Raw genomic sequence first — 115,343 nt, 5'->3', positions numbered from 1 at the left:
AGTCCAAATATTTTCCCAAGTGATTTCCTTAACTTCATCGTATTCTTTTATCATATAATACCTCCTATTTGTTATGGCAGAACTATACCTTCATGCAACGTGACATACTCTCTCCGCTGGAGCAGAGAGCATCCCATTTCCTCTAGCGGATGCTTCTACCATTAAAGCTATGGTCTGCACAGCAATTCCTCCACTTTGCTTAGATTATAGCAGAGATTGGAAAGATGTTCAATGCCCATTCATCGTTTAAATCATTGCGCATCTGCCTTTCATATGTTATAATTATTGTGCATTTTAAATATATCGCAGAGGCATTCAACAACGGCGTTGAAATGTGTTACCCGTGTTGAATGCTTTTTTATTTTACTCTAAATTTGTACGTGGAGGCATATACTATGAACAAACACAAAATTATAATTTCTCAATTCAGTATTATATTTATCACCGTAATATTGTTTTTAACAATCCCAGATGCATTTTTATGGGTTAAAATGTCCTTGTACATCTTATTATCCACTGTTGGAGCATTTTATTTACAAAGCAGTGAAAACAAATATATCAGTAAATTGCAGGCAAAAGCTGATAGCTCAAAAGAAGAGCTAGACAAATTTAACAATGACGTACAGGTCGCTTCAAGCCAGATATCCGCTGTATCTCAGCAACTCTACATTACTATGGATGAAAACAATGCGTTTACCCAACAATTATATGCCCAAACCCTTGATATGGCCAAGTTCCACTCACAAGTCAACGAAGAAATTCGCGAAATCATATCAAAAATAAAAAACATGACAAGTATAGTAGAAGACGCTAAAAACATATCCTTGGAAATGAAATTAAAGAACTTTGCATCTAAAGAGATAGCCACAAAAAGCATTGATGAAATAATGAAAATAATAAGTATTGTAAACGAAATCCATGACTCGACAAACAGCACAATGGAATACGTGGAAAAACTGAATTCCGTTTCCACAGAAATAATACACATCCTTGAAACTGTGGAGAGCATTTCTAAACAAACCCACCTGCTGGCATTGAACGCTTCAATAGAATCTGCAAAAGCGGGAAAAACAGGCAAAGGGTTTGGCGTTGTGGCGCAAGAAATAAGAAAGTTATCAAATAATACCAGCAAAGCGGTAAAAGACATCGGTAAACTCGTAGACAGCGTTCAAAATGAAATGCATAACGTATACAATACTATGATAAAAAACACAGAAAGAGTAAAAAAGGGAGTTGAGGCGTCAAATAGCATTGAAAAAAAACTCAAAAATATAAGTGCGTTGTTTAATGAAGCAGTGGAAATGCTAGAAAAAATCGGCAAAATATCCGAACAACAATCTACATTGACAAAAGATATAAAAGATATGGTTGAAGTTATAGAAGAAATAATTTACAGAGCAGATCAGAGCGTAAGAGCGGTTTACAACTCTGTTGATAAGCAAAGATACAGCGTACAGGAAATAGCCGAACTGAGCAACAGGTTAAATGAAGCATCAAACAACTTAGCGCAACTACTTGACACCGCAGACACCCCCACCATATCTTTTGAAGAAACCACAATAAAAGAGAATATAGAAAAATGCATTAAAATAGTAAATGACGAGCTTTGCAAAAATATGGATCTGTTGACGATGGACATGTCGACCCACGCAAAGATCCTTAAAGACTTTATCAATAAATACGATTTAATCGAGGCAATATGGACCAATGACAAAAAAGGAAGATTTATTTGCTCAATCCCGGAAGCAGGCATAGCAAATGCCGGTGTAAGGGAATGGTTCAAAAAAAGCATTAACGGAGAAGAATATATTTCACCAATTTATATATCTGCTATAACAAAAAAACCCTGTATAACCCTTTCTTTCCCTATCAAAGATACAACAGGGAGTATCATAGGAGTTATCGGGCTTGATTTAAAAATATAGACTCAGCACCCCTGCTACCTGGATTAAAGCCGCTGTAGGCGCAAAGATGGTGCTGTTTCCTTTAATGTATATAAACCAAGAAAAAGCAGTAACAAGTACGATAAATATCATTCCCCAAGTATGATAGCTTAAACCAAATAAAGTAAACGTGTCCCTGGCATAGTTAGCCCCCAGCAAGCTGAAGAAATTGAATGCATTCACAGAGGCATAGGGATATTCTGCCACGGTGTTTGAAAACAGATTGATAATCCATAGAACTCCTTTACCTATAGAAAATGGAAGTAAGATGGCCAAAAATGTACCCAAACCGCAAAATGCCGCTTTTACAAAAGCTTTAACGCTTTTTTGCCTGATCAGCTCAAAGAAAAGTACGGGAACAAATATAATCCCCTGAGGTTTCATCATTACCGACGCCGCCAATAGCGCCGATGAAAGGCCGATTTTTTCCTCCGAAAGCATCCACATAGAAAGGATTATAAGCAATGTAAAAAATGAATCCACCTGCCCCCATACGGCAGAATTTACAAAAACTGCCGGATTAAAAGCATAAAATGCGGATAATATAATGCCCATCTCCTTAGAGAGTTGTTTTTTGCCTAACCTGTATATAAGATATGACGTGGCAATATCTGTTACAATAGAAGGCAGCTTTAGAAACAATATGAAATAAGGGCTCATAGCAGGAATATCAGCTATCTTGCCTATCAAAAATAAAACATAAATATATAGTGGAGGATAGTCGCTGGTGTTACCCCCTGAATAAAAGCCGGTGAAATTATTCGCCGCTGTTTGTGCCCATCTCTTAAAGAGATTGATGTCAAAGGGGTGTCCTTCCATCAATGTGGCAATGAAAACCCTCAAAAATAGCCCTATAAGCAATATAGTTATTACAAGCATACTTTCATCGCCGGCGTGTATTTTAATTTTTTTGCGCTTATAAAAATAACCCATTAAAAACGACACGGCCAAAAATACAATAGTGTAGGTGACAATTTGGGAAGTAGATCTTGTAATCCCATTGGATGTTCCCCTCAACTTCCCCACATTATCTGGCGCACCACCATTGTTAGGTGCATTCCTATTATTGGGCGTTTCTCCATTATTGGGTGGTTTTACAATTTGTGGCGCACGATTAGGATTAAAATGGCTTTTTCCGCCGGAATAGAAGTTAGGTTGGTTAATTCTGTTTTGCCACTGATATACGTCACCTTTATAGTTGTATAAGAAATAAATGCACAATAGTCCTGCCGACAACAAAATAAAGGCCAGCAGTATTTTTAGCATATTCTTTTTAAAAAAATTCATTTTCTCACTCTCCATACCTTGGGGTTTCCTGAATAAATCAACAAGGGACATTATTTAATTTCTCATTATTTAATTTCTCTTTGATGTATTGAATCAGACTGTCCTTTATATCGTCCCTCTTCAGCGCAAATTCAATCGTTGCTTTTATAAAGCCAAACCTGTCTCCTACGTCGTATCGTTCACCGATAAAATCATAAGCATATAGCTTTTCCCTTTCCATAAGCAGCCTCAGGGCATCGGTTAATTGAATTTCCCCACCCTTTCCTGGGGTAGTATTTTCGATGCATTCAAAAATTGCCGGGGATATGATGTACCTCCCTAAAATAGCGATATTTGAAGGTGCTTGGCTCTTTGTTGGTTTCTCCACGAGACTTGTAACCTTATAAATTCTATCACCGGCAGGCTCGCATCCAACAATCCCATATTTTGAAACCTCTGTATCAGGGATCTTTTGCACTCCCAGTATAGTCGCCTGCAACTCTTCGTATACCTCCATCATCTGTTTCAAGCAAGGCACATCAGAACACACTATATCATCACCAAGCAAAACGGCGAAGGGCTCATCTCCTATAAATGACCTGGCACAATAGACAGCATGACCCAGCCCTAAAGGTTCTTTCTGGCGCACATAGTATATGTTCGCCAGGCTTGATATCTTCTTAACCGCTTCAAGCAGTTGACTTTTGTTTTTTTTCAGTGTTTCTTCCAACTCGATAGATCTGTCAAAGTGATCTTCTATAGCTTTTTTATTGCGACCTGTTACAATTATTATGTCTTCAATGCCCGATGCCACCGCTTCCTCTACTATATACTGAATAGCGGGTTTGTCTACTATCGGGAACATCTCCTTAGGTTGGGCCTTGGTAGCCGGCAGAAATCTCGTTCCCATACCCGCAGCAGGTATTATAGCTTTACGTACTTTCATCCCAATCATCCTTTCAAAGTCACTTTTTGTTGAACACCCAATACCTATAGCCGATATAGTTCACAGCCTGCGCCACGCCTGTTACCATCAACTTTGAAACATATACGTTCACTCCATAGCTTTCGCTGATAAACTTCAACCCTAAAAGCGATAACCCTAAAGATACCATATTAACTGCCACAAACCGCGCAAATTGATTGGCTGTACTTAATTTTGATTTCCTGTCTTCAAAGGTCCACAGCTTATTCAAGACGAAACTGTTGACAATCCCCATTGTGTATCCGGCAGCCTGGCATATCAGCTTGTTAAAGCCTAAAAAACTGAAAAGCACAGAAAACGTCAGGAAGTCCACCCCTGTATTTATAAACCCTACAATTGCAAAGCGAAACATGGACTGATATTTCGCGTATAAACTAAGAGCGATATCGTACATCAAAATCCTTCCTTTTCATCAATAATGTAAAGTGGCCTTCCTTTGGCTTCATCGTAAATACGGCCAATATACTCGCCGATGATTCCTATCATTATAAACATAAGCCCATTTAAAAATAAGCTAAAGACAGATATTAAGGCCCAGGCATGTACTGCAACGGCAAATAAACTTTGAAATAACGCAAATACCATATAGGCAAAACACAAAACGCAGACCGCTACACCCGTGTAAGTGGCGATCTTTAGAGGCTTATATGAGAAGGACGTTATAGCATCGGCGGCAAATTTTACCATCTTTTTCAACGGATACTTGGTCTCCCCTGCAAACCTCGGTTCTCTGACAAACTCCACTCCCGTCTGCTTAAAGCCAATCCAGCTGACCAGCCCTCTTACGTATCGATTGTGCTCCTTGATAGACTTCAGCGCATCGCACACTTTCCTGTCAATCAACCTGAAATCTCCTGTGTCCACAGGAATATCCACATCGGTCATGGTTTTCAATACCCTGTAAAAAACTTTGGCTGTAATTTTTTTGAAAAATGTCTCGCCTTTTCTCTTTGCCCTCTTGCCGTAGACCACGTCATAGCCTTGTTTCCACTTTTCGATCATCTTTAATATCACTTCAGGAGGATCCTGGAGGTCTGCATCAATGACCACAATCGCCTCACCGCTGGAGTAATCCATCCCAGCGGTTATGGCGATCTGATGGCCAAAATTTCTTGAAAAGCTCAGAAGCTTAATGTTTTTATCCCTCTTGCAGATGCTTTTAGCAATTTCAAGGGTTTTATCTTTACTTCCGTCATTTACAAAAATTATCTCATAGGGCTCTCCCGTAGAGTCCATCACCTCTTTTAATCTCCTGTAAGTTTCAATGATCACTTCCTCCTCATTGTACAGTGGAACCACAATGGAATATTTGACTTCTGCGCTATTCATACAACACCCCTCCAGACTAGTTTTTTATTAATCAGTATTTTTTTGTGGCGCCAAATCATAAAGCGTTCCATTTCCCATCATGTCTCTGAATTGCCCTGGCCCACCCTGAATTTCACTGTTTGACTCTGAAGCTGTACCACTCCATTTCTCAGGAGAAACCACTGTTCCGTGTTGCTGCACCCAGCTGATGATCTCTGACTGTGATCCCATTCCCCCTCTTCCCTGCACTAAGAAATACCTTATCTCGCCGTTTTTTACCATCTTCTCCAGTTTATCTACTGTCAATATAGGATCTGATCCTGAGAATCCACCTATAGCCATAACCGGCTGGCCTGTTTGCAAAATGATAGGCGCTGCTGAATTAGCATCGGATACAGCGACAATGTACTTCTCGCCGTTTCTATTGTTCATGAGAAAACTTATTAACTTAGAAGATGCCGTATTCTCTGGAGATCGGACCATGCCACCTCCATCCCGGTTAAATCCTCTATTTCCAAACCCCCTACTTAATTCAGGTCCTGCAATGGGCAAAGTCGTTTGAGAACCGTACAGTATGGGAGTATAGGACCAGATGGCAGGTGCTATGAGAAGGGCAGCAAAACCTGTAGCTACTGTCGCCTTTATCGTCTTATCCAGGCGATCATTGTTCAAAAGCCTTATTACAATAAGTACCAATGCAGAGGCTAGGCTTATCCCGCATACCACCGGCGTGAGAATACTGCTCCACTCCTCATACCTCGAGAGAATCAATCCTTGCACAGCCCCATTGACTATTAACGCTGCGGGAAGAATAAACCATCTCCAGCCGCTTTGCATATATGCCTTCCACATCTCTACAACACCAATGCCTGACAAAGCCGCAATGGAAGGAGCAAGCATAGAAAGGTAATACCTGTGGTAAAAACCAGCTATACTGAAGAATGCCATCATAGGCAAAATCCACGCTGCCCAGAGCATTAAGTATCTGACAACCGTCTTTTTATCGCGCTCTTCCTTTTTGAACACCTTGATTACGAGAATGGCCATGCCGAAAAACGCCATAGGTATCAACCAGCTGATCTGCCCCGCCTGCTGCTGATTAAAAATCCTAAAAATCCCCTTTTGTCCGTTCTCTCCTACTCCTCCAGGACCTCCATTCCCTCCAGGCCCACCGTTTCCTCCAGGCCTACCATTAAATGCACCGTTAAATCCCTGCGGCATATTGCCGTCTGAAAAATGTCCTCTGTCATCTTGCGGATTTTGATTATCTGAGGGTGGCGTATCAGGACGATAGGTGGCAGAAGCAACGGCATTTACTCTGCCATTGCCTGCGTTTTGCGGCCCCATCCGATTGTTTCCCGTAAGCCGCTGTATGCCGTTATAACCCAGGGCCAGCTCTATAACCGAATTGTTTTGACTGCTTCCTATATAAGGCCGTTGATCAGCAGGCGTCAGATCCACTATTACGGCCCAGGAAAGAGAAACCGCAAGGAGCAACACCGTCGCCAGGGCGAGGTGCAACAGTTTTTTAGCTGTTTTCAATGACGATGTAAACAGGTAAACCAGGTAGAAAGCGGGTAAAACCATAAAAGCCTGAAGCATTTTAATGTTAAACCCCAGCCCTACCAGCACCATAGATAAAAGCAACAATTTAAAGCTGCTCTTTTCTGCCGCCACAATCAGCGCCCAAGTAGCAAAAAGCAAAACCATAATAAGAGACGAATCGAGGTTATTGGTCCTGCTCACAGCCACAAAAATAGGCGACAAAGCCAATGCCATGGCCGATGCAATACCTGCTGTTTTCCCAAAAGACCTCTGTACCAGGTGATATAAAACCGCTACCGATACAACCGCTGACAGCGCTTCAGGAAGAATAAGGCTCCATCCGTGAAATCCAAAAATCCACGCGCTCAAAGCCTGCAGCCATAAGCCCAAAGCGGGTTTGTCCACGGTTACAAATCCACCGGGATCAAAAGAAGCAAAGAAAAAGTTATGCCAGCTGGTAAGCATACTCTTTACTGCAGCGGAATAGTACGAATTGGCATAGCCTTCTTTATCCACATCATAAAAAGTTAAAAAAGCTGTCAACGCTAAAATCAAAGGTAAAGCTATCCTGTGCCAGTTGCTTTTAATACGCCTCATGTTCTCTCTCCTCACATTTTTTTCTTTCAATTTTTTCTGTGATTAATTTTACACCACACCATCCGTTCCAATCTCCGCAAAACTGTGGCAGAATTGAGGCAAAATGACCCCTTAAATAATGCCAAAGTCCGAATCTATGATATAATTACAGTGGGGTGAAGGTAATACCATGGATAAAAAATTGATATACATAGCTGATGATGAAATTAACATCTGCAACATCATAAAATCATTTCTAAATAAAGAAGGATATGAAGTGGAAACCTTTTACGACGGGCGCTCTATTCTTGACGCCTTCAACTCAAGGCCCGCTGATATGCTCATCATAGACATCATGATGCCGGAGATAGACGGCTACTCCCTTTGTTCTTTAATCCGCCAAAGGAGCAATGTCCCAATTATAATCGTATCCGCAAAAGACACAGATCCTGACAAAATAGCCGGATTGACCCTTGGAAGTGACGACTACTTGACAAAACCCTTCAGCCCTATGGAGTTGGTAGCCAGAGTAAAAAGCATTTTTCGAAGAATTGAAATGGATAAAGCGCCTACAGAAAACAGCTGTATTATAAAAATAGCAGATATTACAATAAATCCAGATACCAAGCAAGCCCTGTTTAACGGTAAAGATATAGGCCTTACAAAAATGGAATTTTCACTGCTTTACTATCTGGCAGGCAACAAAAACAGGGCAGTAAGCCGCAATGAGCTGCTGGAAAAAGTTTGGGGATTTGAAAATGAGGTAGAAACCCGAGCAACTGACGACACCGTAAAGAGAATTCGCAAAAAGCTATCCGATGCAGGATCTGTTCTTAAGATTGAGACTGTCTGGGGCTTTGGCTTTAAAATTCAGGATAAGGAATGATAACATGAAGAGAAACACAATTAAGTGGAGAATTTTCAAATACAATCTTATTGTCATAATAACGCTTATTACGCTGGTGGCAATAATATTCAATATCACTGTCCGCATGTACATTGAGAGGGACATCCTTGAACAGTTAAGCAAAATCGCATCACGCACCGAACATGCTGCGCTGCAGCAAGGCCGCGACTTTCTGCCCAAGCCCGGGCAAATTCCTCCACCACCTGACGATCAAAACGACAACGGGCTTTTCAGGTACTACTTCATGTTGGACCGCTCACTAAGAGAACCTCTATCTGTCTTAAATGCGGATTATATATTGCTTGATAAAGACAAAAATAGAATAACTCTTTTCCCAGAGGGTTTTTTTACGCCGTCTACCAAGTTTTTAGATCAAATGACAAATGAAATCAAAAAATTACAAAATCTCAACAGCGAAACATACCTGAATTTCTACTTGTCCGGCACCGAATATATAGCAGTCGTCAAGCCGGTATACCAAAAAAATTCTTTTGGCTTAGGATGGATTATCATATACTCCAGCCTCCAAAAAGTCAACCAGCTGCAGTGGGTTATAAATTTAATACTTTTAGCCATCCTCATCCTTTCGGCTTTAATCACCGCGCTAATTTCTTCTCAAGTGTCCAAAAAAATATCCTCTCCGTTTTCCTCGCTAAACCAGCATATAAAAGCCATTGCCGAAAGGAACTTTGGGACTAAAATCCACATGCCTGTAGACGATGAATTACAGGAACTGGTGAATAACATCAACATTATGTCTGATAAGCTCGAAACCTATGATAAAGCGCAAAAAACTTTTTTGCAAAACGTATCCCATGAACTAAGAACTCCCCTTATGTCCATCCAAAGTTACGCCGAAGGGATTAAATACGGCGTCGTAGATAGCAGCACTGCTGTTGAGGTCATAATAGAAGAAACCAAGCGCCTGACTCATATGATAGAAGATTTGCTTTACTTATCACGTCTTGACACTATAGAAGAAAATTATCACTTTAACAACCTGGACCTTAACGACTTGATAAAAAGCTGCATAGAACGAATGAATGGAATTGCCATAAAAAACAATATAAAAATCATCCACAACATTGCCGATGAAAAGATAGAGGTATACGCTGATGAAGAAAAACTTTCCCGTGCGATTACAAACGTGATCAGCAATTGCATTAGATATGCAAAAAGCAGTGTAACAATCTCAAAAATAACCGAAAAGAACAATGTAAAAATCATCATAGAAGATGATGGGCCAGGCTTTGACGCCGACGAACTCCCCAACATCTTTGAAAGGTTCTATATGGGTAAAAAAGGGAATTTTGGGCTTGGGATGGCTATAAGCAAAAATGTCATCCAAAAACACGGCGGAAAAATCACAGCTAAAAATACTGAAACCGGGGCCATGTTTATAATTGAATTGCCGATAAACAGCTAGACTTTATATAAAACAAACTCTATACATGCACCACCATCCTTTGCATTAAATGCCTTTATACTCCCCCGATGCATTTCTACAAGTTTTTTTGCTATATATAAGCCCAGGCCGGCATGGCCATTTTTAGAAGAACGGGATTCATCTCCCCTGTAAAATTTACTAAATACGTGCAACAGGTCTTTATTACTAAATCCCTTCCCTGAATCGCATATTTTAAAACGAATATTATCACAGGCAACGTCAGCATTAATCGTTATTGTCCCATTTTGCGGCGTATACCGAATGCTGTTCATTATGATATTGTCCAGAATGCGTTCAAGTTTTACAACATCGACAGGACATATCTTTTTTTCCTGATTTTCATAAGTCACATCAACTTTAAAATTTATATTCTTATCTTTTGCCATTATCTCATAGCCCTCTTTTTTTTGCATTAAAAAAGAATATATGTCTACAGGCACAGCGTCAAGCCCTACGCCCAAACCTTCAATCTCTGCGGCATAAAGCATTTCTTTTATAAGTTGTGAAGCCTTATTAGCATTTTCTTTTATCACATTTAAATACTTTTTTATCTTTTGATTATCGTCATAATGACCTTCTGTAAGCGCTTCTACATATCCCAGTATTGTAGAAAGCGGTGTTTTTAAATCGTGTGCCAGCGCCTCAACCATCTCATATCTTTCCTGTTCTACTTTCCACTGTGAAATCAACGATTCTTTAAGTTCATTTTTCATTTCATTAAACGCTTCGCATAGCCTCCCAAGCTCATTATCGGCATAATGATCTAAATTAAAATCGAGATCCTTTTCTTTAACCTTTCTTGACGCCTCTATAAGCATATTTATCGGCTTTCCTATACTATCAGCAAATCTCTTTGAAAAAAGCAATGTAAAGATGACTATATAAATAAATGGAGAAAAAATAATTGCTGCGAATAATGGTTTGATCCATATCTCATCCACCGTATTGGGAAAATAAGGGGTTAATTTATATGTCAGCGCAACACCGCCTTTTATTTTGCCATCAAAATCAATAACCGGAATTAAACGGGTATACTCCCCCTTGATACCAATATTCGAATTCATTTTGCTATAGAACTCTTCCTTGCTTTTTACAATTCTCCGGATGTCCGTTCCATAAATCCTATTGCCATTGGTATCTATAACCTGATACGATATTCCCTCTATAGGGATTATCATCTCCAGAGATTTTTTATCTTCAGGATTAAGTATAACTGCGCCTTTGCTTCTTATATAATCTTCAATTTCAGGTATTTTCTTTTCGTAATAGTTAGCAGGATATATTTTTTTATATTCAAGATTTACAAAAATCATATATCCTGCATAATACGTAAATATAGTGGCTATTATACTTGATATTAAAATCAAAATAAAGGTTATTACAAACTGAGACTTAAGAGGCTTTTTGGCCAACATATAAATACACCTGCCATGTTTACATAATTTTATTAAAACGATAGCCAATCCCCCAGACTGTGGATATATACTCTGTATTTGAATCAAACTCTGCCAGCTTTGCCCTTATATTTTTCACGTGTTCAGTTACGGTTGAACAATCTCCTTCTGCATCATATCCCCAGACCTTCTCATAAATCTGTTCTTTTGAAAATACCTGTCCAGGATGCAGCGAGAGCAACTCTACGATATCAAATTCTTTCTTTGTCAAAGGTACAACATCGCCATCTATCATAACCTGCCGTGATTTTAAATCAACCGACAACCTACCAAAGCTAATCAATATCCTCTTATTGGAATTATTAAGGAATATAGCCCTCTTTTCCCTCCTTAAATGGGCATCTATTCTTGCAAGCAGTTCTTTAAGGCTAAATGGTTTTACTATATAATCGTCTCCTCCTAAAGCCAGGCCCTTTATCTTGTCAGCTTCCGACTGTTTTGCACTCAAAAAAATTACGGGGCAAAGGACCACATCCCGTATTTTTCTGCAAACCTCGTATCCATTAATGCCAGGCATCATTACATCTAAAATAATGAGATCCGGTTGTTCCTGGGCTTTTCTAACACCGCTTTCGCCATCGTATGCCACAGACACAATATGGCCTCTGCTCTCAAGGGAATCCTTTAAGAGAGTGACTAAATCTTCTTCATCATCAATTATAAGAATCCTACTCATGCCAACTGCCTTCCCACCTTTCAAACCAAATTAAACCACCTATCACCATGACTACAAAAAGTATTACAGCTGGAATAAGTCCCTTTACAGCTTGACCTATGATAAAGCCTGAGGGTATGTTTTTGAGTAAATATGCGCCTACTAAGCTTGCTAAACGCACCGGCCATGCCCACGGCACGAATTGCCAGATCTTATCACCAAGACTCGTTGCCGTCAAAGCAGCTATGAGAATGCCTCCGCCGCCAATGCCGATTGATACACCAATCCCCCATGCAAAACTTATCCATATATGAAATGCCAATAGCGGAAGAGTTCCTATCATAGCCATTATAGCCGCCCCCATAAAAACAGGCCAAGATATAAATATATCTAATATAAAATTTAACCCTATAACAAGCGCCAACGTCGCTAGCAAAGTATCAGTTAATACCAGCAAAATAAGCATCGTAAGTTTTCCAAAGTACAAATCCCGCCGTGGTAATCTGCTTACGAGAAAGCCGTTGAAGCTGCCGGCGAGTTCCTCCTGATGTACCATAAATCCCGGTATTAAACCAGCGCCCAAAGGAATCACCAGTGTGGTCCACGTTTCAAAAAACGCCTGAAATATTGAAATTTGTGTATCTACAGTTATTGCCCTTAATGAAAAATACCAAATGATAAAGGCCGCAAAAATAACAGGCGTCAAAAATGTAAGCCAACGTATAGGGGTGCGTTTTATCTTAATCCACTCTGATATTAGTATCTTCATCATCTTACCTCTCTTCTATTAAACCACACAGCAGTAATTATGGTAAAGATAATTAGAGCAGCGATCGCCAGAGCTATCCCTATTGGTACTACTGAAGGGTCCCGAAGGGGATCCGATGCCTTTAACGGTATTCCATTAGGGTGTACACCTATTATAGGAACCATGAGCCTTGTGGGCCAACTCCATGGAATGTACATCCAGTAAGACTTCGGTGCCGCTATAACGCCAACAATAAGTCCGATAAAGCCCATAGCCATGCTGAAAAACGTGCCCTTCCACGTTGCTATCCATAACTGGAGCGGTATTACGGCAAGGGATGTGAGCCATATCGTAAAACCGCCTGAAAGGATCTTTATCCACGGGATTTGTCCTCCAGCCGTAATAAGTCCCGATACTATTATAGCAGCAATAAGGACCAATGTCGCAAGCAATGCGTGATATGCCATTAATACAATTTTACCTGTCCACAAGATCGACGGTGAAATATTGTGAATCTCTAAATTGAGGTAATTCCCCGCCTTTTTTTCTTGCAATGCCACTAATGTAGCAAGCAAAGCTATACCCATCGGAACGAATATTACCGGCCACCAATTGTATACCTGATCCAGAAGAAGTTGCCATGGCCTTAGATAATCAGCAGGTATGAAAAATTTCTGTAACAGCGCCATTATTATAAAAAACAATGGCGCAAGCAATGTAAGGCGTCTTATAAATGTTCTCTTGTATTTAATGCTTTCCGAGTTTATTATATTAATCACTTTTTAACCCCCCTTACAACATTCATGAATAATCCTTCAAGGTCTTCATCATGACTTATTTTACCCTGGTATTTAAGTTCACCATCGCTTATGATACCAATATAGTCAACAAGCTGAGAAACCTCCGACAACATATGGCTTGAAAGAATTACCGTAATCCCACTTTTGGGAAATGAACGGATTAATTCTCTCAATTCCTGAATGCCTATAGGATCAAGTCCATTGGTAGGTTCATCTAGTATCAATAATTCAGGACATCCGAAAAGTGCAATTGCAATGCCAAGCCTTTGCTTCATCCCCATGGAAAACTGCGCTACCAGCTTTTTACCTGTATCTTTCAAACCTACCGTTTCTAGCACTTGGTAAATCCTTTCTTTCGGAAGTGCCATCAATTTTGCGTGAACCAGAAGGTTCTCAAATGCTGTCAGGTTGCCATATAGGGCAGGTGATTCTATTAACGCCCCAATGCGCTCCAGGTGATTTCGCTGCCATGGTTCACCAAAAACAATAATTTCTCCGCTGGATGGACGCAAAAGTCCTGTAAGCATCTTCAAAATTGTGGATTTCCCAGCTCCATTTGGCCCGAGTAAACCATATATTGAACCTTTTGGTACTTTGAGTGAAACATCATTTACCGCAAGCTGCTTTCCGTAGAATTTTTTTAGGTTTTTAGTTTCAAGTATATACTCTACTTTTACCATCTTAAATCATCCCTTCATTTAATTATTTATCTTGCGCTATATAATTTAACAGGCAATTATAAAGAATTTATAAAGCGGACATCCTACTTTAAGGTAAATTATACAAAAAAAGAGCCAGGCTCTATTCCTGGCTATTAATGCCGTCATACGGTTAGTCTCCATATACGCCAGCACTATTTTCTGATTGTCAAAACTGGTCTTTCTGCAGTACTTGTTACAACAACGCCTTGTATTTTAATATTTTCCTTCCTTATCTGCTATCCTTTAATAAACCAACAACCTTTTGCACGTTTACTTTCAACTCTTCGTTAAGTACGCGGTCTTCTATCATCCCATCTGCGCGCAAGCGGTACACCTTTTCCAATGCCGAAATATGTTTTTTCTAATAATAAACAAAAAAGCCAGCCAATAAAGATGCTTTAACTCCAACAAGAACTCGATGGCAAATAAAAATCCCAGTAAAGAAAAGACAGTTTCGCCTTCTTTTAGACACCATCTCTTAAACCACATATATAATTGGGACCCCGTTTAATTTTTGTGAAAGCTGTTCTCTTAAGAATTGCTCGCCCATAGCTCGAACATCTTTTCGGTAGCAGTATTTCCCTCGCCCTCGCCCTGTCATAAGAGATTTATCAAACAACTCTAAGGCATTAGGAAACGCATCCCGATTAATTGCCCGGTGCACATAGCTGTAAGTCATAAAAATAATTTCGATAAATAATTGATCTTTTACCTTTTCGGAAAGCTCATCAGACAACTGGTCTATTAACCGCCCGTAAAGTTCCTTCCAGTTGTCCACCATCATCACAGGAGCGATCAACATCCCTACTCTGTATCCTGCATCGCACATCCGGTTGAGCGCACGAATTCTGTCTTTTAGTGAAGCCGTCCCAATCTCCACTTTCCGGATGATCTCCTCTGGGTTCACGCTCATTCGCACGATAATTTTCCCTCTGTGGTTCAACTGAAGGAGAGGCTGCACCATATCAAACTTCGTAGGAAACGTAAGAAAACCTTTTTCGCTTTTGCTGAAATTTTCAATCGTCCATTCCAGATTCCCCGTAATTGTATTTTCCAGGACCATATCGCTGTTGCTGCCGATCTCAAAAACCATATCTTTTTCCGAACTGTTTGCGGTTTTTATCAGCTTATCCATCATTTCTTCGCGATTAACAAATAGTCTGAGATAGGAACATTTGTTGTAGCTGCACACCAAATAGCAATAAAGGCACATAGCACTGCAGCCGGAGGAAGTGTACGGCACCAGGAAATCTGAAAACTTATGATTGGGTGTGTATTTCAAGGATTTTCGCACACCGATAATAAGATACCGCTTCATTCTGGCAAATTCCCGGTTGGGATTATTGCGCAACTGCTCAATATCGTTGTGGCTTTTAATCGGTATCCATGGTACACCTTTAAATTTTTCTTTCAGCTGTCTCCCGAGCTCATAGCTCAGAATGGCAGGTTCATAGAAAACTTTACTGGGATACAAGCTCTTAACTCCTTTAATTTAATTCTCTAAAACCTCTTTATATATTATTTTCGGAAAGATAGCCGTGTATACTGACATTAAGAGCACATATTACATTTACAGCTGCAAAAGATAAATAAATTAATTTTTGTTACGTTATGGAGGTATTACATGAACACAGACAAACTGAAGATTTTTAGAAAACCACCTCAATCCTATTGGATGGCATCTACACCCAAAACAAACTATCTGGTGCCAAATGAGAATTTAAAGAGTGATATAGCCATTATTAGGGGTGGCATCACTGGAATTTTATTTGCCTATTTGCTTGCTAAGGAAGACCTAAAAACAGTAGTAATCGAGGCAGACACAATATGCAGATGCAAACGAGTCCGCCATTGAAATAATTGGAGAAATAGTAAAAGAAAACAATATTGAGTGTGCAAGGAATAGATACCGTCAACCACTATGAGGCGTTGATTGATTTTGCAGATAAAACCTTTACACTGGAAGATATCCCTTTATCGATGGTCTACTGAAGATTGCATGATATTAGATGGTATTCCATATGTGGGACATTTTACATCTAAAACTGTTTGACACGAGAAGGAGCATATTTTTTATGAGACGAAAATCCAAAGTTACTTCAGTGCAACAATGGATTTCTAAATTTCAATCAATGGGAGAATCAGGATTGATTACTCCCAACTATCAAATTGGATTTTGAAGTATAATGGTCATGAGAAGCTAAAATCTTCGAGAGCAGGAGGAAAGCAAATTATGACCAAAGGGCGTAGTACCACATTTGAGGTAAACGCAAACCTGAGAACGAATTTACAGAGGCTTTCAGAACAAAAGCACTACCCTGTTTCAGCTCTATGTAAAATCACAGGAATCAGCAGATCTGCCTACTACAAATGGAGACATAGGGGAAAGAGCCAAAATGAACTTCAAAACGAGTTTGAAATGTGCCATTGAGGAATATATAGATTACTACAATACGAGAAGATACCAGAAACGCTTAAAATACATAACGCCGATGGAGTATCGTAACTATCTTTCCGGTATTGCGGCATAAAGAAAACACCAGCCATTTTTTAATTGGTGCCTTACATAGAATTTTAATTATTTCCACTGTCTATTTGACAGGGGGCAGTTCACAAATGTGGTAGCCTAAATTTTTTCAGCATGATATACATTATCAGTCAGACACCACACTGAAACGAGCCTTTATGGGAATATACCCTCACCGAGACAGGCTACAGCTTAAAGTCGGTACTGGATTCGATGGTTAAATGGGGTATAGACTACAAGAGGTAGTGCCTTCTTTGTCATACACATCACCTCGCTTTCTGTAAAAATAAAAAGGGGATATACCCCGTTTAAAACTGTGATTTTTTTGTGCGATACTAAACGCACGTTATACAGTCAGAAAAGTGTGAGGATTTTACCGTCCCTACTGCTTCATTTATTTTGTACTATAGTTATCGAACGATAATTATTGACAAATTCGCGCAATATGAATATACTATAAGTGTATCAGCTATACTAAATTTGAAAGGAGTCTTTTGCTATGATTATTACTGCTACAGAGCTAAAAACAAATATTGGAAAATACCTTAAGCTTGCCGAAACGCAAGATATCATCATCACAAAAAACAACAAACCGATTGTAAAGCTGACAAGCCTGCGCGAAAATAAGCTTGATATCCTTAACAGCCTTGTTGGCATCGTTCAAGACGACGGTTATACGCTTGATGACGCCAGAAGGGATAGGCTATCAAGGCAATGAGAATACTGATTGATACAAATATCGTGCTCGATGTTTTATTGCACCGCACCGACTTTTTTGATGCGTCCTATAATGTACTGAAGCTGTCCTCGCTCGATAAAGTCGAAACTTTAATTACCGCCAACGCCATAACCGATATCTATTACATCCTACACCGCGCAAACAAGGATGCCGAAAAGTCAAAGGAGGCCATCGTCCAGTTGATGAAGCTGATGGATATTGCCGACGTGCTTGCATCTGACGTTATGAACGCATTATCAAGCAAGGTGACAGACTTTGAAGACGCTCTTGTCGGGGCAATCGCTAAAAGAGTCAAAGCCGATTATATCATTACCCGCAATACAAAGGATTTTAGTAATTCTCCGGTCCCCGCAATTGACCCGAAAGATTTTCTTGCGCAGTTTGGCATAGCGGAATAATTCCTTATGAAAAGAACGTCGTGATTAAGGCGTTCTTTTTTAGCTTCTTTTCCAGCGTTCTCCTTCACATGCGGTGTACAGGACGTGCTATTGAAAGAGCATCCGGGAAAGGAGTCTCCCTTTTGTCAACATTGTTGTTAAGAGGTATTACGAAAAATGTGCATGCTGTAAAGTTTGAATACGATCGAGATGATATAAATGTTAACCTGATGATTTTTTGGAAAAAGGCCAATCATAATCCATCCCTATCATTATCAACACAAAGTACGTGGCTAATCGGTAACAGCTTTTAACGAAAAACCCGGTAGTTTCAGTTCGTGATTTCCGACACATCAGCTAGCTCATCTAATACAACTTCTCTTACTTTAATTTCACTTAACCGGGTTGGCATTTCCATTTCTTTAAAGAAGCCTTCAAAACACCTAATATTTCGAACGCTGTTCTTTTTGGATTGTGATAAACATGTTTCCTCGAAACATTTCACAGACAAAAAACAGGGTTCTCCAGCACTTTAACTGCCTGCCGGCACTCCTGTTCTCATGCGGTTTTTCAGCCCTTATTTGTTTTTTACATTTGCCAACAAGGCTACCGTCTCAACATGATAAGTCTGAGGGAACATGTCCACAGGCTGTACTTCCACGACGTTAAAGCCATTATCAGCCAAAAACCGCAAATCCCTCGCCAATGTACCCGGGTCACAGGAGACATAAACAATTCTTTTGGGCCTCATATCTGCTAAAGTCCCCAATAACCTAGAATCACAGCCTTTCCGGGGAGGATCGACTACCACCACGTCAGCTACTATACCTTTGTTATACAACCTCTTTAACTCTTCTTCTGCCTTACCTGCTATAAAACTAGCATTGTTGATAACATTTAAGTCAGCATTTTTCTTAGCTGCTTCTATAGCCTCTTCCACTATTTCAATACCGTATACTTTTTTTGCTTTTCTGGCCAGATAAAGTCCTATGGTACCTATACCGCAATAGGCATCTACGACCACTTCATTCCCTGAAAGGTCAGCGTATTCCATAACTTTATCATACAGCTTAACCGTCTGCTCAGGATTCACCTGAAAAAAAGAAAGAGGAGTTACGTAAAAATACAAATCCCCTATTTTATCCACCAATTTATCCGTGCCATATAAAATCCTGGTTTTTTCTCTACCTTTTTTATATTTCCATTTGAGCACGACGCCGTCAATGCATTCAACCCTTTTTAACATGCTTATCAACTGCTCGCTATGAGATAAATTTTCACCGATAGTCTCTAATATGATCATGACTTTCCCGTTTAAACTAGAAATTTTCGTTATTACGCTCTTTATCTCATGGTTGCAAAATTCAACGAGAAATTCTTTAACCGCTTTAACCGCATCCATAACAACGGCGTTTTGGATATAACAAGCATCTACAGGTACCACATCGTGGCTTTTAGGTGCTCTAAATCCTACAATGGGTCTATCATCTTCCCATGAAACGGCAAATTCTGCTTTATTCCTATAATACAAAGGCCTCTCCGCCCCTATAATGTCGTTTACTTTTGCATCTATCTTACCTATGCGGCTTAATACATTCTTTACTTTATTAACCTTGTATCTAAGCTGGCCTCCATAGTTCAAATGCATAAGCTGACAACCGCCACAACCTTCCACAGGACATATCGGTTTAACTCTTTCATAGGATTTAGCGATAATATTTATAGCTTCGCCTTCAGCATAACTTTTTTTAACATTTAAAACTACAGCTTCTACCTTTTCACCGATTAAAGCCCCTCTTACGAAAATAGTAAATCCGTCTACTTTGCCTACGCCTAAACCTTCGCTGGATAAATCCACGATATCTACAATATACCTTTTTCCAACTGATACTGGTGTTTCCATTGTATACCTCCAATTGCTGGAATACTCATTCATTAATCAGCATAATCTTACCTTTTACAGGCGAGCGATTTCTAAACAAGTCAAATGCTTTATTTACATCTCTTAAAGGAAACCTCTTATATATCAAAGGATCTACCTTTAAGTCTTTTTTCTTAAAAGCCTCTGCTGTCAGCTTCCACTCTCGACCGGGGAATGGGGCAGAATACGACATCCACGAACCCTTTAATGTCAATTCCTTGCGCAATATCACTTCAAATAAATGAGGCTGTAATGTCAAATCCTTTGTAGGCGTCCCTATAAAACAGATAGTGCCTCTTTTGGCCGCTACGCTCAAGCTCAACCTCTGGGTAAATGACACGCCGGCGGTTTCAAACACGTAGTCGACGCCACCATCTTCTAGGATGTCTTTTAATTTTTCCTCAAAGCCCTCAACTGATGTATTAAAACAAGCATCAGCGCCCAATTCCTTGGCAAGCTCCAATTTTTCGCCGTCTATATCAAAGGCATATATATGAGAAGCACCCATTATTCTGAGCCACTGAACCGCCAGCTGACCTATAGTCCCACAGCCCAAAACCGCTGCACTGTAACCGGCTCTAAAATCCGCATTAAAAATACCGTGTAATACCACCGTTGAAGGCTCGAAAAAAGCTCCCTCTTCAAAGCTCACCTCATCAGGTAACCTTACTACGTTTATAGCCGGCACTCTCACATATTCCGCCCAACTTCCAAACAGGCTGGAACCGATAAATTTATAATGGCTGCACTGTGAAAAATAGCCCATCTGACATTCTGCACACCTATGGCACGGCACCAGCGGCGCACATGTCACTCTTGTCCCCACTTCTACATCCGTCACATTATTCCCTACCTCTGCCACTACTCCTGCAAACTCATGGCCCAGGACAATAGGATAATAATGAGCAGCCTTACCCAATACCCTGGGGATATCAGATCCACAAATTCCTGTGGCTTTTACATTAACTAAAACCTCATCATCGCCTATTTCAGGCCTTTGGATGTCCTTGTACACGATATCATTTTCACCGCGTAAAACAGCTGCTTTCATCTGTCACATCCCTTTCCAGTTATAACTCTCAAAATATCTGTGCCAATCTATCGTATGTGCTTTCAAGCCTAGCATATATCTCTCGATATACACCGTACAAATCGCCGTACACCTTAAAATTATCTGGATTGGGCTTATATATTTTCCTCACTCTGACGGTACGCCTGACCGCCTCTTTAAAATCTTCATATATTCCTGTACCTACCCCGGCCAACAAGGCAGCACCCAGAGCAGTGGCATCGTCGGAATAGGGGACAACTATCTCCTTCCCTGTCACGTCCGCCTTTATCTGCATCCATACATCGCTGTTAGCAGCACCGCCAACGCTTATAAGCCTGTTTACAGTAGCCCCTGCTTCCTCTGCTACCTCTATGTTGTGCCTTAAAGCAAAAGCACACCCTTCCATCACCGCCCTGGCCATATGGGCTTTGGTCTTATCATAGGACAGACCGAAAAACACTCCTCTGGCATTGGGGTTCCATATAGGCGAGCGCTCACCGGACATATAAGGCAAAAATACGACGCCGCCACTTCCCGGCTTTATCGATGAAACCTCATCATCTATAACCTTGTAAGGGCTTATACCCATTTTTTGCGCTATCTCTGTTTCCTCATAGCCTAATTGCTCTTTAAACCATTTAAGCGCACCTCCACCACCTACCGTGCCACCCTGGAGCAACCATGAATCAGGTATAACGTGATAGCTTAATATCAAGCGGGGCTCAATGACAGGCGTTGATAAAAATATGCTCATACCTCCAGCCTGTCCGCCCTGCTCCTGTGTTTGTCCCGACTCAATCACACCTGCCCCCAATGTAGACGCTGCCGCATCAAGACCTCCTGCGACTACCGGCGTTCCCTCTACCAAGCCTGTCTGCATAGCCGCTTCTTTTGTAACCTTGCCGACGATTTCACTGCACTCGCACACATCTGCAACCTTTTCTATATCAAGGCCCATATCTCTGCACAGCTCTACGTCGTAACAACCCTTTGATATATCAAAAAAGTGAAACCCGTAACCTTGAGATTTATCCTGGGTAAAATTCCCTGTAAGCCTATACACAATAAAAGCGTTGCTTTGGAGAAATTTATACGTGCGCTGGTATACTTGTGGCTCATTTTCCTTAATCCACAACATCTTCGGCGTTATATAAGCTGGATCCAGAGGATTCCCGCTCAACGCTATTATCCTGTCCTTTCCTATGGTTTCCTCCATCCATTTTACTTGTGCCTGCGCTCTCCTGTCAAACCATATCATAACAGGCCGCAAAACCTGACCATCTTTGGAAACAGCTAAAGCTGACCAGCTCTGCCCATCCACTCCTACTCCTGCGATCTCAGAAGGAGAAACTTTGCCGCTTTTCCATATTTCTTTCAGCGAGCTGCATACAGCTTTCCACCATTCATCGGCATCCTGCTCCGCCCATCCTGCCCGCAAATAGCGGACTTTATAAGATCTCGATGCTGATGCCACCACGTTTCCCTGTATATCAAACACAGTCAATTTACACGCAGATGTCCCTATATCTATACCTAAAAGTTTACACATGATTCCCCTCCCCTACATGCATTGGCGTATTAAGTATATGATATCTTCCCTGGTTGCCACTTTGGGATGGCCCTTAAGGTCTAATTGAAAACTGGTATACACCGTATCGGCAAAACCTTCGATCTCATCTTCTTTTAGCCCGTATCCCCCAAAGGTCACATCCGCACCAATCTCTTTGAACAAATTCTCCAGTATTAAGGGCAATCTTGAGGCTTTTTGATTTACAGACTCAGTCTTCAAAGAAGGGTCAAGTATCTCCGCTACCACGGCAAACTTTTCAGCGGCTACGGGCAACGTCCACTCCACCACCTCAGGCAAGCATGCCGCTATTGTGCCTCCATGGGGCGCATTGGTCAGCCCGCTTAACGGCTGCCCCAACGCGTGGGGTACCGTCGTCCCTGCATGGGCTATAGCCATACCACCAAAGGTACACGCCAGCGCCATCTCCCTTCTCGCTTTTATATCAGAACCGTTCTTCACCGCCTCTACTATATTCCCCGCAAAGCGCTTTATGGACTCTAGTGCTACCATCTCTGAAAACGGATGGGCATTCACGTTTATATACGACTCAAAAGCGTGGGAAAAGGCATCTACACCGGTTAACGCCGTAAGGGCAGGAGGCATGGTCATCATCAACTCAGGATCTACAATGGATGCCACCGGAAAAACCATAGGGCTTACTATAGTACATTTCTGGTGAATCGCTGGATTGTTTATTACAGCATAAGGCGTGGCTTCACTCCCCGTTCCTGCGGTGGTAGGCACAGATATCAAAGGCAATCCTTTTACCTTGGGCCGCACTACATTGGCGCCCAGCCTCTCTGTGTATTCCCAACAGCTCCCTTCATTGGTCGCCAGCAAAGCTATGGCTTTTCCCGTATCTATAGAGCTTCCCCCACCTATAGCTATTACCATGTCATAGTTCCCATTGCGCACCATCTCTGCTCCTTTATCTATAAGCTCTACCGTGGGGTTAGGAACCACTTCATAAAAAGGGACGGCTTCCACTCCTGCTTCAGTGAGTTTTCTTTCCACTCTCTCTTCTACAGCACTTCCCTTTAGAAACGGGTCAATCACCGCAAAAGCTGTTTTACCGTACTTCTTTGCGATTTCTCCTATGTGATCTGCCTCCCCTTCGCCAAAGAAAATCTCAACCGGAAAATTCACTTTAAATCTCATATTCTCCCCCCAATTGAAACGTTTTAAAATCTCGTTCATCACTTTAAAGCTATATTCTTTACGGACTTACCCTCATAAAGCTGAGCTTTAAGGCGCACCATCAAAGGGAAATCCTCCCTATCTCCTCTCATGCGACGATAGAGGATTTCCGCCGCCTTCTGGCCAATTGCCTCCATAGGTTGCACTACCACAGACAGCGAAGGTTTTATTACCTTTGACAACTCTAATTGATCAAACCCTATTATGGACACCTGTTCTGGTACCTGTATACCTATGTCGTTTATAGCCATTATAGCGCCTATGGTCATCTCATAATTGGACACAAATACAGCTGTCGGCGGATGATCTAGCTGCATAAGCCTTTTCATAAGAAAATAACCGGTATCAATAGTGTAATCTCCGTGAAGCACGTATTCTTCTTCTATGCTTATACCATAATCGTCTAAGACGCGCTGGTATCCTTTGTACCGCTCTCTAGACGTGGAGATATTATCCGGCCCTGTGATTATGCCTATCTGCCTATGGCCGTTTATCACCAGGTGTTCTACTGCATCGTACGCTGCATTGGTGTTGTCAACCACCACCGCATCAAACTCTTCATCGTCCACCAATCGATCTATCAAAACCACGGGAAACTCCCGTCCCATTATCTCGTACACGTGACTACCTACATTAGTAGTAGGCATTACAATAACTCCATCCACGTATTTGTCTTTAACAAACTGCAACTTAGCCTTTTCTTTCTCCACATCTCCTTCTGAATCGCACACGATCAAACTATACCCGTATTGATCAAGGAAACGCTCTACCCCTTCAATAACGCTCATGCTGAATATATTAGCCAATGCGGGAACTAAAACAGCTACAGTCATGGATCGATTGGTTTTAAGGCTTCTCGCAACAGGGTTTATCTTAAAGTCCAATTGCTGTATCGCCTTCTCTATTTTTAAACGGTTGTTTTCGCTGACCGTATAGCCGTTCAGATACCTGGATACCGTGCCCACAGAAACTCGCGCTAACCTTGCTACATCTTTAATTGTAGACATTTCTCCCCATCCTTTGCAATATTGAATCGTTTTAATTTGCACCTTCATTATAAACCTACGATTATAATGTGTCAATATTATCTATGTTTAATTTAACAAACGGCTCTATTAATTCATTTTCCAGCACCACATTCTTTAATCTTAGCTTTCTTATGTTATTAAAGTAAAAACCATTCCTACACATGGGTTCCGCAAAGCTCAACATTTCAGCATAACCCAGTTTTGCATTAGTATCAAAGTGGACGTATATATCTTCCATAGTTACATTTTCTACTTTTCTCTCAGGTAACCCATACATAAATCCTGCTGCTATCTGGGCATCAGTACACTTAATATCTCTTAAATGAATACTCCCAATATACGGCGTTCTATGATCTACAGGCAATTTTTGTTTACTCCAAACGTACTCAGTTTTGCCATCTGCGTCACAATTGTAAAAACTATTAATAGTAAAGGGCGTCAACACCTTATTCATTTTTATAGTGGAAACATAGATCTCGTCAATTACACCTCCCCTACCTCTTCTCGTCTTTAATCTTATGCCTCTATCTGTCATATTAAATATGCATTTTTCTACATACACTTTTTTTACGCCGCCGGACATTTCACTGCCAATAACTACCGCCCCATGGCCATATTCCATCAAGCAGTTTCTAATATGTATTTCTTCTGACGGAACAGGAAATTTTTCTGTTGTACAGAATTTACCTGACTTTATGGCTATACAGTCATCTCCTACAGAAAATCTTGTCCCTAAGATAAGTACATTTTTGCAAGACTCTGGATCAAGCCCATCGGTATTGGGTGCATCCTTAGGATTTTTTATATCTAAGTTTATAAACTTTAGGTTTTCACACATCAAAGGATGTATAGTCCATGACGGTGAATTTTTTATCGTAATGCCTTCAACTAAAATATTTTTACACTTATTTAAAAATATGGTCTTCGGTCGCCAAGCAATTTTTTTAATCTTCGCTTCATGCCACCATGTGTCAAAATCTGAATTGCCATCAATCGTCCCTTCACCAATAACACTCACATTTTCAACATCAATACCTGTTACTATACTGGCAAAACTGTCAACAGCCTCTCCCTCCCATGAACCCAAATAATAATCTTTGCCTTCTCTATTGGACTTTATTAAACCAGGCAAAATGGGATATAATTCTCTCTTTTTGGCACCTAACAAAACAGCTCCTTTGCCCAACTCTAATGTTATATTGCTTTTTAAGAATATAGGTAACGTCAAATACCTACCTTCTGGGAAAAATACCCTTCCGTTTTCAGGGCAGGCAAAAATCGCAGCCTGTATTGCCGATGTATCAAGCCACTCGCCATCGCCCTTAGCCCCAAAATCCCTTACATTGACGACAGCACTTTCGGCATTAGTTCTAACGGAAATTTTTCCGCTTCTTTCTTTCGTAATACAGTCTTCAATCCAAACGACATAATCACTATCTGGGGTTAAGTTTTTAATCGTAAAAACGTTGGTATCTACCACACCTAATTTATCACCATTTAAAAATATATTGACTTTATTTTTGGTGTAAAAACATTCGTCATTTTCAATCTCAATTGAAATTGTCCTGGAGGTTATTGAAACGATGTTTATATTTATCACGGTACTCTTTCCTCCTTGATTAATAAGCTTACAAAGGAGTAGCAAATTTCAACAAATACCATCTATTTTCTATTATTATACCTTTCCATAGCTGCGTTTTGGATCTTTATAGCTTCATCTATACCCATGCCCTTTATCGTATTTACGTATTTATTCCATGTGGCATCGTTAATGGCTTCCTTGCCCATTATAAACTTACCCATCATTTCCTGTTGATACGTGTTGACCTGATTCATTATAGAGGCAATCCTCTGGCTTTCCTCTTCAGTAGGCAATACAGGAGGTACTACAAGGGAGGGATCTGCGCTTTGCCAATTGCTTAGTGCCTCCTTCTGTTCAGGGTATATCAACATTTGCTCTAGATATCTCTTATCCTGAACCATCGGCGCATTAGCTATCGCAGGAGCGTACCGGGCTAGCGCTTGATCCATGGGAAACCCATTAGGATTTTTTAAAATCTCGTCAGTATACCTGGGATAGCCATTTTCCATTTTATAGCTTTCACCTTCAATACCAAAATTAAGTAACATACGCCCTTCCGGACTATAACAATAATCAAGCAGCTCTACCGTCTCTTTAACGTGCTTGTTTTTAGAACTGATAGCAGCGCCGTTGAGGACTCCACCACCATAAAATTTTATTCCACTAATAGTATATGGTTTTCCTGCTGGTCCTACTGGCCACGTGACACCTACTAGATCAAAGCCTGAGTTTTTAGGTTTAACTAACGTTAAATACCTGCCCATGTTGCCTATTAAATTGCTAAAATAAGACCCTGCAAGATTATTTGTAATTTTATAATCAAAAGCTTTATTGTCATTGGTAGCTATATCCTGATCTATTAGCTTTTCCTTATACCACTGAGCCATAGTAGTTAAAAAATCCCTAAAGGATGGTTGTATAGGACCATAATCAATCTTTCCGCTTTCATTTACATAAAAACCATTTAATACACCCCATGCTGGCGCGAAATTGCCCAAACTTAAAATGCCCTGTCCATTAGATCCGCTTCCCGTAAAAGGTATCTCATCCTTTTTACCATTGCCATTGGGATCTTTATCCCTAAACGCCACCAACACGTTGTGCCAATCATCTATAGTCTTTGGAATCTGCAATCCTAACTTGTCCAACCAGTCTTTCCTTAACTGTGGTCCTGCAGTAGAGCCCATTTTTGGATCTTCACGTATGAATGGAAACATATAAAGTGTTCCATCATCCAATTCTACTTGCTTCTTTATATCAGGATTTTCCTGAAGCAATTTCTTAAGATTTGGCGCGTATTTGTCAATTAAGTCATTTAATTTAATTATAGAACCGTCAGCAATAAGTTTTGCTGGGCCGCCAGCTACACTCTTCCAATCGTAATATATAATATCCGGAAGATCATTAGATGCTATCATCAGATTGAATTGATCTTTTTCCTGACCTATCGGCGGATGCATCCAGTTTATATGTATTCCCGTTCTCTTTTCTATCTCCTGATATGCTCTTATTTCACCAAAATCTTTCATAGTAGCAGTAAATTTAGCATCTGTAGGCCTCCAGAATGTAAGCGTGATAGATTCTTTAACGATAGGAAGCTTTATCTCCGTTATCTTATCGCTTTCGCTGCTCTTGGCAGCAGAGCTCTTAACGTTTGAAGACTGTTTGCTGCCACATGCCGTAAACACTGAAAGCACAAAAATTACACATAATACTATAATTAACGTTCTTTTAAGCCTCATTTATACATTCCCCCTCTTAATTCTTTATTCTTTTATCGCCCCTATCATTACTCCCTTTACAAAGTACTTCTGTATAAACGGGTATATCAGCAATATGGGCACCGTGGATACCATTACCGTAGCATACTTCACGTTCTCGCTGATCAGCAGCGTATCCTACACTATACCCGTCGTCATCAACCCCGTAAAATAGTATCATCACCGCTACCACCGGCATGGACAACGGTATCACTATCTTGAACAATATGGTAAATATGTTGGACAGCGCTGCCAGGTATATTATTGAACCCATCCTACGCCCTGCCATATGCCTGACCCTACGTATATGGTTCTGATCCACTGGGGCATGGTCATAAAGGGTATTCTCTGCAATCCCAACATAGCCAGTATATCGTTTATCAGTTCATTCCTGGATGTAAACTCCAGTATTATACCTGCTATTACCACGATGGATATATTGAGCAGGATGGTGTTTCGCAAAAGCCTCCAGAAGTATTAGCTGTGGAAAAACGCGTTGAAGTGCCTAAAGCTAACCCACTGGCTATCCAGTATGTCTTTTGCAGGACTGAAGTTTTTAAAGGTGATTATAGCGCCGTACATGGGGACATAATTGAATATGATGAAGTAGGTCAATACAGTAGCAACATGATGTAGACGTACTTGTTTTTGTACAACTACTTTCTTAGAAACTTAAAGCGCTGGGTTGTTGTAACCGTTTGTCTTACTGTTGTATTTTGTAATAACTGCATATCATGCTCCTTTCTTTAACATATTTAAAAATTTAGCATAATCCCTCCCTTCTTAGATTATATTAGTTTTAGAACGTTATTATGCCTATTTTTTGTGAATTTATGTTAATTTAATTGTAATTTTCTATAAAAACATTTTTAAAGTTCAAATTTAGTCAAATTAGCCGAATATTCGCTGTTTTTTTTTTTAGAATTTTACTCGTGATTTTTTATTTTTCCTCCATTTTTGATCCGTATGTGCTTAAAATGTCTTTATTACCATGTAAAACGTTATGTTTTTATCATCTTACATATCTCTTTATACCTTCTCTACCTCTATTCACCTAATTAGGCTAAATTTTATAAATTATCTATTAACATAAGTTCTGCTCGGACCTTACGTCATCTTTTTCTGTTCTTTATTTTTTTGCAAAAATATAAAAATCAAGGAATCCTCTTTATTATAAGGGATTCCTTGGACTTTGTTTACAGTCTTACCTCTCCTACATCGGGAAGTAAGATTTATATTTAGTCCTAGTTAAAATTCCTTAAATCTTTACAACAAATTATCCGGCTACCAATATACCCTTTTTTGCACTCTATTTTCTTATTATACGATCTCCACTATTAGATTAAAAATTCTATAATTTCAAGGTAATTGCTGCTATACCGTGAGGCGGTACGGATATATCAAAAACAATATTTTCATCAACACACATATAGTCTATATCTCTATGAACCATTTCTGACTTTTTGAGAAGATAATCTACCATCTCTTTATCCAGATACTCTGGACTTCCCATCTCAAGCCAATATTTTTTTGCATTTGCATTGTCATCATCAATTCTTTGTATACTTGCTTTTATATCCGATTTAATACCTTTTATACAAATAGAAACATTCTCTTCCTTAATAGGAGCCAAAGGAATATTATGATTATAAATCAAAATCATAATTTCATCCGATAATACATCCGCTTTTTTTACTGCAAGGACTTCAACGGTAGACTCCTTATCAGTTAAAACGTTTAACCTCTCATTACCTGTTTTATGGAGCAACTCAAATGCTCTGAAGGTAGGCTTAGGTATACCGTGAATATTTAAAAGTCCAAAGCCACCATGGAAGGGTACTGCTGAAAAACCTGCTTCCTCAAATATATCTGAGAATGTCCAGAAAGAATACATATCCACTAATCCCTGATTGTCAGCAATAGTTTTAACTACAAAAGCTGCGGCATAGGGGTCATCATGATAAGGATCCCTGGAGCTTGGTGAATTGTTCCATTCAGTATAATATAAAGGAAATCTACCTGCTTCTATTCTGGATTTAGCCGCCAGTTCCTTAAGAATTCCCCTCTTTGAACGAGCCATTGCCTCCTCCATGTCATAATAATGCCCTAAAGCTACGTCTGTCGGATAGTGGTGGGTTGATATAAAATCCAGTGGAACGTCATTTTTGGAACAAAAATTAATTAAATCAGGAATCCAATCATCTTTTGCAGTAGCAGGGCCGCCTACAGGTATTTTCTCATCCACTTTTTTTATAGCTTCCGCTGCATGACGGTAGAGCATAAAATATTCATCCTGCGTACCACTCCAAAACCACTGTAAATTTGGTTCATTCCATACTTCAAAGAACCATTTCCTAACTTCTTCAATACCATACCGCTTAACTAAATGTTCAGTGAGTCTGTATATGAGCTCGCCCCACTCATTATAGTCCTTAGGAGGTGTTATATTCCCTTTATAATGAAATACAGTCTTCGAGCCAGATGCCATATCTTCAGGCATGAAACTTAGCTCAATAAAGGGTTTCATTCCTATCTTTAAAAGATAATCAAATATCGAATCTATGTTAAAAAAGCAGTAATGAACCTTTCCTTCTCTGTCTTTTATATAGACACTCATATCATCATTAAGAAGCCCATGAAACCGGACTCGCTTGAATCCAAGTTCATCATGACATTTTTTAAGATGTAGTCGCCAGTCTTCCCTAAGGGCAAGAGCCGCATGACCACTACCTACACACTCTTCCCAATAATGGACAAAAGGCGTTGTTGGAGCATTTAAATCTATTATAAATTTTTGCAATATTATCCCCTCCTAAGCATAGTAGTTTAAGTTAAAAGTTCTTTTAGCTTTGAGATTTAATTATAATTTTGCCTCTTCGAATCAGGCACTCTTACAGTTAGTTCAATCATCAAATATTACACTATACAGGTGCCTCTGCTACATATAGTTCTTGAGTGCAAACTACCTTACCGCCAATCTTTCCGGCTGCCTTGATATTTTTTTTCATCTATCAGTGCTTCTCTTAAAAACCCCCTTTCCTTTTTGCTCTTCTTAAATTTCAAGCCTTCCTAAAATCGTTATTAAGAAGCCTGCAAATATTTCTTCAGTAAATGAGAGTTCAATAGTTACGTCTCCATCTGAAATAAATCGATACTTACCAAAGGCTTTAGCTGATTTCCCTCAACTACGATAGAGTGAATGAACAGCTAAACAATAAACCTCTCTTTTTCAATTTCAAAAATCAATTTAAATTTACTAATTGGGATCCCCTCCTTAATTATTACTTATTAGTTTATTGAGTAACCCCAAAAGGCTTTAAAATGTTGGGGTTCGCGTTATATTTTCAAAGATTCCTCCGATTTTGTTTAATTCATATATAACAAATTTTCGTCGATTTCTCTGAAATCATACCTTTCTATTTCCACTATCATTATTTCTCTCATATAGTCACCGTCAGAGATTTTAGCCTTGAATCACCTTGCATTTTTTGGCAATTAGGCAAGCTCAAAAAACTTCATTCCATAATCTACATTGAAATAAAACCTTTGTTTATTATTTTATTTCATTATGATCACTATATCATGTATTCTTCCGTCATTCAAATTCACTACATTTCTGAATTTTCTTATAAAACTATTGTGCAAAACCCGTATACCACTTATTGTAAGATTAGCAAAAACAATTATAATTAAATGTGGACTTTCTGGATAACAACTTCCATTACTCTCACATATATGCCTTATAGGATAAAATTTTTCCTATTGTGGATTTATTACAGAAAGTACTATCCCATTTTTTTCTGTCGATGCAGTAGAACTATAGTAAATTGTTCCATCATCGTCAAAGTAGAACGAAGGATCAATCCCTCATTGACCTATATCCAAATAGGTTCAGACCATGGTCCTTTAGTATCTTTCTCCATAGAATGCATTAATTGTTGTTTCATATAATATTCCGTCGTTGTAACGAATAGTAGGTACAAAAATACCACTGGAAGCTCTAGCACCATGAAGTTTAATCGTGAATCCCTCAAAAGGTAATAACCTAATAGCTCCTAATTAACAAGTTTTTGCTATAGCAAATAGGAATACGTGGAAAAACTCAAAACTAGAATTCACAATATAAAAGTCGTTACCTACTCTGCAAATACTAGGACCCGGATTAAGCCCTGGAATTACTGGATTCTTATATTTCATCTTCATCACCTTTCTTTCAATTTTATAAATCACCCTTTGATACCAGTCATAGTAATGCCTTGTACAAAATACCTCTGCGCGGCGAAGAAAAGAATAAGTACTGGTATTATTGTTATAAAAGAAACTGCCATTAACATCGGAATTTGGGTTGACCCATAGGATGACCGAAAGAATTGAAGACCTATAGCCAGAGTAAATTTTTCATCGCTATTGAGGTAAACTAGCGGCGAGAAAAAATCATTCCAGTGATAAGTAATAGACATAACCGCAACAGTAGTTAGTGCAGGCTTAATCATAGGTAATAATATTTTGTAGAAAATCTGAAATGAATTTGCTCCGTCTATTAATGCAGCCTCGTCAAATTCTCTAGGTATCGTTTTAAAAAATTGTCTGAGTAAGAATATGTTAAATGCTCCACCACCAAAAAACGAAGGCACAATAAGTGGGAGAAATGTATCTATCCATCCTAATTTAGAAAAAAGCAAGTAAGTCGGTATAAGTGTAACTTGACTGGGGAGCATCATAGTAGCGAGCACTATTGTAAATAAAAGACCACTAAAACGCGATTTAAATCTTGCAAATCCATAGGCAACAAGGGCGGAAGAAAATACTGCACCAATAGTTGCGGTTATCGCTATTATTATTGTGTTCAATGTATAACGCGTAAAATTAGCAAACTGCCAGCCCTGTATAAAATTGTCTAATGTTATTGTCTTAGGTATTAACTTAGGAGGAAATGTATAAGCTTCATCAGGTAATCTTAAAGAAGTAGAAACCATCCATATGAATGGGAATATAAATACGATTGTTAAAATTCCTAACATTATATAGCTCAGAAGATATTTTAAAGTTTTAGGTACCTTTTTATTTTTATGCATAATTCAACACCTCTAAGATTTAATTTTCATAATAGACCCAACGTTTTGAAGTATAATTTATTATTAGAGTTAGTATCATAACTATAATAAATAACACCCATGCAAGAGTAGAAGCATACCCTACTTCGTAGTATCTGAACGCATAATTATATAAATGAAGTACATATGTATATGTTGCATAATTTGGTCCTCCTTGGGTTAAAACATATGGTTGCATAAATATCTGAAATGCACCTATTACGCCTATTATTAGGTTAAAAAACAACGTAGGAGTAATCAGTGGTAGAGTAATTTTAGTTACAATTACAAAGCGGTTAGCACCATCTATTTCAGCACTTTCATATAACTGTGTTGGAATATCTTGGAGTCCAGCAAGCGTGATAATAATAGAATTACCTATAGACCAGAGGCTCATAATTATAATAGCAGGCATTGCCCACTTTTCATCGCTCAACCAATTTGGACCCTTAATTCCAAAAATAGACAAAATATAGTTAATGAGACCAACATCGTGATTAAAGAGCCATCCCCAGAGCATTGTAACAGCAATACCTGAAGTTATATAAGGTATGTAAAAGCAGGTTCTAAATATACCTATTCCTTTTAGTTTCTGATTAAGCAAAAGTGCTATTAAGAAAGCAAATATTAGACTTAACGGAACAAAAACAAACGCATAATATATAGTATTTTCAAGGGCTTTATAAAAAAGTGGATCCTTGCTAAAAGCTTTTATAATATTATTAAAACCTATAAATTTCCCGTGTCCTGTTATATCAGTATCAGTAAAAACCAATACAAGCGAATATACAATTGGATAAAGAGTAAATATTAAAAAACCCAATAGCCATGGAGAAATGTATACATAAAATTGTGTAGTTTCCATCCTCTCAAGATTACTCTTTTTTCTTCTCATTTTTTCACCTCATTCAAGTAACATATTTACAAATAGGGAGAGAACGATATTTACCACATCCTCCCCCTTTCAATGTTATTTTTATGTTATTTTTGACTATGGAGTTCGTCCAAAGCAGATTGTATCCTTGGTGCATATTCTTTAGCGGCATCAATTGCCGATCTATGTTTTATTGTAATCTGTTGCCACATTTGGGTATATTGGTCTCCGGCTTTAGCAAGAGCCCCTCCCCATGGGTTCATAGTTGCAGTTTCCAAACCTTTTACAAATTTTTCCGTTGTTATCTGACTGTTACCAATTCTCATAGTTTTAAAAGTACTTTCAGCAGACTCCCTAAGTGAAGGAATATCTACTTTACAATATAAATCAGCAATTTCTTTGTTGGTAGATACTGTCTTTATATACTCCCAGGCTGCCGCTTTATTTTTTGAATCTTTATTCATGGCAAAACCCGTAAGAAAACTTATATTAGTGTTTTTCCCTTCTGGATCTTTCGGTGGTAACACTACGTCCCACTTAAAGTGATTACCGATCTCAGTAGCTATTTGTGCTGCTTCAAATAGACCCATTGGATAGATCGCGGCTTTACCTGACGCGAACATCTGGTCCATCGGCATAGTATTAGAGGCTGCATTATCAGGTATAGCCTTTTTAGCAAATAAGTCACCAAACATCTGTAGCCCTTTCAACGAATTTGGATCGTCAACCATTTGTTTAGTCCAACCATCGTTATACATCTTTCCACCATATGCAATGGTAGCAAAGTTTGGAAGTACCCAATGTGAAACAATGCCATAAATCCTATTAATACCTGAACCAGAAGATACTCTTTCACAAATAGTTTTAAAATCATCCCATGTCCAGTTATCCGTAGGATAAGGTACACCAGCTTTGTCAAAAATATCCTTATTATATGCAAATACAAAGGCTGAAGCTGTTACAGGCAATCCTTCACGTTTTCCATCTGAATCTACATATCCTACATCAACTCCAGGTGTGTAAATATTTTGTAAATCTAAATGATCTTTCTTTACATACGGAGTTAAATCTTCGAACCATTTTGTACGGAGACCATACCAGTCCGGTGACATCATAATAACATCTGCAGCATTTCCGGCTGCTAATGCAGCATCAAGTTTTTTATCGACTTCATTTGCAGGAAGCCAAATTTCTTTAACTTTTACATTTGGATATAATTTTCTAAATATTTGTGTAGCTTCTTTACGAACTTTTAACTCCTCGCCACCGCCCCATCCAAATACCGTAATAGTTCCTGATATAGTTTGTTCTTTACCCTGTTTACTACCTGCAGAGTTAGCTGCAGTAGATTTATTTTTACTACATGCAGTAAGAGATACTAATATTACACCTACGAGTAAAAATATCAAAAAATTCTTTTTTAAAAAATTTCTCATTAAAAACACTCTCCCCTTCCTTTTATTGTTAAATTAGATTACAATACATCCCGTATATTTACCGTTTATGTAGAAATAATAACCACCCCCTCTAATTTTGCCTTAAATTGTATTTGTTTTTACTGTTTTTACTAAATTCAGAATTATAACGAATCAACGTATTTTACTATATATTTTCAAAGAATTCCCTTCCTTTTGTATAAAATGAAGAGAATTCTTTAAAAACCTCTTTAAATAATTATTTCTTTGCAATGTTTATGAAAGCATCGGATACTTCTTTGAAAATAACAAATCTAAACTCATCAAATTCTTTAATTCTTTATTCTTGTTATTTAATTTGTTTTAAATCACTCATCTTTTTAAACAAACTTTACTAAGTTGTTACTACTATAATATCTCTCAGTAAAAACATTTTCAAAGTCCAAATTTGGTCAATTTCACCGAATATTCTCCGTTTTTTTTTTTTTCAGAATTTTACTCATGTTTTCTCACTTTCTCTCCATTTTTAGTCTATATGTGATTAAAATGACTTTATTTCCATGTCAAACGTTATTATGTTTTTTTATCATCTTACACACCTCTTGATCCATCCATCCTATACCCTCATTCACCTGACTAGCCTCAATTTTCCGCTCCGCGTTTTCCTTTTTTATCATCGTTTATCTTTTCTGCTAATTCTGTCTAACAGCAAAAGTTTTATATTTCGGGTTAAAAAAAACAAAAACTTGTACAAGAGTATACAAAAGATTGATGAACCACATGGACATCAGTATACTTATGCGTGCTTAACACTTGCATGTCTTATATTTGTCCGCATTTTTCTCGCTGATTTCTGCCCAATTGTAATACACCTTGTAGTACCTGCCACATTTGCTCCGAAATTACCCAACACATAAAAAAGCCGCAGAAAAACTTTTAATCCTCCTGCGGCTTTTTTTATCACTCGCGCTTTTTAATATCCAACGCCTTTAACGCTTCTTCTACTATATCTTCAGGCGTAAGATGATACAGCTTCAATAGCTCATCGGGCTTCCCAGACTGCCCAAATACATCCTTTATCCCTACTCGCCTTACGGGAACCGGTACCCTCTCGCTGACTACCTCGCATACCGCTGAACCTAATCCTCCTATCACGCTGTGCTCCTCTGCTGTCACTATCGCTCCTGTCTCCCACGCCGCCTTCACTATCAGCTCCTGGTCTATGGGCTTTATGGTGTGTATGTCTATCACCCTCGCGCTTATCCCCTTCTTCTTTAACTCTTCATGGGCTTCCAGCGCCGCTGCCACCATTATCCCCGTCGCTACTATGGTCACGTCGCTTCCTTCTCTTAGCTCTATCCCTTTGCCTATCTCAAACCTGTAGCTTTTATCATCGTATATCACAGGCACTCCCATCCTGCCCAGCCTGATGTACACCGGTCCTTTGTACTCGCACGCCGCTTTTACCGCGGCCCTCGCCTCTACATCGTCCGCTGGGTTTATAACCACCATTCCCGGTATCGACCTCATTATCGCTATGTCCTCTACTGACTGGTGGGTCGCTCCATCCTCTCCCACCGTTATGCCTGCATGGGTCGCTGCTATCTTTACGTTTAACCTGGGGTAGGCTATGGAGTTCCTTATCTGCTCAAAGGCCCTCCCTGTGGCAAATATCGCAAAGGAGCTGGCATAGGGTATCTTCCCACATGTGGCCAGGCCAGCTGCTGTACCTATGAGGTCCTGCTCTGATATGCCCATGTTGAAAAACCTATCGGGATATTTTTTCGCAAACTCTGCCGTCTTGGTGGATTTTGATAGGTCTGCATCCAGTACCACTACGTCTTTGTTGATCTCTCCTAGCTCTACCAGCGCTTTGCCGTAGGATTCTCTCGTCGCTATCTTCTCGCTCATCTCAATCCCCCAATTCTGTTAGTGCTTTTTTCATCTGCTCTTCGTTGGGTGCGCTCCCATGCCACCCTACCTGGTTCTCCATGAAGGATACTCCCTTGCCCTTTACGGTATGGGCTATCACCATGGTAGGTTTGCCCTTGGTCGCTTTCGCCTTCTCTACCGCGCTTTTTATTTGATCGTAGTCGTGTCCGTCTATCTCCAGTACATTCCACCCAAAGGCCTTCCACTTGTCTGCCACAGGCTTTATGGCCATGACTTGGTCGTTGGCACCGTCTATCTGCAGCTGATTGTAGTCTAAAAATGCCGTGAGGTTGTCCAGCCTGTAGTGGGCTGCGCTCATAGCCGCTTCCCACACCATGCCTTCCTGTATCTCTCCGTCTCCCAGCATCACGTACACCCTGTAGTCTTTTTGTCCAACTTAGCAGCCAACGCCATGCCGTTGGCCGCAGACAATCCCTGCCCCAGGGAACCTGTGGTCATGTCCACACCAGGGGTGCTCTTCATGTCCGGATGACCCTGCAGTATGGATCCTACCTGCCTCAGCCTCATCAGCTCTTGTTTGGCAAAGTAACCCCTCTCGGCTAATACCGCGTATAGTGCCGGCGCTGCATGGCCCTTGGACAGCACAAACCTGTCTCTGTCCTCCCATTTGGGGTTGTTGGGATCTATCCTCATCACGTCAAAGTACAGTGTGACAAGAATGTCGGTAGCTGACAGCGACCCTCCGGGGATGTCCGGATTTTGCCGCTGTCACAGCCTTTATTATGCTCTTCCTGACTTCTGTTGCGATGTGTGCCAGTCTCTCGTTATCCATGAATCTTACCTCCTGCTTTATATCTTCAAATTGGCCTTCTTCCAGTCCTCTTTAAACCTCTGTATCCCCGCGTCCGTCAAAGGGTGTTTTATCATCTGCATTATAACTTTATACGGTACGGTGGCTATGTGGGCACCCAGTTTGGCGGCTTTAAGCACGTGCATGGGATGTCTTACGCTGGCCACGATTATCTCGGTGCTTATGTCGTAGTTTTTAAATATCTCGACTATATCCCGTATGAGCTGCATGCCCTCTGTGCTTATGTCGTCCAATCTTCCCACAAAGGGGCTTACGTACGTGGCCCCTGCCCTGGCTGCCAGCAGCGCCTGGTTGGCGCTAAATATGAGGGTCACATTGGTCTTTATCCCCTCTTTTGAAAGCACCTTAACGGCTTTAAGCCCTTCTGCTGTCATAGGGATCTTGATAACTATGTTGTTGTGGATACCTGCCAGTTTTCGCGCCTCCTGGATCATGCCCTGGTGGTCATCGCTTATGACCTCTGCGCTTATAGGTCCGTCTACGATGGATGCGATCTCTTTTATTACTTCTATGAAATCCCTACCCTCTTTGGCCACCAGCGATGGGTTGGTGGTAACCCCTGCTATTACCCCTAAATCGTTGGCCTCTTTTATCTCCTCCACATTGGCCGTGTCAATAAAAAACTTCACACCCATTCCTCCCGTTCTCAATGTTTTAATTGCCAACCCTTTCCTTTATAGCTTTTAACCTCTTCATCACGTCGTTCTGCCCTCTACCAAAGTAATCGTGGAGCATTTTGTACTCTTTAAACAGCTCGTCATATACCTTCACGTTTTCAGGTATCGGCCTGTACACTGTATCCTTTAATCGAGGTATTACTTTTGCTGCTTCAAATATGCTGTCAAAACCGCCTCTCTCTTTGCCTGCTGCTACTGCACCAAACATGGCAGCTCCCAATGCCGGTGTTTGGGCCGACTGCGATACCTTTATCTCCAGGTTGGTCACATCAGCATATATCTGCATTAAAAGAGGATCTTTTTCTGCAAGCCCTCCACAAGCGTACAACTCTTTTACTTCCACACCGCTGTGGTTGAACGCCTCTATGATGGTCCTGGTGCCGTACGCCGTCGCCTCAATCAAAGCCCTGTATATCTCTTCAGGCTTGGTTGTCAAATTCATCCCTAGGATCATACCCGTAAGGTCAGCATCTACCAGCACAGACCTGTTGCCATTCCACCAGTCCAAGGCCAACAACCCGCTCTGTCCCGGCTTTAAATTAGAGGCTTTCTCCCTTAAATACCCAAAAGCGCTAATTCCCCTCTCTTCGGCCTGTCTCTTGTATTCATAGGGAAGGCACGTCTCTACATACCATGCAAATATGTCCCCTACGGCCGATTGTCCAGCTTCGTACCCGTGCAGCCCGGGTATTATACCATCCTCCACAACGCCGCACATGCCGGGCACTTCCACTTCTCTGTCGCCCAAAACCATATGGCATATGGACGTGCCCATCACCATGACCATCTTGCCAGGCGACGTCACTCCCATCGCAGGCACCGATACATGGGCATCCACGTTACCCACTGCCACAGCTACTCCAGGGTTTAACCCTATAACTGACGCCATCTTCGGTGTCAATTCCCCTGCCTTTGTGCCCAAGGGATATATATCCCTGCTTAGCTTTTCGTCCACCAGATTTTCTAAACGGGGATCAAGGGCTTTGTAAAAATCTTTGGAGGGATAGCCCTTTCTCTTGTGCCATATGGCCTTATAGCCCGCCGTACAGCTATTTCGCCTCTCATTGCCCGTGAGCATCATGACCACCCAGTCGGTGGCTTCAATGAACTTATCTGCGGCTTCATATACTTCCGGCGCCTCGTTTAACACCTGCCAGACCTTAGGCACCAGCCATTCTGACGATATCTTGCCTCCATACCTTGAAAGAAAGTCCTCTCCTCGCTGGGCAGCTATCTGGTTTAACCTGTTGGCTTCAGGCTGTGCCGCATGATGTTTCCACAGCTTCACGTAAGCATGGGGGTTATGGACAAATTCAGGCAGATCGCACAGGGGCGTGCCGTCCTTTTTAATGGGAAGTATGGTACACGCTGTAAAGTCTATGCCGATGCCTATGACATCCTCCTTGTTCACCCCTGATTTTCTCAGCACATCAGGTATAATTACCTTCAGGACCTCGATGTAGTCGTCAGGGTGCTCCAGCGCCCAATCCTGACCCAGCCGTGTGCCATCGGGCAGTCTCTCATCCATGACACCATGGGGATATGCCATCATAGACGAAGCTACTTCTTGGGCTGTGTCTACATTGAGCAGCAGAGCCCTGGCGGATTCTGTACCATAGTCAACGCCTATAGAGTATTTAGCCATAAAAATTCCTCCTTGTACTTCTTAAACATTTAACAATCTATGAGAAAATTTCATAGTAAAATATTACATGTGTTATTTATACTTTCTTTGAAATTTTAATAGGTTAAGCAAGGTAAAATGCAAACACAGCACTTCGATTGAAATTTATGAGTCTACTTTCACAACACCTTTTCTCAATATTATATTAGCATACAGTGATTCCTCACTAGTAGCGACTACAGCAAATGCTTTACTTGCTCTTTCATAGAAGTCAAACCTTTCTAAAAATCCAATTTCAACAGCATTACCAGCGTTGTTTTTAATTATCTTTTTATACTCTTCCCATATAGCAGGCTTTACGTCATCTCCTTTAACTACTTCCATCAATAGCACTGGCCTTTCCGCATATGTATCAAGAGGAAGAAATTTAAGAATGGCATCTAATATTTCCGGAATACCATGCCCATCGCATCTTATTAATCTTTTACTAAAAGTAACTGCCGGAAAGTTTCCGTCAGCAATGACGATTTCATCGCCATGTCCCATTTCCATTAATGTTTTCATAAGTTCAGGTGATATTATTTTAGGAATTCCTTTCAACATAACTATTGCCTCCTACGGATAAAAAATCTTACTATTAATAGAACTTGCTATTGATCTATAACTAGCCTACATTTGTAGGTAAGATTATCTTGTACGTACCTTACTATCAATTTATTTTCTCAATAATATGCAAAATAATAAAAAAATGAAACGTTAACTAAGAGTTGAGCAAGTACTAATTATATACACCAGTACTTGCTCAACTCTTAAAATTTATTTTCTGTTTTTACCGTATAGCGGGCCAAAATTCTGACACGCCCTGTAATCGGCACCCTCAAGGTCCATGGTGCCAAAGGCACCCCACGCACTGGGCCTGAATATCTTCTCTTCTGGCACGTTGTGCATGGCAACAGGTATTCTCAGTATGGACGCCAGTGTAATCAAGTCCGCTCCAATGTGTCCGTAGCTTAATGAGCCGTGATTCGCGCCCCAGCTGTTCATCACTGAGTAAACGTCTTTAAACGCCCCGTTGCCCGTAAGCCTGGGCACAAACCACGTCGTCGGCCATGTCGGGTCTGTCCTGTTGTCCAGTATGTGGTGCACGTCTTCTGGCAACTCTACCGTATATCCTTCAGCAATCTGTAAAACCGGCCCAAGGCCCTTTATTATATTAAGCCTGGACATGGTAACAGGCATCCCGCCTTTTGTCACAAACTGGGACGAAAAACCTCCTCCCCTGAAATAGCCCCTGTTTGCAGGCCTCCAGCTAGTAGCATCCAGACACCTTGCCACATCATCAGCTGTAATATCCCAGAAAGGCTTCATAACAGGATTGCCGTCGGCATCTCTCTGCTGGCCTGTTCCATCTAATGCTGCTGAACCTGAATTGATCAGATGGATAATCCCATTGGCAGCTATGCCTGTTAGCTCTTTACCTGTTACCCTCTTTACGGCCTCGGGACTCCAATAGGGTCTGACATCTGCAAATACCTGGGCTCTATCTGAAAGCAAAATGCCCAAAAAGCATTGCCACGGCGTTTAAAGAGTCGTTTTCGGTCGCAAGGATAAATGGCTCTCTGATGCCGTTCCAGTCGAAGGATGAGTTAAGTATCGCCTCGGAGAAGTCGCCGTTGGGAAAATGGTCTGTCCACTGCCTCTGTCCCTGAAAACCTGCTGCAATGGCATTGTGGCCCTCCGACTCTTCCACAAACCCAAGATCCGCAAGCCTTCTGTTGCCTACCATCAAATCCCTTATGATAAGCGTCATCTTAACTACTGTCTCCCACTCTTTATCCTTTCTCTCCCTGGATACCTTAAGGTAATCGGGATTGTTATCTTCTCCTTCAATGCAGTTCTCTCTTACCCATTTCATCCCCCTTTCAAACTCTTCTTTGTCGTAAATCCCTTCTTCCATTCTCCTTACGAGCTCTGACATATCCACGTATTCAACCCTCATGCCCAGATAATCCTCGAAGAAATCTGGGTCAACGATGGATCCTGCAATACCCATGGCTACATTTCCTATAGACAAATAGGACTTATTCCTCATGGTAGCCACTGCAAGTCCCGCTTTTGCGAACCTCAGAAGCTTCTCTTTTACATCGTCGGGAATCGTCCTGTCAGTGGCATCCTGCACGTCTTTTCCGTATATACCAAAGGCAGGCAGACCCTTTTGGTTGTGAGCTGCCAGAGCAGCTGCCAGGTACACCGCACCGGGTCTCTCAGTGCCGTTGAATCCCCATATGGCTTTAGGCATATATGGGTCCATATCAATAGTCTCAGAGCCGTAACACCAGCACGGAGTGACCGTTATCGTGACACCTACTCCTTCTCTTGCGAACTTTTCCGCTGCTTTGGCAGCTTCTGCAAAACCGCCTATGGTGGTATCAGCGATTACGCATTCAACCGGCATTCCATTGGAATGTTTGAGATTAGACGATAGAAATTCCGCAACAGCCTTTGCCATTCCCATTGTCTGCTCTTCAAGCGATTCCCTTATACCGTTGCGGCGCCCATCGATAACAGGGCGAATGCCTATTTTGGGAAGCGAACCTATCAACCTATTGCGCAAAGGCGCAACTTTAATGTCTTTGACATTAGCCATAAAAATATCCCCCCATATTTTATAGTGTATGTTAATTAATTAGAATTTAAACCCAAATTTTTCAGGTTTTGTAAGTCTTCGCAGGAACATACAAAACCTGAAATTCCTTTAAACTTTACTTGTTACCAAGTGGGTGAAGAAGATTCTGAATTGCAGGTTCATCCATATTGTCTTTCGTAACAACTGTAGCGCCTGTATCAATTGTTTTCTCAACTTTTTCACCTTTCATAACCTTTAATAGTGTCTCTACACCTTCAAATCCCATTCTGTAAGGGTTTTGTACAACAAAAGCTTGCATCGTACCGCTTTTAAGAGCATTTATTTCAGTGTCAGAGCTATCGAAGCCTACAACCTTAATCTTACCTGCCATTCCCTTTTGCTGTACAGCTCTGGCCACACCTACAGCGCTCCCTTCATTAGCGCCAAAGAATCCTGCTAAGTCAGGATGCGCTGTCATTATATCTTCTGCAATAGAAAGTGCTTTGGCCTGATCACCTTCACTGTACTGTGTAGCGACTATTTTAATGTCAGGATATTTCTCTGCAATCCTATCTTTGAACCCTTTTTCTCTGGCAATCGCTGTACCTGCTCCAGCAACAAAATTAACAATCGCCACTTTGCCTTTTCCACCGATCAATTTTGCCAATTCGTCGGCAGCCTGTGCAGCAGCCGCTTCATTGTTTGTAGCTATGAAGCTTGAAATTTTGTCAGAATTAACTGAGGAATCAATACCTACTACCGGAATACCAGCAGCCACAGCTTTATCAACATAAGGAGCCAATGCATTTGGATCTGAAGCTGCTAAAACAATTCCATCGACTTTTTTGTTAATAGCGTCTTCTACGAAGTTGATCTGACCTGCTATATCAGTTTCAGTTGCAGGACCTTGAAAAATGATCTTGACATCATCTTTCTTTCCAGCATCTTCAGCGCCTTTTTTAACGGCCTGCCAATATTCAAACATTGTAGATTTAACTATTACTGCAATAGTTTTACGTTCCTTGTTACTTGAAGATGTAGAATTCGAAGATGATGCATTTTGATTAGCACTTGCGCTTTGCTTGTTACCTGTACCACATCCTACCAGTAACGCAGCAACAAGCAACAGTGATAGTACAATAGATGCAATTTTTTTCATAAAAATGCCTCCTTTTAAATTGATTTTTATATTAAAATTTTTATATTATGCTTTAAAATGTTATATTAAATAACTTTTAACCTTTATTTCTAAATTTATCTAAATAGACAGTAATGACTATAACTCCACCTATAACTATTTGCTGCCAAAATGGTGATACTCCTAAAAGATTCAACCCGTTGCTTAACACACCCATTATAAGAGCACCAATTATTGTTCCGAGTATCGTACCTTCACCACCCATGAGGCTTGCGCCACCTATGACAACTGCAGCGACAGCATTTAGCTCATAGCCATTACCTGCAGTTGGCTGGCCTGTAAATAACCTGGACGCCAGTATTATACCAGCCAGAGCTGATAACACACCTGAAATTGTATACACAGACTGCTTTATTCTGCTTACGTTTATACCTGATAACCTAGCAGCCTCTTCGTTACTGCCTATCGCGTAGGTATATCTACCCAGCTTTGTTTTAGTAAGTATTTTTGAGAAAATGACAGCCATTATGAGCATTATTATTACAGGCATCGGCAACCATCCGAATACATTATAGTTACCTATAAAGTTGAATGACTCTGGAAGTCCTGATACCGGTACACCACCCGTTAAAACAAGCGCAGCACCTCTCGCAATACTCAGCATTCCAAGGGTTACGATAAACGGTGGAATTCCACCTTTATCAATTATGATACCGTTGAGGAAACCTATAAGAGCCCCCAATAGAAGACCTATTACAACCGCCAGGAACACAGGATAGTGAGCCACCATTAGCATAGTCGTTACTATACCTATCAAACCTAATACAGATCCCACCGACAGGTCTATACCAGATGTAATGATTACAAATGTCTCGCCTATAGCCACAATAGCTATAATTGAAGACTGAAGCATTACTGTGAGCAAGTTATCAGCACGCAAAAACCTATCTGTCACAAGCGAAAAGAATACAACCAAAAGAATCAATCCAGCAAAAGCTATAAACTTTTGCAGAAATTCTCTGTTAAACATTGCTCTACTTGTTGTACCAACTTCATCTTTATTGACTTTAACATCCATCCGAATCACTCCTTACGAATTTCTAATTTCCAGTTGCATATTGCATTATTTTTTCTTGCGTAGCTTCTTCTCTCATTAATTCGCCAGTAATCTTGCCTTCGTGCATCACCAAAATTCTATCACTCATGCCGAGGATTTCTGGTAGTTCAGAAGATATCATAATTATTCCAATCCCCTGATCCAGTAACTGATTCATGAGGTTGTAAACTTCAACTTTAGCACCTACGTCTATTCCCCTAGTAGGTTCATCAAAGATCAGCACCCTGAGATTGCTTATATTCAGCCACTTGGCCAGTGCAACCTTTTGCTGGTTACCACCGCTTAAGTTCTTCACTTTCTGGGATAGACTCGGAGTTTTAATCTTTAAGCTTTTTACAAATGACTGGGCTACCTCTTTTTCTTTTTTGTAATCAATTACCCAGGCTTTGCTGCATATATTGTCAAGAGAGGCCAGGGTAATATTCTGATCTACAGGTAAACTCAGTAAAACACCTTCGCGTTTGCGGTCTTCACTTATATAGCCTATTCCATTTTTTATAGCATCGCATGGATTGTTAATCTTAATGCTCTTGCCATCCAGTATGATTTCTCCTTCTTTAAACTTGTCTGCACCAAATAATGCCCTGGCTAATTCTGTTCTTCCTGCACCCATAAGGCCCGCAATGCCAAGTATCTCACCTTCGTAGAGCTCAAAACTTACGTTCTTTAAAACCTTTTCACGAGTCAAATTTTTTACTTCCAATATCTTTTTACCTCTTTTACACTGATGTTTGGGGAATTTTTCCTTTAGACTTCTTCCTACCATCAACGTTATGAGTTCATCTATATTCGTATCTTTTAAATTTAGGGTCTTAATGTACTCCCCATCCCTCATGACCGTAACCCTATCGCAAATAACATTAATCTCTTCCATACGGTGAGAAATATATACAATGGCCACGCCCTGTTGTTTTAATTGCTTCATTATTTCGAAAAGCTTTTCTATCTCACTTTCGGTAAGCGCTGCTGTAGGTTCATCCATGATGAGGATCTTTGCATCCATAGAAAGAGCTTTTGCTATCTCCACCATCTGCTGTTCAGCGACACTCAAGTTTCTGACCAATTCAGTAGGTTTTATGTTGAGATTTAAGGTATCTAATATTTTCTGGGCATCTTTATTCATCTTATTATCGTCGATAAAGCCGGAGAGTACATTGCTTTTAGGCTCTCGCCCTATGAATATATTCTCGGCAACAGTTAGGTGAGGTAGCAAGTTAAATTCTTGGAATATTATAGAGATTCCTAAATCTTGTGCCATCTTAGGATTCGTTATTTCAACCTCTTTATCGTAAAGTATTATCCTTCCACTGTCTTTAGGGTAAACCCCGGCTAAGATCTTCATCAGCGTCGATTTTCCAGCTCCATTTTCTCCTAGCAATGCGTGTATCTCGCCTTTTCTCAACTCAAAACAAACGTTTTTTAGTGCATTAACACCTGGAAAAGACTTGTTGATGTTTTCCATTCTTAAAATTGTCTTTTCTTCCATATACATCTCCTCGATATAGAAAATGTTTTCTATTTATTTAAAAATAAACTATTTTAGACATTTTACAGATTCTTTAACAATCAAATCAGACACTAAAATAACTTCTTTAATCTTTCTGGTCTTGTCTTTTGATTTGTTTTCTAATATCTCTAACACAATCTCTCCTGCTTTCTCGCCCATTAAAAAACCATTCTGATTAATATAGGTAAGCTTTGGCTTCACCAGCCTTTGATTTCTGATTTTCTCAAAACAAACCAGGGAGATATCATCGGGAACTGCTAAATTTTCTTCCTGCAAAGCCTCCATTATTCCTTCGGCCATTAAATTGTTAGCCGCAACAATAGCAGTAGGTCTTTTATTTGATTTAAGTAATTTTTTTATTTCTCTGTAAGCAATCTTCGCTTTAAAATTTCCGTTTAAAACAAACTCATCCTTTATAGGTATACCAAATTCCTCCATAGCAGCCTTAAAGCCACAGAACCTCTCATATCCAGTACTGACGCTTAGCGAGCCATTAACAATACATATATCCTTATGTCCATTTTGGATCAAATACTTTGTAAGCATATAAGAACTGCCGTAATTGTCATTTACAATTACGTCCGTATTAACTCCTTTTATTCTTCTATCGACTAAAAGCAAAGGAACACCTTTTTTTACGATATCATTTATATATTGGTTATTGCTGTTACAAGTAGAAAGTACAATAGCATCGACCCTCTTTTCAACAAGGGTTTTCAATGAATTATATTCTTTCACAACATTTTCGTCTGTGTTGCATAAAATAATCACATAGCCTTTTTTACTCACTACACCTTCTAAGCCTTTTCCAACATCCATAAAGAAAGGGTTAGCAATATCTGGTACCACCACTCCAATCATATGAGTAGTATTTTTCTTTAAGCATCGGGCAAGTCCATTAGGTTGAAAATCTAGTTCTTCTATAGCTTTTAAAACTTTTGTTTTCAATTCTTTGCTAACAGGATAATTGTTATTCAACACCCTTGATACAGTAGCTATGGAAACATTTGCTCTCTCTGCCACCTCCTTTATCGTTACTTTCTTCACATCATCACCCCAATAGAAATCATTTTCTATGTTATTATCTTGTGCCTTTGTTTATATATATTCGACATTATTTCTAAAATTCCTTCTTTATTTTTGATTTTTTTTGTTTTTTTATTTTTTAAGTACTATTTTATATTATTTTTTCCCATATTTTCTTGTCCGGGTTTGGAATTACAGTTTTATTCAATAACATCCCACTTTCCGAGGCCTTTTTGTACCCTGCATCGATTGCCGCTTGTACTGCCGCCAGCTCCCCTGTCAGCAACAGGTAAGACTTGCCGCACATCCCCCTGGCAACCCTGATCTCTATAAGGTTGACTTTTGCCGCCTTAGCTGCGGCGTCAGCGGCTACAATGATAGACGCAACGGAAAATGTCTCTATTATACCCAGTGCTTCAACGTCATTTATTTCCGATGTGCCGTTCAAAGCCTTAAATATGGCCTCATGAGGGTTCCCGAGGACAAAGCTGTCTATTACATCCTCAGAAAATTCCCTTTCACCTTTTTCCACGGCGGCAATTACAGCGCTCAACTTGCCGCAAATCATCACAATATACTTACCTGGACACACCGTTTGCGCTTCTATTATCTCTACATCGGCGACTTTCACCATCTGATCGGCGGCAGTAATTCCCGTGGCTACAGATTTGTACTCTACTAATCCGATTGCTTTATCCATTGCCCTTCACCTCTCGACTCTATGGTGATGCCGCGTTTGTCTACCGCTGTTACAACTCCGTCTATGCTGGCATGTACCTTGGCTCCCAGTTTGCCTTCAGGGACATTTGCGATCAAATCACCTTTCTCAACCACATCTCCTGCTTTTACCACAGCCTCGGCAGGCACTCCCACATGCTGACTTAGCGGGATGCATACCTTCCATGGCTTAAACTTACCGTCAAATACCGGTGCATCAACGTTGTACCTATCCAACCCCAAGCGCGAGATAAGCCTTTCCATCGGCACCATTCTGTCTTGCCTGAAAGGATGAGCACTCTGATGTCTTTTTCTGTGGAGATTTTTAACGCCGTTTTGCCTCAATAAAGCTTTAACCTCTTTTATAATAGATCTAGGAGCTAAACTTTGGTGACATGAATACATCTCGCAAAGGCCGCACTCCGAGCACGACATGGTAGATGTATAAGCCTCGACATCAGCCGTGATTCCGTGGGCCACAGCGTTCATAACCTTATGGGGCTTTATAGAATAGCTCAACAGATGCCTTGGGCACAAGTCCGTGCACATCTGGCATTGAGAACAGGCTGACATTGCCCGCTTAACGCTCACCTTTATATTTGCCTGCTTTTTTAAAACCACTGGGTGGTCGCTGGGGAGCACTATTACAGCCTTGGTGGTTTTTGTCACTGGTATATTTTCGCTAACCACACTCCCCATCATGGGACCACCCATTATGACCTTATAGTCGGTTTCTGTAGCTCCTCCGGCCTGCTCTATAAGTTCACCTACGGTAGTGCCTATAGGTACTTTAAAAGTAACAGGGTTTTTAACAGCCCCTGTGACTGTCACGTATTTGTCAGTTACAGGTAAATTCAGGTAAGCAGCTCTGTATACATTAAGAGCCGTTTCTGCGTTAACCACTACCACACCCACCGAGATAGGTATAGACCCTTCTGGAACGATCCTACCGGTAGCTTCATAAACCAGCACCACTTCATCCCCTGCTGGATACACATCTGGTAAAATCTTAATCTCCAGTTTAGGATATTTCTTTATCGCTTTTTTTACAGCGTAAATCGCGGCAGTATAGGTGTCTTTTAACGCCACAATTCCCTTTTCAGCTCCTGAGGCCTCCACTATCAAATGCAATGCCTTTAAAATGTCATCAGTATGCCGTGCCAATAGTTGTCTATCTACCCTGAGAAGCGGTTCACACTCAGCGCCATTTAATATAACGGCTTCTATGCCACCGGCCAGCTTTTCATGGGTAGGAAAGCCCGCTCCTCCAGCGCCTACAATGCCATTGTTGAATACGATGCTTTTAAGCTCTTCTAAAAGCATGGTATAAAATCACCTCAAGCAATACTCATTCATTTATTATCACGTCTTTTATGTTGTCCACAATGCCTACTACCGCCGCATCTATTGGGGCGCTCTGCGCATTGCAACCAACTCTCGCTGCACTCCCAAAAACCACCAGTACAATTTCGCCTACACCAGCTCCCACGTTGTCCACAGCCACAATCCTGCTTTTACTTTTAAAATTCATCTCATCTATCGGTTCAACGATCAAAAACTTGTTGCCTACAAGGTTGCTGTTTTTGCGCGTTGAAATAACAGTTCCCACTACTTTTGCAATTATCAACGCCTTCATCTCCTAATATCATTTTAATATCTCCACAAGGGAACCGCTCGTAATACCTAAGGCATTAGCTTCATCGGTATCAATGTGCATCTCAAGGGTAAACGCCTTGTCAACCCTAACCTGCACATTGTGGAGGATGCCACCTCTTTCTCCAAAAACCTTAACTGACACCTTTTGGTTATCAGACACCCCAAACCTTTCGGCATCCTCCAATGACATGTGAATGTGCCTGCTGGCAATAATGCAGCCCTCATTTAAAGACACCGCACCTTTAGGCCCTACTATCGTTATAGGTGCCGAACCTTCTATTTTGCCTGACTCCCTTACAGGTGGATCCAAGCCCAGCTTTACAGCGTCGGTTCTGGATACCTCTACCTGTGTAAACTTTCTCAAAGGCCCCACAATCCTCACGTTTTCTATGGCGCTGAGTTTCTTTCCTACAACGGTTACACATTCCTCCGCCGCAAACTGGCCACCCATAAGTTCCTTTTTCTTTTTAAGCTCGTATCCTTCTCCAAAAAGCATTTCAAAATGTTGCTTCGAAAGGTGAACATGGCGCGCTGACACAGCAACAGGTATCTTTAATCCAGTTCTTTGAGCCAGCGTCTCTTTTACGGCCTTTGTCACCAGCTCTACCAGCCATTCCTCCATCCACTATCACACTACCTTGCAGAAGGCAATATCTTTTCTACATCACTGTGAGGCCTGGGTATTACATGCACTGCTACCAGCTCGCCTAACTTTTCAGCCGCCTTTGCCCCTGTCTCCACTGCCGCCTTGACAGCGCCTACGTCACCCCGCACCATAACCGTCACCAATCCTGAGCCGATCTTCTCACTGCCCAAAAGGGTGACGTTTGCAGCCTTCACCATAGCGTCCGCCGCCTCAATAGCAGCCACCAGCCCTCTCGTCTCCACCATACCTAATGCTTGCTGTTCCACGTTACGTACCTCCTTTATAAGTTCTTTTTCATGGCCTTTATCGTCTTTAGGCCCTTCAACGTCTTTCGCCTTTTTGTCTTTTTCCTTTGCCTCAGAACTCATTTATACCACCCAATCTGTTGTTAGATATTTTAGATGCACTTATGCTTATCATTCTCATCGTCTCAGGATGGGGGCTTGGTATAACAGCCCAGGCAACCGCACGGGTGATCTCATCAGCTCTTACCTTGCCCGTTGAGATAGCTTCTTGCACCGCTGAAACCTCCCCTTTTACGATTACTGTGACAAGCCTACCCCCCAACCTTTTCTCCCACGTCAAAAACTCCACATCAGCCGCCTTTAACATGGCGTCTAATGCCTCAATAGCTGCAACCAATCCTGTGATCTCTATAAGGCCTATTGCATTCATGTTTTGCACTCCGATAAAGACGAAATCACTTTAAAGTGGGAAGGATCTTCTCTACATCAGTATGAGGCCTTGGTATAACGTGTACGGCTATGATCTCTCCCAGCTTGGAAGCGGCGCTAGCGCCTACCTCTGTAGCCGCCTTAACTGCTCCCACGTCGCCTCTCACCATGACTGTCACCAACCCTGAACCGATTTTCTCAGTACCTATAAGCGTAACATCTGCGGCTTTCACCATGGCATCCGCCGCTTCGATAGCCGCAACCAGACCCCTTGTCTCAATCATGCCCAATGCTTCCTGCATGATAAATCCTCCTTTTTCATTAAAATTTATTTCTCACTTGCCCCTACTGAGGCAATTCAACTTTAAGAGCTTTTCTGTATCCCTTTCCGGCCTGGGAATGACGTGACTTGTCACCACGCCAGATACTTTGTTCGCTGCTTCTACAGCGGCAGTTAAAGCAGTTTTCACGTCTTCCAGGCTACCGCGAATTTTCACAATTATAACCAAAGGCACAGGTAGTTTATCGGCGTTTTGCGGCTTATTGTTGTCAAAGGATTCTATGGTCACATTGGCTGCCTTACAAGCGGCATCCGCTGCCACAAACGCCGCTACCAATCCGTATACCTCGATAAATCCTACGGCTTGCATTTACATCACCTAAAACCTATCGTTGATGTACACTACCTTTATCCCCTCTTGCCTCATGTTGACTTCCATGGCCTTATTCATCTCATCCAGGCAAAACCTGTGGGTTATGATCTCTTCAATGGGAAGCCCTATACCTTTTGCCCTTTTGAGAAAATCAAAGGTTGTGAGGTAATCCTGAGGCGTATACGTCCAGGAACCTACGGCTGTGATCTCCTTGTTGCATATATCGAAATGAGGGTTTATCTGGCATTCGCCGTTGTTGACGAAAAATCCAACCTCGCACAATCCGCCTCCTCGCCTAACGAATTTCCATATGTTAGCCGCTGCCGCCGGAACACCGGTACACTGAAACGCAAAATCAGCGCCTTTTCCTCCCGTAGCCTCTTTTACTGCTTCTACGAGTCCCTCGACGTCGCTGTACCTGGTAAAGTCAATGGTGTGACTGGCGCCCAGCTTTCTGGCAAAATCCAGCCTCTTCTCATTCCCATCTATGGCTATGATGTTCTCCACTCCTAAAGTCCTCACCACAGCTATGAGCAAAAGGCCTATGGGACCACACCCCTGCACCAGTACCTTGCTGTTGAACTTTATAAGCCCTGTGGATTTAGCCCGTTCAACAGCGTGTACCACCACCGCCGAAGGCTCTATCAATAGCCTCAAATCCAGGCTCAAATCGTTTACCTTAAAAAACGTAGAGCCTTTCCTTATAACCAGGTATTCGGCAAACCAACCGTTAAGATGGTATTCGTCGTCGGGAATCAATCCGTATATCTTGGTGTTTTCACATAGGTTGACCTTATCAGGGTGATTTAGGCATACATCGCAATGCCCACATGGTACAACGCATGTTACTATTTTGTCCCCTACACCTACATCATTGCCTGCTGAATCCCTCTTAACATTTTTACCTATCTTCACTATTTCTCCAGTGCCCTCATGGCCTAGAACAACGGGAATAAGGCCAAAAGGATCTCCCTTATACTCGTGGACGTCAGTACCGCATATGCCACATCCCTCTACTTTAACCAGCATCTCGTCGTCGCCAATTTCAGGTATAGGATATTCTCTGACCTGTATACTTTTTATACCGGTTAGCACCGCAGCCCTACACGTCTGCGGGATTGCTGAAGGTGATACAGATGAAGGTATTTCCTCTTTTGCCTCTCCCTTTAAGTTGCTCAACACCTTCCTCACTATTTCCTCTATATTTATATCATTTATTTCCACAATCATCCCTCCTATCTGATAGAAAGCCCATCGGCTAGAACGCATCTCCTGCTCTTTGTAAACGTCCTGGCTGAAGTCAGGCCTTCACCTGTCCTGCTGGCGATGGTAAACGTGCAATACCCCTCCCCTCCAAAACCTATGGCCGCATAAGAAGGTGCATTTTTAACAAAAATCGCGGTATCAATTGCCCGTGCAAACTTGGTGAGATTATCCACGTTTTTAGAATGCATGTGCGCCGAATGCCTGAAGCCGTGCTCTAATTCCACGGCAATAGCGATGGCCTCATCTACGTTTTCTGCCCTGATTATACCAAGAATTGGCATCATCAGCTCTTCTACTACAAAAGGATGGTCCTTAGTAGCTTCAAATATTATGCAGCGCACCTTATCGTCTACATCGACGCCTATGCCCTTTAAGAGCGTGCTGGCATCTTTTCCTACCCATTTTCTGTTAAGATAATACTTACCGTCCCTTGTCTGTAGTACCATAGCTTTTAATTCCTCAATCTCTTCTTTAGATGCCATATAGCAGCCATTCTGCTTCATATAGTAGATCAACTCATCGGCGACCTTGTTTACCGCTATGACCTCTTTTTCGGCTATACACGGCAGGTTGTTGTCAAAAGTAGCACCGTCTACTATATCCTTGGCCGCTTTCCTGATGTCAGCGGTTTCATCTACCACCACGGGCGGATTCCCCGCGCCGGCACCTATAGCCCTTTTACCTGTAGACAGCACTGCTGTCACCACTCCCGGTCCCCCCGTAGCTACCAGGAGATTTATATCCGGGTGTTTGAACATTATTTCAGCTGTCTCCAGAGTAGGCTTAGCCACAGATACAGCGAGGTTTGGCGGCCCTCCCGCTTCTACTACAGCCTCATTGATCAACCTTACCGCGTAATTAGACACGCCTACAGCTCCTGGGTGAGGGTTAAACACCACTGAATTTCCCGCGGCTATCATGCCTATGCTGTTGCATATGACGGTTTCGCTGGGGTTTGTAGAAGGGGTTATAGCACCGATTACACCCCATGGGCCCATTTCCACTAAGGTTAGCCCTTTGTCCCCTGACCACGCCGTGGTAATTATGTCTTCTGTTCCCGGGGTTTTTCTGGCCACCAGCTCATGCTTTAAGACCTTGTGCTCTACCTTTCCCATTCCCGTCTCCTGAACGCCCATTTCCGCCATTATCCTCGCGTTCTCCAAGGTCTTTTTTCTGATGTTCTGTATGATCTTTTCCCTGAATTCAATAGACATGGATTTAAGTTCTTTTTGAGCTTTTTTAGCAGCCGATATGGCTTGTTTCATATCTTCAAACACGCCTATGTCTTTTTTTACAGCTGCTTTAAGATTTTTTAAATCCAGATTAGATAAGACGCGCCTCACGATGAGCTCTATATCCTCTTCTCTAATACCTGCCATACCAATCCTCCTTTACTGGCTTGCAATCAATTCTCTAATATTTTGAAAGGCAAGCCTTTCGCGTACCTCGCAGCATTGATGCCCATAATCCTCAAGGCATCGCGGTTATATTTTTTAACTTCGAAAAGAGGGTTATCTCGCTCTAACTCCTTACAATGTACGCATACTCCTTCCTGAGCTACACCTATACCTATCCCCAGTACAGACCTTTTAGCTGCCCTGTATGCCATCTCTCTGGTATCGCCAAGATCGCACCGCTGCACCTGGCATAGGGCCCCTTCTTCCTCGATACCCGCTTTTACTTCTGCGAGCATCTCACAGGTGCCGTCGCCAGCGTATATTATGATCAAAGGCTTTGTAAACTCCATAAAATCACCCTACATACGACATGACAAGCCCCGTTGCCACGGCATTCCTTGGGCCTTCGCAGTTGCGTATATTGCCCCTCCCTGCTACGATGTTGTAGCGGGAAAGCTCTTGCAATATCATCTCAGGTATTTCAAAATCCAGCGCAGAGCCACCCACCATAACGACGTTGGAAATATTTTTTAAGTTGTTTTGAGGGGCTATCTGCCGCAACGCCCTTATGGCATTGTGGACAAATACCTGGTACTTAACCTGCCGCCTTACCTGTACTACTTTTTCCAACGTAAGGTCTTCTCTAGGAAGAGGTATCATGTCCTCTCTTCTTAACGCAACTATCCTGCCGTAGTACCTTGGATTTAAAGGCCTGTCAAAAAACCTTATCTCACCGCTTTCCATCCTTATGTGAAAAAGGCTCTCCACCTTAGCCACCGGGTTCTTTTTTACTTCTTCGGCTATAAACCTATCGCCCAATCCCAGCTCCGTATTTATCAACATGGTAACCAGGTCCCCTGCTCCCGCCAGGTGTACCGACCTTACTATACCTTTCTGATCTATTATTGCGGCATCGGTAGAGCCTCCTCCTACATCCAGTATCGCAAGAGGTAACTCAGTACCCGGAGTAGTTAAAGCGCCCAGTGCAGCCATAACGGCTTCAACCCCTGCCACTTTTACAAACACGCCGGTTTTGCCTTTAAGATATTCCGCCACATCCATCATAGGCAGTCTATCTGTCTTTACCATTGCCGCAATGGCTACAGCTTTTTCCATGGACGTTTCTCCAGCCACACCGCCCCGAACTCTTACAGGCACAACAGTATCTATTGCCAGTAGGTCTTTTATCTTTATCTTACTGGCACTCTGTCCCGTTAAACTCGCCATAGAATTTTTCACCCTATGGATCATTGTCCCTACATTAGTGCCCACTTCCCCTTCTACATCTTCCAAGGGCTGTACGCTCTCTAAGGCCTTCATAATTTCCTCTGCCCCTGATTCCACACTTACTTTGACAGAGCCACTGCCTCCTCTTATATACAGCGAACCCGCAGGCACTACCTGTTCTTTTACTCCACCTTCAGGTGTCCTTATGACTACCGCTGATCTCTTGCCTATAAGGCTTTTCGCTATGGGCACTGTATATTTTGTCTCTTCTGGGGTTAAACTAAATATTGAAGCTATCCCATAAGGATTTGACAGGGTGCTTATGGTGCGGCCAGGAGAAGCCACTTCTACAGCCGCCACAGCTCCTTGGGGCACTCTGTCTATGTGTTTAACCTCGTCTACAATAGGTATCATTTTTTTTATCCTGTTGCATATAAGCACAGCCTCGTCCTTTTGCACAATAGCAGCACTGACAACAATACCTCTGTCAAAAGCGTCGTTTAAAGCCTTTGCAGCATCCTCATAACTCACATCGCCGGGAATCACCGCTATGTATTTTTTATTTTTCCCCGCCGACGTCAGATTGCGCACGTCTATCGTAACGCCTACACCTAACCCAACCCCTCCCGGTGTCGATGGGTTATGACCTATCACAGAGGAATCAGTTATAATAGTCTCCGTTATGGTTTCCATGGCCGTATCGCATACCACAGGGGCCGCTTCATTTAAGAGTATCGCATCCAGGTCTGAGACCTTCTTTCCTACTTTATTCAACGCCATTGATAGCGCCCTTAATATGCCAGTGACATTATCTTTAGTCCCTTTTACACCCGTAGTAGCCACCAGAGCACTGCTCAAAAACTTTACTCTTTGATACTCGTCCAGGGACGCAATGCACACCTCTGTTGTAGAATTCCCTATGTCCACTCCCGCTATGAGCTTCATCTTTAAACCCCTTTTAAAATTAAGATCTAAATATGCCTCTTTTTTCGTAAACCTCTGCAGCCTCCAGGACCAACTGTGCACAATTTACAGCATTATACCTATCTTTTAGCTCTTGCGCTATCCTTATCAACTCTTCTTTTGTGGACCTATAAGGCCTAAGGCTATTGTATATCCTCAATATCTCTTCATCCGGCACATCTATGAGTTCCGCGGCTCTTTCAAAGTTCTTCCTAAGCTGTGGTCTTCCGTGTCGCTCCGCTATCTCCCCCTGTTTAAGCAACGTCTCTTTTGATATTTTAATGTCCTCTAAACCTATTTTCCCTTTTAAGACATTGTCCATATTGATCTCACTTAAAGGTTTTCCTGTTCTGGACTTTATATCGCCGAAATCGCTCCTGGAAAGAGGGTACTCCGCCATAGTATTCCCCCTTTTATATTTAAAATCTAAGCTCTACATCCCGAGAAGGAGCACCTTTTACCACCTTTTCGGTTTCCTTGATATGCATGATAGCAGCTTTGACCTGGTACTTCGGCCTTACCATATAGTCGTTTTGAACCGCTATAGGTTTTACTACCATGCCTTTAGCGTAACGGGCCGCGTTTTTTCCTATCTCTCTATAGGTTTCCAGGGTAAGCAAAGGAGCCTGGGGAAAAAGTTCTAAATTGCTTAGAGGGTACAAATCCCTCTGATGTATGACAGTAGTGCCTTTGGATTGAATGCCTACACCCACTCCCGAACCGCTTAACATTGCTGCCTCCTTACCTATAAAGGCGACATCTGAAGTTTTAACCACCCTCACCACCCTTGGCACCATTCCTTCTTCTTCTATACCTGCTATGATCTCCTTAATAACGCTTTTGTGGTCCAAACCATTTAACGTCTTCTTTATATAAATCCCAAAAGCCGGACCTATCCCTATTACTACCTCTTTTACGTCGCTACCCTGAGCTGCAATGCCTATATCTTTAAAATCCCGAATAGCACCCTTATTTAGTTCTTCTAATACCCGACGGGTTACTTCCCTTACGAGGTCTTCATCAATGTACATATTTTCACCGCCCTATATTTCATCGGGGTTGATGACATGGGGAATGTTCTTTATCTCATTCCACCTTTTCTCGCTTATCCTGTAACCAGTTCCAGGACCCATGTAGTCATTAGGGCAATTTACAGCGCTTATGACGTTAAAGTCTTCGTCCAGTATCGCCGAGGTCTGAAGGTAATCTCCTGTGATTCGCTGCTTTAGCATATTTAGCACGCTTTCAGCCACGTCCTCAAACCCTGACCTGTAAAGCGCTTTTACTACGTCTATACCCGTTATACCCCTCTTCATCATGTCTTCAATGGCCGTAAGATCTGAAAGGACATCCCTCTCCGGCATATCTTTGCTGCCATGGGCGTACGCCGCAGCCTCTACCTCTTCGTCGGTTATCACGCTCAGATCCAATTCCCTGAAGACAGCCTGCAGAGCCTTTGCAGCTTTTCTCCTTACTCTTACAACGTCTTCCTCTTTTACCGGCCTCAAACCCCCATCTACCTTCAGATCCCTCTGCAATACGTTGTAGTCGTCAAAGTCTTCGGCGTCAAAATTAGAACCTGCGAACATGTTGTCGTAATTGGGCGTGCCGCTGTAACCTGAAAATATAAAGTCTGTGCCGGGCAAAAACTGCATCATCGTTCTGGCCGTCCTCCTTATGTCAGAATGGGAAAAGGTCTGGTCGTTACCTGAGGCTACTTCCAGGTCCAACATAGAAGCGATAAGGTTTTCAGCTAAAACAGCCCTGATGCCCGAGGGAACGGAACTGGTAATGCCTATACAACTTATAGCCCCGTTTTGAATACCCTGCACCCCTGCGCCTTTTGTAACCATAAGGCACCTCGTCTCTAGATACAACATAGATTTGCCTTCGGCGTTGCCCATAAGGACCTCTGAACCCGTTCCCGACGTAAACCTCATTTTAAGTCCCCTGGAAGCATACGCCGACGCGAGAAAAGCTTTGGAATACGGCGTGTCATCCCCATCTATAAAGACGCTTTCTGTACCGTATACCGATATGGTTTCAGCGTACGTGGTAAATCCTCGCATGCCCAACTCCAGCTCTGTGGCTTCCTCTACCGCGCACTGGGTGAGCACCCCTCTTCCCCCTACCTGAGAGCCGATAAGCAGCGCGATAGCGTTAAAAGGCGCGTACCTGGCCACTCCCACCGTCGTCTCCAGCTCTCTGAAGCCTCTTAAAGCGCCTTCAGCGGCGTCCGCCGCAATTTGGACCGGGTTATCCTTTAAATTGGTTATATGCGCCTGATTGGCTGGGATCTTCCTGGCTCTCATCTTTTGCATCGCCATCATCATCTCTACCACGTTTAAGTGATTTACCACTTCCACAATTTTAGCAGGAGTCATACCTGAAACCAGTTTCACAATGGCGTCCCTGCTCACGTGTATGTCCACCAGCATCCGAGCGATCTCAAGAGAATCTTTGCCCATGGATTCTTCAACCTGTTTTACGTTTATGGCGTGATCAGCTATAAACGCGTCTATAAAGTCAAACTGATCTCTTTGTTTTCCGTCCATCTGCACTATCCGGTCCCCTTGTACCTTAATAGACGGTTTGGGATCATAAGGGCTGCTCATAGCTATAAAGCCCTTTTCAGGCCACTCTTTAATAAAAGCATCTTGGTTTATAGGCCTTTTATCCAACACCTCAAATCTCTTTGAGCGCCTCATTTTTCATTCCTCTTTTACTTTTCAACTCTTCTTCAGCTCTTCCAATACTTTTTTGGTGATAATATCTACCAACTGGGACAGGTCATCCTGATCGCTATTCCTGGAATCAGAGCGAAATTTACATTCAAGGGAATTGCACAACTCTCCAGGATGCCTGCCTGGCACCCCAAGCTTATTCCTTATCTCGTAAAGCTTGGATACCTGATTGTCAGATAATTCCTTGGGTCCCCCCAGAAGTGTGGTTATAAATGTGAGTTTAGCATAAAACTCCAAAGATTCCATTTTATAATAAGCTGTGATAAGATCAGGGCCATAGGTCAAAGCCCCATGATTTTCCAGTAAAAGCGCATCGAAATTTTGGAGATACTTGGATATGGCGTCAGGAATCTCCTCGGTAGAAGGGGTTCCATAATCTGCTATCGGCACACACCCTAAGGAGATAACAGCCTCTGGCATTATAGGCTTGGTCAGGGGTATGCCTACAATAGCATAACCTGTGGCAAAGGGCGGATGAGCATGGACAACAGCTTTTACATCAGGCCTCTCTTTATAAACCCTCAAGTGCATTTTTATCTCCGAAGACGGTTTATAACCTCCTGATGCAGATAAGACCTCGCCTTTCGTGTTTATCTTGACGAGCATGTCAGGGGTCATAAATCCCTTGCTAACCCCTGTGGGCGTGGTTATTACCTCGTCTTCACTTATCCTAACAGATATATTGCCGTCATTTGCTGCAACAAAGCCATTGGCGTATATGCGTTTACCTATGTCGCATATCTGTTTTTTAACCTCGTATTCTGAAAGCACCTATAAGCCCCCTTTTGATTGTTGAATTATATTGATATATTTTTGATTATATTTGTTTATATTTATTTTTCTTTGTTTTTCTTTATTATATCAGCAAATATTTTTGATGTCAAGGCTTTAGCATTAAACATGTATTGACACTCTGTCATATTTAAATTAGAATAAATACACGAAACAATTTTAAATATTGCCATGGTGGAGGAATAGAGGATGCTTCCTATAGAGCGCAGAAAAAAAATCGTGGATTTGCTTCAGGAAAAACAGAGCGTGGTAGTACCTGAATTAAGCAAGCTGTTCAACGTGACCGAAGAAACCATAAGGCGCGATTTAGAAAAATTAGAAAAAGAGGGGATATTAAAGCGAACTTATAGTGGAGCTGTAATAAACGATAACACCAATGTGGATCTACCTCTTATCATAAGAGAGATAACAAATATAGAGGGAAAACAGGCAATAGGGTTAAAAGTAGCGCAGTTTATAGAGGACGGCGAGACATTAATGCTTGACTCCAGTTCTACAGTGCTACAGGTGGCAAAGCAGATAAAATTCAAGAAAAAAATGACGGTTATCACCAACTCCGAGAAGATAATCTTGGAGCTGGCCAATGCTAAAGACTGTAAAGTCATATCCACAGGCGGTGAGCTCAAAGTTAATTCCCTCTCTTTAGTGGGCCATCTGGCTGAAAAAGCTTTAAAAAACTACTACGTTAACAAAGCCATAATATCCTGTAAGGGATTTGACATGGAAAAGGGAATCACTGAATCCAACGAACGAGAAGCAGAAGTAAAAAAAGCCATGGTCCAATCTGCCGAAGAGGTCTTTATGCTGGTGGATCATACTAAATTTGACAAGTCCTCTTTTGTTAAAATGCTGGACTTCGACAAAGTGCACTATGTTTTTACAGACAGAAAGCTGTCAAACGATTGGGAAGAATTCCTGAGAAAAAAACAAGTTAAACTGGTTTATTGTTAAGGTTGATTTCTTTTTCTAAAAATTTAATGTATTCGCTGCCCCATTCATACATTTTATCCATGATCTTCAGAAATTTAATGCCTATTTCAGTCAACGAGTATTCCACTTTGGGCGGCACCACGTTATACACTTCCCTGTGTATAAGGCCATCCCTCTCCAATTCCCTTAACTGCTGCGTCAAGTACCCTTGCCTTATATCTGGCAAAAGCCTTTTTAACTCATTAAATCGCTTAGGCCCTTCTCTAAGCTGCCATATTATGACCAGCTTCCATTTGCCAGCAACTACGCATTGAGTTACAGCTATAGGGCATTTTGCATTTAACAATTCTTTTCTTAATTCCATTTTTACACCTCTTTATAGTACGTTTTTTTATACTACGAATAAAAAATTGTTGTACTTGTAAAAAATAATATTATTCGATATCATTTTATTAGAAAATCAAAAGAATATCAATGGGTGGAGGTACAAAAGATGGAAGAAATAGTTAAGTTCTTGACTCAAAACCCCAATGGCGCTTTTGCTACTGTAGACGATGGAAAGCCCCGGGTAAGGCCATGGCAGTTTCAGTTTGAACAAGGTGGTAAATTTTATTTTTGCACATCTAATACTAAAAATGTATATAAAGAGTTGCAAAAAAACCCGTATGCCGAATTTACAAGCACATCCAGTGATATGATCAGCGTCAGGTTATCAGGCAAAGTGGTGTTTACTGATGACTTAAATTTAAAGCAGGCAGTCCTAGATAAAAACCCAAGCATAAAAGCTATTTATAAATCAGCGGACAACCCATCCTTTGAGGTGTTTTACATAGAGCACGGCGAAGGATTTTTATTCGACATAACTGGTAAAGTACTTGAAAAAGTCAATTTTTAAACCAGAAATTTTTCATGCGAAAGGAGATCAAATATGAGCAAATTATTGTACATCAAAGCAAACCCCAAAAGTGACGATGTATCAAGGACATTCAGGATATCTGAGAAATTTATAGAAACCTATAGGGAATATAACCCTCAAGATGAGATAATTACTTTAGATCTGTACAAAGAAAAAATGCGGTTTTTGACGCTGGAGGACATCAATAGTATATTTGGGCCCAAAACTGACAGCTCTAAAGACCATCCGATATTAAAATACACATATCAGTTTGCAGAAGCCGACAAGTACGTTATAGCTGCTCCTATGTGGAACTTGGGCATTCCCTCCATTTTAAAAGCCTACATCGACTACATTACAGTATCAGGTATAACGTTCAAGTATACAGACCAAGGGCCTATAGGGTTGATGAAAGGCAAAAAAGCCGTTCACATCATGGCTACTGGCGGTGAATACACTCAGGGACCCTCTGCAGAATTTGAAATGGCAAACAGATACATAAAGACAATATTTGGGTTTATGGGCATTGAAGTACAAACCATCGCAGCAGAAAAGTTGGATATAATAGGAGAAGATGTGGAAAAAATAGTATCAGACGCGATTAAGCGAGCTCAGGAACTCGCTAAAACATTTTAATGATATTGAAAAAAGAAAGAGGTAACTAAAATGTCGATTTCTACTACTATTTTCCCAGGCAGGTACGTTCAGGGGAAGGGTGTTATCGCTCAATTAGGCGAAGAAGCCGCTCGTTTAGGAGATAAAGCTTTAATCATCGGCGATGAGTTTGTGCTAAACAATATACTGGTAAATGTAAAACAGTTCATAGAGCAATCAATAAACATACACGTAGAGCGATTTGGAGGGGAGTGCTCGGACGAGGAAATAGATAGGCTATCAGATATATGCCGCGCTAACCAATGCAATGTAATCATAGGAATAGGTGGAGGTAAGACTTTTGACACGGCAAAAGCTATTGCACACAACCTCAACCTCCCCGTAATAATCGCACCTACCATTGCTTCAACTGATGCTCCCTGCAGCGCCCTATCAGTTATTTACACCAAAGAAGGTCAATTCAAAAGATATCTCGTCCTTCGCCGAAATCCCGACGTAGTCCTGGTTGATACGGGCATAATAGCAAATGCCCCGGTAAGGTTTCTGGTATCCGGAATGGGCGATGCCTTGTCTACATATTTTGAAGCAGAATCTTGCAGGCTAAAATACGCTGCAAACATGACAGGCAAAGTCGGATCCATGACGGCATATGCGTTGGCTGGGCTTTGCTATGAGACCCTGATAAACTACGGGGCAATGGCAAAGATATCGTGTGAAGCAAAAACCGTGACGCCGGCATTAGAAAGGGTTGTGGAAGCCAATACCCTGTTGAGCGGAATAGGCTTTGAAAGCGGAGGCTTGGCGGCTGCTCACGCTATACACGACGGGCTAACTGTCCTGGAACAAACCCACAAATATTATCACGGTGAAAAAGTGGCCTACGGTACCCTTGCATCGCTGTTTCTGACTGACAAAAGCGCTGACGTCATTGACGAAGTTTATTCTTTTTGCGAGTCGGTGGGACTTCCAACAACCCTTTCAGACATAGGACTGGGAAAAGCCTCGGACGAGGAACTCATGAAGGTAGCGGAGAGCGCTTGTGCCGAAGGCGAGACAATTTACAATGAACCCATACCTATATCTCCTGAGGTTGTATTGTCGGCGTTAAAGGCAGCAGACGCTTACGGAAAAAAGAGAAAACAACACAAAAGGGGTATTGAAGCTTAAAAGCCTCATACCCCTTTTAAATCTTTTAAAGTCATTTATTCATTTTACAAATAGCTTCCCACAACCCGTTTAAATAAGCCACTCCCAGCGCCCTATCGTACAATCCATATCCTGGCCTGGCTTTCTCACCCCATATCATCCTGCCATGATCGGGGCGCATGTAACCATCAAACCCTATATCGTAATAAGCTTTCATGATCTCAAACATATCAAAGGAACCATCCGACGAAAGATGGGATGTCTCATGAAAAACTTTGTCTGACAAAATCTTTATGTTCCTCACGTGGGCAAAATGTATCCTCCCTATTTTCCCAAAATACCTGACAAGCTCAGGTATATTATTTTCAGGATTAGCTCCTAAGGAACCGCTGCAAAGTGTTAATCCATTGTATGGGCTATCTACCAGTTTTATTATTCTCTCAAGGTTTTCTTTGCCAGTTACAATTCTCGGCAAGCCAAATACAGACCATGGTGGATCGTCTGGGTGTATAGCCATCTTTACATCGTACTTTTCGCACACAGGAATAATCCGCTCCAGGAAATACTTTAAGTTGTCAAACAACCTTTCTTCGTCTACATCTTCATACAGCTCAAATAGTCTCTTCAATTCCTTTAGCCTATAGGGCTCCCAGCCTGGCAGCGAAAAGCCCCGAGATCCACTTTCCGTATCTTCTACCAATTTAACCGGGTCCACATTTTTTATAACGCTGTCATCATAATAGAGGACCTCCGAACCATCGGGGAGCTTTCTAGCCAAATCCGATCTTAACCAGTCAAAAACGGGCATGAAATTATAGCATACCACCTTAATGCCTGCGATCCCTAGGTTTTTTATGGTCTCTATGTAATTTTCTATATAAACTTCCCTGGAGGGAAGACCTAGCTTTATATCCTCATGGACATTGACGCTCTCTATGACCTCTAGTTTTAGCCCATAGGCTTCCACTTTCTTTTTTAACTCCAGTATTCTGTCCAGGGGCCAGACTTCACCTACCGGTATGTCAAATAAAGCACCTACAACTCCACTTACGCCTGGTATCTGGCGTATCTGCTGCAGAGTAACGCTATCGTCCTTTTCGCCAAACCACCTAAACGTCATTTTCATAGCTATTCATCTCCTCTTTTACTTATTGGTTTACGTCAACGCCTAGATGTTTTTGCAATGCGCGTCTCACCGCACCTACACCGGAAATCATATCGTTAAAGTAGCCCTCGATTTTTTCCCCAAGACCTACGCTGTAAAGGTCCAATCCAAAAATACCCTCATTAGAAAGTATCGGCTTCAGACTGTCACATGGTGAGATATTACTTCCCAGCCTTATATTGGCAACACAAGCCCTCAGCGTATCCAATAACGGATCCGGGCTTAAAGCCATTTCGTTTCCTCTATCGTCAATTCCCATCAAATACCTACACCAACCGGCTATAACCAGTGGAATGTATTTAAGTTTTCTTACATCCAAGTCTGGCCTCTCGCAATAAGCTTTGATCGTCTCACCAAACCTTATGCCTATCTTTTGGGATGTATCCGTCGCGATCCTCTGAGGGGTATCAGGTATATAGGGATTAGGTAGTCTTTCTTCGATAACTTCTTTTATAAATTTCTCAGGATCCAATATCCCCGGGTCAGCCACCACAGGCCTTCCCTCTTCATAACCCACCTTTTCTACCAGCCTTTTTAAATGAGGATCTCTCATCTCCTCTGAAATCAGGTTATACCCTAATAAACATCCAAAAACCGCCAGAGATGTGTGCAAGGGATTTAAGCACGTGCACACCTTCATTTTTTCAGCTTTTTCTACCGTCGATCTGTCAGCGAAAAGAACCCCCGCTTTTTCCAATGGCGGCCGACCGTTAGGGAAATTATCCTCTACCACCAGGTACTGAGGTTTCTCTGCATTGACAAAAGGAGCAATAAACGTATTCTTATCGGTGCACACAATCTGAGTATCCATAAAACCTATCTGGTTTAGCGCCTTTTTTACCTCTTCAGAGGGCCTTGGCACTATTTTATCTATCATACTCCACGGAAAAGTGACTTTTTCTGGGTTATTTATGTACTCGAGAAACCCCTTTTCGACAAGCTCTCTTTCTACCCATTCCCTGGCAATCGCCTCCACAGCATCGTGAAGCCTTTTCCCATTACCAGAACAATTGTCCATGCTCACAAAAGCGACAGGCAACTTACCGTTTTTGTACCTGGTATAAGCCAGGGACGCAACTTTCGCTATGATATTTCTGGGGTGTTTTGGCCCTTCTAATATATCTTTTTCTACATCGGGCAAATACTTTCCTGAATTACTTTTAAGGTTATAACCCTTTTCGGTAATGGTGAAACTTACCATCTGCAGCGACGGGTTTGAAAATATGGCGTTTAACCTCTCCCAGTCTCCTTTTTTAGATGGATCTCCTATCAGGCTTTCACTTACGCTCCCTATAACCTTTTTTTCAAAATTGCCGTCAGAATTGGTTATTACCAGTAAACTCAAGTTGTCATGCGGTGCGTAAATCTTATCAATGATCTCATAATCAAAACCCTCTACAGCGATAACTCCTGTATCCACTTCACCTGAATTTAAAAGCTCTTGCTGTAACATAGCTATAAATGCCCTGAAAATATTCCCCGCACCAAAATGTACCCACCTAGGTCTTTCTAATGTTAAGGCTATCATGTGCTGGCGGTCAAATTGCGGGAGCTCTATTCCCATCTGCCTCCAATTATCAGCAACCTTTATGCCATCTCTGCTTAACTTCAGCATACAAAAATTCTCCTTTTTATACATTATAAAAGCTTTTTAAAAAAACTTTATTAAGTTGCTGATATTATCCTACCTCACTGCGTAAATATTTTCAAAGCCTAAATTTGCTTAAATTAAGCGAAATTCGGCCAATATTTGCTCTCTTCCTTTTTCTATTTCACCATAACTTACTCTTGCTCTTTTTTTCTTTTTCACAAAGCCAAATCCGTCGCGATTACCTATCGTTAAGTATTACGGGAAGGCTGGCCCATGTTTACCAGCTGGATACACAGCGGTAAACAAAGGGCCGAGTTATATCTATAAGGCGCCTTTTAAATCCTTAACCAACGCCCTGACGTTCTCTACGATCTGCTCGTTGCTGTCTCCTCCTTTTTCTATTTCGCTGACCACAGCACTCCCAACTATTATCCCCTCACAATAACCTTTAAGCGAATTTGCCATATCAGGACCCGATATGCCAAAACCGATGGCCCTGGGCAGATCTGTATAAGATGCCACTTCCTCCATATACCTCTTTATATCTGTATCCATTTTTTCTCTCTGCCCTGTAACACCGGTAGTAGATACACAGTATACAAATCCTCCGGCCTTTTCCGTTATCTTCTTTATCCTCTGATGGGAAGTAGGCGCCACCAGCGGTATAAGGTGTACGCCGTATTTCCTCACCATATCGTATATCTCTCCTCTTTCTTCTAATGGAAGGTCCGGGATTATGAGCCCATCTATACCCACCTCTGCTGCTTCCCCTATAAACCTTTCCAAACCGTATTTAAATACAGAATTGTAATACACCAAGTATATAAGCGGTATATCGCTGACCTGTCTTATAGACCTTACCACCTTCATGATATCCGGTATCCTGACGCCGTTGGCAAGAGCCCTCGCTGAGGCCCTCTGTATGACAGGGCCATCGGCAAGAGGATCCGAGTATGGTATGCCCAGCTCTATCATATCAGCACCGGCCTTTTCCATCTCCAGGACCAGCTGATACGTCAACTCTATATGCGGGTCTCCTGCGGTGATATAAGTGATAAGGGCTTTTTGACCTCTGGCTATGAGGCGGCTAAACCTTTCATCTATCCTGTTCATATCTCCACCCCCAGTACTTTTGCTACCGTCTCCACGTCCTTATCTCCCCTACCTGACAGGTTGACGATGATGATATTGTCCTTAGAAAGCTTGGGGGCCAGCTTTAATGCATATGCTACCGCGTGGGAGCTTTCCAGCGCCGGTATTATCCCCTCTACCCTGGACAGCTTTACAAAAGCGTCCACAGCCTCCTTATCCGTAGCTGAAACGTACTCGGCACGTCGTATCTCCTTGTAATAGGCGTGCTCAGGGCCTACCCCGGGGTAATCAAGACCTGCGGATATAGAATACACCGGCATTATCTGGCCCTCTTTGTCCTGTAATAACATGGTTTTCATGCCGTGTATAACGCCCACACTGCCCTTAGCCATGGTAGCAGCGTGTTTGCCCGTGTCCAATCCCTGTCCTGCCGCTTCTACCCCTATCAACTTTACTTCTTTATCCTCAAAAAATGGATGAAATATGCCCATAGCGTTGCTCCCTCCACCTACGCACGCTATCACATAATCAGGTAACCTGCCCTCTTTTTCCAGTATCTGAGCCTTGGCTTCATCGCCTATGACCCTTTGAAAATCCCTCACTATAGTAGGATAGGGATGAGGCCCCACTACAGATCCCATCACGTAAAAAGTATCCTCTACGTGGGTAACCCAATTCCTTATCGCTTCATTTACAGCGTCCTTCAGCGTCCCAGTCCCAGAGTGCACGCTGGTGACTTTGGCACCCAGGAGTTTCATCCTGAACACGTTGAGGGCCTGCCTCCTTATATCCTCTTCTCCCATGAAGATCTCGCATTCCATGCCAAACATGGCAGCGCCGGTAGCTGTAGCCACCCCGTGTTGTCCGGCACCGGTCTCCGCTATAACCTTCTTTTTGCCCATGCGCTTTGCCAGCAGTATCTGACCCAGTACATTGTTTATCTTATGAGCACCCGTATGGTTAAGGTCCTCTCTTTTAAGATATACCTTGGCTCCTCCCAGTTTTTTCGTCAGGTTTTCAGCGTAATAAAGTGGTGTGGGCCTCCCCGCGTATTCCCTAAGATAATACCTGTACTCTTCCATAAACTTCTCGTCTCTTATAGCCGCGTTAAATTCCTTCTCAAGCTCTATCAAAGCGTTCATGACCGTCTCAGGAACGTACTGGCCGCCGTATATGCCAAACTTCCCCGGTACACTGCTCATAAAACTCTCACCCTCTCCACAAATTTTTTCATCTTATCAAAATCCTTAAAGCCATTGGTCTCAACACCACTGCTTACGTCCACCGCATAAGGCTTTACTTTCATTATGGCGTCAACGACATTGTCAGGATTCAACCCGCCTGCCAACACCACAGGAAATCTCACCTTAAGATCATCCAAAATAGACCAGTCGAAGGGGACACCAGTGCCTCCGTACGCTACATCTTTATTTGTCCTACCCGGTGAGTCGAGAAGTATCTTTTGAACGGGATATTTTTCTGCCTCTTTAAGGCTTTTCACATCACTAACCCTTATGGCTTTCCATACCTCCACGTCATAACCTGCCACGTCTTCCGGCTTCTCATCACCATGGAACTGTATGACATCAAGCCCCAGATGGCTTTTAACCTTTTCTATAAAGTCCCTGCCCTCATTGACAAAAACGCCGACTTTCTTTATCCTCCTGTCCAACCTCTCTGCCAGCCTTTTAGCCTGATTCAGATTTACCTTTCTTTTGCTTTCTGCAAATACAAAACCTGCGTAATCTACCATAAGGGCATTGACGTATTCGATATCTTCCAACCGCCTCAATCCACAGATCTTCACTTTAACCACAGTATCACCTGCTCTACCTGACCATCTTCAGCTCTTTTATAGCACTTATTACATCAGCAGACCTCATAAATGTCTCACCTATTAACACACCATCTACCCCCATAGATCTGAGGTATCTTATATCATCAGAAGTCTTAATTCCGCTTTCAGAAACCTTTACCACATCATCAGGTATTTTTTTTATGAGCTTTTCGGTGTTTTTTAAGTTTACAGTGAAGTCCCTAAGGTCTCTGTTATTTATCCCTATAATATCGGCACCGGATTCTACTGCAATATCTACTTCTTGTTCGTCGTGAACCTCTACGAGGCAATCTAAGCCCAGTGATCTCGCCAACTCATAATACTCTCTAACATCCCGGCCTAGAACAGCTACAATAAGCAGAACGGCGTCAGCACCTATAACCTTGGATTGATACAGCTGGTACTTGTCGACTATAAAATCCTTTCTTAAAACAGGAAGAGAAATGGCATTTTTTACTTCTGTTACAAACTTATCCTCCCCTAAAAAAAACTTCCTTTCAGTGAGCACGGAAACAGCATCTGCGCCCCCAGCTTGATACAGGCGCGCCAGCGTAACAGGGTCCACATCTTGTCTTATGACGCCTTTAGATGGTGATGCCTTTTTAATCTCCGCAATTATGCTTATGCTCGTACCTTCAGCGTCACCGTATCTTGGCTTCAGAGCTCTTTTAAAATTCCTCGCGTTACACGAGGGAGATGGGGTTGCGGCTTTTATCAATTTTTCAAAGGGGAATCGCTTCTTTTCTTCCTCTATTTCTAGCCTTTTATACGCTACTATTTCATCCAGTATCATACTACAATCTCCCTGCTGATTTTTATAAACTCGTTGAGCTTATCGTAGGCCGCTCCTGAGTCAATGACGTCAGCAGCCTTTTTAATGCCTTCCTTCATATCTTCTGCAGCATTCCCCACGTAAAGAGCCGCGGCGGCATTCAACAACACGATATCCCTGGCAGGCCCTCTTTCGCCCTGGAAAATGCGGATTATAAGCTTGGCGTTATAAGAAGCATCAGAACCGGATATGTCCTCTAATCTGCCATAGGGAATCCCATATTCCCGGGGATCTATCTGGTAGTCGATTATCTGCCCATCTCTTATCTCGCTCACCAGCGTACTGGAAGTTATGGTTATTTCATCCAGCCCGTCCATGCCGTGGACGACCATAGCTCTTTCAGTCCCCATGTTTTTCAGCACTTCTGCCACGGTGCGGGTCAAGCCGCCATCATAAACCCCCACCACCTGGCCCTTCACGTGCGCCGGATTTGTAAGTGGACCCAATATATTAAAAATAGTCCTGGTGCCTAATTCCCTTCTAGGTCCCGCTACGTTTTTCATAGAAAGGTGATAATGAGGCGCAAACAAAAACCCAATTCCCACCTCATTTATGCACTTTTGAGCTTGTTCCGGCGACATATTTATCTCTACGCCCAGGGCTTCCAGCACATCGGCACTTCCGCTCTTGCTGGATACCGCTTTGTTGCCGTGCTTTGCCACCTTAACCCCAGCGGCAGCAGCGATTATAGCTACGGCGGTGGATATGTTAAAGGTCTTTCCTCCATCTCCCCCCGTACCACACGTGTCTATGGCATAATCCTTTATTTCAACCCTCTTAGCCTTTGACCTCATGGACATAGCACAACCGGTTATCTCTGGTATCGTCTCCCCTTTCATCCTTAGAGCTACCAAAAAGCCTCCTATCTGAGCCGGAGTAGCCTCTCCACTCATTATGGCATCCATAGCCATGTACGCTTCCTGCTGAGTGAGGTCCTCTTTCTTTATGACCTTCTCTATAGCTTCATGTAACATTTATAATCCCTCCCAAAAAATTCTTTAAAATGCGCCTGCCTCCTTCTGTGAGAATGGATTCAGGATGAAATTGAAGTCCGTAAACAGGAAGGCTCTTATGCCTTATACCCATTATAGTGCCATCGGAGGTATAAGCTGTAACCTCCAGCTCTTGTGGCAGGCTTTCCTTATCAATTACCAGAGAATGATATCTGGTAGCGCATATAGGGTTTTTCAAACCATAAAATACACCCCGTCCTGTGTGTATTACCATAGATGTCTTGCCGTGAAGGATTTTGTCGGCCTCTACGATTTTTCCACCATAGGCATAGCCAATAGCCTGATGCCCCAGGCATATGCCCAGCAGTGGAATTTTGCCTTTCAATTTTCTAATAAGTTCTACGCATATACCGGCGTTTTCAGGCCTACCCGGACCTGGTGAAAGGATAATTCTCACAGCTCCTGAATTCATTGCTTCCTCTGCTGTTATCTCATCATTGCGCACCACTTCGACCCGTGGGTAGAGCTCTCCGATGTATTGATACAAATTGTAAGTAAAAGAATCGTAATTATCGATTAAAAGGACCATCTCACAAAACCTCCTTTAAAGCCATGGCCTTATTTAAAACCTCCTGGTACTCCACTTCAGGTATGGAATCGTACACAATACCTGCGCCAGACTGTATATACGCTTTTCCCCCTTTAAAAACTATGGTGCGTATGGCGATGCACATATCCATATCACCTGTATAGGCGAAATACCCTACTGCGCCAGCGTATATACCCCTTCTTGCGTTTTCCAGCTCGTCAATGATCTCCATGGCCCTAACCTTAGGCGCCCCAGATACTGTACCCGCAGGCAGACACGCTATAAGGGAATCATAGCACGTTCTACCCTCCTTGAGTTCACCAGATACCGTGGACACGATATGCATTACGTGGGAATACATATCCACTTCCATGAATCGCTCTACTTTCACGCTGCCAAACTCGCTGACCTTTCCTATATCATTTCTGCCCAGATCTACCAGCATCACGTGTTCAGCCCGCTCTTTCTCATCTTTTAATAACTGCTCTTTCAATTTCTGGTCCTCTTCTTCTGACGCCCCCCTAGGTCTGGTGCCTGCAATGGGATTTGTCATTACCGTGCGGCCTTTGACGCTTACAAGGCTTTCTGGCGACGAACCCACTATCTGAAACTCCCCAAAGTCAATGTAAAATAAATACGGAGAGGGATTCAACGAACGGAGCTTCCTGTACGCATCAAAAGGATGGATATCTGTGTCTACCGTCACCCTCTGGGATAAAACCACCTGAAATATATCCCCTTGCCTGATGTACTCTTTAGCCTTTTTTACCATGTCACAATAGCCGTTTTTGTCGTAATTGACCTTAATCTCCTTCAGAGGGCCTTTTGATTCTATAGGGTGTATATCGCTTCCCTTCATGATCAACCGTTTTATCTCGTTTAACCTTTCTACTACCTGCTCATAATTTTCATCTTCATAGGGCATAGCGTTGTGAATGACAGATACCCTGTGATAAAAGTGATCATACGCCACAATGTCTCTGTAAAACATCAGACAAGCCTCTGGAACTCCGATAACATCAGGATTTTTATCAGGCAACCTCTCATATTGCCTGATAACATCATACCCTATATAGCCCACCGCACCTCCTACAAAGGGCGGTAAATCCTTCCCCTTTAAAACAGCGTAGCCGCCCATGCGCTTTTTCACTTCGTCTAAGACCTTGCCTTTAATGACTTCCACTTTATCGCCTTTTTGCACGCGAACTTCATTGCCATAACTGCTTATCACCATGTAAGGGCTGACGCCAAGAAAAGAGTACCTTCCCCATTTTTTACCGCTTTCCGCGCTCTCCAGCAGAAATTTGTGATTTCCTTCCAAACTGTAAAAAAGGCTTATAGGTGTAAACTCATCGGCGTTTACCGTCATGACGACAGGTATAATGGCTTTTCTTTTTCTCAATACCTCGTATTCCGATTTAGACGGTGATATCAAAAGTACCACTCCTTTCTCTTCGATAATAAAAGCGCCAATAAAAAAAGGTACCTCATCCTGTATGGGACGAGGTACCTCGCGGTGCCACCCAAATTCGGCTACCAAGGTAACTAAAAAAGCATTTCACCCATTAGGGCGAAATGCTTTCGCATCCGCTAGCCACCTATGTATAGCCATCTCATTCAGGTACAGAAGTAATTAACTTCGATACCCTGTCTTTTTAACGGTAGACCACCGATTGACGCTACACACCTTTTGGCTTCACGCCACATCTCCAGGGCCCATTCAATGACACTCAGGATACCAGGATTCCACCGTCCCCGGCTCTCTTTAATCCAATCATGTCATCTACTCTTCCCCTTCATCGATTTTCTTTATCAACTTTTGTAATTATTATAATACAGTAAATATTTAAATATGTCAATAATTTTTATTGTGCCGTTATTTTATCTTTAATCTGCTCATACAGCTTATCGCCTATGCGGCTCACATTTTTTATCTCTTCAATGGATTTAAATGGACCATTTTGATTTCTATAATCGATTATCCGCTGAGCTATTACAGGTCCGATGCCTGGCAATGTATCCAGTTCTTGAAGCGATGCCGTATTTATATTTATTTTGCCCTCAGCAGGAGTTTCACCTCCCACTGTTGAAACATTTGCTGCTGGCTGTGGTAGTTTTTCTCCTTTTTTAGGGATATAAACCTTTTCTTCATCCGCCAGCTTTTTGGCCAAGTTCACCTGAGAGGTGTCCGCATCAGCCATCAAACCCCCTGCTCTGTTTACAGCATCTATAATCCTATCGCCCTGTTTAAACTTGTAAACCCCCGGGTTTTTTACAGCACCGCTTACATCCACGTATATCTCCTTAGGTATCGCGTTGTCCTTACGAGAAACAGCGTTTTCGCCTTTGCTCTCAGATACAGAACTAGGCACACTGTCCGCCGTTATGATAATCTGATCTACCTGCTTATGGAGGTTATAGTTTAGCATCAAACTTCCCAAAAGCGAAAAGGACAATAAGGCAATTATTACGTAAAGGACCCGCCTGCTCAATTTTTCTCCCCCCATTACGATCTGCTTTCAAAAATATAAAGCGGCCCTAAGGCCGCCTCTTCTCATATCTTTGAGATCAGACGCGTCAGATCAAGTACCTCTACCTTTCCAGGCTGACCTGAACATTTTACGGTGTAATTCTCACCAGGTATCATATTAAGGCAGTTATCCGAAAGGTCTACGTCGTTCTCCGTCTCAATAAAGACACCAAACGCTGGCACATCTGATGAGAGAATCACTTTATCGCCCTCTACCCTGTAATCTATAGAAGGCTGTGTGAGTTGCAGGTTTCTAAACCTATCAAAGACAAGATAATTGTCATAGGTATTATCTCCCACCGTCATTCTCACGTATACCACGCTGTTTAACAGCTCCCCGTTTTTCTCCACAGGAAGGGTACAATGGAGTACGTCCACAGGCATCTCTTTAGGCGAATAACCTATACCCAGCTCTTCAGCCCTGAAATGGGCTATCTTCACCACGTCGTTAGCAATCAGCCTCGCATCGAGTTCTTTTTCTCCGAGTTTTTTGCCATCAAGGCTGTAACACAAGATCTTTACATGAGCGTCTGCGTCCTCCAATAAATCGCTTATACCGTATACGGTTATCCCATCTCCTTCCTGTACCAGATAGGGAAGCACATTGGCATAAAACTTCGTAGAATAATGGTAAAGAGCCTTTTTCCTCTTGTAATAGTCAAGGCAGGACCAGCTAGCTACAGGCCAACAGTCGTTAAACTGCCAGTACAGTGTCCCAGCTGTCATAAACTTACGGGATCTCCAGTGCTCTACTCCTGTCTTTATGGCTTCTGCCTGGTTAAACTGAGTCAAATATACAAAGCTTCTCAAATCCTTTGGGAAACCCAGATGTCCTACCATAAACCTGATCAGGCGCTCCATACCCTCTACCATCTTGTTGTGAGCTACCATCACAGGGCTTAAAATAGACCTGTCCTCCGGCGCCGTATAAGACAACACCGTCTTCCAGTTAGGCATAGCCTGAAAACCAAACTCGCTTACAAACCTGCTTCTATCCGCCACATAAGCGGCATAATCGGCCCAGCCGCTCCACACATTCCACTGGTGCCTGTCGCCTTCTGATTCACTATTAGGATCCTCTCCGCCATAAGGGCTGGACACCCAATAAGGCCTGGAGGGATCGTACTTAGCGCAAATCTGAGGCAATATCTCTTTGTAAATATAGTTTCCAAGATACTTGGGATCACCGTTTTTCCACCAGGAGTAAAATCCCACATTGTTTTCATTATTGCCGCACCACAGGACAATAGACGGGTGATTTCTAAGCTCTAGCAAAACGGCCTCAGCCTCTTCTACAGCCAACTGCTGAAACCATTCAAATTGATCGGGATACTGAGCACAAGCGTACATGAAATCCTGCCATACCATTATGCCCATCTGGTCACAAGCTTCGTAAAAAGCTGGGTCCTCATATATGCCTCCGCCCCAAATCCTCAGCATATTCATATTGGCATCCTTGGCCAATTTTATGTACTCATAGTAGTCTTCTCGGGTAAGCCTTGGCAGGAGGTTATCCGCGGGAATCCAGTCAGCGCCTTTGGCAAACACCTTTACCCCGTTGATTTCAAATATAAAGCTCTCACCCTCGCTGTCTTTTTCGCGTATAAGTTTGACAATTCTTATTCCCGATTTAAAGTTTACCTCATCGATGACCTCTTCATCTACCAACAGCTTTATGCTTATGTCGTAAAGGGGCTGTTCGCCAACGCCATTAGGATACCACAATTTGGGATTATCTATTTTTAATGTGGCTTTTATCTCTCCATAAACAACCGGCACCACTTCTCTTGAGCACACCGTGCCATTTAATGATACAGTGATCTCAGCGTTAAAATCTAGATCGGTATAAGATTGGACTTCAGCGCTAACTCTCACATATGCCGAATCTTTCTGTATCTTTTCGGTATAAAAGAAAGGATTCTCTATCTTGGCGTCTTTTATTACAGAAATATACACACCTCTCCATAAACCAACCTGGGCTATCCTCGGCCCCCAATCCCAACCGTAAGCGTATTGAGCTTTTCTCACGTACGGCCTACCGGTATCACATGATGACTCCAATTTTACAGGGCTGTTGTTTTCTATAGCTCTCATGGTTTTTACAGGTGAATCAAAATGAACTTCCACCACATTGCTGCCGTCTTTTATCATATCAGTGATATCAAAGGCATGGGGTATAAACATGTTTTCGGTTCTACCTATAAATTCACCGTTAAAGTACACATCGGCAAAGGTGTCAATGCCTTCAAACACCAACCTTATTTCGTCAAATTCCTCGGATAAGTCAAAATTGAATTCTTTTCTGTACACCCATTCTTTTTCCTCTAATTTGTGGCATTCTATCTCATTCATGCGGTAAAAAGGATCGCTCAACTTGTTTAGCGCCATGAGATCTAATTGCACACATCCAGGGACTTTCCCATCGTTCCACGAGCTCTCAGAAGCTTCTCTAAATTGCCACACGCCGTTCAAAGAAATGCGCTTTTCCATGTTTTATCCCCTCTCTACTAAAATACGATCATCGTTTTTATTCTTTCATCTTTTTTTCCATTGAAAGCGTCGTTTATATCATCAATGTGGAACTTATGAGTGACAAGGTCTTTTACGTTTATCCTGCCTGACCCTAAAAGCTCCACAGCTCTATAGTTAGTATCAGGGTTGATAAACGACCCTTTTATTGTAAGCTGCTTCTGGTATACGTCAAAAGGCTTTAAAACCACTTCGTCGTTTACCGCTGCAACGCCAAAGAGCACGATACGCCCGCCTTTTTTTGCTACATCAAAAGCCTGCCTCGCCGTAACTTTTGAACCAACGCATTCTATAACTACGTCAGCTCCACTGATCCCGCTTATACTCAAAGCCGCTTTTAAATCGTTTTCGATAGGGTTGACAACCACATCTGCTCCTAGCTTAAGCGCCAATGATCTCCTCATTTCCACGGGTTCGCTCACTACAACCTTTGCAGCACCCGACAGGCGCGCTAACTGCATCATTATCAGGCCAATAGCTCCGCCTCCCAGCACAAGCACCGTATCCCCTGCTTTTACTTCAGCTAAATCCATCCCATGTATACAACAGGCAAGAGGTTCCATCATGGCACCGCTTACAAAATCCACCGTGTCAGGGAGTCTGTAAACCTGTTTTGCGGGCACAGCACAGTATTCCTCAAAACCGCCATTGTAATTTACTCCAATAGCTTTTAAACGCTCACAAAGCTCTTTTTTCCCAGTGCGGCAGTACTCACATTCGCCACAATAGATGTTGGGATCCACAGCAACCCTATCCCCTGGTTTTAAAGTTTTCACTCCATGGCCCACCTTAACTACCTCTCCTGAGAACTCATGTCCCAGGACCACAGGCGGGTTTACAGGAGCTGACCCTTCACCTCCATGGTATACGTGCAGATCCGTGCCGCATACCCCGCACGCTTTGACCTTTATGAGAACATCTCCATCTCCTATATCAGGCTCAGGGATGTCCGATACCACTATATCCCCGGGGCCATTGAACACAGCCGCCTTCACTTTCCCATACCTCCCTGTTATTGACATGCACAGCTAAAAACAGGCCTTCGGAATCTATTATAACATTGTGATCAAGGCTTTTTCAACAACGTAATAAAGCTCTACATAACAGGCTACTACCTCAATTTATTCCAGCGATTTTTAACGCCTCATTGTACACATCCTCACTTATCTCCACTTCAAGCAGCTTTACATTGTCCATAACGTGATCAGGATTTTTAGACCCTACGAGAACTGAAGAGATATTATCATTCCTGTAAAGGAAATTGAGGGCAATTGCAGTCAACATGTCGCCATTGCCTTTAACCAGATCAAGCAAGGCTGCAATTTTCTCTTTTTCCTGTATCTCGTTGAGGTGAGGTATAACTCTAGGCGTAAGCAATCCTGCTCCAAGACCTCCTCTTATAAGGACGCCAATACCTTTTTTGCCGCACTCCTCTATATTCTCGCTGTTATCCCTGTGCAGGAGATTGTAGTGCATCTGTATAACATCAAATTCCCCTGACTGTATGCACCTCTTAGCTACATCGCCATCACACGATGCGCCCAAAAAACGTATCTTGCCCTCTTTTTGAGCGTCCTTCATGGCAGCTAAAGTCTCACCATCGTCTAAAACCTTATGGGGGTCAGGTCCAAAATGAATCTGCATCAGGTCAATGCAATCGGTCTTTAACAGCTTTAGGCTCATATCAATAGATTTTTTCACAGCATCATAGCTAAAGTCATAGTACGTATCTGGTTCACAGCTGTGCTCACCGCATTTTGACGCAAGAAAATACTCCTTTCTCCTGTGGCCTATGCATAGGCCGATACGCTCTTCACTGCGATGATACGCTCTGGCCGTATCAATTATATTTATGCCCATATCCAGTACCCCGTTTAATACCTTACAAGCAGTCTGCTCGTCAGGACGCCTTTTTTGATCGGCGTTACCCAATCCCCAGTCTCTACCTATCTCCAAAGCCCCAAATCCTAAAAAAGTAACTTTTTCCCCTGTTTTACCCAGGGGCCTTTTTTCAAATGCCTTCACTGCAAAAACACCACCTTTTAAGTTAACTCAACCGTTAAACACAGGAAAATTGGCTTTATATTGCAATGCCTCCGCCACATGATAAGAATGTACCAAATCCGAACCCTCGAGATCAGCTATTGTTCTCGCTACCTTTAACACCCTGAAATACGATCTCGCGCTTAATCTCATCTTGTCAAAGGCATCTTTGAGCAGCTTATTGGCTCCTCTATCCAGCCGTATGTACTTGGCCACATGATGCTGGTCCAATTGTGCGTTGTTGAATACTTTTGCGCCTTTATACCTTTCCAGTTGTATCCGCCGCGCCCTATTAACGCCCTCCCTGATCTCAGCCGACGTTTTTTCCTTCCTATGATTTGTTATTGAGGCGTATTCCAGCGGCGAAACCTCCACGAACATATCTATCCTATCCAATAGCGGTCCTGATATCCTGTTTAAATATCTTTTTATCTGCATTGGGGTGCACTTACACTGATGATAGGCATCACCATAAAAACCGCACGGACATGGATTCATAGAAGCTACCAGCGAAACATCAGCTGGAAAAATATACCTACCATTAGACCTGGATATCACCACTTTTTTGTCTTCCAAGGGCTGCCGCAAGGCTTCCAGGCAATCCCTTCTGAACTCAGGCAGTTCATCGAGATAAAGGACTCCATAATGAGCTAAACTTATCTCTCCAGGCTTTGGAATACTGCCGCCTCCTATCAAAGACGCCGTAGAAATGGTATGGTGTGGCGAGCGAAAAGGCCTCTTCGTCACAATAGGTTCTTCATTTAAAAGCCCTGCTACACTGTATATTCTGGTTATTTCCAAAGACTCTTCAAAGGTGAGATCAGGGAGTATGGTAGGAAGCCTTTTCGCCAGCATGGTCTTCCCGGACCCTGGTGGCCCGATAAGCAACAGATTGTGTCCTCCAGCTGCCGCTATTTCCAGGGCCCTTTTAGCATTTTCTTGGCCTTTTACATCAGAAAAGTCAATAGCGTATTCCGGAAATTTATAATAGCTATCTCTTTTAATCTCCGGTAACATGGCATTTCCGTTGAGAAAACCTATGAGCTGACTTAGAGCCTTTACACCGTATACCTTTACGCCTTCAACCATCGAAGCTTCTCTCACATTGCCGTAAGGCACAATCAAATACTCTATGCCCGATTTAGCCGCCAGCATAGCCACAGAAAGTACACCTGATACAGGTCTTACTTCTCCGCTTAAAGAGAGCTCTCCTAAAAACATAAAACGGCTTAAATCGCTAGGCACATACCCGCAAGCAGACAGTATACCTACAGCAATAGGCAAGTCAAAAGAAGGGCCCTCTTTTTTCCTATCTGCCGGTGCCAAGTTAACAGTTATTTTCTTCACAGGGAATTCGAACCCCGCGTTTTTTATAGAGGCTTTAACCCTTTCACGGGACTCCCTTACAGAGGCATCAGGTAGGCCTACTATGTCAAACAAAGGCAAACCATTGGATATGTACGTCTCTACTTCTACCGTATACGCGTCGATACCGTATAGTGCGGCGCTTAAAACCTTTGTCAACACACCCAGACCACTCCCCCATACTACATTCACACAAAATCAAAGGCATCTTTGATGAGGTTTATCCTTTTCACCTCTCCTGATTGTCCGGATAACCATATTTCTACCACATCAAATCTACACGGGCGATTATGTAATTTGTTTTTGTATAAATACGCCATCGCCATATGGCTGATCTTAGCCCTCTTCCTTATGTCCACAGCCTCAGAAGGTGCCCCAAAAGCGTCTCCTGTGCGCGTTTTAACCTCTATAAAGCAGATAGTGCCATCGTCCTGTGCAACGATGTCTATCTCGCCTCCGCGCTGTCGGAAGTTTCTCTCCAGTATCGTATAACCCATCTGCACAAGATAAGATTCAGCTATCCTTTCTCCTAAACAGCCTATCTCTCTATTGTTCATACTTTACACCTTCTGGTAACTCTAACGTTATATTGCCCAGTCTTCCATTCCTAAAGTCGTCGATTACAATTCTAGCCGCTTTAAGCGCATCAATTTCTCCACCCTTTACGCGGCACCCTCTCTTTTCACCTATGCTCAGCAGGTTTGCGTAAGGGTCTTCTGATAGGCAATTCAGCTGGTAACTCTCCAAAAGGGCTTGAGGGTAACGATGGCTTAAAATACCTATTAACTTCAACGCAATCTCTTCAAAATCCAGCACTTCGTCCTTAATCGAGCCCACAAAAGCCAGCATATACCCCGTCATCTCATCCTCAAATTTAGGCCACAATATACCTGGCGTATCCAGGTACTCAAATTCCCCTCCAATCCTTATCCACTGCTTTCCCCTGGTTATACCCGGTTTATTTCCAACTTTTGCCTTAGCGGATCCTGCCATGGCATTTATCACAGCGGATTTTCCTACGTTGGGTATGCCTACGATCATGAACTTTATCGGCACGTTGACATAACCCATCCTGGCCATCTTTTCTCTCTTGCTCTCCGTTAATTCCTTAGCAGCTTTCAAGACATCCTTAATGCCCTTGCGATTTCTCGCATTGGTCTTAACGGCTTTTATGCCTTTTCCTCTGTAGTACTCAATCCATATCTCACTGGCAGCGTCATCGGCTAAATCGGCTTTATTCATCACCACAATCTGAGGTTTGTTCCCTGACAACTTCTCTATAAGGGGGTTATAACTGCTTCTAGGAACCCTCGCATCAATTATGTGCAATACCACATCTACAAGCTTGAGGTTTTCAATTATTAACTTTTTTGTCTTAGCCATATGACCGGGATACCATTGAATCATGATCTTCACCTTATCAAAATACGCATAAAAGGGACTTTCGTCCCCTTCTGCAAAATATCACAGCTCTTTTACCCTGGCTGCTTTGCCAACCCTGTCTCTCAAATAGTACAGTTTGGCGCGCCTTACTTTTCCCCGCTTTACTACCTCTATGCTGCTTATCCGCGGGGAGTGAAGCAAAAATGTCCTCTCTACGCCTACACCGTAGGATACTCTCCTTACAGTAAATGTCTCCCTTAGGCCTTCTCCTTTTTTGCTTATCACAATGCCCTCATAGGCCTGGATCCTTTCCCTATTACCTTCAATAACTTTCACATTTACCCTTACAGTATCGCCTACGTTAAAATCAGGAATGTCGCTTCTGCGATATTGCTCCTCAACGTACTTGATGTAGTCCATTTATTTACCCTCCTTTCGATTGCTGTACCTTATGTTTTCACACTCAAGCTCAAATATTATCTGCAGGTCTTCCTGCGATAGTTTGGCATCTGCCAGCAAATCTGGCCTTCTAAGCATGGTTATCTCAAACGCCTTTTTTCTCCTCCATCGCCTTATCATTTCGTGATTCCCGGACAAAAGCACGGGTGGAACCTCAACTCCTTTATAGACCGCGGGCCTGGTGTACTGCGGATACTCCAACAAGCCGCCATTAAAAGATTCCTCCTTCACGGCTCCTTCAGGTAAAACACCAGGAATCAACCTGCTTACACTATCCACCAAGGCCATTGCTGCAATTTCGCCTCCTGTAAGCACAAAATCGCCCAGTGAAATCTCGTCATCCACTTCCATGTCTATAACCCTTTGGTCTACTCCCTCGTAATGACCGCAGAGAATTATAACGTGACTCAAAGCAGCGTATTCTTCAGCAATGCGCTGGTTGTAAACCCGACCTTTAGGCGACATATACACCACCCTCGAAGACTGCGTGCGCACGCTGGCAATAGCCCTGGATATAGGCTCGCAGCTCATGATCATGCCCGTGCCACCGCCAAAAGGATAATCGTCCACCTTTCTGTGTTTATCCAGCGAAAAATCCCGTATATTAACCAGATTTACTTGGACAATGCCATTATTTATCGCTCTAGAGATAATGCTGGACTCTAACATTCCCCGAAACATCTCGGGGAAAAGCGTCAATATATCAAATCTCAACAACCATCATACCCTTTTCAATATCTATTTTTTTGACGAATTGCTTGATCGCAGGAATTAAGACCTCCCCTTCAGGGCCGTTAACCACGTACACGTCATTGCTCCCTGTAGATATGACGTCAACTACTTTGCCCATGGGGGCGCCATATATATCGCGCACCTCAAGGCCTATGATGTCGCCTATAAAATACTCGTTCTCTTCAAGCTCTATAGCGTGCTTCCTGTCAACTTTCAAGGGGCATCCCCTTATCTTTTCCGCTTCATCGCGGCTGTCTATCCCTTTCAATTTAAGTATAACCATGTTTTTGTGGTACTTAACCCATTGTACGTCATACCTTACAAGGCAGCCATTTTCATCGGCGTACAGCCATTCCAAATTGTCGTACCTCTTTACGCCCTTAGTCGTAGGGTATACCTTTACTTCCCCTTTTACGCCGTGGGGAGATACGACCTTACCGATCATCAAATACTCTAGCATACCTTTTTATATGATTTCCACCATTACTTTTTTATTCTGCTTAATTGCCGCGGTTCTCACTATCGTCCTTATAGCTTTTGCTGTCCTTCCCTGCTTCCCTATTACCTTGCCTGTATCCTCTGGCGCTACCTTTAGCTCAATGATGATGGAATGCTCTCCTTGGATTTCCTTTACTTCTACAGAATCGGGATCATTGACAAGAGATTGAGCGATAACCTTGACTAACTCTCCTAAGGATGCCAAGATAACACCTCCATTTTCCACGCTATATGATACCTTGGGATTTTAAAATGAGCCTGACAGCATCTGACGGCTGCGCGCCTTTTTTCAACCATTCTAAAGCCTTTTCGGCATCAATCTTAACCTCTCTCGGCTGGGATATAGGGTTATAATACCCTATTGACTCGATAAATTTGCCATCGCGAGGAGATCTGGAATCTGTAACCACAACCCTGTAGAAAGGATTGTTTTTAGCTCCCATTCTCATCAGCCTTATCTTTACTGCCATCCTTTCACCTCCTTCTAAAATTTGAACAACGGAAATCCCTTCTTGCCCTTTTTTAAATCTTTATCTAAATCCTGAAATTGCTTAATCATTTTTTTGGTCTGCTCAAATTCCCTCAACAATTTGTTTACATCCTGAATGGTAGTACCGCTACCCATGGCTATTCTCTTTTTCCTGCTGGAATTTATTATAGAAGGGTTAATCCTCTCTTCAGGGGTCATGGATTTAATAATAGCCTCTATTCTGGATATTTCTCTCTCGTCCACATTAAACCCCTTTAACTGCTTTTGATTTAACCCCGGAATCATCTCCAGTATCTGATTTATAGGGCCTATTTTCTTGACTTCCTGCATCTGCTCCAAAAAATCCTGCAACGTAAACTGCTGCTTGCTTATCTTCTCTTGGAGCTCTAACGCTCTCTTTTCATCGTATGCCTGCTCCGCTTTTTCAATCAGAGTAAGCACATCTCCCATGCCCAATATGCGCGATGCCATTCTGTCGGGATGAAATACCTCTATGTCCTCCAGCTTTTCGCCCACTCCTACGAACTTGATAGGCTTGCCCGTCACCGCTTTTACCGAAAGGGCCGCTCCGCCTCTGGTATCTCCGTCCAGCTTCGTCATGACTATTCCGTCTATTCCCAGCTTTTCGTTGAAGTTCTGAGCGATATTGACAGCGTCCTGGCCAGTCATGGCATCGACCACCAGCAGTATTTCGTGAGGTTTGACTTCCGCTTTTATCGCTTTTAGCTCTTGCATCATTTCTTCATCTATGTGTAACCTTCCCGCTGTGTCTATTATAACTACATCGTTGCCGTTTTTCCTGGCGGCACTAATCGACGCTTTAGCAATATCCACTGGACTGACATTTTGCCCTAAAGAAAAAACGGGCAACCCCAACTTTTCTCCTACCACCTGCAATTGCTTTATAGCAGCAGGTCTATAGACATCGCACGCTACCAGCATGGGGTGTTTACCTTGTTTATACAAATATCCGCCTATTTTAGCCGCTGTAGTAGTCTTGCCTGATCCTTGAAGCCCTACCATCATAACGACAAAAGGGGAACCTGCTGAGGTATTCAACCTGCTCTGAGTAGAGCCCATCAGCTCAGTAAGCTCATCCTTTACTATCTTTATCACCTGCTGAGCAGGTGTCAAGCTTTTCAGGACTTCCGCTCCTACGCACCTCTGGGAAACGCGGTTTATAAAGTCTTTTACCACCTTGAAATTTACATCAGCTTCCAATAAGGCAAGCCTGACTTCCCGCATCGCGTCCTTAATGTCTTTTTCGCCCAGCTTTCCCTTACCTCTTAATTTTTTAAATACGTTTTGAAGCTTATCGGCCAGATTTTCAAACGCCATTTAGTAAGACCTCCACTATACCTATACCAGACCTTCTATAGCCTCACTTAATTCATCTATTATGTCCCACACTATCGCTTTTTTATCCTCAGGCAGAGTCTCCCCAAGCTCTTTTAACCGCCTGAAGACATTTCTGAACTCACTCTGCTTTTCTTCAAATCTTTTTACCAGTCCCAGCTTTTCTTCGTGTTCCTCCAGCACTTTCTCCGCCCTTTTGAGAACATCAAAAACCCCTTGCCGCGATATATGTAGTTCCTCTGATATCTCTCCCATGGAATAATCGTTTAAATAATACATCTTGAACACATCTCGCTGCTTTTGCGTCAACAGACGGCCGTAAAAATCAAAATAGGTGTTCAGCCTTGTTCGCTTTTCAAACGCATCCTCTTTTTGCATGTCAAGTGAATCACCTTTACATAGTTTATAATACATTGGAGATTTTGTCAAGAAGAAAACAACGCGTCTACAAAATCTTTTGCAGAAAAAGGTTGAAGGTCGTCGATACCCTCTCCCACGCCGATATACTTTACAGGGATGCCTATCTCAGAACATATGGCTACGACAATACCGCCTTTAGCAGTGCCATCCAGTTTAGTCAAAATAATCCCCGTGATATCCGCAGCTTCTTTAAACAGCATAGCCTGTTGTAAGGCATTTTGCCCTGTGGTCGCGTCGAGCACCAAAAATACCTCTTTGTAGGCCTCAGGGTATTCCCGAGAAATCACTCTTTCGATCTTTGAGAGCTCATTCATGAGATTTTTTTTATTGTGCAGGCGCCCTGCCGTATCACAAATCAAAACATCGGCTTTTCTGGACTTAGCAGCCTGTATGGCATCAAAAACCACTGCCGAAGGATCTGATCCCTCATGATGCTTAATCACGTCTACACCAGCCCTTTTGCCCCACTCCTCAATCTGTTCTATAGCTGCGGCCCTAAAGGTGTCAGCAGCAGCTAAAAGCACCTTCTTGCCTTTTTCTCGGTACACATGGGCCAGTTTGCCTATAGAGGTGGTTTTGCCAACCCCATTTACCCCTATCACAAGGACTACACAAGGGCTCTTTGTTCCCTCGTCACCTTTTTCATTGCGGTCTAATATCTCGTAAAGCCTGTTCTTTAACAAATCCTTTACAGCCTCAGCATCGCTTAACTTTTTCTCTCTGGCTTCCCGCTTGATGTCGCTTATTATTTTCATGGTCGTTTCTATTCCCATATCCGATGTTATCAAAACCTCTTCCAGCTCATCGTAAAATTCATCAGACAATCGGGGGTAAATCTTTATAATCTTTTCCATTTTTTCAGCTATACCCGTACGGGTCTTTTTAAGACCTTCTTTTAACCTATCAAAGAACCCAAATGCCATCTAACTTGCCTCCTCATCTATTTTAACAGACAAAAGGCGGGATACTCCCTGTTCAGGCATAGACACGCCGTAGGCGTAATCTGCCGCCATCATCGTACCTCTTCTGTGGGTTATGACGATAAATTGGATCCTCTGAGACAATCTCTGTAAAAACGAAGCAAATCTCTCCACATTGGCTTCGTCAAGGGACGCATCTATCTCGTCAAGAACACAAAAAGGAGAGGGATTCGCGTACAGAAAAGCAAATAGAAGCGAGATAGCACACAGGGCCTTTTCGCCACCGGATAGCAACTGCATATTCTGGACCTTTTTACCTGGCAGCCGGACTTCTATATCTATACCCGATTGAAGCACATCCTGGCTATCCACGAGGATCAGTCTCCCTTTGCCGCCGCCAAACAGCTCTTTTAACGCCCTGTCAAAATTCTTATTGATGAGCTCCAGCTGGCTTATAAACTGCTGTTTCATGGCTTCATTCAGCTCGTCTATCACCTTTTGAATCTTGGCCATTGACTCTTGAAGGTCTTTGCGCTGAGCATCAAGAAAAAGGTACCTCTCATCAACCTTCCTGTACTCCTCTATAGAACCCTTGTTTACATCCCCTAATAGCTCTATCTCCTTCTTTAGCCTCTTGACCTCGGCGCTATCCACGTCAACTTCTTGCCTAAGCGCCTGCGCCTGTTCTAAGGACATGCCGTACAGGTCTTCCAAGGCGTTAACCAAATCGCTCCTCTTAAGCTCCCATTTTGCCTTATCCAATTGGCACCTCATCTTTTTTTCCGCCAGATCTTTAAGCTGCCCATCCACGTCCTGTATATCTCGCGTTATTTCCTCTATCTCTTTTTCAAAGGCCATCAACCGGTCCTTTATATCTACTATTCTAGCCATCAATTCTCTTTTTTTGCCTTTTAATTCTTCTCTACCCTCTGCCAATTCTTTAATACGTGCTTGCAGCTGATCAATTTCTGTTAAAACAGAATGATATTTAGCTTCAAATCCATCAATCTCCAGCTTTTTTTGTCGCAGGGCATTTTCATGTTCATCCCTCTGGCGGTATAGCGAAGAAACCTGCTCCTGGTATCTAGCTTTTATGAGCTTTACGTTCAACAATTTTCTCTTTAAATTCTCCACCGCGTCTTTATATTGTTGCCAATTCTCTGAATTCTCTTCCATCCTGTCTATCCTGTGGCTGTAGCTTTTCAACTGCTCCTTAAGCCCCTCTGTTTCAGAATACAACGCGCCTTTATTTCTTTGCAATTGCTCCAGCTGTCTCTCCAAAAATTCCATGTCAAGTTTCAACCTATGGCACTTCACTTCACCATCTCGCACCGCTTTTTCCAGATCATCCCTTCGCTGTTTTAACCTCGCTATCTCCACTCGTATAGCCTCTACTTGAACTTCCATTGCTTTTATCTTCTCTGCTGCTTCCCTGCACTTTTTCCGCTGTTCTCCAATGGCGCTTTCCAAGAGGCGCCTTTCGCTTTGCACCCCGACCATCGCGCTTTTGTTTAAGCTACCCCCTGTGATCAAACCAGAAGGATATATTATCTCGCCTTCCAGCGTTACGATCTTATAGCGGTAAGGGTATTTTCGGGACAGGCGAAGGGCGCTATCCATATTGCGGCACACGAGTACCCTGTCAAAAAGGAACTTTATCGCCCTGTCGTATTTTGCCTCATAATTTATAAGCTTTATAGCGTAATCTATAAAGCCATCCTCTTGGTAAATTTCTCTGTTGCTATCAAGCCTGACATCTCTTACAGCGTTAAGAGGTATAAAAGTGACCCTACCTAGATTGTGCTGTTTCAAGTATTCCACAAGCGCCCTGGCATCATCATCGGTGTTCACCACCACGTCATATAGCGCTGACCCTAACGCTACTTCCACAGCCACGCGGTACGCCTCAGGTACCTCAACGAGGTCTATAACAGGCCAAAACTGAGGCAACCCGCTATCCTTATACCTGGCGTCAACCAGGGCTTTGACGCTCCTATTGATTTGTTCAGATTTGGCCTTAAGCCCTGATAACTTCACTGTAAGCCTGTCTATTTCTTTGTTAATCCTGTAAAACTCGCCCCTGTGTTTTTCCAGAGATTCATTGATCTCATCCAGCATCAGCGACTTTTCTTTTACCACCTGGTTCACTTTTTCTAAGTTCGACTGGAATTTATCATAACACTTTTTCTCCTCGCCGTACAAACGTTTCTTTTTTTCTAAAGATCGGCAGATATCCTCTATACTCTCATCCAGCTTGCTCAGCTGCTCTTCATTCTTTTTAATCAGCTCCACAAGATAATTTATCTTCGCATGGATATCCCGAACATCGCCCTCTTCTTTTTCTTTTTTCTCCAGCATGTCGTTCATACGGGAAAGCTTTAATTCCATATTCATTTGAAATGCATCTATCCTGCTCAAAAACAGTTGTTTTTGACCTATCCTCGCTGAACACTCTTCCAGTTGCTTTTCTATATGCTCTACGATGCCTTTCGCTTTAGCGATTTCATTTTCATAACTTACCCTATCCTTTTCTCTGTTCAAAAGCCGTTCATGCAATACCTGGTACTGGTTCTCCATCTTTTCTCTATTTTGCTCCAGATCCCTTACCGCAAGATCCAACCGTTCTGCCTCTTCCCTCAAAGCTTTGCATTTTTCTTTTCGCTCTTCAAGCTCAGCAACCATTTCGCTTTTCTTCTCTTCTAGGCCATTTATTTTTACCTGCAACAGGTTTCCTTCATTTACAGATAAACCTATACTCTCGTCTACTTTATCCAGCTCCTTAAGGATGCCGTTTACCTCAAGGGTTTTTAGCCTCTCATATAACTCAATATACCTCCGGGCTTTATCGGCCTGCTCTTTCAGCGAGGCTCTCTGAATTTCTACCTCTCCTATTATGTCATCAAGCCTCTGCAGGTTATTGTTGGCCTCCTCCAGCTTTTTTATGGCTTCCTGCTTCTTATACTTGTATTTCGAAATACCTGTGGCTTCGTCAAATATTTCTCTCCTGTCATCAGGTCTGGAATTTATGACCTTTTCTACCTGTCCTTGTCCTATGATGGAATAGCCGTCTTTGCCTATGCCTGTACTGTATAGAAGATCTGTTATGTCCTTCAACCTGCATGGGGTACCGTTTATGGAATACTCGCTTTCTCCGGATCTATAAAGCTTGCGGCCAATAGCCACTTCCTCGTAGTCTATAGGCAACGTCCCATCCCGGTTGTCGAAGGTTATAGTGACAGAAGCAAAACCCAAGGCTTTCCTGTTAGGCGTCCCCGCAAATATAACGTCTTCCATCTTGCTGCCTCTGAGGTTCTTTACGCTCTGTTCGCCCAGTACCCACCTTATGGCGTCAGATATGTTGCTTTTACCACACCCATTAGGACCTACCACCGCAGTGATTCCGCCGTTAAACTCTAGCTCCACTTTATCTGCAAAGGACTTAAATCCCTGTATTTCAAGCTTTTTAAGGTACATCTCATTTGACCTCCGTAAACATGGCAAGACCTGCTATTTCTAGCAGGTCTTCTACTTACCTTGGCTCTACTATAAACTTAATAGCTGTTCGCGTTTCGCCGTCGATTTCAATTTCGGAAAACGCTGGTATAGCTACAAGATCTATTCCATTGGGGGCTACATAACCTCTGGCTATAGCTATTGCTTTTACTGCTTGATTTATCGCGCCCGCTCCCACCGCCTGGATCTCAGCAGTGGAATTCTCCCTCAGCACTGCTGCTATAGCACCTGCAACAGCCTTTGGTTGTGACTTAGCCGATACTTTGAGTATTTCCATATATAATCCTCCTATATTTTTTTATTGTACTATTGCGATACTATTTATATTCTACATGCACTTGTAAATTCCTGCTTTTTGCATATTCTTTTTTGCTCAATTTATACTTTCCCTTTTCTGTTATAAATATTATCGTATCCCTTTCCACCTGCTGTTCTCCTTTTACTTCGACAGTCACTCCATACTCAGAGCAAAACTTCAATACGTTGGACTTTTTAACCCCTACCACATTGGACAAATCCCTGGGATTAACCACCAATGTCAAATGGTTTCCACCCAAACACCTATAGGCATACGACATCATATCCCACGCTATTTTGGCCTCTACCACCTGTCTGAACGCCGGGTGAAAAGGCCCTGCCACCACGTCGCCTTTTTCGTTGATTTCCTCCGTAGGCTGCAACCCCACCCTTACGATCGGCACATCGTAAAGTGAAAACATCAGCAACAGATCGCTGCATATATCCACAGCCTCTTTAAGGTTCAAAGCAACGTAAAGGCCCTTTTTATACATCTCTTCTAGAGAAGTACCTCTTATAACAAGGGTGGGGTAAATCCTCACGTAGTCAGGTTTCATCCTTATGAGCTCTACTGCTGTATACATATCTTTAGCTTTGGTGTCACCAGGCAAACCTACCATCATCTGAAGCCCCAATTTAAAGCCATATGGCTTTATCAAACTCGCAGCCTTCCTTACGTCGTCCGACGTATGGCCTCTCTCCGCCAGCGACAGCACCTCATCATCCATGGACTGTACCCCTAGCTCTATCTCCTTTACACCGTGGGATTTGAGGTTATCAAGTATGTGCCTGTCAATGCAGTCAGGTCTCGTAGACAACTTAATACCCGTCACTTTGCCCCTTTGCATATAGGGCTTTACCGCATCCATCAAACTATTCTGGACTTCTACAGGTATCGCCGTAAAGCTGCCGCCGTAAAAGGCCACCATTACAGGCTGTCCATGAGCTGTTTTTAAGTGATCTTCAATTTTTTTTTAACATAATCAGGGGTAACGACCTCATCCTGACCTGATATCTTCTTTTGATCGCAAAAGACGCAATTATGGGGGCAACCTCTATGAGGGACAAATATAGGTATTATCATAAGATCACTCGCAGTACTTCTTGAATATTATGCACGCATTCTGACCTCCAAATCCAAAGGAATTGGACAGCGCGTACTTCACGTCTTTCTCTATACCGACGTTGGGAACGTAATTTAAATCGCACTCAGGATCAGGCGTACGCAAATTTATAGTCGGGTGTATAAAACCTTGATCTATGGCCAACAAGCACGCAATGGCCTCAATAGCACCAGCTGCTCCTAACAGATGTCCTGTCATGGACTTGGTAGAGCTTATGGCTAATTTATAAGCGTGCTCCCCAAACACCGTCTTTATAGCCATGGTCTCGTACTTGTCATTGTAATCCGTAGACGTGCCATGGGCATTAATATAATCGATATCCTCAGGTCTTATCCCTGCATCTGCTATAGCTTCAGCCATCGCCCTGGCGGCTCCCTCACCCTCTGGGGCCGGTGCCGTTATATGGTATGCATCACAGGTGGATCCATAACCCACTATCTCAGCGTATATCTTGGCGCCTCTTTCCAGTGCTTTGTCCATCCTCTCAAGTAGCACTATGCCGGCACCTTCTCCCATGACAAATCCATCGCGATTTTTGTCAAAAGGCCTGCTGGCTTCATGGTAATTCTCATTATTGGTTGACAGCGCTTTAAGAGAACAAAAGCCTGCCAGCGCCATGGGCGTTATAGACGCTTCTGAACCCCCAGCCAGCACCACATCGGCTCTTCCGCTCTGTATAAGCTTAAAAGCATCTCCTATGGCATTGGTGCTGGAAGCACACGCGCTTACAGTTGTCTCATTAGGTCCCTTAGCGCCAAAGGTTATAGCTATCTGTCCTGCAGCCATATTGGATATCATCATGGGTATAAAAAATGGGCTTACCCTACCTGGGCCTTTTTCCATCATAACCCTAAACTGCTCTTCAAACGTCTCTATACCGCCTATGCCAGACCCTAGTATAACACCGAAGCGATTTTTGTCCACAGTATCCAGATCCAATCCGGCATCTTCAATAGCCATCTTGGCAGACGCTATAGCAAAATGGGTGTATCTATCCATTCGCTTGGCTTCTTTTTTCTCTATAAAATCCATGGGATTGAAATCCTTCACTTCCGCCGCGATCCTTGTAGGATACTCAGAGGCATCGAATTTCGTTATAGGACCGATACCGGACTTACCGGATTTCAATGCATTCCAATACGCTTCTTTTCCAATGCCTATCGGGGTAACACAACCTATACCGGTTATTACCACTCTATTGCTCATTTTATTCACCTCAAAAACTAGCGTATCTATCTATATCAAGGCAAAAGCCATAATAATCCAAGGCCCGCAAAATGCGGGGCCCTTAATTACTCTTCATCTATGTCCGCATGCTGTTTAATATATTCTACCGCATCACCCACAGTAGAAATTTTCTCTGCATCTTCGTCCGGAATTTCGATGTCAAACTCCTCCTCCAATGCCATGATCAACTCTACTACATCCAGAGAATCTGCTCCTAAATCGTCAATAAATGATGATTCCGTAGTTATTTCGTCTTCTCCTACGCCTAACTGCTCTGCAACTATCTTCTTTACTCTGTCAAATACCATACGATTTATTTCACCTCCTTCCCATAATAATATTATATCGCCATACCTCCGTCAATACTTATTATCTGCCCTGTTACGTACGATGCCTCATCTGAAACCAAAAACGCCACTAAATTCGCTACATCTTCAGGCTTGCCAAACCTCTGAAGGGGTATGCTGTCAAGCATCTTGCTTTTTAATTCTTCAGAGAGGACCTGGGTCATATCCGTATCTATGTAACCGGGGGCTACAGCATTTACGTTTATACCCCTTGCAGCCAGCTCCCTTGCCACGCTCTTGGTTAGACCTATTAAACCTGCTTTGGAAGCAGCGTAGTTGGCTTGGCCTGCATTTCCTGTCAACCCTATAATCGACGACACATTTACGATCTTGCCGTACCTCTGTTTTATCATCTGCCTTGACACGCACTTTATGCAGTTAAATGCGCCTTTAAGATTAATATTTATTACCTCTTCCCAGTCCTCTTCGCTCATTTTAACGATAAGGTTATCCCTGGTAACTCCCGCATTGTTAACCAGGACGCTTATATTGCCGTACTGCCCCATTGCCTCATCCACCATAGCTTTCACTTCGTCAAGTCTGGACACGTCTGCTTTTATAGCTATTGCCGAACCACCTTTTTTGCGTATTTCCTCTACAACCTCTTCTGCCTTCTGGCTATTACTAGCGTAATTGACCACAACGCCATACCCCATCTCGGCCAACTTTAAGGCAATAGCACGGCCTATTCCCCTTGAGGCACCTGTTACAATCGCACACCTCATTTTAAATCCTCCAGGGCTTTTAACGTCTCTTCAAGGCTGCCCATATCTTCTACGTGCAGCGACATCTTGGTTTTGTCGATTTTCTTTATAAATCCTGACAAAGTTTTCCCTGGCCCCAATTCCACAAACACGTCAACTCCATCCTGTATCATGCGCTCAATAGTGGCCTCCCATAAAACGGAAGAGTATACCTGGCGTACGAGTAGGTTCTTGATCTCGGATTTGTCCATTATGTACCGGGCATTGACATTGGATATAACCGGCAATTTAAGGTCGCTAAACTCAATCTTATCCAGAGCCTCCTCTAACTTTTCACCGGCGGGCTTTAACATGCTGCAGTGAAAAGGCGCGCTTACAGGTAACATTATAGCCCTTTTGGCGCCTTTCTCTTTGGCGATCTCTATAGCTTTTTCCAGCGCTTTTATCTCGCCTGCAATAGTGATCTGACCCGGGCAATTAAAATTTGCCGGCTCCACAACACCGTACGCAGAAGCCTCTTTGCAGGTATCGACAACCGCTTCATTAGTAAGCCCTATGATGGCCGCCATGCCTCCTTTGCCTAAAGGCACAGTCTCCTGCATCAACTTTCCCCTCAGTTTAACCAGCGGAACAGCGTCTTCAAACCTCAGAGCACCGGCGTTAACTAAAGCGGAATATTCTCCCAAGCTCAAACCCGCAGCTACATCAGGGCTAAAACCTCGGGACTCCAGCACCTTGAGGCACGCTATGCTCATCGTCAAAACAGCGGGCTGGGTGTTTTCGGTTTTCATCAATTCTTCATCAGGGCCTTCAAAGCAAAGCCTGGCAATGTCAAAGCCAATACTTTCGTTGGCAATCTCAAAAATCTTAGCCGCCTCTTTATAATTCTGATACAAATCCTTTCCCATACCAGCGTATTGCGCACCCTGTCCCGCGTAAATAAACGCTACCTTTGCCATCTCATATCATCCCCCTGACTTTTTCTATCACAACCTTCGCTTGCCCTAATATGTCCTGTATTATCTGGGCAGCGGGTTTTATCTCATTGACAAGGCCGGCTATCTGCCCTGCCATCACCGAACCGTATTCTACATCGCCATCTACAACCGCCGCTTTAAGCTTTCCCGCACCTAGCTTTTCAAACTCCTCTACCGGTGCATGGTTTTTTTCTAAAAGCTCAAACTGCCTGGTCAATCTGTTTTTCAACACCCTGACAGGGTGACCTGTAGGCCTACCCGTGACCACTGAATCCCTGTCACCTGCCTGCAGTACAGCCTTTTTATAGTTTTCATGGGCCGTACATTCAACAGCGCATATAAATCTGGTGCCTATCTGCACGCCACAAGCCCCCAGAGCCATGGCAGCTACAAATCCCCTGCCGTCGGCTATACCTCCTGCTGCCACCACCGGGATATTCACCGCATCTACTACCTGAGGGACTAACGCCAAGGTGGTCAGTTCGCCTATATGACCTCCCGACTCGGTTCCCTCCGCTATAACAGCATCTACTCCTTCTCTCTCCATACGCTTTGCCAGCGCTACCGAAGGCACAACAGGTATCACTTTAATATCCAGGCTTTTAAGCCTTTCTATGTACTTGCCAGGATTACCAGCCCCTGTGGTTATAACAGATACTCTTTCTTCACAGACGGCGTCCATCACCTCTTCCACAAAAGGAGACATAAGCATCACATTGACGCCAAAAGGTTTATCTGTCAGCTCCCTAGCTTTTCTTATCTGCTGCCTCACAAAAGAAGCCGGAGCATTACCTGCACCAATAATGCCCAATCCTCCAGCGTTAGATACAGCCGCTGCCAGTTCTGCAGTGGCAACCCATGCCATTCCGCCCTGAATGATGGGATACTTTATGCCCAGTATATCGCACAACTTGGTATGAAACATAAATAAGACCCTCCTATTTTGCCCACCTGACCACAGCAGATCCCCACGTTAACCCTGCTCCAAAGCCTACAAAAAGCACCACATCGCCCTTATGTATTTTGCCCTCTTTCAGCGCTTCATCTAAAGCTACAGGAATGGAAGCAGAAGACATATTGCCGTATTTATCCAGGTTAACGTATACCTTATCGTACGACAACGACAACCTTTTTACTGCGGAATCAATAATTCTTATATTGGCCTGATGGGGAATCAGAAAATCCACGTCTTCAGGTTTTAAATTGCATTTTTCCAAGACCTCTATAGAAGCCCCTGCCATAACCTTTACAGCAAACTTAAATATATCCTGTCCGTTCATGTGTATGGTATTTAGCTTTTTATCCAATACCTCTTTTGACAAAGGCATACGGGATCCACCGCCTGGCATGTTCAAACTCTGGCCGCCTCTACCATCTGCTCCCATAACCGTTGAGAGCAAACCGTATCCCTCGCTTACCGCACCTAATACCACTGCCCCAGCACCATCTCCAAACAACACACAGGTATTCCTGTCCTCCCAATTGGTTATCTTGGATAAGGTATCAGCGCAAACCAGCAATGCCGTATCGCAATACCCTGTAGATATAAACTGCTGGGCAATGGTCAAGCCGTAAATGAATCCCGAGCAGGCTGCCTCGATATCAAACGCAAAGGCCCTTTGCGCTCCTATTTTTTCCTGGACGATACAAGCAGTAGATGGAAAATTCATGTCAGGTGTTACAGTGGACACTATTATCATATCTATGTCATCAGCATCGATTCCCGCGTCCTGAATGGCGCGCTCTGCAGCCTGTGCTGCCAGATCTGAAGTAGCAGTGTTTTCATCAGCAATGCGCCTTTCTCTTATTCCAGTCCTTGTCCTTATCCACTCGTCACTGGTATCCACCATTTTCATAAGGTCAAAATTAGTTACCACTTTTTGCGGAACATAATGCCCTGTGCCAATTATTCCTACATTCCTTAGCTCAGCCACTTTTATCAGCCCCCAACATCATCTCTCTTTGAATATAATCGATTACACCGCTTTTTACGTATTTCTGCGCCTGAAAGATAGCATTTTTTATCGTCTTGGCATTGGACGTACCATGGGCTTTTAAACAAGCGCCATTTATTCCCAAAAAAGGAGCCGCTCCATATTCATTGTAATCCATTTTTTTGGCAATTCTCTTAAAGCCATTTTTCAAACCCAATGCGCACAACTTCGTAATCCAGTTTTTAGTAAGTTCTTCCCTTATCATATCTAAAAGCAACAGAGCTGTCCCTTCCATAGATTTTAAAATGGCATTACCCACAAAGCCATCGCAGACCAGTACATCTGCTTTGCCAAAAGGAATATCACGGCCTTCTATATTTCCTACAAAGTTGAGGTCAGATAACTCTAACAGTTTATACACCTTTTTAGTCAACTCATTGCCTTTGCCCGGCTCTGAACCTACATTGAATATCCCTACCCTTGGATTCTCTACGTCGAGGACATAACTGCAGTATATAGACCCCATCCTAGCAAATTGCATAAGGTTCTCCTCGTCGCAATCGGTATTGGAACCTGCATCTATCATCAACATATTTCCCGTTTTAGTAGGTATGATAGGAGCCAATGCCGGCCTCTTAATGCCATTTATCCGCCCCACGATCATAAGCGCACCTACCATAAACGCCCCGGTATTACCTGCGGATATAAACGCATCGCATTCTTTATCCCTCAACATCTCAAGGCCTATATACATCGACGACTCCCTTTTAGACCTGATAGCTGCCACCGGGCTGTCTTCTCCTGTTATCACCTCGGACGCGTGTACTACCTCGATATTATAAGGCAAATCCTTTTCTTTGCTCAGGACGGCCTGTATTGCATCCTTTTCCCCTATAAGCACAATCTGATCACTCATGTCCTTAGCAGCCAGTACAGCGCCCTTTACAATCTCGCGAGGAGCATTATCGCCGCCCATGGCATCTACTGCAATTCTCAATACAATTTCACCTCTCTTTTCGATCATCAAGAGAGACCAGGATAAATTTTCCCCTGAATACCTCTTCCTCGTCTTTCTTTATCTTGACCCATACAAAATACTTATTGCCTCTCTTCCTTATGACCTCAGCTGTAGCAACCAGCGTATCGCCGCTGTAAACAGGATGTTTATACTTTATATTGGCCACACCTATAAGGGCTACATCAGCATCTATTACAGAAATAGCCAGAGATTCAGCCTGAGCGTAAATATACTGGCCTTTTATCACACCGGACTTTTCAAAGGCCATGTGCTTAGAAGGCTGAAATACCGATGTACCTCCCTCGCCTAATTTAAAATTAACCAACTGACCTACGATCTCATTAAATGCTAAAGCCCTTATGCTCTCAAATTTATTCTCGGCTACGCTCTTTATTCTCTCTTTTTGCTCAGGTATTCCCATCTCCATGCGATCCAATCGAATAGTCTGTATACTCACACCTAGTGCTTCGGCGAGGCTTTCATCAGTTAAAAAGGGGTTTTCTGCTATCATTTTTCTTATTTCTTCATGTCTTTTGGATTTTGATAAAGCCCTTTTCATCGCACACCTCTTTTATTACCAGCTATTGTGACCTGCTATTAATATAGTATATAAGATATCCGAAAAAAAATCAAGCCGCTTCAGAATAAAAAGACAAAAAAAGGCAAAATAGTAATGCATTCACATTACTATTTTGCCTCTGCGATTACGCTTCTTCCATCGTAATAGCCACAGCTCTTGCATACCCTATGGGGTATCATAAGCTCATGGCAGTGAGGGCACTCCACAAATTTAGGGGCTTCCAATTTATAATGGGTGCGCCTTTTATCCCTTCTGGACTTGGATATCCTCCTCTTGGGTACTGCAGCCATATCTGCACCTCCTAATCCTTTTCAAAGTACTTCTTTAAAACCGCCAACCGTGGATCCACATCATGGCAATCACTTTCATCGCTATGTTCCTCACCGGTAATGCCCAGACCCACGCAGTTCTCGGAGCACTCAAAGCGCATAGGTAACGATAGATACAAAGCCGCATTTAGTACTTCGTCCAAATCAATGTACTTTTTATCGTCAGACAATATCCCTTCTTCTTCATCTCCGCCCTCAGAAAACGATATGTCCTCGTATATATCCGCCAAAAGATCGTATTCAAAGGGCGCCAAGCACCTATAGCAAAACACCAAAAGCTTTTGCCTAGCCGTGCCTTTTATGATGACGCCATTGTCCGTACCAAGAACCGTCAAGTGAACATGAGCTGGCCCCATCGCCTCTTTAATATCTGCCCTTTCTACCTTTACCTCCTCATCGTAGTCTAGCTCTACGGTGCGGTTGTCGGTCGCAAACAGCTTCATTACGTCCAGCTTCATAAAGATCACCCCGTGATTACCACATCTATTATACAGGGGGCACCAGCCCATGTCAAGAAAATTAATTATTTCAACGCATCTCTGGTCTCCCGCGCGATCATCAATTCTTCATTGGTAGGTATAACATACGCTTTGACTTTAGAATCTTCACTAGTTATTTCCACAATCTTATTCACCATCTGGTTTTTCTCGTTGTCCAGCTTAACGCCCAGGAAACCCAGCCTTTTCAAAATATTTTCTCTCACGCAGATTTCATATGTCCCTATACCACCTGTAAAAGCAATGGCGTCAATGCCATCCATAGCCACAGCGTACGCCCCTATAAATTTTGCCACCTGGTAGCTCAATATATCAAGAGATAGTTTTGCGCGCTTATTGCCCTTTTCCATGCTGTCCACCAGATCCCTGGTATCAGCTCCTACGCCGGATATCCCCGTTAAGCCCGATTTTTTATTTAACACATCCATTACCTGATTTATCGTCATGTTCTCCTTTTGCATTAAAAACTGTATTATAGCTGGATCTATGCTACCGCTTCTGGTCCCCATAGGCACGCCCTCAAGAGGTGTAAAACCCATGGTGGTATCGATGGACTTTCCGTACTTTACAGCAGCGATGCTGGAACCGTTGCCCAAATGCACGGTTACGATTTTTAATTCCTCTACAGGTCTTCCCATCGCCTGAGCCGTAGTCTGGGCTGCGTACTTGTGGGATGTCCCGTGAAAACCATATCTCCTTATCTTGTATTTTTCGTAATACTCATAAGGCAATGGGTATATATAAGCTTCCTCAGGCATGGTCTGGTGAAAAGCCGTATCAAAAACCGCCACGTTGGGCGTATTGGGCATCAGCTTCTGGCACACCTCAATGCCCAGTATGTTAGGAGGATTGTGCAGAGGAGCCAAATCCGAGTTTTCCTTTATAGCGCTTAAAACCTCCTGGTCTATCAGTACCGAGTGGGCAAATTTTTCACCGCCATGAACTACTCGGTGGCCTATAGCCCCGATCTCCGAAAGGTCGTTTATGACGCCCAACTCTTTATCCAGCAGCACGTCTATAACTACTTTTAAAGCCTCTGCGTGATCGCGAGCAACACACGGTCTATCAGGGTATCTATGATCGTATCGGGTATGCCTCAGTATCTGGGAATCCAAACCTATCCTCTGAATCTGGCCATTGGCCATAACCGATTCATCGGTCATATTTATAAGCTGGTATTTTACCGAACTGCTACCGCAGTTAATCACAAGTATATTCACCGCAAATCACCCTTCTCATCATATTTACAAGCTTTGAGCTTCCACAGCCGTTATGGCGATTTCAGCCACTATGTCTTCGGGACTGCAGCCCCTCGATAAATCATTTACAGGTTTAGCCAGTCCTTGCAACAGAGGACCTATAGCTTCGGCCTTTGCCAACCTCTGAGTCAACTTATAGCCTATATTGCCTGCCTGCAGATCCGGGAATATAAGCACATTGGCGCGCCCTGCGACCTTGCTTCCAGGGGCTTTTAACTGAGCGACCTCCGGTATCAACGCAGCATCCGCCTGCAATTCGCCGTCAATCTGCAAGTCCGGAGCCATTGCCTTTGCCATTTCTGTAGCCTTTCTCACCTTATCCACCAGCTCATGCTCTGCACTGCCTTTAGTGGAAAAAGAAAGCATAGCCACAACAGGTTCTACTCCTACCAGTGCTCTCATGGTACCAGCAGCTGATACAGCTATAGAGGCCAGCTGTTCCGCTGTGGGATTTGGTATCACTCCGCAGTCGGCGTACAGTAAAACTCCATCAGCACCAAGATCACAATTGGGCACTATCATGATAAAAGCGCTGGATACGACTGATACGCCTGGCGCTGTCTTTATGATCTGAAAGGCCGGCCTTAATAGATCAGCAGTAGCGTGAACTGCGCCTGATACCAGACCATCTGCATCATCCATTTTCACCATCATGCATCCATAGTACATAGGGTCTTTTACAATTTCTCTTGCTTTTTCCATAGTCATGCCTTTATGTTTTCTCAGCTGGTAAAACGCTTCTGCGTATTCCGCGTGTTTAGGTGAAGTCGCAGGGTCGATGATTTCAGCGCCTGATATGTCCAGGCCTTTAGCCGCAGCTTTTATCTCAGCCTCATTACCCAGCAATATTACCTGGGCAATCTTTTCTCTTAAGGCGATTTCAGCGGCTTTTAAATTTCTGGCCTCTGTCCCTTCTGGCAATACTATTTTTTTTATATCGCCCTTAGCCTTATTGATAATATTACCTATGACATCCATTGTGTTGACCCCTTTCAAAATGAATATTATGTATACAGAATATCGAATTTATTTTATCACATTCTAATCGTTTTTTCAAAGCAAACCAAACAACCATGAGAAAGGCTACAGCCCAAGCACAGCGCATTTTCTAATATCTTTTGATGCCTGTAGATATTTGCATAAAATTAATATAAAATATGTACAAAAATACCGTGAGGTGATATCGTGCACGTACTGGGATTAATCGTTGAATACAACCCCTTTCACAATGGCCACCTGTATCACCTGACCATGTCCAAAAAGCTGACAGGTGCCACCCATGTAGTAGCCGTCATGAGCGGAAACTTCATACAGCGGGGCGAACCTGCACTTGTAGACAAATGGGCCAGGTGTAAGATGGCTTTATTCAGCGGCGTAGATCTGGTTATAGAACTCCCCGCCGTATACGCAGTGCAGAGCGCCGAAATATTCGCCTACGGAGCGATAAAACTTTTAAATGAGACTAGGATTGTGGATAGCATCTGCTTTGGCAGTGAATCAGGTGATATCCAGGCTTTAAAAAAAGCAGCTGAAATCCTGGCATACGAAAATCCGTCTTTTAAGGATTCTGTAAAAAAACACCTTAAGCGAGGTGTATCCTTTCCGGTAGCAAGACAGCTTGCCCTTCAGGAAAGCGTCGATGGCGTACATCAAATACTGTCCACGCCCAACAACATTTTGGCCGTAGAGTACCTAAAAAATCTCATAAGGCTAAACAGCAATGTAAAGCCTTACACCATAAAGCGGATATCATCAGGCTACCATGATGTGGAGATAAGCCATATCTCCAGCGCCACAGCTATACGAAACGCCTTAAAAAAAGGCCACGTAGACCACGTCAAAGGCACTATGCCTGATACCTGTTACAGTGTGCTGGTGGAACAATTTAGAAAGGGCAAAGGTCCCGTCTTCATGGAAAATTTTGAAGCGCTCATATTTTTTGTGCTCAGAAGGAGCTCCGAAAAAGCGCTCAGAGCGATACAGGACGTAAGCGAAGGACTGGAGAACAGGCTTTTAAAATGCTCCAGGGAAACAGGTGAGTTAAGCGCTTTAATAAACCAGATAAAAACCAAGAGGTATACCATGACCAGAATAAACAGGATATTAATACACGCTCTTTTAGGTATGGAAAAAAGACAACTAAACACTTTTAACGACAATGGAGGGCCCCAGTACATAAGGGTTTTAGGGTTTAACGAAAAAGGCAGAGAGCTTTTAAAGCTTATAAAAAAGAACTCTCCACTACCCATCATATCTAATATAGGCGACATTTCAAAATATCCTGAGCCGACAAGGTCAATGCTGGAAATCGAGGCTAAAGCCACCGATTTATACGTCCTAGGCTTTAAAAACCCTGAGGAGAAAAGGGCGGGTCGCGACCAGACCGCATCACCTATTATAATATAGTAAATCACTTGCGATTCATATTACACCCTGTGCTGGTATATATTTATACTACACGGTGGCACAGGGAGGATTAAAATGAAAGCAAAAAGCAAATACGAGCATTTTTCCACAATCACACTGGCTCTCATGGTAATAGCAATGACAGCCTTGCTCATCGCCTTCCCGAAAGATATTTTAATCGCCGCATCTTCAGGATTAAGGCTATGGCTGGATACGGTATTCCCCACCCTTTTGCCGTTTTTCATCGGTTCGGAATTGCTACTAGGCCTGGGAGTGGTGAACTTCATCGGTGTCCTTTTAGAGCCCATTATGCGCCCATTGTTCAACGTCCCAGGTTCCGGCTCTTTTGCCATGGCCATGGGATTTACATCAGGCTACCCTATGGGTGCAAAGGTCATTTCAAGGATGCGCCAGGAAAAACTATGTACAAAAATTGAAGCAGAGCGCCTGATGTCTTTTTGCAACAACTCCGGACCTCTTTTCATGATAGGAGCAGTAGGCGTAGGCATGTTCAACAGCCCTATTGCAGGTTATTCAATAATAGCCGCCAATTACCTTGGCGCAATAACTGTAGGATTCGCATTTAGATTTTACAAAAGCCAGGGTGAAAAACACTCACCGGTAAAAATCGACGTAAAAAGAGCTTTAAGGGAAATGGTTGAAACAAGAAAAAGAAATGGGAAGACCTTTGGAGATCTCCTCTCAGAAAGCGTTGTAAGCTCTGTAAATACAATACTCACCATAGGGGGATACATCGTCTTCTTTTCAGTGCTAATACGCCTTTTAAATATCACGGGAATCGTAAACATCCTGGCAAAGATAACCGGTATTATGCCTGAATTTTTAACCGGCCTTGTTGAAATTACCGTAGGCGCATACAATATAAGCACATCCCATGTAGATGCAACGTACAAGGTAATGCTTGTTGCCACCTTAATAGCCTGGGGTGGACTCTCTGCCCACGCTCAGATATTTAGCCTGATAACAAAAACCGACATATCGTACTTGCCCTTTTTTCTATCAAAAACACTCCATGCCTTTTTTACTTTTGTCTATTCGCCCATAGTGCTGGCCTTTTTAAAACCTGAAATACCCGTTTTTTATGTAGGCACAAGCACCTGGCTGAGCAAACTAGAAAGCTCTTCTATCAACTTCTTAGCTGCCATCGCGTTATTTCTGCTATTAGGGCTTTCATATCACATCGTTAAAAGCGTGGTACATCATATAATAAGATAACGACTATCTCGCCCTTTTGATTATTATAGGGATTAATTGATCTGGGACCAGGCCTTTAAGGCATCCGCCAAACTGAGCTACTTCTTTGATAAGGCTTGAACTTAGATAAGCGTATTGACTGCTGGTCATCATGAAAAGCGTTTCAATATTGTCATCTAACTTTTTGTTCATAAGGGCCATTTGAAACTCGTACTCAAAATCCGATACCATTCTCAAGCCTTTTATTATAACGCTGGCATTGTGTTCCTTCATAAAATTGACCAATAACCCAGAAAAACCGTACACCTCTACATTGGGCATATCTACCGTGACTTTTTTAAGCATATCTATCCGCTCTTCCACAGAAAACATGGGCGTTTTATGGGGGTTTTTCAAGACCCCCACAATGAGCTTGTCAAATATCTTGGCACTCCTGTTTATAATGTCAATATGTCCATTGGTTACAGGGTCAAAACTGCCTGGGTAAACTGCCACTTTCATTGCTCTCACCCTTCACAACTAAATTTCGAAATTTTATAAAAGCTTACCGATGTTCTCCCGTATTCCCTTTGCTTGTACCTTACAAGATTTTCTATTTCATCAGGCAATACGTCTTTAGCTTCGTGCTCCACTACGACAATGCCTTCATCCTTTAAAACGCCTCTGCGGCTTATTTCCCATAAAGTAGGAATAATAAGGCCCTTAGAGTAGGGCGGATCCATAAATATCAGGTCAAAAGGCCCTTTAAGGTTTTTCAAAGCCTTTTCCACCGGCATACAAAACACCATAGCCCTGTCCATTAACTTTGTGGATAAGAGATTTCTTTTTATAAACCGCACGCTCACTTTGCTCTTGTCCACAAACACCGCCTTTTCTGCTCCGCGGCTTAATGATTCGATTCCCAGTGCTCCACTGCCTGAGAACAAATCCAACACCACAGCACCAGACACATTGAACTGCACTATATTAAATATGGCCTCCTTAACCCTATCGGCAGTGGGCCTTACATCGGAACCTTCCGGGCAATAAAGCTTTACGCCTCTTGCCGTCCCTGATATAACCCTCATTTGGCACCTCTTATCTGCCTTTTGGCTGGTCTTAACATCGTCTTATTATTTTATCACATATAAATGATAAAAACAACGACGTAAGATTTTTTAAGATTATGTATAAAAGATTAAAAAATGTCAAAAATATAATCGGGAAGCAAAATTCCCCCAAAATTCTTCCTTCAATTTCTCCTCTCCCAAAAAATCCAGGTGACAACACCTGGATTTTTAATTTTGCGCTCATGTAAAAAGGAATGATACCTTAAAAGGATCATTCCTTTTTATAAGCTTTAACGAGTAGTCTGATTAGCATTAGCAATGCTAGCTTCAGCCATCTCGATCATCTTTCTCACCATGTGCCCTCCAACAGCACCGCAGTCCCTTGATGTCAGATTTCCCCAATATCCATCTGCAGGAGGTTGAATGCCCAATTCATTAGCAACTTCGTATTTCCATTTGTTCATAGCAGCCTTAGCCTGGCTTACTACTAACGGATTTCTTGTTGCTGATCCTTGTGCCATTTATATCACCTCCTTTGTGCCTGCACTATTAATATAACCATATAACGTAGCGTATATACTAAGGAAATATATATATTTATTTCTAATTTAATATAACATCATCGTATTCTTTGGAAAATTTCTTTTTTAATACATTTTTAATAATGCGATTTTCAGGGATGTCCATATCGGGATCTTCCTTTAATATTTCTTCTACAGCCTGTCTGGCTTTTTTTAAACAGTCAAAATCTCTAGAAAGATCTGTAACTTTAAATTCAGGCATTCCGTGCTGCCTCACCCCTAAAAATTCTCCCGGCCCTCTAAGCTCCATATCTTTTTCCGCAATTTCAAATCCATTTTGAGACTTAACCATTATTTCCATGCGCTTTCTTATGATTTCCGAAGCCATACTGGATATTAAAAAGCAATACGACTGATGATCGCCGCGGCCGACTCTCCCTCTCAACTGATGCAGTTGCGCCAGCCCAAATCTTTCGGCATTCTCCACCACTATAGCGCAGGCATTAGGCACATCTATGCCCACTTCAATTACAGTAGTAGAGACCAGGACGTCTATATTACCTTCCGAAAAATCCCTCATGGTCTTGTCCTTTTCAGCAGGGGAAACTTTGCCGTGGAGCAATCCCAATTTACAATCTTTAAAGTATTTGTCTTTCAAATACTCAAAATGCTCTACGGCGGATTTAGCCTCTATGACCTCAGAATCCTCTATCAACGGGCATACCACGTAAGCCTGTCTTCCACTTTTAACCAACTTTCGCACAAATTCATACACCCTATCGCTCATGCCTTCATCTACGGCGTACGTCATTATCTTTTTGCGACCTGGCGGCATCTCATCTATTATGCTCACATCCAGATCTCCGTACAAAACCAGTGCCATAGTCCTGGGAATTGGCGTAGCCGTCATGATAAGCATGTCCGGATTCTGGCCCTTCTGAGATAGCATTGCCCTCTGCTTTACTCCAAACCTGTGCTGCTCGTCGGTTACCACCAGTCCCAGATTTTTAAACTTGACCCCATCTTGTATTATGGCATGAGTTCCTATGACTATGTCCACATCTCCCGACTCGATGCCCTCTAAAACCACTGATTTTTGCTTTGGCGCAAGGCTCCCGGTGAGCAGAGCCACGTCCACATCACAATCCTTTAGCATCCTCGCTATATTCCTGTAATGCTGCTCTGCCAGGACCTCCGTCGGGACCATAAACGCCGTTTGATAGCCGTTGTACGCAGCCATCAGCGATGCCAGAACCGCAATTAACGTCTTTCCCGACCCTACATCTCCCAAAATCAACCTGTTCATGACCTTATCGCAGCTCATATCCTGCTCTACCTGTTCCCACACGCGCTTTTGAGCTGCTGTCATATTAAAAGGCAGCCTATTTATAAAATCATTCACTTCCCGACGGGGTTTAAAACGTATCCCCTGCTGCACTTGATTTTCCATTTTCTTTAATAACATGCCCAATTGCAAAAAGAAAAGCTCTTCAAAGGCAAATCTCTTTCTGGCTTTTTCCAGCATTTTTTCATCATCGGGAAAATGCATTTGCCTTAAACCTTGGTGGATCTCCATCAAATCGTATTTTTCCCTAAATGAGTCGGAAAAAATCTCCTCAATTTCTTCCACGCGATTGAGAGCATTTAAAATTATGTTGCGCATTAGCACAGGACTTAAATTTTCTGTAAGCCTGTAAACAGGTACAATACCTGTGCTCTTTTGAACCTCCGGGGAAAGGAGCTGAACTTCCCCAAATTTTATGTTTACTTTTCCCGTTAAAATGTATTCAGCGCCTATTTTAAATTCGTCCTTTTTATAAGGCTGGTTAAACCATACAAGGCTGGCATAACCCGTGCCATCGTACACAGGGATCTTAGTAATAATAAGGCCACTGCGGGCCTTGATCTCCCTGGCATAATCCATGATTTTACATTTTATAGTCTGCTTTTCGCCGTTTATCAGCCTGGATATAGGCGTTACTTCTCTCAACTCGTATTCTCTCGGGAAATAATACAAAAGATCTTCTAGAGAATATATGCCCAATCGGTTTAAAAGCTTCACCCTTTTGGGCCCCACTCCTTTGATATACTGTAATTCTCTCATACTTTCACAATACCACCTTGTTTTTTTCCTCAATTATATGCTAAAATAAAAGGCGTGGAATTTCAAGGAGGTGTTCAACATGGCAAGGGTATGCGATATATGTAATAAAACAGCAATAATGGGAATTAAATACAGCCATTCCCACAAAAGGACCAACAGAAGATGGGAAGCAAATATCAAAAAGATCAGAGTGATCGTCAATGGCACGCCTAAAAGGTTGAATGTATGTACTAGCTGCATACGTTCAGGCAAAGTGCAAAGGGCTATATAAAAAGCGACTGCTGATGTCGCTTTTTATTTATTCTCTCATCGCTGGTACAGTTCTAATCCTACCCCTACGATCACAATGCCCATTACCAAAAACCACAGCCAGGAAGGTATGCTTATCAAAATTACTAAAATTCCTATCGCTATGGCGGCTGCCCCGATCCACTTATTGTAATTCTTTTTTCCTAATTTCATGGAAACCAGCCCCTAAAGCCTTTTTGTTATATACTATTCTAAAAAAGTATGAGTTGCTACTAGTCTCTTGCCACTATCGCCAGCAGCATTCCCTTCTTTACCGCAATCCACGCCTCTTCTTCTGTAAACACGTTGCTGACCCCACAGGGTTTATAGATATCCATAAAATCGGGCAATGGATAATAAAGCCCCTTACTTTTGAGCCCTTCTGCTCGCCCGCCAAAGGGTATTAGCGATATTATGCATCCTGGCTTTTCTTGTATTCTCTTTTCTCCCTTGATTATAAAAATTTCGTTGTGCTCATCCACAATACGTCCCTGGATATTTCTCCTGACCAAATCTACCAGTATGTGGATGTTGGCTATAGTGTGATCCAGTCGATAACCTATCCCCCCGATTATCGTTATTTCGTCACATCCCATGTCTACAGCCGCATCTACAGCCAGCTGGGTATCTGTAAAATCCTTTTCTACAGGAAACTTCTGCACTTTTACACCTTTCTCAATAAATTCGTCTAGTAAATCCCTGTTGCAAGAATCAAAATCCCCTATTATCAAATCAGGTATTATATTCAACTTTCGGGCGTATTCTATCCCTCCATCAGCGCACACGCATATATCGTAATCCATGCCTCTATAAAAATTGATGTCGCAAATAGTGCCATGGGTTATTACAAGCCCCTTCACATTACACCCCGCCTTTTAACATATACACTGTTTTTTCTACGTTTTCGCTTTTAAAAACACATGTTCCAGCTACTATTACATCCGCACCTGCGTCTATCACTTTTCTGACATTTTGAATGTCAATACCTCCGTCTACCTGAATTAAGAACTCTAATCCCCTTTTCTCTTTCAAAACTTTTAAATCCCTTACCTTCTCTAGCGTATATGGAATGAGCTTCTGTCCTCCAAAGCCGGGGTTTACGGTCATTATAAGCACCATATCGCATAAAGCCAAGGTGTAATCCAATACCGTTAAAGGAGTAGATGGATTCAAAGCCACAGAGGCTTTTATACCAGCGCTTTTAATCCGATTTAAAAGCCTATCCATATGGATGCAGGATTCTGCATGCACTGTTATATTGTAGACGCCCAGCCTGGCCAGTTCGTTGACATACGCATCAGGGTTATCCACCATCAGGTGCACGTCAAAAGGCAAAGATGTTTTGCCCACAATAGACTGTATTACAGGAATGCCAAAACTCAAATTGGGAACAAAATGGCCATCCATCACATCAATATGCAACATATCGGCACCGGCTTTTTCCACTTTTAAAATCTCCTCAAGGAGACAGGCAAAGTCGGCTGCCAGTATAGACGGCGATAATAATGGCATTAATCATATCTCCTTTCCTCTGCAGCTTTTACCTCTTCTTGAATGCGCGTGTAATTTTGGTATCGCTCATAACTTATCTCTCCTGCCTGTAAAGCTTCTTTAACCTTGCAGCCCGGTTCAAAAATGTGCAAACAATCCACAAAGCGGCATTGCCCTTGATAAGCTTTAAATTCAGGGTAACTCGCTGCTACCTCTGCCCTGGTCAAAAAGCTCAGATCTATTGCCCCAAAACCTGGTGTATCCAGTATATAACCACCGACTTTCAACTCAAGTAATTCTACGTGTTTTGTGGTATGCTTGCCCCTGTTAGCTTTGTAGCTTACATCCCCTGTCTTAAGATTTAGATCTGGCTGAATAGCGTTAAGCAGGGAAGACTTACCCACTCCCGATGGGCCTGCCATAGCGGATACCTTGCCCTTCATAGTCCCTATTAGTTCGCCTATCCCTGTTTTGTTTACCGTAGATGTAAAGACCACTTTATACCCAGCTTTAATGTAGATATTTCCATAGTAGCTGGCAACATCTTTTTCGTCTAGATCGATCTTATTTATGCAAATAACAGGACAAATACCACTGGTATGGCACATAAGCAGGAGCTTATCCACGTAAAGAAGGTTGGGATCAGGATTTGTCACAGAAAACACCGCGATGACCTGATCAATGTTGGCTACAGGAGGTCTAATCATAAAGTTGTCTCTAGGAAGAATTTCCTTTATAAAGCCTTCTCCTCTTTCATTTACCACGTCTATTTCTACCCGATCCCCTATCATCGGTATTATTTCATCTTTCCTGAACCTACCCCTGGCTCTACATGGGTAAACCCCGCTTTCGGTCTTAACGTAATACAAACCCCCAACGCCTTTTACAATTACGCCTTTCAACGAAAATCTACCTCTTGAGTACTCTGTAGTTTTCCATCAATGTAAAGCTGTAAAACCGCCTTGCCCTTTGCCGTAACAGGTATGCTAAGCGGGCTGTCCGTGTATTTATTCACACCGCTGTAAACCACAGTGGTCTTTTTCCCCTGAACCATAACCAATTGCACATTCATGGGCTTGTCAGATTGAGGCAAGGTTACTACTACATTTTTAGTAACAGCCTGTTGACCTTTGTTCTGGTTCTGCCCAGGCTGAGTCTGCTGGCCTGACTGCTGTTGCTGATTCTGAGTCTGCTGGTCTTGCGAGGGCTGCTGGGATTGTTGATCCGACGGAGTCTGTACCTGAGATGGCTTTTTGCTTACAACCAGGTCTATTGCCGTACCTATGTCCACCGACTGTCCGGGATCCACAGACTGCTTCAACACCACATTTTCCGGACCTGCATCTTCCTGGTATTGAACTTGTCCCAGCTGAAGCTGGTTGTTTTGCAATAGGTTTTTGGCAGCCTCCAAATCCAAGCCTACAAGCGAAGGCACTGCAGTCTTGTTGGGACCTTTGCTTACAGTCAACACCACAGTAGTACCTTTTTTGACCTCACCAGCATCCGGCGAAGGATACTGGGATATGACGATATTCGCAGGTCTGTCGTCGTATACGTATTTAACGCTGCTATTTAAACCTACGTTATCCAGTTTTATCTGGGCATCTCTGTAATCTATTCCCGTCACATCGGGTATTGTCACCATCTGCACTCCCTTGCTCACGTACAGTGTAATCACATAATCCTCTTTTACTTTGGTCCCTTGCTCAGGCTCTTGTTTAAACACCACGCCAGCGGGATACTGGTCATTGTACATCGTGATTTCCTTTTGTTTAAGGTGGTACTTTTGTAAAAGCGCTTTAGCGTCATCAGCTTTCATACCCACTAGATCAGGAACCGTCACTTCCTTGGCTCTCATTGAATTATTTAAATAGTAAACCCCCGCAGCAGATACGGCGCCCAGCGCAATGAGGACCAAAGCTAAAATGGCAATGCTCATAAAAACCTTTTTCAATACGCCTTTATCCTTACGCGTGTCCTGGTTTTTAGATTTTAGCGCGTCAGATATTCTCTCGTCCTTTATTTTTATTACCTTGGTGACATCGTCAGAAAAATTATCGTTAATATTTACAAAGTCGCCATAAGGATCCTTTAAAAAGCGCCCTAAATCCGTGAGAAGGTCTTCGGCGCTCTGGTATCTGGCATTTTGATCCTTTTGGGTGGCTTTCATTATTATCATGTTCAAAGCATGAGGTATAGACGGATTGATATTTTTTGGCTGAACGATCTCTTCCTGGATGTGTTTAAGTGCCACAGATATGGGGCTCTCCCCGTCAAAGGGCAATTTACCCGTAACCATCTCATACAGAACAATACCCAGCGAATACACATCGGATTTGGCGTCTATATATCCGCCTTTTGCCTGCTCAGGTGAAAAATACTGAGCCGTACCTATAATATTGCCGCTATAGGTCAAAGTAGTGTTGCCTCCAGCCCTGGCTATGCCAAAGTCCGTAACCTTCGCCCTGCCCTCATCTGTTACGATGATATTCTGCGGCTTTATATCCCTGTGCACAACTCCTCTCTTATGGGCGTGATCCAGGGCAGAAGCTACCTGCCTTGCTATGTCCACAGCATAATCCACAGGCAGCGGACCATTGCTTTCTTTTATGATCTTTTTTAACGTCTTTCCATTGACGTACTCCATCACTATATAATATATCCCGTCGTCGCATCCTACGTCATATATGCTCACTATGTTGGGATGGGATAAACTTGCCGCAGCCTGAGATTCTCTCTTAAACCTCTTGACAAAATCTTCATCATTGGCGTACTCCGGGCGCAATACCTTTATGGCTACATACCTATTTAATAAATTACATCTGGCCTTGTAGACAATCCCCATGCCGCCTTCCCCTATTTTCTCCAAAATCTCATACCTGTTTCCCAGCAACCTCCCTATCAACTTTTTCACCTCCTATCTGCTAAGATTCCACCTTCGTGATAACCACAGTGATGTTATCATAGCCTCCCCTAGCATTAGCTGCCTTAACCAGCTCTTCACAGGCCATCTCCGGCTCTTTATCGTAAATTATATCCAAAATTTCCTGGTCAGTGAGCATACTAGTCAATCCATCGGTGCAGAGCAAAATTATATCACCAGGGTTTACATGGTCAAAGGCAATATCTATTTCTATGTCGTCCTCTGTCCCCAGCGCCCTTGTTATTATATTCCTCTGGGGATGCACCCTCGCTTCATTCTCCGTTATACTTCCCTGGCGTATCAGTTCTGCCACCAGGGAATGATCGTTGGATATCTGCTTGATCTCCCCGTCCCTTACCAGATATGCCCTGCTGTCACCTATATGGCCCAAAAAGTACTTGCCGTTCTCGATGAGCAGTAAAGTCAAGGTAGTTCCCATGCCATTCATGCTCTTATTCAGCATTGCTCTTTTAAATACCTCTAAATTCCCCTGCACTATAGCCTCTTTTATAAAATTAACTATGTCACAATCCCTCTTGTTGATTTTTTTATAGTTCTCTTCAAAGTAATCCGCTACGGACTTAATAGCGAGGCTGCTGGCTATTTCACCGGCATTGTGCCCTCCCATACCGTCTGCTACTATAAACAGCTTCAGTTCATCATCGTTTTTGATATAATACCCGTCTTCGTTATTCTCACGGGTATTTCCCACATCGGTTTTCCCCACAGCTTTCATAAGTCTCACCTCACTTACCGCTTACATAGCTACGCCTGAGCTGGCCACATGCCGCTTTTATATCGCTACCCAGTTCTCTCCTCACAGTGGTACTAATACCCCTTATCTGAAGAGCTCTGGCGAATTCATTTACCCTTTCTTCGCTGGGACGCAAAAACTGGTCTTTTACGTTGTTTACAGGTATCAGGTTTACGTGGCACAGTATTTCTTTTAAAAGCTTAGCCAACTCAACTGCGTGGTGGATAGAATCATTTAATCCCCTTATAAGAGCGTATTCAAACGTAACCCTTCTGTTGGTCCTCAGCACGTAGTATTTACACGCTTGTAATACGTCTTTGATACCGTACTTTTTGTTAATGGGCATCAGCTGTGACCTTATCTCGTCGTTAGGTGCGTGAAGCGAAACGGCTAGGTTCACCTGAAGCCCTTCTTCCGCCAATTTCAGGATTCCAGGTACGATACCACAGGTGGAAACGGTAATATGCCTCTGTCCTATATTCAATCCCCTTTCGATGTTAATGCACCTTATAAATTTTAACACCTCTGCGTAATTGTCCATAGGTTCTCCGCTTCCCATGAGTACCACTCTAGACATTTTACGCCCCGTATCCCTTTGGGCGGCAAGTATTTGCTCAACCATTTCCCCTGAGGTGAGATTGCGTTCTATGCCATCTACCGTAGACGCACAAAAAGCACAACCCATTCTGCACCCTACCTGTGTAGAAATGCACTGTGTGTACCCAAATCGGTACTTTATGACGACGCTCTCAATTACGTTTTTGTCCTTCAGCTTAAAGAGGTACTTTATCGTCTCTTTATCCTTTGAGAGCTGCTTCTTTACCACAGAAAGCCTGCCTATATAAGCGATCTCCCTCAATTTGTCCTTTAATTCATTGGAAAACACCGTGACTTCCGAAATATCCTGAATGCCCTTATATAGCCAGTCAAACATCTGTTTTGCCCTATAAGAAGGCTCCCCGATCTTTTTAAAGAGATCTTCCAATTCTTGAATACTAAGGTCATAAAGATCTATCATAATAATCCTCCAATTTTATTTTCGCCTTAAACAGGATATGAAAAATCCATCAAGGCCATGAATATGTGGATACAAGGCCAAAGACGACTCCAGCTGAAAATCCCGGTTTTCCAGCAGAAACATATTGACCTGCTCCTCATTTTCCCTCCGGGTAATAGTACACGTACTGTACACCAACAGACCACCTTTTTTCACATACCTCGAGGCGTTATACAAAATCCTATGCTGTACATTCACCAACTCCGATTCGTCCTCAGAGTTCCTGTACCACTTTATATCAGGCTTTTTGCGTATAACCCCATATCCTGTACACGGCGCATCCACCAGTACCCTATCAGCTTTGTCCACCATATCCCAATCCAAAACCTGCGCATCATAAAGCTGTGGCTTGACAATAGTCACACCTAATCTCTTGCAGTTTCTGAGGATTAAATCAACTCTGTGCTGGTAAATATCCCTGGCCACTACAGTGCCTTTATTATCCATAAGCTGGGCTATATGGGTAGCTTTTCCTCCAGGAGCCCCACAGACATCTATTATAAATTCCCCTGGCTTAGGGTCAAGCATATGGGACACCAACATAGAGCTCTCGCCTTGCACGTGGAAAAGGCCATCCTTATAAGAGTTTAATTTATCGATTCTTTTTACGCCATGCACGTAAATGGCCTCCGCAGCGTATTTTCCTCTCTTGGTTTCAAAACCTTCGTTTTCTAAA

General features: G+C 42.6%; 119 protein-coding genes, 2 pseudogenes and 1 other annotated feature (2 of these 122 only partly in view). Of the genes and pseudogenes, 17 read left to right on the top strand and 104 right to left on the bottom strand.

Annotated elements, in window-relative coordinates; all coding sequences use genetic code 11:
- Nucleotides 1–54, bottom strand: the 5' portion of a protein-coding gene (locus tag CALPO_RS0110690; protein ID WP_026487315.1) for a hypothetical protein. 561 nt of this gene lie to the left of the window's left edge; 54 of the gene's 615 nt are visible here — the first part of the coding sequence; it begins with the start codon at nucleotides 52–54; the stop codon falls past the left edge of the window.
- Between the two features lie 296 nt (nucleotides 55–350).
- Here CALPO_RS0110690 and CALPO_RS13815 point away from each other — a divergent pair, with 296 nt between their 5' ends.
- Nucleotides 351–1,925, top strand: a complete 1,575-nt coding sequence (locus tag CALPO_RS13815) for a methyl-accepting chemotaxis protein (RefSeq protein WP_084295261.1) — start codon at nucleotides 351–353, stop codon at nucleotides 1,923–1,925.
- Here the strand turns inward: CALPO_RS13815 and CALPO_RS13810 are convergent.
- The 5 genes from CALPO_RS13810 to CALPO_RS0110660 are packed head-to-tail and all read right to left on the bottom strand — an operon-like array spanning nucleotide 1,914 to nucleotide 7,644.
- Complete coding sequence (locus tag CALPO_RS13810; protein ID WP_051585964.1) at nucleotides 1,914–3,230, bottom strand: glycosyltransferase 87 family protein; 1,317 nt, start codon at nucleotides 3,228–3,230, stop codon at nucleotides 1,914–1,916. The two genes, CALPO_RS13815 and CALPO_RS13810, sit on opposite strands and share 12 nt — an antisense overlap.
- A 37-nt stretch (nucleotides 3,231–3,267) precedes the next feature.
- Nucleotides 3,268–4,155, bottom strand: coding sequence for a UTP--glucose-1-phosphate uridylyltransferase GalU (gene galU, locus CALPO_RS0110675; RefSeq protein WP_026487314.1), 888 nt, complete (start codon nucleotides 4,153–4,155; stop codon nucleotides 3,268–3,270).
- Nucleotides 4,156–4,174: 19 nt separating this feature from the next.
- A complete protein-coding gene (locus CALPO_RS0110670; RefSeq protein WP_026487313.1) occupies nucleotides 4,175–4,588 on the bottom strand; it encodes a GtrA family protein in 414 nt (137 codons plus the stop codon).
- Nucleotides 4,588–5,523, bottom strand: a complete 936-nt coding sequence (locus tag CALPO_RS13805; RefSeq protein WP_035172575.1) for a glycosyltransferase family 2 protein — start codon at nucleotides 5,521–5,523, stop codon at nucleotides 4,588–4,590. The genes CALPO_RS0110670 and CALPO_RS13805 overlap by 1 nt, the downstream gene beginning before the upstream one ends.
- A 27-nt stretch (nucleotides 5,524–5,550) precedes the next feature.
- Complete coding sequence (locus tag CALPO_RS0110660; RefSeq protein WP_035172573.1) at nucleotides 5,551–7,644, bottom strand: ArnT family glycosyltransferase; 2,094 nt, start codon at nucleotides 7,642–7,644, stop codon at nucleotides 5,551–5,553.
- Nucleotides 7,645–7,813: 169 nt separating this feature from the next.
- On the opposite strand from CALPO_RS0110660, the gene CALPO_RS0110655 reads away from it, so the two are divergent.
- Complete coding sequence (locus CALPO_RS0110655; protein ID WP_026487311.1) at nucleotides 7,814–8,509, top strand: response regulator transcription factor; 696 nt, start codon at nucleotides 7,814–7,816, stop codon at nucleotides 8,507–8,509.
- Between the two features lie 4 nt (nucleotides 8,510–8,513).
- A complete protein-coding gene (locus CALPO_RS0110650) occupies nucleotides 8,514–9,956 on the top strand; it encodes a sensor histidine kinase (protein WP_026487310.1) in 1,443 nt (480 codons plus the stop codon).
- Here the strand turns inward: CALPO_RS0110650 and CALPO_RS0110645 are convergent.
- The 6 genes from CALPO_RS0110645 to CALPO_RS0110610 form a co-directional block, all read right to left on the bottom strand.
- Nucleotides 9,953–11,392 carry a HAMP domain-containing sensor histidine kinase gene (locus CALPO_RS0110645; RefSeq protein ID WP_026487309.1) on the bottom strand — a complete coding sequence of 480 codons (1,440 nt, stop codon included), beginning with the start codon at nucleotides 11,390–11,392 and terminating at the stop codon, nucleotides 9,953–9,955. The two genes, CALPO_RS0110650 and CALPO_RS0110645, sit on opposite strands and share 4 nt — an antisense overlap.
- A gap of 19 nt (nucleotides 11,393–11,411) precedes the next feature.
- Nucleotides 11,412–12,107 (bottom strand): response regulator transcription factor, encoded by a 696-nt coding sequence (locus tag CALPO_RS0110640; protein ID WP_026487308.1) that lies wholly within the window; start codon nucleotides 12,105–12,107, stop codon nucleotides 11,412–11,414.
- Nucleotides 12,100–12,855: a lantibiotic immunity ABC transporter MutG family permease subunit gene (locus tag CALPO_RS0110635; protein WP_084295260.1), complete on the bottom strand. Its 756-nt coding sequence runs from the start codon at nucleotides 12,853–12,855 to the stop codon at nucleotides 12,100–12,102. The genes CALPO_RS0110640 and CALPO_RS0110635 overlap by 8 nt, the downstream gene beginning before the upstream one ends.
- Nucleotides 12,855–13,613, bottom strand: a complete 759-nt coding sequence (locus tag CALPO_RS0110630) for a lantibiotic immunity ABC transporter MutE/EpiE family permease subunit (protein WP_051585963.1) — start codon at nucleotides 13,611–13,613, stop codon at nucleotides 12,855–12,857. Before CALPO_RS0110630 ends, CALPO_RS0110635 begins: the two co-directional genes overlap by 1 nt.
- Nucleotides 13,610–14,314: a lantibiotic protection ABC transporter ATP-binding protein gene (locus CALPO_RS0110625; protein WP_026487305.1), complete on the bottom strand. Its 705-nt coding sequence runs from the start codon at nucleotides 14,312–14,314 to the stop codon at nucleotides 13,610–13,612. Before CALPO_RS0110625 ends, CALPO_RS0110630 begins: the two co-directional genes overlap by 4 nt.
- A gap of 499 nt (nucleotides 14,315–14,813) precedes the next feature.
- Nucleotides 14,814–15,809: an SPL family radical SAM protein gene (locus CALPO_RS0110610; RefSeq protein ID WP_026487303.1), complete on the bottom strand. Its 996-nt coding sequence runs from the start codon at nucleotides 15,807–15,809 to the stop codon at nucleotides 14,814–14,816.
- A gap of 150 nt (nucleotides 15,810–15,959) precedes the next feature.
- Here CALPO_RS0110610 and CALPO_RS0110605 point away from each other — a divergent pair, with 150 nt between their 5' ends.
- The 6 genes and pseudogenes from CALPO_RS0110605 to CALPO_RS0110590 all read left to right on the top strand — a co-directional run bounded on the left by CALPO_RS0110605 (nucleotide 15,960) and on the right by CALPO_RS0110590 (nucleotide 17,999).
- Entirely contained in the window at nucleotides 15,960–16,190 is a 231-nt protein-coding gene (locus tag CALPO_RS0110605) for an FAD-binding oxidoreductase (protein ID WP_026487302.1), read from the top strand.
- Between the two features lie 378 nt (nucleotides 16,191–16,568).
- Nucleotides 16,569–16,766: a helix-turn-helix domain-containing protein gene (locus tag CALPO_RS14705; protein ID WP_026487301.1), complete on the top strand. Its 198-nt coding sequence runs from the start codon at nucleotides 16,569–16,571 to the stop codon at nucleotides 16,764–16,766.
- Nucleotides 16,732–16,866, top strand: coding sequence for an IS3 family transposase (locus CALPO_RS15290; RefSeq protein ID WP_084295259.1), 135 nt, complete (start codon nucleotides 16,732–16,734; stop codon nucleotides 16,864–16,866). Before CALPO_RS14705 ends, CALPO_RS15290 begins: the two co-directional genes overlap by 35 nt.
- 167 nt (nucleotides 16,867–17,033) lie before the next feature.
- A pseudogene (locus CALPO_RS15285) lies at nucleotides 17,034–17,108 on the top strand (hypothetical protein); the annotation flags it as partial.
- Nucleotides 17,109–17,361: 253 nt separating this feature from the next.
- Complete coding sequence (locus CALPO_RS0110595; protein WP_026487300.1) at nucleotides 17,362–17,580, top strand: type II toxin-antitoxin system Phd/YefM family antitoxin; 219 nt, start codon at nucleotides 17,362–17,364, stop codon at nucleotides 17,578–17,580.
- Entirely contained in the window at nucleotides 17,577–17,999 is a 423-nt protein-coding gene (locus CALPO_RS0110590; protein WP_026487299.1) for a PIN domain-containing protein, read from the top strand. The genes CALPO_RS0110595 and CALPO_RS0110590 overlap by 4 nt, the downstream gene beginning before the upstream one ends.
- Nucleotides 18,000–18,555: 556 nt before the next feature.
- Here the strand turns inward: CALPO_RS0110590 and rlmD are convergent.
- The 9 genes from rlmD to CALPO_RS14275 all read right to left on the bottom strand — a co-directional run bounded on the left by rlmD (nucleotide 18,556) and on the right by CALPO_RS14275 (nucleotide 28,549).
- A complete protein-coding gene (gene rlmD / locus CALPO_RS0110580) occupies nucleotides 18,556–19,881 on the bottom strand; it encodes a 23S rRNA (uracil(1939)-C(5))-methyltransferase RlmD (RefSeq protein WP_026487298.1) in 1,326 nt (441 codons plus the stop codon).
- A gap of 25 nt (nucleotides 19,882–19,906) precedes the next feature.
- Nucleotides 19,907–20,950 (bottom strand): galactitol-1-phosphate 5-dehydrogenase, encoded by a 1,044-nt coding sequence (locus CALPO_RS0110575; RefSeq protein ID WP_026487297.1) that lies wholly within the window; start codon nucleotides 20,948–20,950, stop codon nucleotides 19,907–19,909.
- Nucleotides 20,951–20,978: 28 nt separating this feature from the next.
- A complete protein-coding gene (locus tag CALPO_RS0110570) occupies nucleotides 20,979–22,499 on the bottom strand; it encodes a xylulokinase (RefSeq protein WP_026487296.1) in 1,521 nt (506 codons plus the stop codon).
- Between the two features lie 12 nt (nucleotides 22,500–22,511).
- Nucleotides 22,512–23,678, bottom strand: coding sequence for an iron-containing alcohol dehydrogenase (locus CALPO_RS0110565; protein WP_026487295.1), 1,167 nt, complete (start codon nucleotides 23,676–23,678; stop codon nucleotides 22,512–22,514).
- A gap of 38 nt (nucleotides 23,679–23,716) precedes the next feature.
- Nucleotides 23,717–24,724, bottom strand: coding sequence for a LacI family DNA-binding transcriptional regulator (locus CALPO_RS0110560; protein ID WP_026487294.1), 1,008 nt, complete (start codon nucleotides 24,722–24,724; stop codon nucleotides 23,717–23,719).
- 61 nt (nucleotides 24,725–24,785) lie between these two features.
- Nucleotides 24,786–26,345 (bottom strand): glycoside hydrolase family 28 protein, encoded by a 1,560-nt coding sequence (locus tag CALPO_RS0110555; RefSeq protein ID WP_035172570.1) that lies wholly within the window; start codon nucleotides 26,343–26,345, stop codon nucleotides 24,786–24,788.
- Between the two features lie 62 nt (nucleotides 26,346–26,407).
- Entirely contained in the window at nucleotides 26,408–28,069 is a 1,662-nt protein-coding gene (locus tag CALPO_RS0110550; RefSeq protein WP_026487292.1) for an extracellular solute-binding protein, read from the bottom strand.
- A gap of 16 nt (nucleotides 28,070–28,085) precedes the next feature.
- Nucleotides 28,086–28,361 carry a hypothetical protein gene (locus tag CALPO_RS14280; protein WP_026487291.1) on the bottom strand — a complete coding sequence of 92 codons (276 nt, stop codon included), beginning with the start codon at nucleotides 28,359–28,361 and terminating at the stop codon, nucleotides 28,086–28,088.
- Nucleotides 28,349–28,549: a hypothetical protein gene (locus tag CALPO_RS14275; protein WP_026487290.1), complete on the bottom strand. Its 201-nt coding sequence runs from the start codon at nucleotides 28,547–28,549 to the stop codon at nucleotides 28,349–28,351. The genes CALPO_RS14280 and CALPO_RS14275 overlap by 13 nt, the downstream gene beginning before the upstream one ends.
- 21 nt (nucleotides 28,550–28,570) lie before the next feature.
- On the opposite strand from CALPO_RS14275, the gene CALPO_RS14700 reads away from it, so the two are divergent.
- On the top strand, nucleotides 28,571–28,723 hold the full coding sequence (locus CALPO_RS14700; protein WP_156940177.1) for a hypothetical protein: 153 nt from the start codon (nucleotides 28,571–28,573) through the stop codon (nucleotides 28,721–28,723).
- A gap of 715 nt (nucleotides 28,724–29,438) precedes the next feature.
- Here CALPO_RS14700 and CALPO_RS0110535 read toward each other — a convergent pair.
- From CALPO_RS0110535 to CALPO_RS0110380, 31 genes and pseudogenes are all read right to left on the bottom strand, one after another.
- Nucleotides 29,439–30,887, bottom strand: a complete 1,449-nt coding sequence (locus CALPO_RS0110535; protein WP_026487289.1) for a GH39 family glycosyl hydrolase — start codon at nucleotides 30,885–30,887, stop codon at nucleotides 29,439–29,441.
- A gap of 1,426 nt (nucleotides 30,888–32,313) precedes the next feature.
- Nucleotides 32,314–33,162: a carbohydrate ABC transporter permease gene (locus tag CALPO_RS0110525; protein ID WP_026487288.1), complete on the bottom strand. Its 849-nt coding sequence runs from the start codon at nucleotides 33,160–33,162 to the stop codon at nucleotides 32,314–32,316.
- Nucleotides 33,163–33,181: 19 nt separating this feature from the next.
- Nucleotides 33,182–34,075 carry a carbohydrate ABC transporter permease gene (locus tag CALPO_RS0110520; RefSeq protein WP_026487287.1) on the bottom strand — a complete coding sequence of 298 codons (894 nt, stop codon included), beginning with the start codon at nucleotides 34,073–34,075 and terminating at the stop codon, nucleotides 33,182–33,184.
- Between the two features lie 86 nt (nucleotides 34,076–34,161).
- On the bottom strand, nucleotides 34,162–35,490 hold the full coding sequence (locus CALPO_RS0110515; protein ID WP_026487286.1) for an ABC transporter substrate-binding protein: 1,329 nt from the start codon (nucleotides 35,488–35,490) through the stop codon (nucleotides 34,162–34,164).
- A gap of 939 nt (nucleotides 35,491–36,429) precedes the next feature.
- Nucleotides 36,430–37,380, bottom strand: a complete 951-nt coding sequence (locus CALPO_RS0110505; protein ID WP_026487285.1) for a transketolase family protein — start codon at nucleotides 37,378–37,380, stop codon at nucleotides 36,430–36,432.
- Between the two features lies 1 nt (nucleotide 37,381).
- Nucleotides 37,382–38,194: pseudogene (locus CALPO_RS13795) on the bottom strand (transketolase).
- 17 nt (nucleotides 38,195–38,211) lie between these two features.
- Nucleotides 38,212–38,862: a fructose-6-phosphate aldolase gene (gene fsa / locus CALPO_RS0110495; protein WP_026487284.1), complete on the bottom strand. Its 651-nt coding sequence runs from the start codon at nucleotides 38,860–38,862 to the stop codon at nucleotides 38,212–38,214.
- A 25-nt stretch (nucleotides 38,863–38,887) separates the two neighbouring features.
- Nucleotides 38,888–40,555: a ribulokinase gene (locus CALPO_RS0110490; RefSeq protein WP_026487283.1), complete on the bottom strand. Its 1,668-nt coding sequence runs from the start codon at nucleotides 40,553–40,555 to the stop codon at nucleotides 38,888–38,890.
- A 144-nt stretch (nucleotides 40,556–40,699) separates the two neighbouring features.
- Nucleotides 40,700–41,137 carry an RbsD/FucU family protein gene (locus CALPO_RS0110485; RefSeq protein WP_026487282.1) on the bottom strand — a complete coding sequence of 146 codons (438 nt, stop codon included), beginning with the start codon at nucleotides 41,135–41,137 and terminating at the stop codon, nucleotides 40,700–40,702.
- A 213-nt stretch (nucleotides 41,138–41,350) separates the two neighbouring features.
- Nucleotides 41,351–42,097, bottom strand: a complete 747-nt coding sequence (locus CALPO_RS15375) for a hypothetical protein (protein ID WP_245589943.1) — start codon at nucleotides 42,095–42,097, stop codon at nucleotides 41,351–41,353.
- Nucleotides 42,075–43,181 carry a hypothetical protein gene (locus tag CALPO_RS15370; protein ID WP_245589942.1) on the bottom strand — a complete coding sequence of 369 codons (1,107 nt, stop codon included), beginning with the start codon at nucleotides 43,179–43,181 and terminating at the stop codon, nucleotides 42,075–42,077. The genes CALPO_RS15375 and CALPO_RS15370 overlap by 23 nt, the downstream gene beginning before the upstream one ends.
- A 115-nt stretch (nucleotides 43,182–43,296) precedes the next feature.
- Nucleotides 43,297–44,319: an ABC transporter substrate-binding protein gene (locus CALPO_RS0110475; protein ID WP_026487281.1), complete on the bottom strand. Its 1,023-nt coding sequence runs from the start codon at nucleotides 44,317–44,319 to the stop codon at nucleotides 43,297–43,299.
- A 76-nt stretch (nucleotides 44,320–44,395) separates the two neighbouring features.
- Nucleotides 44,396–45,376 (bottom strand): ABC transporter permease, encoded by a 981-nt coding sequence (locus CALPO_RS0110470; protein ID WP_084295257.1) that lies wholly within the window; start codon nucleotides 45,374–45,376, stop codon nucleotides 44,396–44,398.
- Between the two features lie 22 nt (nucleotides 45,377–45,398).
- Complete coding sequence (locus tag CALPO_RS0110465; protein WP_026487279.1) at nucleotides 45,399–46,901, bottom strand: sugar ABC transporter ATP-binding protein; 1,503 nt, start codon at nucleotides 46,899–46,901, stop codon at nucleotides 45,399–45,401.
- A 48-nt stretch (nucleotides 46,902–46,949) separates the two neighbouring features.
- On the bottom strand, nucleotides 46,950–47,969 hold the full coding sequence (locus CALPO_RS0110460; RefSeq protein WP_026487278.1) for a LacI family DNA-binding transcriptional regulator: 1,020 nt from the start codon (nucleotides 47,967–47,969) through the stop codon (nucleotides 46,950–46,952).
- Nucleotides 47,970–48,099: 130 nt separating this feature from the next.
- Nucleotides 48,100–48,648: a BMC domain-containing protein gene (locus CALPO_RS0110455; protein WP_026487277.1), complete on the bottom strand. Its 549-nt coding sequence runs from the start codon at nucleotides 48,646–48,648 to the stop codon at nucleotides 48,100–48,102.
- Nucleotides 48,627–49,988, bottom strand: a complete 1,362-nt coding sequence (locus CALPO_RS0110450; protein ID WP_026487276.1) for an SLBB domain-containing protein — start codon at nucleotides 49,986–49,988, stop codon at nucleotides 48,627–48,629. The genes CALPO_RS0110455 and CALPO_RS0110450 overlap by 22 nt, the downstream gene beginning before the upstream one ends.
- A 25-nt stretch (nucleotides 49,989–50,013) precedes the next feature.
- Nucleotides 50,014–50,301 (bottom strand): EutN/CcmL family microcompartment protein, encoded by a 288-nt coding sequence (locus tag CALPO_RS0110445; protein WP_245589941.1) that lies wholly within the window; start codon nucleotides 50,299–50,301, stop codon nucleotides 50,014–50,016.
- 9 nt (nucleotides 50,302–50,310) lie between these two features.
- Entirely contained in the window at nucleotides 50,311–50,943 is a 633-nt protein-coding gene (gene pduL, locus CALPO_RS0110440) for a phosphate propanoyltransferase (RefSeq protein ID WP_026487274.1), read from the bottom strand.
- Nucleotides 50,944–50,954: 11 nt separating this feature from the next.
- Nucleotides 50,955–51,233 carry a BMC domain-containing protein gene (locus tag CALPO_RS0110435; RefSeq protein ID WP_026487273.1) on the bottom strand — a complete coding sequence of 93 codons (279 nt, stop codon included), beginning with the start codon at nucleotides 51,231–51,233 and terminating at the stop codon, nucleotides 50,955–50,957.
- A gap of 91 nt (nucleotides 51,234–51,324) precedes the next feature.
- Nucleotides 51,325–51,642, bottom strand: a complete 318-nt coding sequence (locus CALPO_RS0110430; RefSeq protein ID WP_026487272.1) for a BMC domain-containing protein — start codon at nucleotides 51,640–51,642, stop codon at nucleotides 51,325–51,327.
- A 25-nt stretch (nucleotides 51,643–51,667) separates the two neighbouring features.
- Nucleotides 51,668–51,946 (bottom strand): BMC domain-containing protein, encoded by a 279-nt coding sequence (locus tag CALPO_RS0110425; protein WP_026487271.1) that lies wholly within the window; start codon nucleotides 51,944–51,946, stop codon nucleotides 51,668–51,670.
- 30 nt (nucleotides 51,947–51,976) lie between these two features.
- Nucleotides 51,977–52,291, bottom strand: coding sequence for a BMC domain-containing protein (locus CALPO_RS0110420; protein WP_026487270.1), 315 nt, complete (start codon nucleotides 52,289–52,291; stop codon nucleotides 51,977–51,979).
- Between the two features lie 9 nt (nucleotides 52,292–52,300).
- A complete protein-coding gene (locus tag CALPO_RS0110415) occupies nucleotides 52,301–53,524 on the bottom strand; it encodes a zinc-dependent alcohol dehydrogenase (protein ID WP_245589940.1) in 1,224 nt (407 codons plus the stop codon).
- A gap of 5 nt (nucleotides 53,525–53,529) precedes the next feature.
- Entirely contained in the window at nucleotides 53,530–54,939 is a 1,410-nt protein-coding gene (locus CALPO_RS0110410) for an aldehyde dehydrogenase family protein (protein WP_026487268.1), read from the bottom strand.
- 26 nt (nucleotides 54,940–54,965) lie between these two features.
- Nucleotides 54,966–55,307: a glycerol dehydratase reactivase beta/small subunit family protein gene (locus CALPO_RS0110405; protein WP_051585961.1), complete on the bottom strand. Its 342-nt coding sequence runs from the start codon at nucleotides 55,305–55,307 to the stop codon at nucleotides 54,966–54,968.
- Nucleotides 55,308–55,311: 4 nt separating this feature from the next.
- Nucleotides 55,312–57,129: a diol dehydratase reactivase subunit alpha gene (locus CALPO_RS0110400; protein WP_026487266.1), complete on the bottom strand. Its 1,818-nt coding sequence runs from the start codon at nucleotides 57,127–57,129 to the stop codon at nucleotides 55,312–55,314.
- Between the two features lie 19 nt (nucleotides 57,130–57,148).
- Entirely contained in the window at nucleotides 57,149–57,547 is a 399-nt protein-coding gene (locus CALPO_RS0110395) for a diol dehydratase small subunit (RefSeq protein WP_026487265.1), read from the bottom strand.
- Nucleotides 57,548–57,566: 19 nt separating this feature from the next.
- Nucleotides 57,567–58,178 carry a propanediol/glycerol family dehydratase medium subunit gene (locus CALPO_RS0110390; RefSeq protein WP_026487264.1) on the bottom strand — a complete coding sequence of 204 codons (612 nt, stop codon included), beginning with the start codon at nucleotides 58,176–58,178 and terminating at the stop codon, nucleotides 57,567–57,569.
- A 12-nt stretch (nucleotides 58,179–58,190) separates the two neighbouring features.
- On the bottom strand, nucleotides 58,191–59,855 hold the full coding sequence (locus tag CALPO_RS0110385; protein ID WP_026487263.1) for a propanediol/glycerol family dehydratase large subunit: 1,665 nt from the start codon (nucleotides 59,853–59,855) through the stop codon (nucleotides 58,191–58,193).
- A gap of 21 nt (nucleotides 59,856–59,876) precedes the next feature.
- Entirely contained in the window at nucleotides 59,877–60,662 is a 786-nt protein-coding gene (locus CALPO_RS0110380) for a class II aldolase/adducin family protein (protein WP_026487262.1), read from the bottom strand.
- A gap of 210 nt (nucleotides 60,663–60,872) precedes the next feature.
- Here CALPO_RS0110380 and CALPO_RS0110370 point away from each other — a divergent pair, with 210 nt between their 5' ends.
- Complete coding sequence (locus tag CALPO_RS0110370) at nucleotides 60,873–61,634, top strand: DeoR/GlpR family DNA-binding transcription regulator (RefSeq protein WP_026487261.1); 762 nt, start codon at nucleotides 60,873–60,875, stop codon at nucleotides 61,632–61,634.
- Here CALPO_RS0110370 and CALPO_RS0110365 read toward each other — a convergent pair.
- Nucleotides 61,615–61,977: a winged helix-turn-helix transcriptional regulator gene (locus CALPO_RS0110365; RefSeq protein WP_026487260.1), complete on the bottom strand. Its 363-nt coding sequence runs from the start codon at nucleotides 61,975–61,977 to the stop codon at nucleotides 61,615–61,617. The two genes, CALPO_RS0110370 and CALPO_RS0110365, sit on opposite strands and share 20 nt — an antisense overlap.
- Nucleotides 61,978–62,106: 129 nt before the next feature.
- Between CALPO_RS0110365 and CALPO_RS0110360 the strand changes: the two genes are divergently transcribed.
- From CALPO_RS0110360 to CALPO_RS0110350, 3 genes are read left to right on the top strand one after another with little or no spacing between them, the layout of a single operon-like run.
- Nucleotides 62,107–62,508 (top strand): pyridoxamine 5'-phosphate oxidase family protein, encoded by a 402-nt coding sequence (locus CALPO_RS0110360; protein ID WP_026487259.1) that lies wholly within the window; start codon nucleotides 62,107–62,109, stop codon nucleotides 62,506–62,508.
- A gap of 33 nt (nucleotides 62,509–62,541) precedes the next feature.
- Nucleotides 62,542–63,144, top strand: coding sequence for an FMN-dependent NADH-azoreductase (locus CALPO_RS0110355; protein WP_026487258.1), 603 nt, complete (start codon nucleotides 62,542–62,544; stop codon nucleotides 63,142–63,144).
- 30 nt (nucleotides 63,145–63,174) lie between these two features.
- Nucleotides 63,175–64,290: a glycerol dehydrogenase gene (locus tag CALPO_RS0110350; protein WP_026487257.1), complete on the top strand. Its 1,116-nt coding sequence runs from the start codon at nucleotides 63,175–63,177 to the stop codon at nucleotides 64,288–64,290.
- A 31-nt stretch (nucleotides 64,291–64,321) separates the two neighbouring features.
- Here CALPO_RS0110350 and uxuA read toward each other — a convergent pair whose 3' ends face one another.
- The 39 genes from uxuA to pta form a co-directional block, all read right to left on the bottom strand.
- A complete protein-coding gene (uxuA, locus tag CALPO_RS0110345; protein WP_026487256.1) occupies nucleotides 64,322–65,395 on the bottom strand; it encodes a mannonate dehydratase in 1,074 nt (357 codons plus the stop codon).
- Between the two features lie 22 nt (nucleotides 65,396–65,417).
- Nucleotides 65,418–67,046, bottom strand: coding sequence for a mannitol dehydrogenase family protein (locus tag CALPO_RS0110340; protein WP_174391336.1), 1,629 nt, complete (start codon nucleotides 67,044–67,046; stop codon nucleotides 65,418–65,420).
- 300 nt (nucleotides 67,047–67,346) lie between these two features.
- Entirely contained in the window at nucleotides 67,347–68,138 is a 792-nt protein-coding gene (gene trpA / locus CALPO_RS0110335) for a tryptophan synthase subunit alpha (protein WP_026487254.1), read from the bottom strand.
- Entirely contained in the window at nucleotides 68,135–69,319 is a 1,185-nt protein-coding gene (gene trpB / locus CALPO_RS0110330) for a tryptophan synthase subunit beta (RefSeq protein WP_035172564.1), read from the bottom strand. The genes trpA and trpB overlap by 4 nt, the downstream gene beginning before the upstream one ends.
- Nucleotides 69,316–69,933 (bottom strand): phosphoribosylanthranilate isomerase, encoded by a 618-nt coding sequence (locus tag CALPO_RS0110325; RefSeq protein WP_026487252.1) that lies wholly within the window; start codon nucleotides 69,931–69,933, stop codon nucleotides 69,316–69,318. The genes trpB and CALPO_RS0110325 overlap by 4 nt, the downstream gene beginning before the upstream one ends.
- A 13-nt stretch (nucleotides 69,934–69,946) precedes the next feature.
- Nucleotides 69,947–70,747 (bottom strand): indole-3-glycerol phosphate synthase TrpC, encoded by an 801-nt coding sequence (trpC, locus tag CALPO_RS0110320; protein WP_026487251.1) that lies wholly within the window; start codon nucleotides 70,745–70,747, stop codon nucleotides 69,947–69,949.
- Nucleotides 70,744–71,760 carry an anthranilate phosphoribosyltransferase gene (gene trpD, locus CALPO_RS0110315; protein ID WP_026487250.1) on the bottom strand — a complete coding sequence of 339 codons (1,017 nt, stop codon included), beginning with the start codon at nucleotides 71,758–71,760 and terminating at the stop codon, nucleotides 70,744–70,746. The genes trpC and trpD overlap by 4 nt, the downstream gene beginning before the upstream one ends.
- A complete protein-coding gene (locus CALPO_RS0110310; RefSeq protein WP_026487249.1) occupies nucleotides 71,750–72,328 on the bottom strand; it encodes an anthranilate synthase component II in 579 nt (192 codons plus the stop codon). The genes trpD and CALPO_RS0110310 overlap by 11 nt, the downstream gene beginning before the upstream one ends.
- A gap of 1 nt (nucleotide 72,329) precedes the next feature.
- The gene (gene trpE, locus CALPO_RS0110305) at nucleotides 72,330–73,763 is read right to left on the bottom strand and encodes an anthranilate synthase component I (RefSeq protein ID WP_026487248.1); all 1,434 of its coding nucleotides are present in this window, start codon (nucleotides 73,761–73,763) and stop codon (nucleotides 72,330–72,332) included.
- A 59-nt stretch (nucleotides 73,764–73,822) separates the two neighbouring features.
- Nucleotides 73,823–74,137, bottom strand: a binding site (T-box leader).
- A gap of 56 nt (nucleotides 74,138–74,193) precedes the next feature.
- Complete coding sequence (locus tag CALPO_RS0110300; RefSeq protein ID WP_322786105.1) at nucleotides 74,194–74,820, bottom strand: helix-hairpin-helix domain-containing protein; 627 nt, start codon at nucleotides 74,818–74,820, stop codon at nucleotides 74,194–74,196.
- Nucleotides 74,821–74,882: 62 nt separating this feature from the next.
- Nucleotides 74,883–77,348 carry a beta-mannosidase gene (locus CALPO_RS0110295; RefSeq protein WP_026487246.1) on the bottom strand — a complete coding sequence of 822 codons (2,466 nt, stop codon included), beginning with the start codon at nucleotides 77,346–77,348 and terminating at the stop codon, nucleotides 74,883–74,885.
- A 17-nt stretch (nucleotides 77,349–77,365) separates the two neighbouring features.
- A complete protein-coding gene (locus tag CALPO_RS0110290; RefSeq protein WP_026487245.1) occupies nucleotides 77,366–78,382 on the bottom strand; it encodes a zinc-dependent alcohol dehydrogenase family protein in 1,017 nt (338 codons plus the stop codon).
- A 121-nt stretch (nucleotides 78,383–78,503) separates the two neighbouring features.
- The gene (locus CALPO_RS0110285) at nucleotides 78,504–79,412 is read right to left on the bottom strand and encodes an aldo/keto reductase (protein ID WP_026487244.1); all 909 of its coding nucleotides are present in this window, start codon (nucleotides 79,410–79,412) and stop codon (nucleotides 78,504–78,506) included.
- A 27-nt stretch (nucleotides 79,413–79,439) separates the two neighbouring features.
- On the bottom strand, nucleotides 79,440–80,957 hold the full coding sequence (locus tag CALPO_RS0110280; RefSeq protein ID WP_026487243.1) for a YifB family Mg chelatase-like AAA ATPase: 1,518 nt from the start codon (nucleotides 80,955–80,957) through the stop codon (nucleotides 79,440–79,442).
- 26 nt (nucleotides 80,958–80,983) lie between these two features.
- Complete coding sequence (locus CALPO_RS0110275) at nucleotides 80,984–81,352, bottom strand: YraN family protein (protein WP_026487242.1); 369 nt, start codon at nucleotides 81,350–81,352, stop codon at nucleotides 80,984–80,986.
- Nucleotides 81,342–82,202 (bottom strand): ribosome biogenesis GTPase YlqF, encoded by an 861-nt coding sequence (gene ylqF, locus CALPO_RS0110270; protein WP_035172559.1) that lies wholly within the window; start codon nucleotides 82,200–82,202, stop codon nucleotides 81,342–81,344. The genes CALPO_RS0110275 and ylqF overlap by 11 nt, the downstream gene beginning before the upstream one ends.
- A gap of 57 nt (nucleotides 82,203–82,259) precedes the next feature.
- On the bottom strand, nucleotides 82,260–82,598 hold the full coding sequence (gene rplS, locus CALPO_RS0110265) for a 50S ribosomal protein L19 (protein WP_026487240.1): 339 nt from the start codon (nucleotides 82,596–82,598) through the stop codon (nucleotides 82,260–82,262).
- Complete coding sequence (gene trmD, locus CALPO_RS0110260) at nucleotides 82,599–83,318, bottom strand: tRNA (guanosine(37)-N1)-methyltransferase TrmD (protein WP_456059080.1); 720 nt, start codon at nucleotides 83,316–83,318, stop codon at nucleotides 82,599–82,601.
- A 22-nt stretch (nucleotides 83,319–83,340) separates the two neighbouring features.
- The gene (gene rimM, locus CALPO_RS0110255; protein WP_026487238.1) at nucleotides 83,341–83,829 is read right to left on the bottom strand and encodes a ribosome maturation factor RimM; all 489 of its coding nucleotides are present in this window, start codon (nucleotides 83,827–83,829) and stop codon (nucleotides 83,341–83,343) included.
- Nucleotides 83,830–83,835: 6 nt separating this feature from the next.
- Complete coding sequence (locus tag CALPO_RS0110250) at nucleotides 83,836–84,072, bottom strand: KH domain-containing protein (protein WP_035172557.1); 237 nt, start codon at nucleotides 84,070–84,072, stop codon at nucleotides 83,836–83,838.
- A 22-nt stretch (nucleotides 84,073–84,094) separates the two neighbouring features.
- Nucleotides 84,095–84,337, bottom strand: a complete 243-nt coding sequence (gene rpsP / locus CALPO_RS0110245; RefSeq protein ID WP_026487236.1) for a 30S ribosomal protein S16 — start codon at nucleotides 84,335–84,337, stop codon at nucleotides 84,095–84,097.
- 14 nt (nucleotides 84,338–84,351) lie between these two features.
- Nucleotides 84,352–85,695 carry a signal recognition particle protein gene (ffh, locus tag CALPO_RS0110240; protein ID WP_026487235.1) on the bottom strand — a complete coding sequence of 448 codons (1,344 nt, stop codon included), beginning with the start codon at nucleotides 85,693–85,695 and terminating at the stop codon, nucleotides 84,352–84,354.
- Nucleotides 85,696–85,716: 21 nt separating this feature from the next.
- Nucleotides 85,717–86,091, bottom strand: a complete 375-nt coding sequence (gene ylxM, locus CALPO_RS0110235; protein WP_035172554.1) for a YlxM family DNA-binding protein — start codon at nucleotides 86,089–86,091, stop codon at nucleotides 85,717–85,719.
- Between the two features lie 47 nt (nucleotides 86,092–86,138).
- On the bottom strand, nucleotides 86,139–87,056 hold the full coding sequence (ftsY, locus tag CALPO_RS0110230) for a signal recognition particle-docking protein FtsY (protein ID WP_026487233.1): 918 nt from the start codon (nucleotides 87,054–87,056) through the stop codon (nucleotides 86,139–86,141).
- Nucleotides 87,057–90,527, bottom strand: a complete 3,471-nt coding sequence (smc, locus tag CALPO_RS0110225) for a chromosome segregation protein SMC (protein ID WP_026487232.1) — start codon at nucleotides 90,525–90,527, stop codon at nucleotides 87,057–87,059. It lies immediately after the preceding gene.
- A gap of 55 nt (nucleotides 90,528–90,582) precedes the next feature.
- Nucleotides 90,583–90,843 carry a stage V sporulation protein S gene (locus tag CALPO_RS0110220; protein ID WP_026487231.1) on the bottom strand — a complete coding sequence of 87 codons (261 nt, stop codon included), beginning with the start codon at nucleotides 90,841–90,843 and terminating at the stop codon, nucleotides 90,583–90,585.
- Nucleotides 90,844–90,883: 40 nt separating this feature from the next.
- Nucleotides 90,884–91,831: an elongator complex protein 3 gene (locus CALPO_RS13785; RefSeq protein WP_407638232.1), complete on the bottom strand. Its 948-nt coding sequence runs from the start codon at nucleotides 91,829–91,831 to the stop codon at nucleotides 90,884–90,886.
- Between the two features lie 120 nt (nucleotides 91,832–91,951).
- Nucleotides 91,952–93,193 carry a beta-ketoacyl-ACP synthase II gene (fabF, locus tag CALPO_RS0110210; protein WP_026487230.1) on the bottom strand — a complete coding sequence of 414 codons (1,242 nt, stop codon included), beginning with the start codon at nucleotides 93,191–93,193 and terminating at the stop codon, nucleotides 91,952–91,954.
- 86 nt (nucleotides 93,194–93,279) lie between these two features.
- A complete protein-coding gene (gene acpP / locus CALPO_RS0110205; protein ID WP_026487229.1) occupies nucleotides 93,280–93,522 on the bottom strand; it encodes an acyl carrier protein in 243 nt (80 codons plus the stop codon).
- 32 nt (nucleotides 93,523–93,554) lie between these two features.
- The gene (gene fabG, locus CALPO_RS0110200) at nucleotides 93,555–94,286 is read right to left on the bottom strand and encodes a 3-oxoacyl-[acyl-carrier-protein] reductase (RefSeq protein ID WP_026487228.1); all 732 of its coding nucleotides are present in this window, start codon (nucleotides 94,284–94,286) and stop codon (nucleotides 93,555–93,557) included.
- Nucleotides 94,283–95,224 carry an ACP S-malonyltransferase gene (fabD, locus tag CALPO_RS0110195; RefSeq protein ID WP_026487227.1) on the bottom strand — a complete coding sequence of 314 codons (942 nt, stop codon included), beginning with the start codon at nucleotides 95,222–95,224 and terminating at the stop codon, nucleotides 94,283–94,285. The genes fabG and fabD overlap by 4 nt, the downstream gene beginning before the upstream one ends.
- 1 nt (nucleotide 95,225) lies before the next feature.
- Nucleotides 95,226–96,167, bottom strand: a complete 942-nt coding sequence (gene fabK / locus CALPO_RS0110190) for an enoyl-[acyl-carrier-protein] reductase FabK (RefSeq protein WP_026487226.1) — start codon at nucleotides 96,165–96,167, stop codon at nucleotides 95,226–95,228.
- Between the two features lie 13 nt (nucleotides 96,168–96,180).
- On the bottom strand, nucleotides 96,181–97,176 hold the full coding sequence (locus CALPO_RS0110185) for a beta-ketoacyl-ACP synthase III (RefSeq protein ID WP_026487225.1): 996 nt from the start codon (nucleotides 97,174–97,176) through the stop codon (nucleotides 96,181–96,183).
- On the bottom strand, nucleotides 97,169–98,173 hold the full coding sequence (plsX, locus tag CALPO_RS0110180) for a phosphate acyltransferase PlsX (protein WP_026487224.1): 1,005 nt from the start codon (nucleotides 98,171–98,173) through the stop codon (nucleotides 97,169–97,171). The genes CALPO_RS0110185 and plsX overlap by 8 nt, the downstream gene beginning before the upstream one ends.
- Before the next feature lie 7 nt (nucleotides 98,174–98,180).
- Nucleotides 98,181–98,753 carry a transcription factor FapR gene (gene fapR / locus CALPO_RS0110175; RefSeq protein WP_026487223.1) on the bottom strand — a complete coding sequence of 191 codons (573 nt, stop codon included), beginning with the start codon at nucleotides 98,751–98,753 and terminating at the stop codon, nucleotides 98,181–98,183.
- A 128-nt stretch (nucleotides 98,754–98,881) separates the two neighbouring features.
- The gene (rpmF, locus tag CALPO_RS0110170) at nucleotides 98,882–99,064 is read right to left on the bottom strand and encodes a 50S ribosomal protein L32 (protein ID WP_026487222.1); all 183 of its coding nucleotides are present in this window, start codon (nucleotides 99,062–99,064) and stop codon (nucleotides 98,882–98,884) included.
- An 11-nt stretch (nucleotides 99,065–99,075) separates the two neighbouring features.
- Nucleotides 99,076–99,561, bottom strand: a complete 486-nt coding sequence (locus tag CALPO_RS14270; protein ID WP_051585959.1) for a YceD family protein — start codon at nucleotides 99,559–99,561, stop codon at nucleotides 99,076–99,078.
- Nucleotides 99,562–99,626: 65 nt separating this feature from the next.
- Nucleotides 99,627–100,820, bottom strand: a complete 1,194-nt coding sequence (locus CALPO_RS0110160; protein WP_026487221.1) for an acetate/propionate family kinase — start codon at nucleotides 100,818–100,820, stop codon at nucleotides 99,627–99,629.
- Nucleotides 100,821–100,844: 24 nt separating this feature from the next.
- Nucleotides 100,845–101,837, bottom strand: a complete 993-nt coding sequence (gene pta / locus CALPO_RS0110155) for a phosphate acetyltransferase (RefSeq protein WP_026487220.1) — start codon at nucleotides 101,835–101,837, stop codon at nucleotides 100,845–100,847.
- A gap of 207 nt (nucleotides 101,838–102,044) precedes the next feature.
- Here pta and CALPO_RS0110150 point away from each other — a divergent pair, with 207 nt between their 5' ends.
- Nucleotides 102,045–103,265, top strand: a complete 1,221-nt coding sequence (locus CALPO_RS0110150; protein ID WP_026487219.1) for a nucleotidyltransferase — start codon at nucleotides 102,045–102,047, stop codon at nucleotides 103,263–103,265.
- A gap of 75 nt (nucleotides 103,266–103,340) precedes the next feature.
- A complete protein-coding gene (gene ylbJ / locus CALPO_RS0110145; RefSeq protein ID WP_035172551.1) occupies nucleotides 103,341–104,501 on the top strand; it encodes a sporulation integral membrane protein YlbJ in 1,161 nt (386 codons plus the stop codon).
- Nucleotides 104,502–104,504: 3 nt separating this feature from the next.
- On the opposite strand, the gene coaD is transcribed toward ylbJ, so the two are convergent.
- The 4 genes from coaD to recG form a co-directional block, all read right to left on the bottom strand.
- Nucleotides 104,505–104,981 carry a pantetheine-phosphate adenylyltransferase gene (gene coaD / locus CALPO_RS0110140; protein ID WP_026487217.1) on the bottom strand — a complete coding sequence of 159 codons (477 nt, stop codon included), beginning with the start codon at nucleotides 104,979–104,981 and terminating at the stop codon, nucleotides 104,505–104,507.
- 5 nt (nucleotides 104,982–104,986) lie between these two features.
- Complete coding sequence (gene rsmD, locus CALPO_RS0110135) at nucleotides 104,987–105,547, bottom strand: 16S rRNA (guanine(966)-N(2))-methyltransferase RsmD (RefSeq protein WP_026487216.1); 561 nt, start codon at nucleotides 105,545–105,547, stop codon at nucleotides 104,987–104,989.
- A gap of 272 nt (nucleotides 105,548–105,819) precedes the next feature.
- A complete protein-coding gene (locus tag CALPO_RS0110130) occupies nucleotides 105,820–106,050 on the bottom strand; it encodes an alpha/beta-type small acid-soluble spore protein (protein WP_026487215.1) in 231 nt (76 codons plus the stop codon).
- Nucleotides 106,051–106,132: 82 nt separating this feature from the next.
- Nucleotides 106,133–108,154, bottom strand: coding sequence for an ATP-dependent DNA helicase RecG (gene recG / locus CALPO_RS0110125; protein WP_026487214.1), 2,022 nt, complete (start codon nucleotides 108,152–108,154; stop codon nucleotides 106,133–106,135).
- A 79-nt stretch (nucleotides 108,155–108,233) separates the two neighbouring features.
- Here recG and rpmB point away from each other — a divergent pair, with 79 nt between their 5' ends.
- Nucleotides 108,234–108,425, top strand: a complete 192-nt coding sequence (gene rpmB, locus CALPO_RS0110120) for a 50S ribosomal protein L28 (RefSeq protein ID WP_026487213.1) — start codon at nucleotides 108,234–108,236, stop codon at nucleotides 108,423–108,425.
- A 35-nt stretch (nucleotides 108,426–108,460) separates the two neighbouring features.
- Here the strand turns inward: rpmB and CALPO_RS14695 are convergent, their stop codons facing one another.
- The 8 genes in view from CALPO_RS14695 to rsmB are tightly spaced (at most 59 nt apart) and all read right to left on the bottom strand, a layout consistent with a single transcriptional unit that may run on beyond the window.
- Nucleotides 108,461–108,616, bottom strand: coding sequence for a hypothetical protein (locus CALPO_RS14695; protein ID WP_156940174.1), 156 nt, complete (start codon nucleotides 108,614–108,616; stop codon nucleotides 108,461–108,463).
- Nucleotides 108,617–108,675: 59 nt separating this feature from the next.
- Complete coding sequence (locus tag CALPO_RS0110110) at nucleotides 108,676–109,302, bottom strand: thiamine diphosphokinase (RefSeq protein ID WP_026487212.1); 627 nt, start codon at nucleotides 109,300–109,302, stop codon at nucleotides 108,676–108,678.
- A 1-nt stretch (nucleotide 109,303) separates the two neighbouring features.
- Nucleotides 109,304–109,954 (bottom strand): ribulose-phosphate 3-epimerase, encoded by a 651-nt coding sequence (gene rpe, locus CALPO_RS0110105; RefSeq protein WP_026487211.1) that lies wholly within the window; start codon nucleotides 109,952–109,954, stop codon nucleotides 109,304–109,306.
- On the bottom strand, nucleotides 109,954–110,835 hold the full coding sequence (rsgA, locus tag CALPO_RS0110100) for a ribosome small subunit-dependent GTPase A (RefSeq protein WP_026487210.1): 882 nt from the start codon (nucleotides 110,833–110,835) through the stop codon (nucleotides 109,954–109,956). The genes rpe and rsgA overlap by 1 nt, the downstream gene beginning before the upstream one ends.
- Complete coding sequence (gene pknB / locus CALPO_RS0110095) at nucleotides 110,832–112,838, bottom strand: Stk1 family PASTA domain-containing Ser/Thr kinase (RefSeq protein WP_026487209.1); 2,007 nt, start codon at nucleotides 112,836–112,838, stop codon at nucleotides 110,832–110,834. Before pknB ends, rsgA begins: the two co-directional genes overlap by 4 nt.
- Nucleotides 112,839–112,857: 19 nt before the next feature.
- Entirely contained in the window at nucleotides 112,858–113,592 is a 735-nt protein-coding gene (locus CALPO_RS0110090; RefSeq protein ID WP_026487208.1) for a Stp1/IreP family PP2C-type Ser/Thr phosphatase, read from the bottom strand.
- Between the two features lie 10 nt (nucleotides 113,593–113,602).
- Nucleotides 113,603–114,628: a 23S rRNA (adenine(2503)-C(2))-methyltransferase RlmN gene (rlmN, locus tag CALPO_RS0110085; protein ID WP_026487207.1), complete on the bottom strand. Its 1,026-nt coding sequence runs from the start codon at nucleotides 114,626–114,628 to the stop codon at nucleotides 113,603–113,605.
- Between the two features lie 15 nt (nucleotides 114,629–114,643).
- Nucleotides 114,644–115,343, bottom strand: the 3' portion of a protein-coding gene (rsmB, locus tag CALPO_RS0110080; protein ID WP_026487206.1) for a 16S rRNA (cytosine(967)-C(5))-methyltransferase RsmB. Its footprint extends 581 nt past the window's final position; the window shows 700 of its 1,281 coding nt (coding positions 582–1,281); the start codon falls outside the window, past its right edge; its stop codon occupies nucleotides 114,644–114,646.

The sequence above is a fragment of the Caldanaerobius polysaccharolyticus DSM 13641 genome (assembly GCF_000427425.1).
Lineage (GTDB): Bacteria > Bacillota > Thermoanaerobacteria > Thermoanaerobacterales > Caldanaerobiaceae > Caldanaerobius > Caldanaerobius polysaccharolyticus.
The sequence above is the reverse complement of the archived record's forward strand: the minus strand, read 5'-3'. Positions and strand labels throughout refer to the sequence as shown.

Coding starts and splice junctions, on each gene's coding strand:
- CALPO_RS14705 (WP_026487301.1), top strand. CDS start 16,569: ATGACCAAAGGGCGTAGTACCACATTTGAGGTAAACGCAAACCTGAGA.
- CALPO_RS0110595 (WP_026487300.1), top strand. CDS start 17,362: ATGATTATTACTGCTACAGAGCTAAAAACAAATATTGGAAAATACCTT.
- CALPO_RS0110275 (WP_026487242.1), bottom strand. CDS start 81,352: ATGAACAATAGAGAGATAGGCTGTTTAGGAGAAAGGATAGCTGAATCT.
- CALPO_RS0110420 (WP_026487270.1), bottom strand. CDS start 52,291: ATGCAAGCCGTAGGATTTATCGAGGTATACGGATTGGTAGCGGCGTTT.
- CALPO_RS0110430 (WP_026487272.1), bottom strand. CDS start 51,642: ATGAATGCAATAGGCCTTATAGAGATCACAGGATTGGTTGCAGCTATT.
- ffh (WP_026487235.1), bottom strand. CDS start 85,695: ATGGCGTTTGAAAATCTGGCCGATAAGCTTCAAAACGTATTTAAAAAA.
- CALPO_RS0110515 (WP_026487286.1), bottom strand. CDS start 35,490: ATGAGAAATTTTTTAAAAAAGAATTTTTTGATATTTTTACTCGTAGGT.
- rpmB (WP_026487213.1), top strand. CDS start 108,234: ATGGCAAGGGTATGCGATATATGTAATAAAACAGCAATAATGGGAATT.
- CALPO_RS0110465 (WP_026487279.1), bottom strand. CDS start 46,901: ATGGAAGAAAAGACAATTTTAAGAATGGAAAACATCAACAAGTCTTTT.
- trmD (WP_456059080.1), bottom strand. CDS start 83,318: ATGTTTCGGGGAATGTTAGAGTCCAGCATTATCTCTAGAGCGATAAAT.
- CALPO_RS0110350 (WP_026487257.1), top strand. CDS start 63,175: ATGTCGATTTCTACTACTATTTTCCCAGGCAGGTACGTTCAGGGGAAG.
- CALPO_RS0110370 (WP_026487261.1), top strand. CDS start 60,873: ATGCTTCCTATAGAGCGCAGAAAAAAAATCGTGGATTTGCTTCAGGAA.
- CALPO_RS13815 (WP_084295261.1), top strand. CDS start 351: ATGCTTTTTTATTTTACTCTAAATTTGTACGTGGAGGCATATACTATG.
- CALPO_RS0110645 (WP_026487309.1), bottom strand. CDS start 11,392: ATGTTGGCCAAAAAGCCTCTTAAGTCTCAGTTTGTAATAACCTTTATT.
- pduL (WP_026487274.1), bottom strand. CDS start 50,943: ATGGAGGAATGGCTGGTAGAGCTGGTGACAAAGGCCGTAAAAGAGACG.
- CALPO_RS0110220 (WP_026487231.1), bottom strand. CDS start 90,843: ATGGAAATACTCAAAGTATCGGCTAAGTCACAACCAAAGGCTGTTGCA.
- CALPO_RS0110485 (WP_026487282.1), bottom strand. CDS start 41,137: ATGTTGAAAGGAATTCCTAAAATAATATCACCTGAACTTATGAAAACA.
- CALPO_RS0110450 (WP_026487276.1), bottom strand. CDS start 49,988: ATGCTTTTAGAAGAGCTTAAAAGCATCGTATTCAACAATGGCATTGTA.
- CALPO_RS0110575 (WP_026487297.1), bottom strand. CDS start 20,950: ATGAAAGCAGCTGTTTTACGCGGTGAAAATGATATCGTGTACAAGGAC.
- CALPO_RS0110590 (WP_026487299.1), top strand. CDS start 17,577: ATGAGAATACTGATTGATACAAATATCGTGCTCGATGTTTTATTGCAC.
- CALPO_RS0110410 (WP_026487268.1), bottom strand. CDS start 54,939: ATGGCAGGTATTAGAGAAGAGGATATAGAGCTCATCGTGAGGCGCGTC.
- CALPO_RS0110570 (WP_026487296.1), bottom strand. CDS start 22,499: ATGTGTAAACTTTTAGGTATAGATATAGGGACATCTGCGTGTAAATTG.
- uxuA (WP_026487256.1), bottom strand. CDS start 65,395: ATGAAAATGACGTTTAGGTGGTTTGGCGAAAAGGACGATAGCGTTACT.
- CALPO_RS0110365 (WP_026487260.1), bottom strand. CDS start 61,977: ATGGAATTAAGAAAAGAATTGTTAAATGCAAAATGCCCTATAGCTGTA.
- CALPO_RS0110470 (WP_084295257.1), bottom strand. CDS start 45,376: ATGGATGTTAAAGTCAATAAAGATGAAGTTGGTACAACAAGTAGAGCA.
- recG (WP_026487214.1), bottom strand. CDS start 108,154: ATGAGAGAATTACAGTATATCAAAGGAGTGGGGCCCAAAAGGGTGAAG.
- CALPO_RS0110445 (WP_245589941.1), bottom strand. CDS start 50,301: ATGAAGGCGTTGATAATTGCAAAAGTAGTGGGAACTGTTATTTCAACG.
- CALPO_RS14280 (WP_026487291.1), bottom strand. CDS start 28,361: ATGGGTTCAATAATATACCTGGCAGCGCTGTCCAACATATTTACCATA.
- coaD (WP_026487217.1), bottom strand. CDS start 104,981: ATGAAAGTGGCAGTTTACCCAGGCAGTTTTGACCCTGTAACCAATGGA.
- rplS (WP_026487240.1), bottom strand. CDS start 82,598: ATGGACTACATCAAGTACGTTGAGGAGCAATATCGCAGAAGCGACATT.
- CALPO_RS0110655 (WP_026487311.1), top strand. CDS start 7,814: ATGGATAAAAAATTGATATACATAGCTGATGATGAAATTAACATCTGC.
- rlmN (WP_026487207.1), bottom strand. CDS start 114,628: ATGATAGATCTTTATGACCTTAGTATTCAAGAATTGGAAGATCTCTTT.
- trpC (WP_026487251.1), bottom strand. CDS start 70,747: ATGATACTGGATGAAATAGTAGCGTATAAAAGGCTAGAAATAGAGGAA.
- ylxM (WP_035172554.1), bottom strand. CDS start 86,091: ATGCAAAAAGAGGATGCGTTTGAAAAGCGAACAAGGCTGAACACCTAT.
- CALPO_RS0110090 (WP_026487208.1), bottom strand. CDS start 113,592: ATGAAAGCTGTGGGGAAAACCGATGTGGGAAATACCCGTGAGAATAAC.
- CALPO_RS0110505 (WP_026487285.1), bottom strand. CDS start 37,380: ATGAGCGAGAAGATAGCGACGAGAGAATCCTACGGCAAAGCGCTGGTA.
- trpD (WP_026487250.1), bottom strand. CDS start 71,760: ATGTTACATGAAGCTATAGAGAAGGTCATAAAGAAAGAGGACCTCACT.
- rsmD (WP_026487216.1), bottom strand. CDS start 105,547: ATGAGGGTTATATCAGGGACGGCAAGAGGCGTAAAGCTTTATTGCCCG.
- ftsY (WP_026487233.1), bottom strand. CDS start 87,056: ATGGCATTTGGGTTCTTTGATAGGTTAAAAGAAGGTCTTAAAAAGACC.
- CALPO_RS14695 (WP_156940174.1), bottom strand. CDS start 108,616: ATGAAATTAGGAAAAAAGAATTACAATAAGTGGATCGGGGCAGCCGCC.
- fabF (WP_026487230.1), bottom strand. CDS start 93,193: ATGAGCAATAGAGTGGTAATAACCGGTATAGGTTGTGTTACCCCGATA.
- rlmD (WP_026487298.1), bottom strand. CDS start 19,881: ATGGAAACACCAGTATCAGTTGGAAAAAGGTATATTGTAGATATCGTG.
- CALPO_RS0110360 (WP_026487259.1), top strand. CDS start 62,107: ATGGAAGAAATAGTTAAGTTCTTGACTCAAAACCCCAATGGCGCTTTT.
- CALPO_RS0110660 (WP_035172573.1), bottom strand. CDS start 7,644: ATGAGGCGTATTAAAAGCAACTGGCACAGGATAGCTTTACCTTTGATT.
- CALPO_RS0110560 (WP_026487294.1), bottom strand. CDS start 24,724: ATGTCTACAATTAAAGATGTAGCAAGGTTAGCGCGAGTTTCTGTGGGC.
- CALPO_RS0110625 (WP_026487305.1), bottom strand. CDS start 14,314: ATGGTAAAAGTAGAGTATATACTTGAAACTAAAAACCTAAAAAAATTC.
- CALPO_RS0110520 (WP_026487287.1), bottom strand. CDS start 34,075: ATGAGAAGAAAAAAGAGTAATCTTGAGAGGATGGAAACTACACAATTT.
- CALPO_RS0110550 (WP_026487292.1), bottom strand. CDS start 28,069: ATGAGGCTTAAAAGAACGTTAATTATAGTATTATGTGTAATTTTTGTG.
- CALPO_RS0110355 (WP_026487258.1), top strand. CDS start 62,542: ATGAGCAAATTATTGTACATCAAAGCAAACCCCAAAAGTGACGATGTA.
- CALPO_RS15370 (WP_245589942.1), bottom strand. CDS start 43,181: ATGGCTAATGTCAAAGACATTAAAGTTGCGCCTTTGCGCAATAGGTTG.
- trpB (WP_035172564.1), bottom strand. CDS start 69,319: ATGAGCAGTGTACCGGGGAAGTTTGGCATATACGGCGGCCAGTACGTT.
- CALPO_RS0110670 (WP_026487313.1), bottom strand. CDS start 4,588: ATGTACGATATCGCTCTTAGTTTATACGCGAAATATCAGTCCATGTTT.
- fapR (WP_026487223.1), bottom strand. CDS start 98,753: ATGAAAAGGGCTTTATCAAAATCCAAAAGACATGAAGAAATAAGAAAA.
- CALPO_RS0110605 (WP_026487302.1), top strand. CDS start 15,960: ATGAACACAGACAAACTGAAGATTTTTAGAAAACCACCTCAATCCTAT.
- CALPO_RS15290 (WP_084295259.1), top strand. CDS start 16,732: ATGAACTTCAAAACGAGTTTGAAATGTGCCATTGAGGAATATATAGAT.
- rimM (WP_026487238.1), bottom strand. CDS start 83,829: ATGCTAGAGTATTTGATGATCGGTAAGGTCGTATCTCCCCACGGCGTA.
- CALPO_RS0110395 (WP_026487265.1), bottom strand. CDS start 57,547: ATGGCGGAGTACCCTCTTTCCAGGAGCGATTTCGGCGATATAAAGTCC.
- CALPO_RS14270 (WP_051585959.1), bottom strand. CDS start 99,561: ATGAAGCTGGACGTAATGAAGCTGTTTGCGACCGACAACCGCACCGTA.
- CALPO_RS0110295 (WP_026487246.1), bottom strand. CDS start 77,348: ATGGAAAAGCGCATTTCTTTGAACGGCGTGTGGCAATTTAGAGAAGCT.
- CALPO_RS13805 (WP_035172575.1), bottom strand. CDS start 5,523: ATGAATAGCGCAGAAGTCAAATATTCCATTGTGGTTCCACTGTACAAT.
- CALPO_RS0110650 (WP_026487310.1), top strand. CDS start 8,514: ATGAAGAGAAACACAATTAAGTGGAGAATTTTCAAATACAATCTTATT.
- acpP (WP_026487229.1), bottom strand. CDS start 93,522: ATGGTATTTGACAGAGTAAAGAAGATAGTTGCAGAGCAGTTAGGCGTA.
- CALPO_RS0110390 (WP_026487264.1), bottom strand. CDS start 58,178: ATGTACATTGATGAAGACCTCGTAAGGGAAGTAACCCGTCGGGTATTA.
- CALPO_RS0110635 (WP_084295260.1), bottom strand. CDS start 12,855: ATGAAGATACTAATATCAGAGTGGATTAAGATAAAACGCACCCCTATA.
- fabK (WP_026487226.1), bottom strand. CDS start 96,167: ATGTTTCATACCAAGTTGTGCGATATACTGGGCATAAAGTATCCCATC.
- ylqF (WP_035172559.1), bottom strand. CDS start 82,202: ATGATTCAATGGTATCCCGGTCATATGGCTAAGACAAAAAAGTTAATA.
- pta (WP_026487220.1), bottom strand. CDS start 101,837: ATGGATGTCATAGGTAATATTATCAATAAGGCTAAGGGCGATATAAAA.
- fabG (WP_026487228.1), bottom strand. CDS start 94,286: ATGAGGTGTGCGATTGTAACAGGTGCCTCAAGGGGAATAGGCCGTGCT.
- CALPO_RS0110405 (WP_051585961.1), bottom strand. CDS start 55,307: ATGGAGTTTACAAAGCCTTTGATCATAATATACGCTGGCGACGGCACC.
- CALPO_RS0110415 (WP_245589940.1), bottom strand. CDS start 53,524: ATGATTGTGGAAATAAATGATATAAATATAGAGGAAATAGTGAGGAAG.
- ylbJ (WP_035172551.1), top strand. CDS start 103,341: ATGAAAGCAAAAAGCAAATACGAGCATTTTTCCACAATCACACTGGCT.
- CALPO_RS0110385 (WP_026487263.1), bottom strand. CDS start 59,855: ATGAGGCGCTCAAAGAGATTTGAGGTGTTGGATAAAAGGCCTATAAAC.
- rpmF (WP_026487222.1), bottom strand. CDS start 99,064: ATGGCTGCAGTACCCAAGAGGAGGATATCCAAGTCCAGAAGGGATAAA.
- CALPO_RS0110130 (WP_026487215.1), bottom strand. CDS start 106,050: ATGGCACAAGGATCAGCAACAAGAAATCCGTTAGTAGTAAGCCAGGCT.
- rpe (WP_026487211.1), bottom strand. CDS start 109,954: ATGCCATTATTATCGCCGTCTATACTGGCAGCCGACTTTGCCTGTCTC.
- CALPO_RS0110640 (WP_026487308.1), bottom strand. CDS start 12,107: ATGAGTAGGATTCTTATAATTGATGATGAAGAAGATTTAGTCACTCTC.
- CALPO_RS0110565 (WP_026487295.1), bottom strand. CDS start 23,678: ATGAGATTTAAAGTGAATTTTCCGGTTGAGATTTTCTTTGGCGAAGGG.
- CALPO_RS0110490 (WP_026487283.1), bottom strand. CDS start 40,555: ATGGCTAAATACTCTATAGGCGTTGACTATGGTACAGAATCCGCCAGG.
- CALPO_RS13810 (WP_051585964.1), bottom strand. CDS start 3,230: ATGAATTTTTTTAAAAAGAATATGCTAAAAATACTGCTGGCCTTTATT.
- fabD (WP_026487227.1), bottom strand. CDS start 95,224: ATGGCAAAGGTAGCGTTTATTTACGCGGGACAGGGTGCGCAATACGCT.
- rpsP (WP_026487236.1), bottom strand. CDS start 84,337: ATGGCAGTAAAGATAAGGCTGATGAGAATGGGAGCTAAAAACAATCCT.
- galU (WP_026487314.1), bottom strand. CDS start 4,155: ATGAAAGTACGTAAAGCTATAATACCTGCTGCGGGTATGGGAACGAGA.
- CALPO_RS0110455 (WP_026487277.1), bottom strand. CDS start 48,648: ATGGATAAAGCAATCGGATTAGTAGAGTACAAATCTGTAGCCACGGGA.
- CALPO_RS0110400 (WP_026487266.1), bottom strand. CDS start 57,129: ATGAAGCTCATAGCGGGAGTGGACATAGGGAATTCTACAACAGAGGTG.
- CALPO_RS0110525 (WP_026487288.1), bottom strand. CDS start 33,162: ATGCATAAAAATAAAAAGGTACCTAAAACTTTAAAATATCTTCTGAGC.
- trpA (WP_026487254.1), bottom strand. CDS start 68,138: ATGAACAGGATAGATGAAAGGTTTAGCCGCCTCATAGCCAGAGGTCAA.
- smc (WP_026487232.1), bottom strand. CDS start 90,527: ATGTACCTTAAAAAGCTTGAAATACAGGGATTTAAGTCCTTTGCAGAT.
- CALPO_RS0110310 (WP_026487249.1), bottom strand. CDS start 72,328: ATGGTCCTTTTAATCGATAATTACGATTCTTTTACTTACAATTTGTAT.
- CALPO_RS0110475 (WP_026487281.1), bottom strand. CDS start 44,319: ATGAAAAAAATTGCATCTATTGTACTATCACTGTTGCTTGTTGCTGCG.